This is a genomic window from Kineosporiaceae bacterium, assembly GCA_016713225.1.
Classification (GTDB): Bacteria; Actinomycetota; Actinomycetes; order Actinomycetales; family Kineosporiaceae; genus JADJPO01.
Window position 1 is genome coordinate 288,358 of the sequence record JADJPO010000011.1, and the last position, 115,343, is coordinate 403,700.

Annotated in this window: 94 protein-coding genes, 1 tRNA gene and 3 pseudogenes (1 of these 98 running past the window's edge); 48 read left to right on the plus strand and 50 right to left on the minus strand. The window is 69.9% G+C overall.

Features of this window, described 5'->3' with window-relative positions; genetic code table 11:
- The 3 genes from IPK24_24075 to IPK24_24085 all read right to left on the minus strand — a co-directional run.
- Positions 1-1,316, minus strand: partial view of an FAD-dependent oxidoreductase gene (locus IPK24_24075; GenBank protein MBK8078535.1) — the 5' portion only. 160 nt of this gene lie to the left of the window's left edge; 1,316 of the gene's 1,476 nt are visible here — the first part of the coding sequence; it begins with the start codon at positions 1,314-1,316; its stop codon lies beyond the left edge, outside the window.
- Between the two features lie 164 nt (positions 1,317-1,480).
- Positions 1,481-2,677 carry a fatty acid desaturase gene (locus IPK24_24080; GenBank protein ID MBK8078536.1) on the minus strand — a complete coding sequence of 399 codons (1,197 nt, stop codon included), beginning with the start codon at positions 2,675-2,677 and terminating at the stop codon, positions 1,481-1,483.
- A 307-nt stretch (positions 2,678-2,984) separates the two neighbouring features.
- A complete protein-coding gene (locus IPK24_24085; GenBank protein MBK8078537.1) occupies positions 2,985-3,341 on the minus strand; it encodes a hypothetical protein in 357 nt (118 codons plus the stop codon).
- Between the two features lie 2,196 nt (positions 3,342-5,537).
- Between IPK24_24085 and IPK24_24090 the strand changes: the two genes are divergently transcribed.
- From IPK24_24090 to IPK24_24140, 11 genes are all read left to right on the plus strand, one after another.
- Positions 5,538-6,482: a radical SAM protein gene (locus tag IPK24_24090; GenBank protein MBK8078538.1), complete on the plus strand. Its 945-nt coding sequence runs from the start codon at positions 5,538-5,540 to the stop codon at positions 6,480-6,482.
- Between the two features lie 71 nt (positions 6,483-6,553).
- On the plus strand, positions 6,554-7,546 hold the full coding sequence (locus IPK24_24095; GenBank protein ID MBK8078539.1) for a cysteine synthase family protein: 993 nt from the start codon (positions 6,554-6,556) through the stop codon (positions 7,544-7,546).
- Complete coding sequence (locus tag IPK24_24100) at positions 7,543-8,709, plus strand: hypothetical protein (GenBank protein MBK8078540.1); 1,167 nt, start codon at positions 7,543-7,545, stop codon at positions 8,707-8,709. The genes IPK24_24095 and IPK24_24100 overlap by 4 nt, the downstream gene beginning before the upstream one ends.
- 3 nt (positions 8,710-8,712) lie before the next feature.
- Entirely contained in the window at positions 8,713-9,495 is a 783-nt protein-coding gene (locus IPK24_24105) for a class I SAM-dependent methyltransferase (protein MBK8078541.1), read from the plus strand.
- A complete protein-coding gene (locus IPK24_24110; GenBank protein ID MBK8078542.1) occupies positions 9,495-10,769 on the plus strand; it encodes a hypothetical protein in 1,275 nt (424 codons plus the stop codon). Before IPK24_24105 ends, IPK24_24110 begins: the two co-directional genes overlap by 1 nt.
- Before the next feature lie 14 nt (positions 10,770-10,783).
- Positions 10,784-11,041, plus strand: coding sequence for an acyl carrier protein (locus IPK24_24115; GenBank protein ID MBK8078543.1), 258 nt, complete (start codon positions 10,784-10,786; stop codon positions 11,039-11,041).
- Complete coding sequence (locus IPK24_24120; GenBank protein ID MBK8078544.1) at positions 11,038-12,453, plus strand: hypothetical protein; 1,416 nt, start codon at positions 11,038-11,040, stop codon at positions 12,451-12,453. The genes IPK24_24115 and IPK24_24120 overlap by 4 nt, the downstream gene beginning before the upstream one ends.
- 708 nt (positions 12,454-13,161) lie before the next feature.
- A complete protein-coding gene (locus IPK24_24125; protein MBK8078545.1) occupies positions 13,162-13,434 on the plus strand; it encodes a hypothetical protein in 273 nt (90 codons plus the stop codon).
- Positions 13,435-14,801: 1,367 nt separating this feature from the next.
- Positions 14,802-15,569, plus strand: a complete 768-nt coding sequence (locus tag IPK24_24130; GenBank protein MBK8078546.1) for a hypothetical protein — start codon at positions 14,802-14,804, stop codon at positions 15,567-15,569.
- 5 nt (positions 15,570-15,574) lie between these two features.
- Positions 15,575-17,110: an acyl--CoA ligase gene (locus IPK24_24135; protein ID MBK8078547.1), complete on the plus strand. Its 1,536-nt coding sequence runs from the start codon at positions 15,575-15,577 to the stop codon at positions 17,108-17,110.
- Positions 17,107-18,021 (plus strand): hypothetical protein, encoded by a 915-nt coding sequence (locus IPK24_24140; protein ID MBK8078548.1) that lies wholly within the window; start codon positions 17,107-17,109, stop codon positions 18,019-18,021. The genes IPK24_24135 and IPK24_24140 overlap by 4 nt, the downstream gene beginning before the upstream one ends.
- Positions 18,022-18,186: 165 nt before the next feature.
- Here the strand turns inward: IPK24_24140 and IPK24_24145 are convergent, their stop codons facing one another.
- The 7 genes and pseudogenes from IPK24_24145 to IPK24_24175 form a co-directional block, all read right to left on the minus strand.
- Positions 18,187-18,870, minus strand: coding sequence for a 4'-phosphopantetheinyl transferase superfamily protein (locus tag IPK24_24145; protein ID MBK8078549.1), 684 nt, complete (start codon positions 18,868-18,870; stop codon positions 18,187-18,189).
- Between the two features lie 610 nt (positions 18,871-19,480).
- On the minus strand, positions 19,481-20,392 hold the full coding sequence (locus IPK24_24150; protein MBK8078550.1) for a transposase: 912 nt from the start codon (positions 20,390-20,392) through the stop codon (positions 19,481-19,483).
- 53 nt (positions 20,393-20,445) lie between these two features.
- Positions 20,446-22,876 (minus strand): annotated as a pseudogene (locus IPK24_24155) (site-specific integrase).
- Between the two features lie 50 nt (positions 22,877-22,926).
- A complete protein-coding gene (locus IPK24_24160; protein ID MBK8078551.1) occupies positions 22,927-23,256 on the minus strand; it encodes a site-specific integrase in 330 nt (109 codons plus the stop codon).
- A gap of 20 nt (positions 23,257-23,276) precedes the next feature.
- Positions 23,277-24,314, minus strand: coding sequence for an IS701 family transposase (locus IPK24_24165; protein MBK8078552.1), 1,038 nt, complete (start codon positions 24,312-24,314; stop codon positions 23,277-23,279).
- A 323-nt stretch (positions 24,315-24,637) separates the two neighbouring features.
- Positions 24,638-24,714 (minus strand) — tRNA-Met (locus tag IPK24_24170).
- 87 nt (positions 24,715-24,801) lie between these two features.
- Complete coding sequence (locus IPK24_24175; protein MBK8078553.1) at positions 24,802-27,762, minus strand: UPF0182 family protein; 2,961 nt, start codon at positions 27,760-27,762, stop codon at positions 24,802-24,804.
- Between the two features lie 193 nt (positions 27,763-27,955).
- Here IPK24_24175 and IPK24_24180 point away from each other — a divergent pair, with 193 nt between their 5' ends.
- The gene (locus IPK24_24180; protein ID MBK8078554.1) at positions 27,956-28,510 is read left to right on the plus strand and encodes a hypothetical protein; all 555 of its coding nucleotides are present in this window, start codon (positions 27,956-27,958) and stop codon (positions 28,508-28,510) included.
- Here the strand turns inward: IPK24_24180 and IPK24_24185 are convergent.
- Entirely contained in the window at positions 28,479-29,495 is a 1,017-nt protein-coding gene (locus IPK24_24185) for a YafY family transcriptional regulator (protein ID MBK8078555.1), read from the minus strand. The genes IPK24_24180 and IPK24_24185 overlap by 32 nt on opposite strands.
- 63 nt (positions 29,496-29,558) lie before the next feature.
- Between IPK24_24185 and IPK24_24190 the strand changes: the two genes are divergently transcribed.
- Both IPK24_24190 and IPK24_24195 read left to right on the plus strand, forming a co-directional pair.
- Entirely contained in the window at positions 29,559-30,155 is a 597-nt protein-coding gene (locus tag IPK24_24190) for a DinB family protein (protein ID MBK8078556.1), read from the plus strand.
- A gap of 81 nt (positions 30,156-30,236) precedes the next feature.
- The gene (locus IPK24_24195; GenBank protein ID MBK8078557.1) at positions 30,237-30,836 is read left to right on the plus strand and encodes a DinB family protein; all 600 of its coding nucleotides are present in this window, start codon (positions 30,237-30,239) and stop codon (positions 30,834-30,836) included.
- 36 nt (positions 30,837-30,872) lie between these two features.
- Here IPK24_24195 and IPK24_24200 read toward each other — a convergent pair whose 3' ends face one another.
- Positions 30,873-31,994 (minus strand): PDZ domain-containing protein, encoded by a 1,122-nt coding sequence (locus IPK24_24200; protein MBK8078558.1) that lies wholly within the window; start codon positions 31,992-31,994, stop codon positions 30,873-30,875.
- 130 nt (positions 31,995-32,124) lie between these two features.
- On the opposite strand from IPK24_24200, the gene IPK24_24205 reads away from it, so the two are divergent.
- Complete coding sequence (locus tag IPK24_24205; protein MBK8078559.1) at positions 32,125-33,564, plus strand: zinc-dependent metalloprotease; 1,440 nt, start codon at positions 32,125-32,127, stop codon at positions 33,562-33,564.
- A complete protein-coding gene (locus IPK24_24210; protein ID MBK8078560.1) occupies positions 33,561-34,208 on the plus strand; it encodes an NUDIX domain-containing protein in 648 nt (215 codons plus the stop codon). The genes IPK24_24205 and IPK24_24210 overlap by 4 nt, the downstream gene beginning before the upstream one ends.
- On the opposite strand, the gene IPK24_24215 is transcribed toward IPK24_24210, so the two are convergent.
- Positions 34,154-34,729, minus strand: a complete 576-nt coding sequence (locus IPK24_24215) for a M48 family metallopeptidase (GenBank protein ID MBK8078561.1) — start codon at positions 34,727-34,729, stop codon at positions 34,154-34,156. The genes IPK24_24210 and IPK24_24215 overlap by 55 nt on opposite strands.
- 640 nt (positions 34,730-35,369) lie before the next feature.
- Between IPK24_24215 and IPK24_24220 the strand changes: the two genes are divergently transcribed.
- On the plus strand, positions 35,370-35,525 hold the full coding sequence (locus IPK24_24220; protein MBK8078562.1) for a hypothetical protein: 156 nt from the start codon (positions 35,370-35,372) through the stop codon (positions 35,523-35,525).
- A 165-nt stretch (positions 35,526-35,690) separates the two neighbouring features.
- On the plus strand, positions 35,691-36,503 hold the full coding sequence (locus IPK24_24225) for an SGNH/GDSL hydrolase family protein (protein MBK8078563.1): 813 nt from the start codon (positions 35,691-35,693) through the stop codon (positions 36,501-36,503).
- A 17-nt stretch (positions 36,504-36,520) separates the two neighbouring features.
- On the opposite strand, the gene IPK24_24230 is transcribed toward IPK24_24225, so the two are convergent.
- Both IPK24_24230 and IPK24_24235 read right to left on the minus strand, forming a co-directional pair.
- Positions 36,521-37,234, minus strand: coding sequence for a response regulator transcription factor (locus tag IPK24_24230; protein MBK8078564.1), 714 nt, complete (start codon positions 37,232-37,234; stop codon positions 36,521-36,523).
- Positions 37,231-38,634, minus strand: coding sequence for a glycoside hydrolase family 1 protein (locus IPK24_24235; GenBank protein MBK8078565.1), 1,404 nt, complete (start codon positions 38,632-38,634; stop codon positions 37,231-37,233). Before IPK24_24235 ends, IPK24_24230 begins: the two co-directional genes overlap by 4 nt.
- Positions 38,635-38,762: 128 nt before the next feature.
- Between IPK24_24235 and IPK24_24240 the strand changes: the two genes are divergently transcribed.
- Positions 38,763-41,192: a hypothetical protein gene (locus IPK24_24240; GenBank protein ID MBK8078566.1), complete on the plus strand. Its 2,430-nt coding sequence runs from the start codon at positions 38,763-38,765 to the stop codon at positions 41,190-41,192.
- Between the two features lie 4 nt (positions 41,193-41,196).
- Here IPK24_24240 and IPK24_24245 read toward each other — a convergent pair whose 3' ends face one another.
- The 5 genes from IPK24_24245 to IPK24_24265 are packed head-to-tail and all read right to left on the minus strand — an operon-like array spanning position 41,197 to position 45,835.
- On the minus strand, positions 41,197-42,258 hold the full coding sequence (locus IPK24_24245) for an ATP-binding cassette domain-containing protein (protein ID MBK8078567.1): 1,062 nt from the start codon (positions 42,256-42,258) through the stop codon (positions 41,197-41,199).
- Positions 42,259-42,291: 33 nt separating this feature from the next.
- Positions 42,292-43,395 carry a hypothetical protein gene (locus IPK24_24250; protein MBK8078568.1) on the minus strand — a complete coding sequence of 368 codons (1,104 nt, stop codon included), beginning with the start codon at positions 43,393-43,395 and terminating at the stop codon, positions 42,292-42,294.
- Complete coding sequence (locus IPK24_24255; GenBank protein MBK8078569.1) at positions 43,380-44,459, minus strand: TIGR04500 family putative peptide maturation system protein; 1,080 nt, start codon at positions 44,457-44,459, stop codon at positions 43,380-43,382. Before IPK24_24255 ends, IPK24_24250 begins: the two co-directional genes overlap by 16 nt.
- Positions 44,456-45,463 carry a hypothetical protein gene (locus tag IPK24_24260; GenBank protein MBK8078570.1) on the minus strand — a complete coding sequence of 336 codons (1,008 nt, stop codon included), beginning with the start codon at positions 45,461-45,463 and terminating at the stop codon, positions 44,456-44,458. Before IPK24_24260 ends, IPK24_24255 begins: the two co-directional genes overlap by 4 nt.
- An 18-nt stretch (positions 45,464-45,481) precedes the next feature.
- Positions 45,482-45,835, minus strand: coding sequence for a hypothetical protein (locus IPK24_24265; protein MBK8078571.1), 354 nt, complete (start codon positions 45,833-45,835; stop codon positions 45,482-45,484).
- Positions 45,836-46,085: 250 nt separating this feature from the next.
- On the opposite strand from IPK24_24265, the gene IPK24_24270 reads away from it, so the two are divergent.
- Genes IPK24_24270 through IPK24_24285 form a run of 4 tightly spaced genes read left to right on the plus strand, consistent with a single transcriptional unit; the run spans position 46,086 to position 49,813 of the window.
- The gene (locus IPK24_24270; protein ID MBK8078572.1) at positions 46,086-47,207 is read left to right on the plus strand and encodes a ThiF family adenylyltransferase; all 1,122 of its coding nucleotides are present in this window, start codon (positions 46,086-46,088) and stop codon (positions 47,205-47,207) included.
- Complete coding sequence (locus tag IPK24_24275; protein MBK8078573.1) at positions 47,204-48,544, plus strand: AarF/ABC1/UbiB kinase family protein; 1,341 nt, start codon at positions 47,204-47,206, stop codon at positions 48,542-48,544. The genes IPK24_24270 and IPK24_24275 overlap by 4 nt, the downstream gene beginning before the upstream one ends.
- A gap of 30 nt (positions 48,545-48,574) precedes the next feature.
- Entirely contained in the window at positions 48,575-49,537 is a 963-nt protein-coding gene (locus IPK24_24280) for a quinone oxidoreductase (protein MBK8078574.1), read from the plus strand.
- Between the two features lie 60 nt (positions 49,538-49,597).
- Complete coding sequence (locus IPK24_24285; GenBank protein MBK8078575.1) at positions 49,598-49,813, plus strand: hypothetical protein; 216 nt, start codon at positions 49,598-49,600, stop codon at positions 49,811-49,813.
- A 215-nt stretch (positions 49,814-50,028) separates the two neighbouring features.
- Here the strand turns inward: IPK24_24285 and IPK24_24290 are convergent, their stop codons facing one another.
- The 4 genes and pseudogenes from IPK24_24290 to IPK24_24305 all read right to left on the minus strand — a co-directional run bounded on the left by IPK24_24290 (position 50,029) and on the right by IPK24_24305 (position 53,497).
- Complete coding sequence (locus IPK24_24290) at positions 50,029-50,226, minus strand: hypothetical protein (GenBank protein ID MBK8078576.1); 198 nt, start codon at positions 50,224-50,226, stop codon at positions 50,029-50,031.
- Positions 50,227-50,336: 110 nt separating this feature from the next.
- Positions 50,337-50,630, minus strand: coding sequence for a WhiB family transcriptional regulator (locus tag IPK24_24295; protein MBK8078577.1), 294 nt, complete (start codon positions 50,628-50,630; stop codon positions 50,337-50,339).
- A gap of 156 nt (positions 50,631-50,786) precedes the next feature.
- Positions 50,787-51,089 carry a hypothetical protein gene (locus tag IPK24_24300; protein ID MBK8078578.1) on the minus strand — a complete coding sequence of 101 codons (303 nt, stop codon included), beginning with the start codon at positions 51,087-51,089 and terminating at the stop codon, positions 50,787-50,789.
- 139 nt (positions 51,090-51,228) lie between these two features.
- Positions 51,229-53,497, minus strand: a pseudogene (locus IPK24_24305) (ATP-dependent DNA helicase UvrD2).
- 47 nt (positions 53,498-53,544) lie between these two features.
- Between IPK24_24305 and IPK24_24310 the strand changes: the two are divergent.
- Both IPK24_24310 and IPK24_24315 read left to right on the plus strand, forming a co-directional pair.
- Positions 53,545-53,826, plus strand: a complete 282-nt coding sequence (locus tag IPK24_24310) for a mycoredoxin (protein MBK8078579.1) — start codon at positions 53,545-53,547, stop codon at positions 53,824-53,826.
- A 1-nt stretch (position 53,827) separates the two neighbouring features.
- Positions 53,828-55,282, plus strand: a complete 1,455-nt coding sequence (locus IPK24_24315) for a PD40 domain-containing protein (GenBank protein ID MBK8078580.1) — start codon at positions 53,828-53,830, stop codon at positions 55,280-55,282.
- A 67-nt stretch (positions 55,283-55,349) separates the two neighbouring features.
- On the opposite strand, the gene nudC is transcribed toward IPK24_24315, so the two are convergent.
- The gene (nudC, locus tag IPK24_24320) at positions 55,350-56,330 is read right to left on the minus strand and encodes an NAD(+) diphosphatase (protein MBK8078581.1); all 981 of its coding nucleotides are present in this window, start codon (positions 56,328-56,330) and stop codon (positions 55,350-55,352) included.
- Between the two features lie 168 nt (positions 56,331-56,498).
- Here nudC and IPK24_24325 point away from each other — a divergent pair, with 168 nt between their 5' ends.
- A complete protein-coding gene (locus IPK24_24325) occupies positions 56,499-57,425 on the plus strand; it encodes a phosphotransferase (protein ID MBK8078582.1) in 927 nt (308 codons plus the stop codon).
- Between the two features lie 119 nt (positions 57,426-57,544).
- Here IPK24_24325 and IPK24_24330 read toward each other — a convergent pair whose 3' ends face one another.
- The 3 genes from IPK24_24330 to IPK24_24340 form a co-directional block, all read right to left on the minus strand.
- A complete protein-coding gene (locus IPK24_24330; GenBank protein MBK8078583.1) occupies positions 57,545-60,955 on the minus strand; it encodes an ATP-dependent helicase in 3,411 nt (1,136 codons plus the stop codon).
- Positions 60,956-61,167: 212 nt separating this feature from the next.
- Positions 61,168-64,443 (minus strand): ATP-dependent helicase, encoded by a 3,276-nt coding sequence (locus IPK24_24335; GenBank protein MBK8078584.1) that lies wholly within the window; start codon positions 64,441-64,443, stop codon positions 61,168-61,170.
- A 160-nt stretch (positions 64,444-64,603) separates the two neighbouring features.
- Positions 64,604-64,918, minus strand: a complete 315-nt coding sequence (locus IPK24_24340) for an MGMT family protein (GenBank protein ID MBK8078585.1) — start codon at positions 64,916-64,918, stop codon at positions 64,604-64,606.
- A 30-nt stretch (positions 64,919-64,948) separates the two neighbouring features.
- Between IPK24_24340 and IPK24_24345 the strand changes: the two genes are divergently transcribed.
- Entirely contained in the window at positions 64,949-65,203 is a 255-nt protein-coding gene (locus tag IPK24_24345) for a CDGSH iron-sulfur domain-containing protein (GenBank protein ID MBK8078586.1), read from the plus strand.
- 11 nt (positions 65,204-65,214) lie between these two features.
- Here the strand turns inward: IPK24_24345 and IPK24_24350 are convergent, their stop codons facing one another.
- On the minus strand, positions 65,215-65,901 hold the full coding sequence (locus IPK24_24350; protein ID MBK8078587.1) for a TetR/AcrR family transcriptional regulator C-terminal domain-containing protein: 687 nt from the start codon (positions 65,899-65,901) through the stop codon (positions 65,215-65,217).
- A gap of 153 nt (positions 65,902-66,054) precedes the next feature.
- On the opposite strand from IPK24_24350, the gene IPK24_24355 reads away from it, so the two are divergent.
- On the plus strand, positions 66,055-66,753 hold the full coding sequence (locus tag IPK24_24355) for a DUF4386 family protein (GenBank protein MBK8078588.1): 699 nt from the start codon (positions 66,055-66,057) through the stop codon (positions 66,751-66,753).
- Between the two features lie 154 nt (positions 66,754-66,907).
- The gene (locus IPK24_24360) at positions 66,908-69,211 is read left to right on the plus strand and encodes a beta-propeller domain-containing protein (GenBank protein MBK8078589.1); all 2,304 of its coding nucleotides are present in this window, start codon (positions 66,908-66,910) and stop codon (positions 69,209-69,211) included.
- Positions 69,212-69,230: 19 nt separating this feature from the next.
- Here the strand turns inward: IPK24_24360 and moeB are convergent, their stop codons facing one another.
- Both moeB and IPK24_24370 read right to left on the minus strand, forming a co-directional pair.
- Positions 69,231-70,454, minus strand: coding sequence for a molybdopterin-synthase adenylyltransferase MoeB (gene moeB / locus IPK24_24365; protein MBK8078590.1), 1,224 nt, complete (start codon positions 70,452-70,454; stop codon positions 69,231-69,233).
- A gap of 51 nt (positions 70,455-70,505) precedes the next feature.
- Positions 70,506-71,462, minus strand: coding sequence for a DUF3152 domain-containing protein (locus IPK24_24370; GenBank protein ID MBK8078591.1), 957 nt, complete (start codon positions 71,460-71,462; stop codon positions 70,506-70,508).
- A gap of 177 nt (positions 71,463-71,639) precedes the next feature.
- Here IPK24_24370 and IPK24_24375 point away from each other — a divergent pair, with 177 nt between their 5' ends.
- Complete coding sequence (locus IPK24_24375) at positions 71,640-72,242, plus strand: TetR/AcrR family transcriptional regulator (protein ID MBK8078592.1); 603 nt, start codon at positions 71,640-71,642, stop codon at positions 72,240-72,242.
- A gap of 37 nt (positions 72,243-72,279) precedes the next feature.
- On the plus strand, positions 72,280-72,504 hold the full coding sequence (locus IPK24_24380) for a DUF3107 domain-containing protein (protein ID MBK8078593.1): 225 nt from the start codon (positions 72,280-72,282) through the stop codon (positions 72,502-72,504).
- 29 nt (positions 72,505-72,533) lie between these two features.
- Here the strand turns inward: IPK24_24380 and IPK24_24385 are convergent, their stop codons facing one another.
- A complete protein-coding gene (locus IPK24_24385; protein MBK8078594.1) occupies positions 72,534-73,202 on the minus strand; it encodes a hypothetical protein in 669 nt (222 codons plus the stop codon).
- A gap of 161 nt (positions 73,203-73,363) precedes the next feature.
- Between IPK24_24385 and IPK24_24390 the strand changes: the two genes are divergently transcribed.
- On the plus strand, positions 73,364-75,103 hold the full coding sequence (locus IPK24_24390; protein MBK8078595.1) for a DEAD/DEAH box helicase: 1,740 nt from the start codon (positions 73,364-73,366) through the stop codon (positions 75,101-75,103).
- A 59-nt stretch (positions 75,104-75,162) separates the two neighbouring features.
- On the opposite strand, the gene IPK24_24395 is transcribed toward IPK24_24390, so the two are convergent.
- The 6 genes from IPK24_24395 to IPK24_24420 form a co-directional block, all read right to left on the minus strand.
- Positions 75,163-75,777: a collagen-like protein gene (locus IPK24_24395; GenBank protein MBK8078596.1), complete on the minus strand. Its 615-nt coding sequence runs from the start codon at positions 75,775-75,777 to the stop codon at positions 75,163-75,165.
- Between the two features lie 136 nt (positions 75,778-75,913).
- The gene (locus tag IPK24_24400; protein ID MBK8078597.1) at positions 75,914-76,381 is read right to left on the minus strand and encodes a hypothetical protein; all 468 of its coding nucleotides are present in this window, start codon (positions 76,379-76,381) and stop codon (positions 75,914-75,916) included.
- Positions 76,382-76,480: 99 nt separating this feature from the next.
- On the minus strand, positions 76,481-77,116 hold the full coding sequence (locus IPK24_24405; GenBank protein MBK8078598.1) for a TetR/AcrR family transcriptional regulator: 636 nt from the start codon (positions 77,114-77,116) through the stop codon (positions 76,481-76,483).
- On the minus strand, positions 77,116-78,504 hold the full coding sequence (locus IPK24_24410; GenBank protein MBK8078599.1) for an amidase: 1,389 nt from the start codon (positions 78,502-78,504) through the stop codon (positions 77,116-77,118). Before IPK24_24410 ends, IPK24_24405 begins: the two co-directional genes overlap by 1 nt.
- Before the next feature lie 41 nt (positions 78,505-78,545).
- Positions 78,546-81,902: a hypothetical protein gene (locus IPK24_24415; GenBank protein ID MBK8078600.1), complete on the minus strand. Its 3,357-nt coding sequence runs from the start codon at positions 81,900-81,902 to the stop codon at positions 78,546-78,548.
- Positions 81,903-82,119: 217 nt separating this feature from the next.
- Positions 82,120-82,935 carry a ParA family protein gene (locus IPK24_24420; GenBank protein MBK8078601.1) on the minus strand — a complete coding sequence of 272 codons (816 nt, stop codon included), beginning with the start codon at positions 82,933-82,935 and terminating at the stop codon, positions 82,120-82,122.
- Between the two features lie 198 nt (positions 82,936-83,133).
- On the opposite strand from IPK24_24420, the gene IPK24_24425 reads away from it, so the two are divergent.
- Complete coding sequence (locus tag IPK24_24425; GenBank protein ID MBK8078602.1) at positions 83,134-83,874, plus strand: CAP domain-containing protein; 741 nt, start codon at positions 83,134-83,136, stop codon at positions 83,872-83,874.
- A gap of 138 nt (positions 83,875-84,012) precedes the next feature.
- Positions 84,013-84,816 carry a DUF2236 domain-containing protein gene (locus tag IPK24_24430; GenBank protein ID MBK8078603.1) on the plus strand — a complete coding sequence of 268 codons (804 nt, stop codon included), beginning with the start codon at positions 84,013-84,015 and terminating at the stop codon, positions 84,814-84,816.
- A 79-nt stretch (positions 84,817-84,895) separates the two neighbouring features.
- On the opposite strand, the gene IPK24_24435 is transcribed toward IPK24_24430, so the two are convergent.
- Positions 84,896-85,750, minus strand: a complete 855-nt coding sequence (locus tag IPK24_24435; GenBank protein MBK8078604.1) for a PHP domain-containing protein — start codon at positions 85,748-85,750, stop codon at positions 84,896-84,898.
- A 17-nt stretch (positions 85,751-85,767) separates the two neighbouring features.
- The gene (locus tag IPK24_24440; GenBank protein ID MBK8078605.1) at positions 85,768-86,433 is read right to left on the minus strand and encodes a hypothetical protein; all 666 of its coding nucleotides are present in this window, start codon (positions 86,431-86,433) and stop codon (positions 85,768-85,770) included.
- 96 nt (positions 86,434-86,529) lie between these two features.
- Between IPK24_24440 and IPK24_24445 the strand changes: the two genes are divergently transcribed.
- A complete protein-coding gene (locus tag IPK24_24445; protein ID MBK8078606.1) occupies positions 86,530-87,408 on the plus strand; it encodes an NUDIX domain-containing protein in 879 nt (292 codons plus the stop codon).
- A 37-nt stretch (positions 87,409-87,445) separates the two neighbouring features.
- Here the strand turns inward: IPK24_24445 and IPK24_24450 are convergent, their stop codons facing one another.
- Genes IPK24_24450 through IPK24_24465 form a run of 4 tightly spaced genes read right to left on the minus strand, consistent with a single transcriptional unit; the run spans position 87,446 to position 93,888 of the window.
- Positions 87,446-87,841: a zf-TFIIB domain-containing protein gene (locus IPK24_24450; protein MBK8078607.1), complete on the minus strand. Its 396-nt coding sequence runs from the start codon at positions 87,839-87,841 to the stop codon at positions 87,446-87,448.
- 24 nt (positions 87,842-87,865) lie between these two features.
- Entirely contained in the window at positions 87,866-88,882 is a 1,017-nt protein-coding gene (locus IPK24_24455; protein ID MBK8078608.1) for an aminoglycoside phosphotransferase family protein, read from the minus strand.
- 19 nt (positions 88,883-88,901) lie between these two features.
- Positions 88,902-91,940, minus strand: a complete 3,039-nt coding sequence (locus IPK24_24460; GenBank protein ID MBK8078609.1) for a hypothetical protein — start codon at positions 91,938-91,940, stop codon at positions 88,902-88,904.
- Entirely contained in the window at positions 91,924-93,888 is a 1,965-nt protein-coding gene (locus tag IPK24_24465; GenBank protein MBK8078610.1) for an HSP90 family protein, read from the minus strand. Before IPK24_24465 ends, IPK24_24460 begins: the two co-directional genes overlap by 17 nt.
- A gap of 171 nt (positions 93,889-94,059) precedes the next feature.
- On the opposite strand from IPK24_24465, the gene IPK24_24470 reads away from it, so the two are divergent.
- The 6 genes from IPK24_24470 (at position 94,060) to IPK24_24495 (ending at position 100,688) form a co-directional block, all read left to right on the plus strand.
- Positions 94,060-95,103 (plus strand): MaoC family dehydratase, encoded by a 1,044-nt coding sequence (locus IPK24_24470; GenBank protein ID MBK8078611.1) that lies wholly within the window; start codon positions 94,060-94,062, stop codon positions 95,101-95,103.
- 151 nt (positions 95,104-95,254) lie between these two features.
- A complete protein-coding gene (gene mftD / locus IPK24_24475; GenBank protein ID MBK8078612.1) occupies positions 95,255-96,439 on the plus strand; it encodes a mycofactocin biosynthesis FMN-dependent deaminase MftD in 1,185 nt (394 codons plus the stop codon).
- Entirely contained in the window at positions 96,436-97,236 is an 801-nt protein-coding gene (locus tag IPK24_24480; protein ID MBK8078613.1) for an SDR family oxidoreductase, read from the plus strand. Before mftD ends, IPK24_24480 begins: the two co-directional genes overlap by 4 nt.
- A gap of 161 nt (positions 97,237-97,397) precedes the next feature.
- Positions 97,398-98,606: an iron-containing alcohol dehydrogenase gene (locus IPK24_24485; protein MBK8078614.1), complete on the plus strand. Its 1,209-nt coding sequence runs from the start codon at positions 97,398-97,400 to the stop codon at positions 98,604-98,606.
- 7 nt (positions 98,607-98,613) lie between these two features.
- The gene (locus IPK24_24490) at positions 98,614-100,026 is read left to right on the plus strand and encodes an ATP-binding protein (protein MBK8078615.1); all 1,413 of its coding nucleotides are present in this window, start codon (positions 98,614-98,616) and stop codon (positions 100,024-100,026) included.
- Positions 100,023-100,688, plus strand: coding sequence for a response regulator transcription factor (locus IPK24_24495; GenBank protein MBK8078616.1), 666 nt, complete (start codon positions 100,023-100,025; stop codon positions 100,686-100,688). The genes IPK24_24490 and IPK24_24495 overlap by 4 nt, the downstream gene beginning before the upstream one ends.
- A 20-nt stretch (positions 100,689-100,708) precedes the next feature.
- Here IPK24_24495 and IPK24_24500 read toward each other — a convergent pair whose 3' ends face one another.
- From IPK24_24500 to mdo, 4 genes are all read right to left on the minus strand, one after another.
- Positions 100,709-101,590, minus strand: coding sequence for a class I SAM-dependent methyltransferase (locus IPK24_24500; protein ID MBK8078617.1), 882 nt, complete (start codon positions 101,588-101,590; stop codon positions 100,709-100,711).
- Positions 101,587-103,125 carry a VWA domain-containing protein gene (locus tag IPK24_24505; GenBank protein MBK8078618.1) on the minus strand — a complete coding sequence of 513 codons (1,539 nt, stop codon included), beginning with the start codon at positions 103,123-103,125 and terminating at the stop codon, positions 101,587-101,589. The genes IPK24_24500 and IPK24_24505 overlap by 4 nt, the downstream gene beginning before the upstream one ends.
- A 15-nt stretch (positions 103,126-103,140) precedes the next feature.
- Positions 103,141-104,376: a MoxR family ATPase gene (locus IPK24_24510; protein MBK8078619.1), complete on the minus strand. Its 1,236-nt coding sequence runs from the start codon at positions 104,374-104,376 to the stop codon at positions 103,141-103,143.
- A gap of 68 nt (positions 104,377-104,444) precedes the next feature.
- On the minus strand, positions 104,445-105,737 hold the full coding sequence (mdo, locus tag IPK24_24515; GenBank protein MBK8078620.1) for an NDMA-dependent methanol dehydrogenase: 1,293 nt from the start codon (positions 105,735-105,737) through the stop codon (positions 104,445-104,447).
- A gap of 245 nt (positions 105,738-105,982) precedes the next feature.
- Here mdo and mftA point away from each other — a divergent pair, with 245 nt between their 5' ends.
- The 5 genes and pseudogenes from mftA (at position 105,983) to mftF (ending at position 109,721) form a co-directional block, all read left to right on the plus strand.
- Complete coding sequence (mftA, locus tag IPK24_24520) at positions 105,983-106,114, plus strand: mycofactocin precursor (protein MBK8078621.1); 132 nt, start codon at positions 105,983-105,985, stop codon at positions 106,112-106,114.
- Entirely contained in the window at positions 106,104-106,412 is a 309-nt protein-coding gene (mftB, locus tag IPK24_24525) for a mycofactocin biosynthesis chaperone MftB (protein MBK8078622.1), read from the plus strand. The genes mftA and mftB overlap by 11 nt, the downstream gene beginning before the upstream one ends.
- Positions 106,409-107,584 carry a mycofactocin radical SAM maturase gene (gene mftC / locus IPK24_24530; GenBank protein MBK8078623.1) on the plus strand — a complete coding sequence of 392 codons (1,176 nt, stop codon included), beginning with the start codon at positions 106,409-106,411 and terminating at the stop codon, positions 107,582-107,584. The genes mftB and mftC overlap by 4 nt, the downstream gene beginning before the upstream one ends.
- Positions 107,577-108,300, plus strand: a pseudogene (gene mftE, locus IPK24_24535) (mycofactocin biosynthesis peptidyl-dipeptidase MftE). The gene mftC and the pseudogene mftE overlap by 8 nt, the downstream one beginning before the upstream one ends.
- Positions 108,297-109,721, plus strand: a complete 1,425-nt coding sequence (mftF, locus tag IPK24_24540; GenBank protein MBK8078624.1) for a mycofactocin biosynthesis glycosyltransferase MftF — start codon at positions 108,297-108,299, stop codon at positions 109,719-109,721. The pseudogene mftE and the gene mftF overlap by 4 nt, the downstream one beginning before the upstream one ends.
- Positions 109,722-109,816: 95 nt before the next feature.
- Here mftF and hemG read toward each other — a convergent pair whose 3' ends face one another.
- Positions 109,817-111,253, minus strand: coding sequence for a protoporphyrinogen oxidase (gene hemG, locus IPK24_24545; protein ID MBK8078625.1), 1,437 nt, complete (start codon positions 111,251-111,253; stop codon positions 109,817-109,819).
- A 92-nt stretch (positions 111,254-111,345) separates the two neighbouring features.
- Between hemG and IPK24_24550 the strand changes: the two genes are divergently transcribed.
- On the plus strand, positions 111,346-112,911 hold the full coding sequence (locus IPK24_24550; GenBank protein ID MBK8078626.1) for an aminopeptidase P family protein: 1,566 nt from the start codon (positions 111,346-111,348) through the stop codon (positions 112,909-112,911).
- A 32-nt stretch (positions 112,912-112,943) separates the two neighbouring features.
- On the opposite strand, the gene IPK24_24555 is transcribed toward IPK24_24550, so the two are convergent.
- Positions 112,944-113,759 (minus strand): polysaccharide deacetylase family protein, encoded by an 816-nt coding sequence (locus IPK24_24555; GenBank protein MBK8078627.1) that lies wholly within the window; start codon positions 113,757-113,759, stop codon positions 112,944-112,946.
- 82 nt (positions 113,760-113,841) lie between these two features.
- Between IPK24_24555 and IPK24_24560 the strand changes: the two genes are divergently transcribed.
- Positions 113,842-115,221 carry a glycoside hydrolase family 15 gene (locus IPK24_24560; GenBank protein MBK8078628.1) on the plus strand — a complete coding sequence of 460 codons (1,380 nt, stop codon included), beginning with the start codon at positions 113,842-113,844 and terminating at the stop codon, positions 115,219-115,221.
- The last annotated feature ends 122 nt before the right edge of the window (positions 115,222-115,343 follow it).

Sequence of the window (115,343 nt, forward strand, 5' to 3'; positions counted from 1 at the left end):
TCAGCCAACAGAGGCACCAACACCTCCAGCAGTTCGCTGACCTCTTCAATGCGGCCGTATGGAAGAGTCCCTCCCGGCTCTAGCATCATGGCGAGGAGTCCGGAGGAGGCCCGGCGGAGGACGTCCTTGATTTCGGCGTGAGATTTCGCTGCTGGTTGGTCACGGCCTATTGGCGAATAGGGATTCCCCGCTTCGCCACAACCCATGGTGATTTCCCTCGCCACGATCTCGCCGACATAGGGAGCAAGTAGCACGCCGTTGCGGTAGGTGCCGGTAGCCACCACAAGCCCTGGCATCGCCGTCACTCCGACCAGCGGGTTGCCATCGGCACTCAGCGGGCGGCAGCCCGACTGGACGGAAACGATGTCGGCGTGAGTAAGCCTCGTATCCAATTGTCGGATTGCCGTCTCGATAAGGTAGTGAACCTCGCCAACCGCTGCCGCACCGGTTGCTCCGGCCACGCTGGCCACACGGTTGGTGGCGCCCAAATATACAAGCGAGCCCGCCCGCGGAACCAAGTGAACACCGCAGGCGAATTCGCGGTTGGGAGTACGGACAACGTGCGGCAATGCGTTGCGTGATCTCAGTACGAGGCTGGTGACCTTACCCTCTAGGAGTGGCAGGACTGCCTGAGCCGCTTCCGGCACAGTGGCCAAGAGACTCGTACTAGCCACCCCGGCGGCTATCACCGTCCAACGGGCGTCGAGCGAGGTGCCGGTCGTGTCGACACCGGCGATCCGGCCATCGGACACTCGCAGCGTGCGAGCAGCCTCACCGACGATGTTGACTGAGGAGTGCGCCGTGAGCTCGGCCCACAGTGCGTCCATCACCTGCCCAACGTCTACCGAACCCTCCCTGGGCAGCCAGAGCGCGTCCAACAGCGGCGTGTCATGCGCGGGACGCAAATAGTCGACAACGTCCCCCGCGACCGCCTCCCACTGCTCCCCGTAGTGAGCCAGCGCGGCACTCATGGCGACGAGATTCGCCCGATCGAGCCTACTAGCGACGCTTGCTACAACCAAGGTCCCAGGTGTCATTGGAGGTGTCACCTGGGACTGTGTGAGGGAGGTGAGCCAGTCAGAGTACATCCGAGCCGCTCGTACTCGGCCCTCCAACGCACCATCAGTAGCTGGGTCCGCTCCCCCAGACGTGACCTCGCCGAAGGCACCAAGCATCGCTCCGGACGCCCCTGTCGCGGCCCTCAGATCTGGTCCGGGGTCAAGGAGCGTCACCTTCATGCCAGCACGGGCCGTAGCTAAAGCGCAGGCCCGTCCTACGATGCCGCCCCCGACGATGACAACGTCACAAGTCAACATCGGAAACCTCCAGAGCTGGCCCTTCCGGCACCCCGCGGTCCGGCGCCAGAACGCCCTCCCGAATACGCCCCCTGGTGAGCGGCGACCTACAACTATCAGCCGGGATCAAGGCTAGACTAACCGGGCAAGGTTGTGAATGCCCGATTTCGATCGGGCTCAGACCTTCACCGCCCGCCCGTGATCAGGCCCAACCAGCGAACGAGGTGCTGGTCCAGTCGACGTACCGGGAGACTGTCGAACACCCGCCCATCCGCATGACGTACCTGAGGAACCGGCTCTAACCGTCGTCGAATGAGTTCGCGCTTGTCCAGGCCGTCGGCGGGCTCAGTGATCAATGCCTTCTCTAGCCCTTCGATGTCTCCGGACCACATTTTGAAGGCGCTTGAGGCAATCGTGGGCAAAGTCATCACAATGCCACCAGCAGCGATTATCTCAGGGGCTCGCTGTCTCAGCAGATCCACGTACCGGTCAAAATGTGCCGACGGGTGTAGGTGGTGGATGAGATGGTAATTATCGAAGTACGTCCAGTCCCGGCCAGAGGTACCATCCGCATTACTTGCATTAAGCACCACCTGTCGATCCGACACTTCGCGCCAGGCTGCCTCGTTCGCCACCCACAAGATGGTGTTGCCGAGCGGGTCCTCCGGATTATTCGCGTCAGGCAGCCCATGCCATTTGTACTGTGACTTGGCTTGGTCGAGCCCGTGTAGCATCGCGAAAAGGGGAAGGAGAACACCCAAGGGTCGATCCAAAGCAAGTAGAACGCCGACGATAAGCCAGTAGCCGGCGGCGTTGAGAAACGCTAACCTACGCCATCGCCACGACAGGCGCCGCTCGGTGACCAGAGCCAAGCCGGTCATGTCCGCTAACATCACGAACATAGCGAACCAGCTGAACTCAACCAGGCTGGTGCGTCGAAACGGCATCGGGGAGTACGGATCGCCAGGACCACTATCGTAACGATGGTGCAGACGCATGTGCTCGATTTCATACAGACGTGGCACGTAGCCATTGAGGGGACCTACAATGTAGTTCATGGCAAAGTTTACGAATGCCGAAGCGGACGGCCTGTTCCGCACAAGAAGGCTTCGGGTATGCATATGCCAATGCACGACCGCTTCGAAGTCATACATGTCCAGCGCGTAAGCCAAGTATCGCAGCGGGTAAAGTGCTGCAAGTATCGCGGCGGTCGGCTCACGCCACGATACGACGGCGGTGACGATAATCGGGGCTATCGCGTAGATGAGGTGAACTTCCAGCAGGCGGTGTAAACGGATGTCTGAATCGCGCCGCCCGCGCCAGGATGCCCGCCAGATAATCGGCCTCGGAACCGCTGCAGCCGATGTCTGCATCGAGCGCACGTACAGTCCAGCACAGTATGCCTCGACGGTTAGAACGCCCAACAAAAACCATACGGCGAGTGACACCATCCGGGGCGCGGGTGGGGTGATGGCAAGCCAAACGGGTAGGGTTAGGGCGTATAGTGGCCAGAGCGGCGCCAAGTGACGCATGGCCCGGGAGTTTGTGACTCTTCCGACAAGAGGGCCGAAAAGCCGGCCAAACCAGTTGTAGTACAGGCTAAGTAGTCCGACGGCGACCAAGAGCGAGAAAACCACGGCTGTCGCGACGGTCAAACGTAGCCACACGATGGCCCGGGAGTGCAGGATCCTAGGCATGCCACGAGGATACCAATCCTGAGACCCAATTGGTCAGGTCCGCCCCACCTAGTTCCGCCGAACACGCTTGACCACTGATGCGGGCCCTTGGAGAGTACTTCAAGTCGGCCAACGCCCGGCCGGTTATGGTCCGAGCGTCGATGATGTCCGCTGCAACACCGGTGGCCACGACTTGACCGCCTTCGTGACCGCTGCCGGGACCGAGCTCGATGATCCAGTCGGCAGCGGTGATGACGGCGAGGTTGTGCTCGATCGCAATGACCGACCGTCCTTCATCAAGAACGCGATCCACCAGCGCAAGAAAGCGCGGCACCTCGTCGTAGCCGAGACCGCGCGTCGGCTCGTCCATCAGCAGAACCCGCCTGTGAGGCTGGGCCACTTCGGCTGATATCCGCAATCGCTGAGCTTCCCCACCGGAGAGTGTGTCGGTCGACTGCCCGATCACAAGATGCCCGATGCCCACTGCCGACGCAGTCTCGAGGCGACGTCCGGATGCTCTCGTGGTCACGAAAAACCTCCGAAGCCTCTTCCACGGTTAAGTCCAGCACGTCGGCGATGGACAGACCTTCGACTCGGGTCCTTAACAGCTCCGGACGGTAGCGACTGCCATGACACTCCTCGCAGACGCTGGTCACATCCTCAAGGAACTGCATGTCCATCCGAAGGTAGCCCCAACCGCCGCACGTTCGGCAGGCTCCCTGGCCGTTGAAGCTGAAGTCGCCAGGAGGCAGGTCGGATGCCTCGCCGAACAACTTGCGAACCTGGTCGAAGATCTTCAGGTAGGTGGCCAACACCGAGCGCACCGAGCCCCCGATATCCCGCTGGGAGAGAAGCGTGCTCGCCGAAACTTGAGCGGCGATGTCGAGGGCGAGGCTTGTCTTCCCTGAGCCCGATGGCCCGGCGAGCACTACAAACCGATTGCGGGGAACCTGAACGAGACGCGGGTGCAAATTGTGCGACCGTGCCTCCACTGGGAACCACGGTCCCTCGTCGGGCACTGGTCGGATCGCTCGCTTGATCACCGGCAGTAGGCCGTAGTGGCCTCGATAAGCACCGACCGGCCCAGCCCAGGTCACACGCCCGCCCTGACGCCCGCCGCCTGGCCCAAGCTGGATAACGTCGTCGGCCACCGCTCGTGCGCCATCGGAATGGTCCACCAGTATCACGGTGTTCCCGGAATCACACAGGTGCGCCAACGATTGGTAAACAGACCGGGCCTCTTCGTGGTGAAGACCCGCTCCGGCCTCATCCACTACGTAGACCATGCCGGTCAACGGCGATATAAGTTGATGCGCAATGCGCACTCGGCGAAGTTCGCCGCCGGACAACGTGCTGGTGGGACGCAGCAAGGTCAAGTGTCCCAAGCCCATCCCGATCATTCGCTCCAATAGGCTTACCAAGCGAACCCGAATGGGTGATGCGATAGGCTGCTGCAGATTCTCAAGAAAGTCGACTAGCTCCCTGAACTCCATGACAAGCACGTTATCGAACCTACGTCCGTCAATGCTCACCGAGCGCGATGCTTCACCCAATCTTGTACCGTGACAGGCGGGGCATGGGCCCTGCTCGAAGAAGCTTAGGTCGTACACCCGACTCGCCAGGCCGCGCTGGTCGGACACACGTTTCCGCAACCGCGGGACTAGTCCCTCATACGTGAAACGTTGTACAAAACCCGGGCCACGATTGGCCACCTCAAGCATGGGGGAATACAGAAGAAAGTCTAACTGCCCTGCAGAGAACTCATCAACGGGCACGCCCAGGGGCAGCTTGTGGGTAGCTTCAAGGATATTCCAGTACCGGCCGCCTAGCTTCCACGCTCGATGTTTGATCGCTCCTTCACCAAGAGATTCTTGGGGATTGAGGAGCCGATCGAAAGCTGGGCTCAGAAAAATGCCAGCACCCTGACAGACGTCACAAGCGGACTCAGCATTGAGGAATGACAGCTGGCTTGCGCTTCGCTCGGGGTGGCCTAGTCGTGAGAATAACAACCGCAATAGGGCAAGCGCGTCGGTCATAGTCCCGACGGTCGAGCGTGAGGATCGCCCGCCGTAACCCTGGGCAAGCGCGATGGTCGGGCGTAGACCGTGGATTGCGTCGACGTCCGGGTTAGCCAACCGGGTCTCAGTGAAACGAGAATACGAACTGATTCCCTCTAAATAGGCGGCGTGGGCTGCAGCATGGACAGTTCCGAACGCTAGAGACGATTTACCTGAGCCCGACGGACCAACTACAGCTATGCATCGATTCAACGGGAAATCAACAGAGACGCCCTGGAGATTGTGAGTCCGGGCTCCGATAACTCTGATGGCTTCGAAGCTCGCGCCCGACTCTGCCCGATCGCCGCGCTTGGCGCGACTCGATGCCTGCTGCCCATACACACAGACTCCCGTGGCTCAGCACACGCTGACACACCTGAGCGGAGCGGAGTTGCAGGTCACGGGTCACCACGGGCGGAAGAACAGAACTGGCATGTGCAAACCCTTGCCGGTTTGGCGGCTAACGGGAGACCATCGACAGCACCCTCGCTCTCAGGGAGAGGTATGGTATGAGGACGCCGCTCGATGTGCACCTTTATGTAACGCCGCGCTGCAATCTTTCGTGTCCGCACTGTTACTACGACGCGATGGAACGTGGGAGGCAGCCCGCCGACACGTTGGACCTTCAAGAGATCGGGCGAATCCTTACCGGACTCTGCGAGCGCTTCGATGCTGACGTCTCGCTTGAGGGTGGTGAGCCGTTCATGCGCGCCGGACTTGGTTCGATGCTCTCCACCCTTGATGCATCTGTACTTGCCCGAATCACCATCACCACCAACGGCACGGTGCGAGTGGCAGCGCCGAAAGCCGTGCTTTCCCAGTTGGGTGGCCTCCGCATCTCCATTGACGGACATACTGACCAATTGCAGCAGGAGTTGCGAGGCGTCGAGGTCGCGCCCGTCCTAGCGACATGCGCAAGCCTCCGCTCCATGCGAGTGGCGTACACGGTTCGAATGACACTGTACCGCGGCAACGTCCGGCTCCTCAGAGACATTTACTCTTGGCTTGCGGCGAATGAAATCGCCCGCATTTCACTATTCGAGTACCAGGCATCTGGTCGCGGCATCGGACAAGACCAGATGTTTGGGGTTAGCTCGAGCGACATAGAACAACTGCTTTCTGACCTTTTACGACTGCCTCGTCCTCCTGGGCTAGAACTACTCACACTCAATCTCGCTCAACGGCGCGTGGAAAGCGCAATGTCACGGCAGGAAGAGTTGTCCGATGCCGGAGTGGGGCTCCTGCAACTCCCGGAAAATGCGAACTGCACCATCAACTACAACGGCACAGTCGGAGTGAGCCCTTGGCTGGTAACAGCCTCCGGGTCCCCGGATATCTTTACCAGCACGCACTCACCAACTTTCCTCGACGAGATTGAGCAGGCGGCCGTCAGGGGAGGGCTTCACGACGCAGGCCCTTGTCTAAGCCGAATACAGCTCCGGTACGAGCGATGAGACCAATTCGCCCGACAGGCGGGCGCGCCCTGATGGACCTGTGTGGCATCGGGAACACCCCTGTCGTACCTTTGGCGGACATCACCAAGGTCGGTCAGGTGTGGCTGAAGGCGGAGTACGCGAACCCGTTCGGCAGCGTAAAGGACCGCACGGCGGCTTATCTGTTGGCTTGGGCCAGGACAGCAGGTGGTCCCGATGTCTCGATCGTAGAGAGCACATCGGGAAATCTGGGTTTGGCTTTGGCTCACCTCGGCCCAAGCATCGGAATTCCCGCAACGCTCGTGATGGACGCATCACTTCCGATCGAACGAATCGAAGATGTCCGTCGGGCTGGCGCCACGGTGCACGTCGTCACGGAGCCGCGCGACGGGCTGACCTTCCGCGAGAGCCGGATCGCTGTCGCCCGCGAACTTGGAGACAGGCCCGGTTGGCTATGGCTCAACCAGTATGGCAATGAGGCTGGTATGCGAGCGCACGAGGAGACAACCGCGAGGGAGATTTGGTCAGATCTCCAGGGCAACGTTGAGGTCGTGGTGGCCTCAGTGGGTACGGGCGGTACCCTCTGCGGCATCGCGGCGGCTCTGCGCGACCAGTCGCCACGCCCGCTGATCGTGGGTGTAGAGCCCGTCGGCTCAACGATCTCCGGTGGGGTCGAGGGTGAGTACCTGCCCGCCGGCTCGGGGATGCGCGGGGTGCCGAAGATCGTCGCGCTCCATGGGGATGACATCGACTTCTTCACGAGGGTTCCGGACCAGCTCGCGGCAGCGTGGACCTTGCACCTGGCTAGTCGTTATGGGCTCGAGGTCGGCCTAACGACAGGTGCCGCTCTCGTCGTAGGGGCGATCCTTGCCGAGGAACGGGACGCGAAGGTCATCGTGATCGCGCCCGACCACGGGCACCCGTTCCGCTCGGCTATCGCAGCGATGGCGCGAAACTGCCCCGCCCGTGGTGACACATCACGGGTGGAGTGGCGCCGGTTCGGGATCAGCAACGCTCCGAGTAGCAACTCGTTGCGCTCTCAGCTTGCAGGCACAGAGAGTGAGAGGGGGGGAATCGAGAGGTGAAGCGACAGGACGAAAAGTTCAACCCGGTACTGCGGAGGGCTACTCGCATGCTCGGCAGCAAACGCCCGCTGGTTCCCTCCTCGCTGCCGTTCACCCTTGGATACGAAGAGACCGACGGCGGGCTCTTCGCTCGGTTCTGGTTTCGGACAAAAGGGTGCACGCACACTCTCGGCGGCGGCTGCACAATGTGCGACTACTGGATAAGTACCGAGGTGGATGCCGATGAGACTCGGTCATCTGTCGAGCGGGCCCTCGCGGACATGCGGAAGAATCGCACTATCGACTTGCTGATCGAGACGTCTGGTAGCTTCTTCGACAATCGCGAGGTCGACCCGCAACTTCGTACATGGATGTTGGAGCGATTCCAAGAGCTGTCGCTTAGATACGTGATAATTGAAACTCGGACGGACATGCTGGGAAGCGAAAGCCTCGATGCATGCGTCGCCGCAATACAGCCTTCCAGACTTGTAGTCGAGTTCGGGGTCGAGTCGCTCGACCCGTGGATCCTGAAACACTGCATAAATAAGGACACCTGGCCCGGGAGCGTTCAAGAGGCTGTGAACGCGGTACATCGGCATGGAGCTCTGGCCACGGCAAATGTTCTTATCGGAGCACCCTTCCTCTCCTTGTCGGAGCAGATTGAGGACAGTTTTCGCACACTCAGCGGGGTACTTGATATGGGGTTCGACACAGCCGTGCTCTTCCCGGTTAATGTCAAGCACTACACCCTGACAGGGTGGCTTTGGGATCGTGACATGTACAAGGCACCGCCGCTCTGGGCTCTGGTTGATGTGTTGACCCAGCTCAATCCGTCGCTATTGTCGCGCGTGGTGATCTCTTGGCATCGTCCGAGACCCGACTACCACCCGGGATACACGACCCGCTATATCCGGCCGGAGACCTGTCCAGGCTGCTACGAGCGCTTGACGGCACTCCTGGATCTTTGGAGAAGGTCGACGGATCGTCCAGCGCTCCTCGCCCAGATTGACAGCATCACATGCACTTGCCGTGACGAACACGAGGCGAATAGGCTGTCTCCAGATCAAACGTTGCTGGAGCGTGTCCGATCTCAGCAGCTACGAATCGTGGACGAGTTGTTCGATGGATCATGGGGCATCGACTATATCGATACGATTCCTGAACATCGATGGGTAGGTCCGTGAACAATGACACGGGAATACGACGGTCTCGCCGACATCTATGACTTATGGGCAGAGGCAGATGCAAGCGCAACGCCGTCGCTGGCCTTCTATGTGGCCCTCATGCGGGGACCAGCACGCGAACGTGTAGAACTGGGAGTCGGAACGGGCCGCATCGCGATCCCTATACTGCAGGAAGGCGGTTGCCTGACCGGCGTGGATGCGTCCCCTCGGATGCTCGATCTCTGTAGAGCGAAAGCCGACCGGGCCGGCGTGTCCGGAAGGCTTCGTCTCCTTCAACGGGATGTGCGACAATTGGATCTTGACACACCGGCGGAGCTAGTCACCTTTCCTTTTCGCTCGATCGGTCATCTTCTGACCGACGCGGATAAGCTCGCCTGCTTTCGCTCCGTGTACGCAAACCTCGTGCCAGGGGGACGTTTCGTCTTCGACCACTATGTATGGGACGAAGCTTGGGCTCGCGCACACGACGGGGTGTCCACGCTAATGGTGGACCATGAATTCACCGATTATCGCCTCCGCGTCTACGACACTTACCGCTATCGCTACAGTGACCAGCGCATGGACTGCTCTGTCCGCATTCAGCGAGTATCCACTGGCGACGATCGCTTGTTAGACGACCGACTGCAGCATTTTGAGTTTAGCTGGTTCGAGGTCTGTCAGGTCCGGCAATGGGCACAGGAGATAGGATTCGAGGTTGAGGCCCTTTTCGGAAGTTTCGATGCCAGCGACGACCATGGGCCCCAATCTGTAAACCAGGTGTGGACTCTGCGAAGGCCAGTCAACTGATGACCGCGAAGGCTCGTACCCCCCCAAATCATCTTATTCCAGTTTCGGCGGCTTTCGACGGCCCCAACCTGCAGATGCTTGCGGCAGAATTTGGCACTCCCGTTTTCGTTTATGACTTCGACCTGTTGAGCGCGGCTGTTGACGAGTTGCGTCAAATCCTCCCCGACGCGAGTCGAATCCTGTACTCGGTGAAGGCGAATCCCAGCCTCGCGATTTTGCTGCACCTTGCCAGCCTAGATGTCGGCTTCGACATAGCGTCCGTCGGTGAACTGATGGCGCTGAAGCGAGCAGGAGTTCGTGGCGACTCCGCAATCTTCGTCGGGCCAGGCAAACGCGAGTCCGACGTGTCCGAGGCTTTCGAGCACGGGCTAGGCTGGCTGGTCTTGGACTCAAGCCTTGAATACGAGCGCGCATTGGCCGTTCGCCCACTCGCGGGGCCCTCGTCTCTTGCCATTCGCTTGAATCCAGGCGTCGATCGAAGCGGATCTGGGCTGCTCCGCATGGCCGGGGCTACGCCGTTCGGGATGACCGAGCAAGAGGCGCTCCCGTTGCTACAGCGGTCCACCTCAGAGTGGCCTATTGAAGGCTTTCACGGTTATGTCGGCACTAACATATTGGACGCCGATTCAATTATCGCGAACAGTGCTCTTCTACTTGAGTCCGCGGATCGTCTACAGGAGCAGAGTGGCGCACAGTTTCGCTTTGTCGATCTTGGAGGTGGATTTGGAATTCCGCAGTACGACCGCGAAGAGGCCCTGGAAGGCTCGCGGCTTAGGACTGGATTGCAGGCGCTCATAGAAGACTACCGCGCCAGGCACCCCTGGACGGAGGAAATAGCATTCGAGTCCGGGCGCTTCATAGCGGCGCGTGCAGGAGTCTTGCTATGCAGCGTCATCGATTGCAAGGAACGTAACGGGGAGCTCTTTGTTGTGCTCGACGGCGGCATCAGTTCCGTTGGCGGACGCGACGGCTATGCGGGGGCACGGCCGATGCCGCTCCGGCTACTCACCCAAAGCAGCCACACAGTAATGGCAACGTTTTGTGGGCCGCTCTGTACCCCAATGGATCGGTTGGCAGCGCAAGTGTTGACTCCCCGGCCTGAGCCTGGCCAAGTCGTAGCCTTGTTCCTGGCCGGCGCCTATGCCTATTCAGCCAGCCCTGGCCTATTTCTAAGTCACGGGTACTGCGCCGAAGTCGGCGTGAGCCGGGGCCAAGCGCGATTGTTACGTCCTCGTCAAGATATCAACACGTTACTCGATTCGCAGAGACCGTAGTGGAGTTGGGCGATATGGAATATGATCTCACTGCGAGAGTCCTCGCCGAGTTGGCATCGATGCGCGGACTCTTGGTGGAGCCTGATGTGCTTCGCCCAGAACACCGACTGCGCGAGGACTTAGGTCTAGAGTCGGTCACATTGATCGAATTGATAGTGGCGATCGAAGATGCGTTCGACTTCCGGGTTGATCCCATCTCAATGAACCTTGAGGACGCCCTCGTCTCAGTGGGAAGTCTCGTTGCCTTCGTGCGAGAGCACTACAGCGGATGAGCAATCCGCGTGTCTCTCTCGTTTTCGCAAACCATGCTGAGTTCAACGGACAGAACATGCAGATGATCTTCGCTGCGAGCGAGGCTAAGGTCTGGTACGAGGGGGCGGCCGACTTGATCGATCACGCCCTCTTCTGGGCACAAGGTGGAGCCCTAGTCATCGTGCCTGAGGAGGTCCATCCAGGACTGCTCAAGGATGTACGGAACTTCTTCGGCACTGAGGCAATCGACACCCTTCACTTCCCCGGCACGTCTGCGTCGCTCTGCGATCGCATTGGGCAGGATCGCGCCGGGCGTGAGCGGATGCGGCACTGGCTGCGCGGCAACAGCAACTCGAACCTACTTGCGTGGGGTATGACGCCGGCGCTAGCGAGCTTGATGCGGGTTCTGGAGAAGGAAGAACTCTACGTTCAGGCGCCGGGGTTACCTTCAGCCGATGCGCTGTGGCTGGCTCAGTCACTTGATTCCAAGCCTGGATTTCGAATGTTGGCAGAAGAGCTAGGCCACGCCCATCCCGAGGTACGCGTTCCGGACGGGTTCCTTTTGCCGGACCTCGATGCGGCCCTGGCTACCGCCGAAGACTATTTCCTCCGCAGCGGACACTCTGTGATACTCAAGGCGGCCCGCGGAACCGGCGGATACAGCACTCTCATAGCGGTGCCATCGGTTCGTCCCGAAGAGCAGATGGCCTCTCTTCGCCGCCTCCGGGCGCTGGCGCGCTTCGACACGTTCTGGCAGGTCGGCTCCGTGGTGGTAGAGCGCTACATTTCTGGACCGGACGGCGCCACCCCCGCTGCGTATACGGTAGACGCATGCGTGAATCGAGATGGCTCGGTGTCGATAGAGTGCTTTGGCCGCATGCTTATCCATTCCGGCAAGCGTTACGAGGGCGCTGTCATGGGGAGGGGAGCCGTCAACCCCGCCCTTGCGGCGCAACTCCACGAAGTGGCGCGCATCTTTGGCCGAGCGCTCAGCAAACGTGGCTTTACTGGTCTATTCGATATTGACTTCGTGGTCGACGCTGAAGGGCTGCCTTGGGTATGCGAAATGAACGTCCGGCGAGCCAGTCCTAGTCACCTGCTTGCCATCGCGCTCCGAGCCTTTGGGCCCTCGTGGTTAACGAAAGGTGCGGTATTTGGTCGCGACTACCTGTATCTGCGGGGGTCAATGAAGATGTCGTACGAGGATCTCCGAACTCTCGCTCAGGAATACTCCTCGCAGAATCCCGCCATCTTGGCACTCTTAATCACGCAGGCTAGCTATTCCCTATTGCGCCGATCTCCCCATTTCGGCTACGCGATCCTCGCGGCCGACGCGCATGTCTGCGAGGAGGAGGCGGGGCGCTTCGAGCGTTTCGTCTACTCGTCCCTGGGGCTAAACCTGCTGGCACTCAGCAGTCGAGTGGAGATGTGAGATTGCATGGGAGCTGAGCCATTGACCCTATCCATTCCTAACGTGAGCAACGGCCACGCTGAACGGATCACTCGGCGACTCGTCGAGCCGTCGCGGCATAACTGGCTCGCTGGCTGCGCTCGCAGCTCCAACCTCGGCCTGCTCTGGGGCACCGGTGATCGGGCGGTGATCTGCCCAGTCCCGTGCGATAAATTGATGGTCGACGACCTGCAGCATGCGCTAGATGTGCGCCTTCTAGTCCACCAAGTGCCAGATGATCTAACTCCGTCCGAGACCGCGCTAGATCAACTAGCGCTGCGATTGCGCACGTTCGACCGAGGCGCGGGATACCGCGCGGTGGCCTGGTCAGCTACGGTAGATCTGAGCGAGTTGGTCGCCGGTCTGCGCAAACGGCACGTGACCATTGCCGCAGGTTCCGGTCCTTTCACGCCGCATTGGTCCGCCGAGTACCTGAACTCAAAGATTGGGCTACGTCATCTTGTCCAACGGGTAGGGCAATCCGAGGTCCTCCGTCTGCCGACTGGCGTTGTTTGCTCCCACCTGGCACACGCGTGCGAGGCGTCCGCCGCGCTGCTGCGCGCCGGACACGCGAGGGTGGTTCTAAAGGCCGACCGGGCAGCTGGGGGGTTTGGCCAGTTCCTCGTGCCTGCCCGGGTCCTACAGTGGGACGCTAGGAAGCGCGAAGCTTTTGCGCGGGTGGTCCCTACGATGACCCCGTTGCTGGGAAGCTCGCCCATCGTCGCCGAAGCCTGGATCGAGCACCGCACGGACCTTTCCGCCACCCCAAGCGTCATGATGGAGCTGCACGATCAGGGGGTGGATCTTGTTGGGACCGCCGCAACCTTTATGGAGCTCGGCATGGCCCATGTCGGCGCGATGGTCGGTGATGGTGCACTTTCCGCGCCATTGGAGAGTTCGGTGATCGAGTCGGGCTCGCTGTCGCCGAAGCGGCGTGGGCGATCGGATATCGCGGACCCTTGAGTGTGGACACCGTCGTTGACTCTGAAGGCCGGGTCTTTCTCTTGGAGATCAATGCACGTCGCACAATGGTCAGTCACTGCTACGACCTGCGGCGCGCTATATTCGGCACAGCGGGAGGGGGCGCGGTTGCAAGCGTCGACAGTATTCGAGTCGGGACTGATAATCTGCACAGTTACGAATCTGTTCGCAGCCGGCTGAGTGCTATGTGGTTTCAACGCGAAATCCAAAGCGGAATATTGATAACGAATTTCGCGCCAGCGCATGAGGATCACGAGGACGCATGGATAAGCCTCGTAGCTCTCGACCGCCAGGCCACGGCTGCTGCCACCTTGCTGAGACGCGCTCTGGTGACGCTGGGCGTCGCGGGTCCTCAGGCGATCGCGAGCCTCGCATGAACCGCCCGATCGCCTGGATCAGCCGCCCCGTCTATGTAGTCGCCCCCATCGCCGAGCGGCGCGCGGAGCCCACTGAGCATCTCACGTATCAGAGGATCTACGAAACGCACGATCGCCCGTGGAGCGACGTCGCCACCGTCGGCGAAGTGTCAGATGCATGGCCCAGCTCGGCTGAGGAGCTAGCTCTCAAGGTTATAGTCCCTCTGCTCGACCGACACCAGCCAAGCAGCGTGGACGCTTTCGTTGACTGTCGGTCTGGGGCAATGGTGGGAGGCCCCGCCCCTACTTACCGGTTGGCGTTGTCGGCCAATCTTGATTCAGCCACGCCCGTATGCCTCTGGGGACAGGACGGACCAGAGTTTATCTTCGGCGTCGCCGCCGCAGCCCGTCAGCTGTCCTCTCAGGGAACGGCCATCGTTTCCGCCTGCCAGCGAATCGTCTATCCGGACACTCGCGCCCCAGCTTGGACGAGCTTGATGTTGGGCGATGCAGCGGCCGCTGTCCTACTCCGTAGAGAGTCATTTCCGGGCAGCAGACCAGTCCTAGCCGTACGGGTGGAGCGCAGTTTGGCGGCGGGCAGCGACCTGCTCGAGCACACGCTCCACCACGCCGGGCTTGGGCTGGAAGCCTGCGCGTGGACGGCAACTGCCGATCCGTCGAGGAGTATGGGCGCCGGTGGCTCACGATGGCCGACCACCTATTTCGGGGTGGCCGATATCTTAGTGAGACTAGGCGACGGTTTGACTGACCATGACTTGCGTGAAGTCGGCGCGTTGTTGACATATGGCCGGGCCGGAACCTCGGCGGCAATGATACTCGGAGCGGAGGAAGCATAATGTCGAGTGAGACCGCGTCGTTTGAGGACCGCGTGCGATTCACCACCAAGGAGATAGATGCGGAACATCACCGCATCGTAGACTTTTGCGAAGAAATCTTGGGCAGGATCCAGCGGTCTGCGCAGTCTCAGGTGGATTGGATTCGGATGTATCCACTCGCTTGGTCGTCGAGGCGATCGGCCGAGAGCGGGTTAAGCTGTTCATCGTTGAGCAAGATGACTTCGATGCTCGATTCCTGCGAAACGCCGCCAGTTTGGCGAGCGATCTCGCCCTACAACTTATCACAATCGATCTCCGCGGGATGCCGTTGGCTCTAATCGGTGCAATGGGAGCCGCTGACCCAGCGATGAGTTTTCGCGTAGATGGCGTGTTGGATGTCGGCCGAGCAAAGTGCTCGCTGCGGACGGCTCTGCTCTCGACTTACCAGGACCGGGGGTATCGGGTGGTCGGAAACTCCAACCGAACCGAGTGGCTGACCGGCTTCTACCTCCCATTTGGCGACGGACTGGCCCACGTGCAGCCAATCATCCACCTGTACAAGTGCCAGGTTGCCCAACTGGCCACCCGAGTTGGGACTGCGCCTGAAGTCATCGACCAAGCGGGTTCATCGGGGTTCTGGGTGGGCGCGGAGGACCTCCTCGACCTGTCCTTTTGGCTGTACGCCGGGGGACCGATCCGCCACGAGCGGAGTTACACTGAAGACGAACTGGCGAGGATCTACGGGATTCGGGAGCAACTCAACCGCGAGTTGCTTGATGCCGTCATTGACGCACTAATGGGCGGCGTCAGCGCTGAGCAGATCGCTGCCGATGCCGGACTACCCATTGAGATCGTCAAGCGCCTTCAGTCATTGTTAACATCGGCTCGCTGGAAGCACGTCCCCATGTTCGAGCGAGTGGTGTAGCCAACGTGAGCGACGCCAACTCGTTGATGGCCCTGCTTGAGGCCGCGGCCAGCGGGCCCGGCAAGCAGGTCTGCATCGTGGACGTGCATCGGAGTTGGACAGCGGCGCAGTTACTGGCCCGGGCCGACGAGCTGGCAGCCATACTCGGCTCCGTCGGCGTCCGGCCGGGCGATCGAGTGATGGTTCGCGGAAGGAACAGCGGCGACCTTGTGGCGCGCATCTTTGCCGCTTGGAGACTGGGGGCCGTGGCTCTGCCAATGCACGAGAAGGTCACCGCAGATCGATTCGCCGCCATTGTGGCCGACGCACTCCCGTCGGCATACATGGTCGACGAGGCACTCACCGACCCGGTGCCGGGCACGGCGAGCCAGGACCACTATCCGGTCATCGCCAGCTCGGCCCGGACGTCGTCGGTGGAGATTGCTAGGGACCGATCGGTACCGTCCGCGCAGGTGCTTCCGCATGACAGTTCCGCCCTGCTCATGTACACGTCCGGCTCGACGGCGGCACCGCTCGGGGTCGTTTGCCCTGACGCCGCAGTTGACTTCGCTCTGAACGCCATCCACCAGGAGTTGGGTTACCGGGAAGATGATCGAGTGCTTGGTCTACTGCCCCTCGCCTTCGATTATGGCCTGTATCAGGTTCTTCTGGCCCTCAAGGCGCACGCGGTGTTGGTCCTTGAGGACGGTCTGCAGCAGCCGCATCGCATTCCACGCCTGTTGGCCGAGCAGTCCATCTCAGTTCTCCCGGCTCTCCCATCCATCTTCGGCCCTCTGCTGCGTGCGCGCTGGCTCTCGGCCGAGCATCGCTCCCTTCGCCTGCTGACATCCACCGGCGAGTCGTTCCCACCGGCCATGATCGACGAGTTGCGCAGCTGTCTACCTGCAGCCCGAGTGGTCCCCATGTATGGCATGACCGAGTGCAAGAGAGTGAGCATCCAGGGCGCGGATGCACCAGACGTTGCGCGCTACTCGGTCGGCCGCCCCCTTGCAGGTACCAGAGCCTGGGTAGGCGACGGCCTCGGACGGCCTATGCCCCCGGGACAGGACGGTGAGCTGTTTGTTCAGGGTCCGCACCTCATGGCCGGCTATTGGCGCAATCCCACCGCAACTTCTGTCCGGTTCCGGAACTTCGACGGCGAGCGCACGCTGTGCACTGGTGACATATTCCGAATGGATGCGGCTGGCTACCTAACTTTTGTCCGCCGCGAGGGCGGCTTTCTTAAGGCAAGAGGATATCGGCTTAGTCCAGCCGAGATTGAAGCAGCTCTGGGAACTCTGCCTGAGGTCCAGGCGGCAGTAGCGGTGGGCTACATCGACTTGCAGGGCGAGGACAGCGTGGCTGTCTTCCTAGTCAGCGAAGGGCTCGATGAGGACAAAGTGCGACAGCACTGCGCTCGCTACCTTTCGCGCGCAGCCATGCCGTCCCTAGTGCATGTCCTAAGCAGCGGGATGCCGTGCGGCCCCAACGGCAAGTACGATCGACGGGCGCTCTCGGAGCTGGCACACGAGTTAAGTCTGAGCAACGGACGCGGACAATGAGCAAACTCGGCCTAGACGCCATCGAGATCTTTCTACCACCTCGCCAGCCAGTTGTGGACCTTGCGTTTTTTGTTGATCTCGGCAGCGATAAGATCTCGACGTTGCACCAAAACGGCCTGGCGGAGATCCCCGTTGCGCGGAGCGGGCCTTTTGTCGACTTCGCTCTGCAGTCAGTCGAAAGGATACTAGCCAACTTCCCTGAATCCCGGGCAGACGTTCAGCTTCTCCTCCTCGCCCATTCGGCGCCATTACTGGCGCCCGCAGACACCGATCTGTTGGCCGATCTGACAAGGCGCGCACGTTTGAAGCATGCGGCGTCATTTGCCTTCACAGGCCAGCCTTGCGCCGTTCTCCACACCGCCGTCCAGTGGGGACTGACCATGTTGGGCACCAACGTCGACGGCTCGGTCTTGGTGGTTGGAGTTGACCGCGCCAATCACCCTGAGGAGCGCTTCTTCTTCGGCTCGGCGATGGGTGACTCCTCAATAGCTCTGCTCCTCGGCCGGCGGTCGGAGCGGGACAGAATCGTCGGAAGCTACCAACACACAGAACTCCACGCGTCTGAGGGTGAATGGTCGCCACCAACGGCGATTGCTGCCTTCCGTGAGCGAAATCCTCTATTAATCCGAGCTGGGATCGAACGTTGCTTGATGCAGGCGGGCTATCAACTCGAGGATCTTGCCGCAATTGCGCCACACACACCTTACGTAAGCATCTGGGATACAGTGGCCAGACTCCTTCGTTTCCCCCGCGACCGCATCCTTACCGAATACATAGGAGAAACTGGGCACCTTAACTCCAACGACAGTTTCGCACATTATTGCCGTGCCAAACTTGATAACCGCGTCCACCCCGGCGACTTAGTGCTCCTCGTCAATCCCGGTTTCGGCGGTAGTCAGGGTATACGTTGATCAGGGCATGAACCACCAGCTCGGCTAGGTTGTCGGCCCCTGGCCTCCGGTTCGAGCGCCAGGGCTATGGAGCCTTCGCCTGGACGAGAGTTGGGTGTGGATTGAGCCGACGGTCCTCACACGCCGAGAATCATCGCAGCCATCGACGGGTGATGGACCACGCCGTCATGGCGGCGGAATAGGACGAGCGGCGCTCCGTCGCTCGGCGACGACGACCGCAGTGGCGACTAACGATTCAGATACGGCCCAAGAGCCATACACTCTCCCAAGTTCTGAGCATCCGGTTGGCCGCCGGTGGATCGTCGCGACGAACGTCCCATCGTCTGAACAGAAGGCAACGTCGGCTTCCTTGAAGCCTAGGGGCTGACGGACAAGCGGGAACCATGCCTTGTATACGCTCTCCTTGGCGCTAAACAGAAGGCGGTCCCAGGCGATACCCGGGGCGGCGGCGATCAGTCCTTCTAGACGGCTTCGTTCATCCGCGCTGCTCACGTGGTGGAGCACCCCTCGGGACAGTGGGGCATGGGGCTCGGCGTCAATACCTATGGTTCGCACTTCGGCATCGCGGGCCACGGCCGCTGCCCTGTACCCGGAACAGTGCGTCATACTCCCCACCACCCCGAGCGGCCACACAGGAGATCCCCGATCACCCGCCACGATGGCCACCGCATCAACCGCGAGCGTGGCGAGTGCCAATCGTGCGCAATGCCGCACGGTTGCGTACTCGTTTCGACGTGCCAGCGGGGTTCCTACTAGCGCGCCCTCCTCGGCCGCAAAGAGGGGCACATCTGGCTCGTCTACGAAACGCTCAACAGCCGCTACCCTGGCGGGGACGATCCCGGTGATCACTCATCCCTCCTCAATGGAAGTCCGCCCGAATGCTACCGGGGCATGGAGGTCGGCGCGTGCTTGACGGGTTCTGATGGCGAGGTGATGATCTTTGTCGGATGGGTGCAAGGTGGATCAATAGGGTGATCGCGGTGGGGTAGAGCCTACCGATCCAGCGGGTGCCACGTGGACGATGTCTTGCCCAAGTCTGTCGGAACGCAGCGACGTATCAAGTTCCAGGAATGTGCTGCAGTAGCACCCAACCGTTTCAATAGAACACGACAGACAGGTTGCTACCTCTTCGCGCGCACTCGCGAACTGCACCTGGAACTCCCGGCGCCAATCCACCTTAGGGTCCACCCTGGCCGGTATCGTGTGCTCAATGAGCCTTGGGACTTCGAGGTACTCAAGAAGGTCTGTGACCGGCACCATTACACGTCTGCCCAATCGAAGCACCCTAGCCTTGATCATTCGCGGGTGAGGTGGGCCGGCCTTCAGGAGCGAGTTGTGTGGATCTTCACCTCCTGTATCGCGGTTCAGGTTGTGGCGGTGGCCCGACTGTCGTGTCGGTGGTCGCCGGTTCCACGGGCCGGGCGGGTTCCTCGGTCGAATCGGACGAGGCGTCGCTGGTTCAGGTCGTCATCGGCAGCGTGAGCGCCGTGGTGAGCGCGCTGGCCAGTTCGCGGGCCCAGGGCCAGGTCTGGGGGATGCGGATTCTGCGTCGGCGTTGGCCGCGGATGATGCGGGCGGCGGTGTGCAGCAGCCGGTAGCGCAGGGTCTTGGGTTCGGCCTTGGCCAGGTCGCCGGACAGGCAGAGCAGCCGTAGCCAGGCCAGCAGGTCGGCGGCGATCGTGGCAGCGAGGCACCAGGCCTGATTGAGCGAGTAGTGCTTGCTGGGCAGATGGCCGAGCCCGGTGTTCTTCGCGTTGCGGATGCAGTCCTCGACCCGGGCGTGGGCGCGGTGGCGGGCCTCCAGGTAGGCCAGTTGCCCGAGCTTGCCGCCGATGCGGGTGGGGGTGTTGGTGGCGAAGACCTGGTAGCGCCAGCCGTCGGCCTCCTCGAACAGGGACAGTTGCGCGCCGGGGTGCGGGCGTTCGCGGCGGACGATGACACGCATGTCCTTCGGCCAGGTCTTCAGCTGGTCGACGACCTTGCCGTCGGGGCCGACGGATTCACGCAGCAGGCCGGTCAGCTCGAGGACGCCGGCGTACTCCGGGTCACGTGCGCTACCGTCGGCGTTGATGACGTTCTCCCACAACGCTTCCGGGACCTTGTCGATCGCGCTCCGGCACCGGTGGTCGAGGTCGAACCCGACCGAGTAGCGCACCCGCCGCCCGGGCGCAGCGTTCAGCGTGGTGAGGTGCGTCAGGAGGTCCTTGGTGGCACCGGCGCCGTCGCAGGTGATCAGCAGGTCTCGGCGGAAGCTCGCAGGGATCTGGGCGATCGCGGCGGTGAGGACCTCTCGAGGTGGTCGGTGACGGTGTTGCTGCCCGCCGACCCGGTGCGCAGCTTCAGTGCGAGGTTCTCGCCGGTGTTGTCGCACCAGGCTGTCAACGGGTGATGCCCCCAGGTCCCCTTGTTCTCTGAACTTGATCTTCAGGGGTGTTGGCGGGTCGGTAGGCCGAGGCCGACGGGCGCTCGGGGGTTGGTGATCTGGTCGAGCTGGATGAGCTTGGCGCGGGCCCCGGCCAGGCTGATCTGCAGCCCTTCCACTTCACCGAGCCATCCCTCCCGGCGGGCCTCGTCGATCCGGGCGATCAGGTTGTCTCGGACGTCGACGAGGCGGTGGCGTTGAGCGGGATCGGGGCGTAGCAGCGGGCAGCGCAGGCAGGAGTGTTCGTGGATGCAGGCGGTGGCGTAGGAGCGCCCGCAGGTGCCCAGGGAGACCTTGCGGTGCTCGAAGTGGCCGAGGAACTCCTGCCACTCGGCGTCGGTCGGGGTGCGGTATTCCTCGCTGGGTCGCAGGGCTCGTCGACGGGCGATGAACGCGCGGTGGCCGTTGATCGCTTCCTCGGGATAGACGGCCTTGTAACCCATGGTGGTGTTGATGTCCCGGTGCCCGGCGACGAGTTGAGCGATGTGGGGTGGCATGCCGTGCAGCACGGCGTCGGTGATGAAGATCCTTCGAAAGTCATGCGGGGGTGAACCGTAGCGGCCCTCCCGCCGAGCTCGTCTGCCCGGCGCCCTCGCGGCCGGTGTCAGCCGGCCCGGTGTCAGGCAGTGACCGGCAGATCCAGTCCCTGATCGTGCCGGCGGGGATGGCGCGGGTGTCCATACCGATCTGGCGTTGGAACAGCAGCGGCATCGGCGGGTTCCAGACCCGTTCGTGTGGGTCGTAGGACGCCACGCAGGCGACCGAACCGGAGGGTTGCCGGATGCGGTGGATGACGGTGGCCAGGACGTCGGCCAGTTCGGGGCTGACGACCAGCAGCCGTTCGGTATCGGTCTTGGACGGGGCGATCTGCAGCAGCGGAATGAGTTCGGTGCTGGTCGGCGGGGTGTACTGGACCAGGCTGTGGTGGCTGAGCTCGGACAGTTCCTCGACCCGGATCCCGGTGTGCCGCAGCGTTTCGATCGCTGCCCAGGTCCAGAACGCCCGGTCTTCCTCCCCAGACAGGTCCCGGCGAGCTCCGGTGGCGGGATCCTCGCTCCAGACCTTGGCGGTGGACCCCCATCGTGCCGGGGCGCGGTGCAAGACCTCACCGCCGCTGGTGAACGGCTCGCCGGGGTCGACGGCCATCGCGGCGCGCAGCCGCTCGGCGGCGGCCCGGGCCTGGGCGTGGACGCGGGCCACCAGAGCGGGGAGCGCGGGCAGGCGTTCTCGGGTCCGCTGGTCGATGCGGGACTTGCGTCGCCGGATCTCCTTGGTCCGGGCCAGGTCCTCCCGGCGGACCGGGCACGGTGCCGCCCACGGTCCCCAGCGGGCGGGTTCCTCCATCGCCCATTGTGCGATGTCCAGGTAGAACGCGCGGACCTGCCCGAGTTGGGCCCATCCGTCAGAGCGCAGACGCCGGGCCTGGGTGGGCTGTCCGGCGGCGTCCAGTGTGGTCCTGGTCGTGACCTGGATCCGCTGCTTCCAGGCCGTGGCCACCTCCGGTGCCAGGTGGAAGGAGTTGATCCCGGGATGGTGCAGCTCCAGGTCGCGCCAGAACAACCGGCACAGGGTGTGGGCCAGGCCGCGCAGGGTGGTGTGGTCCACCGATGGTGCCCGTTCGAGCAGGTAGTCGCGCAGGACCGCCCGGACGGGCCCGGATTCGATGCCGTAGAGGTCGAGCATCTGATCGGGGCTGAGCTGGCCCTGGGTGGCGAACGCCCGCAGCGTGGAGGGGGCGTCGGCACCGAAGGTGCCCATCGCGTGCAGGACGCCGTAGAGGCCGCCGCCACGGTTGGTGCGGCGCATCCCGCCGCCTTGCAGCAACTCCAGTTCCAGGCAGTCCCCGACGGTGATGTCGCGGATCTGGCCGCCCTTGGCCGCCACGATGGTCGCTGCCGGGCGCAGGGCCGACCGGGCCATCGTGGATCCGGCGCCGGAGGTGGCGCAGCGGGAGGACAGCTCGGCGAAGCCCTCGGGGTCACGGACCCGGGCCAGGTCGGTGGCCAGGTGGTGCGGGGCGAACGGGGTCAGCAGCCAGCCCAGGCCGGGGCGGATCGCGTCGGCACCGATCAGCAGCAGCAGGCTGACCCGCAGGTTGCTGGTCACCGACACCGACGCGCCGTACCGCTGGCTGCCCGACTGCAGCTGGTCGATGGACGGCCGCCACCAGTCGGCGTTGCCGAGCTCGTCGGCGCCGCTGGCTTGCCAGCGTTCCTGCCACGTGCATCCCGGCTGGTCAGCGAGCCAGTCCACCACCGACACCACGCCGCGGGTGCGCCGCACCCGCATCCCGGCGTCGGTGAACGGCGGTGCCAGAACCCGAGCCAGGAGCTGGTCACGGTCGAGGCTGGTGCCGGCCCAGGACGCGGGCACCAGCCGCGGCGGGTAGCGACGGTGCAGACGCTGCATGTCCGGGCCGACCAGCGCGGACATCCCGATCGCCGGCCTGACCGGCGTCACCGTCGGGGCTGACACGACCGCGGTCACCGGGTCGGCTTGCTGAACAGCGTGGCCAGCGACTCGACCCGATACCCGCTGCCAGACTGTGGCGCGCCCTGGGAGCCCGGCGAGGAACTGACCGCCGATGCCTCGGCCGTCTCGCGCCGCTGGTGGTGGGCCAGGACCTCGGCGATGACCTCGCTCGGTGCGGGCGTCAAATACAACTGGGTGGTCGACAGGTGGGCATGCCCCAGGACCCACTGCACGTCACACAGCGGTAACTGCGGATCACGGGCCATCCGATAGGCGGCCGTATGACGAAGATCGTGCAGAGACCAGTTCGCCCCGAGCATCTGGTTGGCCCGGGTGAACATCGCCCGCGCGGCGTGATACGTCAACGGACGCGGCGTCCCCCGGCTGGTCCACCACAGCGGATCGTCGGCCCCGGCCTGGCAAGGGTTTTCAGGGTGACCGGACGCGGGGCGTGGGCGCGGTAGAACGCCAGTTCGCCGGTGCGGATGCTGCGCCGGATCAGGAGCCAGTCGTGTCCCTGCTGGGGTGTGTGGGGCAGGGCCGGGTCGGTGGTCTCGACCCAGGCCCAGTCGTACAGGCGGGGGCCGTGGGCGCCGTCGCCGGCGCTGTAGCGGTGCCAGCGCAGGTCGGGGCGGACGGCGTAGTCGACGGCGTGGCGGGTCCCGATGCCGGTGGCGATCGGATGGGTCTTGGCCACAGCCATCACGAACCCCAAGCCGCGCTCGGCGATCGCCGAGCGCAGGTCACCGGCGTTGCCGTAGACCTCATCGCCGGCGACCCAGGCCGCCTCGAGGCCGGCATCGAGGGTCCGTGTGATCATCTGTTCGGCCAGGGCGGGCTTGGTCGCGAAGGTGACCTCTTCGGGGACCCCGGCGGTGTTCATCCGGTCGCTGTCACCGGTCCAGGCCACCGGCAGGTAGAGGGCGTGATCGATCAGGGTGTAGCCGCGGGTGGTGGCGTAGGTGAGGTAGACCGCGACCTGGCAGTTCTCGATCCGGCCCGCGGTGCCGGAGTACTGGCGTTGCACCTCAACGGTCTTGGTGCCCTTCTTCACATCACCGGTCTCATCGACCACGAGCACCGCGCCCGCAGCTGCGAGGTGTTCGGTGACGTAGGAACGCAGGTCGTCGCGGACGGCATCGACGTCCCAGACCGCCTCGGCGAGCAGGCGTTGCATGCCCCGCGGGTCGGCCTGCCCGGCGTGCTCGGCGATCGACCAGCACGTCGTGCGGGGCAGCCCGGCCAGCAGCGCCCGCACGAAACCCCTCACCCGTGCCCGGGGTTCAGCGCGGGCGAACCGCGGCCCGATCCGCGTCATCACGGCGTCCAGCTCGGCCTGCCAATGATCAACGTCTACTCTGGTGGCAGCGGCCACCGCCAACCGATCCCGTGTTCTCACAAACCTTGATCTTTTGGTGGTGGCCGCCCCACGTCACCCACCAACACGAACCAAACCAGCAGGCCAACACATGATCAACAGCCAAGTGTCGCTGCCGTATTAGGCGTCGGCGGCCCAAAGCCCGCCAACGTTCGGCGAGGTCGTGGCGAAGCTCTGCCAGGAGACGCATGGCCTGGCTCGGCACGAAGCGAACGCCAAAGGAGCCTGCGGGTGAGGTCCGCTCCGGGCCGTCTGGTGACGGCAGGGTTTGCGGACAATCTGCGGACAAAGCCAGAGGCCTGGATCCTCAAGATCTGGATCCAGGCCTCTGACCTGCTACTTCGTGGTAGCGGGGACAGGATTTGAACCTGTGACCTCTGGGTTATGAGCCCAGCGAGCTACCGAGCTGCTCCACCCCGCGTCGGTGATGTCAGACTACGGGACCGCCTGAGGAGGAGCAAATCGAGCACCCGTCCGGCCCACTGGCCGCCGGACGGGCACCCGTCGATCAGGGCGCGACCGAGGCCGACGGGGTGGCCGAACCGGTCGGTGTCGTCGTGGCACTCGACGTGGTGACACCCAGCTGTTGTTGTGCCTCGACCGCCCGGGCGATGGCGTCCTTGAGCCGCTTCTGCGCCTCGCCGTACTTGGCGAAGTCGCCGGCCTTCAGCGCCGTATCGCTGTCCTGCACCGCCCTTTGCGCCTCGGCCAGGGCCTGCTGCAGTGCGGCCCGAGCGTCCGCGGTGCCGGAACCCGGACTCGCGCCCGGGCTCGGGCTGGCTCCTGTGCCACCGCTGCCCCCGGCCCCCGGCGTCGCGGTCAGCGGCGACGTGCCGAACACCTGGTTCAGCGCGGCGTCCAGGGTCGGCGCGAAACCGATCTTGTCGCCGTAGCCGACCAGCACCCGGCGCAACACCGGATAGGTGGTCTCGCCCTTGCTGCGGATGTACACCGGTTGCACGTAGAGCAACCCACCGGCCATCGGCAGTGTGAGCAGGTTGCCCTTCTCGACCGCCGAGGCACCACCGGTGCCCTGCAGGATGTTCAACTCGCCGGAGACGATCGTGTTGGAGTTGAAGTCGTTCTGCATCTGCCCCGGCCCCTTGATGGCGTCGGTGGGCAGCTGCAGCAACCGCATCGTTCCGTAGTCGGCCCGGCGTTTACCCGGTTCGTTGCCGGCGTCGGCATCGACGGCCAGGAAGCCCTTCAGCGTGTTCCGACCGGTCGTCGGCGGGATGAAGGTCGATGTCAGCGAGAACCGCGGCTCATCCTGCCCGGGCATCTGGATGCTCAGGTAGAACGGGGGTTGACGTGGCGTACTCGCGCTGGCCCCGCCGACCGTCGTGGCCTGACGCGGGTTGGGCTCCGGCGGCACCTGCCAGAAGTCACCGGCCGAGAAGAACGCCGACGGGTCGGTCACGTGGTAGCGGGCCAGCAGGGTGCGCTGCACCTTGAACAGATCCTCGGGGTAACGCAGGTGCGACATCAGATCGCCCCCGATGGCCGCCAACGGCTTGACCGAGGTGGGGAACACCTTGCGCCAGGCCGCCAGCACCGGGTCCTCTTCGTCCCAGGCGTAGAGCGTGACGCTGCCGTCGTAGGCGTCGACGGTCGCCTTGACCGAGTTGCGGATGTAGTTGACCTGCTGCTGAGCCAACGCAGCCACCGAGGTGGCGTTCGCCGTGAGCGAGTCCGCCGTGGCCCGGTCGAGGAAACTCAACAGGGAGTAGGGATACCGGCTCGACGTGGTGTACCCGTCGAGGATCCACACGATCCGGCCGTCGACGATCGAGGGGTAGGGGTCGCCGTCCAGGGTCAGGTACGGCGCCACCTTCTCGACCCGCTCACGCGGCGTCCGGTCGTACATGATCCGCGACTGGTCGTTGACGCCCTTGGACAGCAGGATGTTCTGTTCACGGAACTTCAGCGCATACAGCGTGCGCCGCAGCAGCGATCCGATCTGCACCCCACCCTCGCCGGCGTAGGTGGTGTTCTTCTGCTGCGTCGCACTGTTGTCGTCGGGGTAGTCGAGCTCACGCGGCGTGGCACCGGGCGGGCCACCGACGATGGAGTACTCCAGCGACTTCTCACCGAAGTAGACCCGCGGCTCGTAGTCACCGACGCTGGAGCGCACCGGGATGCCGCCCTCGAAGAACGTCGGCTTGCCGTCCGCCGTGGACTCGTTGCCGTAGGCGGCCACCAGGCCGAACCCGTGGGTGTAGACGAAGTGGTCGTTGAACCAGTTGCGCTTGTCGGCCGGCACGCCGCCGAGGTTCAACTCACGCACGGCGACCACGCTGTCGCGAGCCTTACCGCCCACGGTGTAGCGGTCGATGTCCAGCGCGTCGGCGAACTGGTAGTACTGCTTGTTCTGCTGCAGCTGCTTGAAGGTGTCACTGACCAACGCGGGGTCGAGCAGCCGGATGCCCGGGATGCTGTCGGCATCGTTACGCAAGGCCTGCGGGGATGCCTCGGTTTGCGCCCTGTAGGCCTGCGGTTTGACCTTGTCGAGCCCGTACGCCGCTCTGGTCGCCTCGATGTTGTGCTTGATGTAGGGCAGTTCGTAGGACTGAGGGCTCGGGTTGACCCGGAACCGTTGCACCACAGCGGGATAGATCCCCCCGATGAGGATCGCCGAGATCACCAGCAGCACCACGCCGTACAGCGGCAGCATGCGCCACCGGTCCACGAAGGCCCCGATCAGGAACAGGATCGCGATGATCGCCGCGATCGCCGCCAGCACCGCGCGGGCACTCAGCGTCGCCTTGGCGTCGGTGTACGTCAGGCCGGTGAAGGTCTCGGTGGCCTGTTTCGTGGTCAACGCGTAGCGCCCGATCCAGTAGTCGAGCGCCCGCAGGACCAGGAACGCCGTGGCGATGACCGACAACTGGATCCGCGCGACCGAGGACAGTCGTGGCCCGGGACCCTGCAACCGCAGACCGCCGTAGAGGTAATGGGTCACCACGGACACCAGCGCCGCCAACACCGTGATCATGGTGAACAGCCCCACCAGGAACTGCAGCCAGGGCAGCGTGAAGACGAAGAACCCGATGTCCTTGCCGAACTGAACATCCTTGGCGTCGAAGGGAACGCGGTTCCACCACAGCTGGAAGGTCTCCCACCGTTGGCTCGCCGCAGACCCCGCGAACAGGCCCAGGGCCGCCGGGACGGCGATGGTCACCAGCCGCCGCAACGGTTCGATGGTCTCGCGGTAGCGCTCGAGACTGGCCGTGTCGACGGCCACCGGCGCGTAGACCGGGCGAGATCGGTAGGCGATGGCCATGGCGGCGTAGACCGACCCGGCGGTGAGCCCCCCGGCCGCGATGAACAGGCCGGCCTCGGTCAGCAGCCGGGTGCGATAGACCTCGGTGTAGCCGAGCTGGGAGTACCACAGGACATCGGTCCAGACCGAGGCCAGCCCCAGCAGGAGAACCACCAGCACGCCGAGAACGGCGAGGGTCGGCGCCAGGGCACCACGACGGCGGCCGGGCGGGCCTGCCGTACCGCGTACCCCGGCGGAACCTGGGCGGCCGGGGCCGCTGGGCGAGTCGGCGTCTGAGCTCACGAGACGTCAACTTAATCGATCCCGCCGACAGTTCCCTGTCAGGGCAACTTTCGTGCACGGCTTCGAGTGCCCTGAGCGCTCGTGACAGGATCGGGTCATGACGGCGAACCCCTCGCGAGAGCTGGCCGTGCTCACCCTGGTGCGCGAACTCGAGCAGCACGTGGCCGCCGCCGGCTGGGACGGTCCGATGCGACTGTTCGCCCTGGTGCGCACCGCCGGCGCGCTCGACCGCGACGAGGGGCTGGCCGAGCGGCTGCCGCCGGCCGTCGTCGCCGCGGCGCGCGCCGACGCCGATCACCTGACCGCGGTGGAGCAGGACGACCTACCGCAGGTCTCCGGGTTGGAGGACCTGCTGGGCCGGATCACCTGGCCGCACACCGTCGATGGCACTGCGGTGGTGATCGAGCGCGTCGTGCTGCCACCGCGGGCCGAGGCCGATCTCGACGCGCTGCCGGACGACGATGGTGCCGCCGCTGCGGCCGCAGATCACCCCGACCGGATCGACGTCCGCCTGGCCGCCGCAGTCCTGCGGGACGGCACGAGTGGGTGCGCCGTCCGCTCACGCAGCCACGACGCCGACACCGCGGTGGCGGTCGGCCCCGATCTGATCCCGGACCTGATCAGCGCGCTCCGGACGACGCTGGACGGCTGAGGCCGAAGCGGCGCAGCCGCTCGCCCAGCTGCAGCAACGTCTCGGCCAACTCCGGCGGTTCGAGCACCACGAGCTCGACGTCCAACCGCAGGGCAGCCTGCGCCAGGTACCAGGCCAACGCCTCCAGCCGGTCGGCACCCGCCTCGACCAGACAGCAGTGCTCGTCGATCGCCGTGACCGTGGCCACCATCGGCGGCAGCACCGTGCGCGCCCGGCTCGCCGAGGCGGCCAACCGCACCCGGCCGACGTGTCGGTAGGGCCACTGGGTCAGCGAACGCTCCAGATGAGCTGCGGCGTCCGGCTCCTCGCGCCGGGCGAACCGCAGCGTGCCGGCCCGAGCCCGGCGGATCCGGTCGAGCCGGAAGGTGCGCCAGTCCTCGCGGTCGCGGTCCCAGGCGAACAGGTACCAGCGCCGGCCGGTGGTGACCAATCGGTACGGCTCGGTGTCGCGTTCGCTGGCAGCGCCGTCCCGATCGACGTAGTCCAACCGCACCCGGACGCCGTCGCGCACGGACCGGGCCAGGTCGAGCAGCAGATCGGGATCGATCAACTCGTCGTGCCGGCTGCCGGGCGGCGTCAGGGAGACGGTCGCCGACCGGATCGCTTCGACGCGCTCACGCAACCGGGGTGGCAGCACCTGGTCGAAGGTGGTCAGCGTGCGCAGCGCCGCCTCGGCCACGCCGTGGACCCCCTCCCCCGCGCCGAGCCCCAGGCTGACCGCCACCGCGACCGCCTGTTCGTCGTCCAACATCAGCGGCGGCAGGGCTCCCCCGGTGGCGAGCCGGTAGCCACCCGCCACCCCGGGTCCGCCGCTCACCGGGTATCCCAGGTCACGCAACCGCTCGACATCACGGCGCACGGTGCGTGTGGTGACCCCCAGCCTCTCGGCGAGTTCGGCGCCCGACCACGACCGGCGTGCCTGCAGCAGGCCGAGCAGGCGCAGCGCCCGGGCGGTCGGATCGGCACGATCGGTCGAGGTCGTCATGCCGCCAGTGTCGCTCGAGATTGCGGACAGAACCTGTCCGCATGACCTGTCAGGGTGACTCCCATGAGCGAACCCCTGCAGTCCATCGACAGCACAGCCCCGGCCGACCTCCACTGGACCGACGAACTCATCGCCCAGCTCGACGTTCACTGGCAGAACCAGTTGCGCCCCCGGCTCGACGGCCTGAGCGACGAGGAGTACTTCTGGGAACCCGTTCCCGGCTGCTGGAACATTCACCCGCGCGGGGCATCCACAGCTCCGATTCAGGGCGGATCCGGTACACACACCATCGATTTCGCGTACCCGGCGCCGGAGCCGCCGCCGGTCACCACCATGGCCTGGCGGTTGGGTCACGTGATCGTCGGAGTGCTCGGCATGCGTAACGCGAGCCACTTCGCCGGCCCCCCGCTGGACTACTACACCTTCGACTACGCCGCGACGGCCGGGGGCGCCCTGGCCCAACTCGACGAGCACTACGCCCGGTGGATAGCGGGAGTGCGCACCCTGGACGACGCTGCGCTGGCGGCACCGTGCGGTCCGAACGAGGGTCCGTACGCGCAGGCCCCGATGGCGACGCTGGTGTTGCACATCCATCGTGAGGTGATCCACCACGGCGCGGAGATCGCCCTGCTCCGGGATCTGTATCGCGCCCAGCACTGATCTCGTCCGACCAGCTCGATCCGACCAGCTCGATCCGACCCAGCTCGATCCGACCCAGCCCACCACTGCTCGAGGAGAACCATGCTGCCCCCCGCCGTCCGCACCGAGACCGAAGAGCTCGCCGGCTACCTGCAGGACCAGATGACCGCGCTGCGTACCGCCGCGTTCGGCCTCACCGAGGAGCAGGCCCGGCTCACCCCGTGCCGCAGCGCCCTGTCGATCGGTGGACTGATCAAGCACGCCACCATGGTCTGCACCGGCCGCGTCCGCCGACAGCAGATCGCCGCCGGCACCGCCGTCGAACCCGAGTTCGCCCAACGCTTCGCCGAGTTCACCGCCAGCTTCGCGCTCACCGAGACCGAGACCCTGGACGGGGTGCTGGCCCAGTTCGACGAGGCGTGTGCCGACTACCTCGCCTCGGTGCGCAGCAGCGACCCGGATGCCCGGGTCATGGAACCCCCGGCCCCCTGGTACGGCCGCACCGAACCGGTCGAGACCACCGACCGCTATGCGCTGCTGCACCATGTCGAGGAACTCGCCCGCCATGCCGGGCACGCCGACATCATTCGTGAGCAGCTCGACGGCGCGAACGCCGCCTCGCTGTCGGCCGCGGTCGAGGGCCGGCCGGCCAACGCCTTCGTGACCCCGTGGCGTCCGGCCGAGTCGGCAGTGACCGGCTGACCGGCTGACCGGCTGACCGGCTGAGCGTGGGGCCGGTCAGCCGCAGCGGGGCAGTGCCGGGCTGTCCGGGCCGTGAGCCGCGATCTCATCGAGCGCGGCGCGGGCCTGGTGCAGGGTCGAGATCTTCACCACCGACAGCCCGTCGGGGACGCGACCCACCACGGACGCGCAGTTGCCCTCGGGGGCCAGGAACACCGTGGCGCCGGCCTCGCGCGCACCGACCATCTTCTGCCGGATGCCCCCGATCGGCGCCACGCTGCCGTCGGCCGAGATGATGCCGGTACCGGCCACGGCGCGACCGGTGGTCAGCGACCCCGGGGTGAGTTTGTCGATGATGCCGAGGGCGAACATCGTTCCCGCGCTGGGGCCGCCGACGTCCTCGATCTGAATCTTGACCTGGAACGGGAAGGCGAAGACCGGCTTGACGATCACGCCGAGCACCGTGGCCCCGGTCGAGGACTTCGTGGTCGGCACCGCGGCGGCAACCTGCTTGGTCCCCCGTTGGAGCACGAGCTGCGCCACCGCGCCGGGCTTCAGTTTCTGCAGCTCGGCACGCAATTGATCGCCGTCGTCCACCGCGACTCCACCGACCGAGATCACCTGGTCGCCCACCGCCACCGGCCCCTTGGCCGGCGACCCCTCCGCGAAGTCGATCACCTGCATGTGCTGACCCACCGCGTAGCCCAACTCGGTCAGCGCGGCGGCAGTCGCCGTCTCTTGGGAGCTGGCCATCTCGAGCTCGTTCTCCTGCTTGGTCTGCTCCGCGGTCTGCCCCGGCGGGAACAGCACGTCGCGGGGCCAGACGGCGACCGTCGGATCCAGCCAACCGCTCACCATCTGCCACAGCGTCACGTTGATGCCCTCACCGCCGTAGATCCGCACGGTGGTCAGGTCCAACGAGCCGGTGGTCGGGTAGGTCTGATGGCCGGTGATGGCGATCAGCGGCTTGCCGTTGACCTCGCCCAGGGTGTTCGTGGCCGGCCCCGGCGACATCACCGCGAACGGCACCGGCAGAAAGCTCGCGGCACCCAACAGCACCACCAGGGCCAGCAGGCTGACCATCAGCCGAGCGGTCGCCGGTTGCAGTCCGCCGACGGGGTGAGCGGCAGGTGGCGGCGCACCGGTGACATCGGCGTCCACGGCCACCTCTTCGCTCATTCGCCCAAGGTTACGTGCCATCCCGGCACACCGCGCCGGAGACTAGCGTTGGGCACAGTGGCAGCACCCCACCCGCGCCCGCGGTACCAAACCCAGCACGAACCCAGCCAGGACTCAGCTAGGAGCAGCCATGAGTGGCAACCTGCCGGATCGCCCCGATCCGGACGACGAGCACCACGACGCCGATGGTCCGGGCGAGGACCCGTTGGCCGACATGCTGCGAGCCCTGCTCGGTGGCCTGGGCGGCGCCGGCGGCGAGATGCCCGCCGAACTACCTGCCGAACTGCGTGACATGCTCGCGAACATCCCGGGCATGCCGACCGACGCGGCGTCCATGCAGGCGATGTTCTCTCAGGTCCAGAAGCTGATGGCGACCACCGACGGCGGGCCGGTGAACTGGGAGGCCGCCACCCAGATCGCGCGGCACGTCGCCGCCCAGGACGGCGACCCGAGCCTGACCGAGTCGCAGGAGCGAGCCGTCGCCGAGGCGATGCGCACCGCCGACCTGTGGCTCGATCGGGTGACCGACCTGCCGCCCGCGACGGCTCGCACCCATGCCTGGAGCCGCGCCGAGTGGGTCGAGCAGACCCTGCCCACCTGGAAGGGTGTCGTCGAGCCGATCGCCGACAGCGTGGCCACCGCGCTGACCAATGCCCTGACCTCGCAGACACCCGAGCAGATGCGCCCGATGATCGGCCAGGCACTGCCGATGATGCGCTCGATGGCCGGCAGCTTCTTCGGGATGCAACTCGGCCAGGCCATCGGGGCGCTGTCCCGCGAGGTGGTCGGTGGCGGGGACACCGGCCTGCCGCTGCTGGCCCCCGGCCGGGTGGCCCTCATCCCGACCAACGTGACCGACTACGGGGACGGGCTCGAGCTGCCCATCGACGAGGTCCGCCTCTACCTGGCCCTGCGCGAGGCCGCCTTCGCCCGCCTGGTCTCGGCGGTGCCGTGGTTACGGCCGCACATCCTGGCGCTGGTCACCGACTATGCCCGCGGCATCCAGATCGACACCGAGCGGATCGAGCAAGCTGTCCGCGAGATCGACCCGACGGATGCCGAGGCGCTGCAGAACGCCCTGTCCAGTGGACTGTTCGAACCCAGCCGCACCCCTGAGCAACAGGCCGCCCTGGACCGGTTGGAGGTGGCCCTGGCGCTGGTCGAGGGGTGGGTCGACGAGGTGGTGCACGCCGCAGCCGCCGGATCGCTGCCGCATGCCGAGGCCTTGCGCGAGACGCTGCGGCGGCGGCGGGCGGCCGGTGGCCCGGCCGAGCACACCTTCGCCTCGCTGGTCGGGCTCGAGCTGCGCCCGCGCCGGTTGCGCGAAGCCGCGGCGGTCTGGGCGGCGCTGACCGCCGAGCGCGGTGTCAGCGAGCGCGACACGCTGTGGAGCCACCCCGACCTGGTGCCCAGCGCCGAGGCGTTCGCCGATCCGGCCGGCTTCGCCCGCGCCGGGACACCGGCGGCCGATGGGTCCGGCGGCGATGCGATGGACGCCGCGCTGGCCGAGTTGCTCGACGCCGCGGCCCGCGACGAGGGCGACACCCCCGGTGACGGCGAGCGCGCATGAGCGGGTGGACGCCGGGTGAGGACCTGGTCGCCGACCTGCGACACGCGCTCGCCCATGCCCCACGCACGACCGCGGCCGACCGGTTCGAGGCCTGGGCCTGGCGGGCGCTGCTCGACGAGGACGGCCCTGCCCTGCTGACCCGTGAGGCGGCACCCGCCCACGTCACGGCGTCGGCGATCGTGGTCTCGACCGAGGCGAGCCACACCTGTCTGGTGCTGCACAACAAGATGCGGCGGTGGGTGCAACCCGGCGGTCACCTCGAGTCAGGTGACCTCACCCTGGCGGGCGCCGCGGCCCGGGAGGCCTTGGAGGAGACCGGGTTACGGGGTCTGGTGCTGCCCGAGCCGGTGGTGCTCTCTCGCCACGGTGCGCCGTGCCGTCCGGACGTGGTCGACTGGCACCTGGACGTCGAGTTCGCTCTGATCGCCGATCGGGTCGACCCGGCGGTCAGTGACGAATCGTTGGACGTCGCGTGGTTCCCGGTCGATGCCCTGCCCACCGACCTGGCCGATGGGGTGGCCCACCACGTCGCCCGGGCCGTGGCGGCGGCGCTCCGGTGGCAGGCGGCGGGTGAGCGGCAGGCTCCGGTTCAGGTCGGGGGCGCGGCGTCGTCCGGATCGCGGCCACCGGTAGCGGCGGAGTAGCCCTCGAGATACCCGCGCGCCCGCTCCGTGCGGGGGTAGGCCTCGAGCAGCGCCCAGAACCGCGCCGAGTGGTCCCGTTCGATGAGATGGGCGAGTTCGTGCAGCAGCACGTAGTCGACCACCCAGGACGGCATGCCCTGCAGCCGTGAGCTCAGCCGGATCGTGCCCTCACCGGGACTGCACGACCCCCAGCGCCGGTTCTGGTTGCCCACCCAGGCCACGGACGACGGCTGCGCCCGGCCCTGCAGGTACCGCTCGGACAGCTCCGCTGCCCGGTCCGCGAGCGCGGCATCGCCCGGACGGCGGCGCCGTTCCTGCTGTTCCAGGCGCACCAGCATGCGGTCGACCCACACCCGCTCCTCGGCCCGGGTCAGCCGGGCGGGCATCAACACCACCACCCGGTCGCCGTCACGATAGGCCGAGACGGTGCGACGACGCCGCGCGCTGCGCCGCACCTCGACCACCGCGGACTCCTCCGACGGGACGCCGGCCCCGGCGGTGGGCCGGTCGTCGCGGGACATGAACCGGAGGCTACCCGCCACGCCCGGGGACTATTTCTCGCCCACAGCCTCTGGACGAAGAACCTGCTGGTCAGGGGCGGGTAGCAACCGTTGCGGGTGTTGTTGTCCACATGCTGTCCCACGGTGATCGACAGGGTTGCCCCGGGATCTCCCCAAGCTGTCCACACCCTGGTCCACAGGCCCCCGGACGGATGCGACGAATCGTGTTGACCGAGCTGTCCGGCACGACGAAGCTTCAGCTCGGCCCCGGGTTCGGGGACGGTGTGCTGGGGAAGGCGCACCGCCCCCGCCCGGGGCTTCCCTTGTCGCCATGGTGACGCTGAGTCAACAGTGTCCGGCCGAAAGCTGCCCCGTCCGGAAGGTCCGGAAGGAGCCGAGCCGTCCCATCGACGGGGCTCGGTCCCCACGCCGTGCTCGGATCACCGCCACGATCTGTCGACTGTGGACAGAGATCGACAGCTCTGTGGATGACGCGCCAGCCCGAGCCACGCTGTCAGGAGCACTCTGCGTGGTCGGCTAGGGTGAGCCAAGGTCCTCGGGGCCGGGTGCCCGGGTGCTCCCATAGCACCGGCCAGCCCGGCGACGGCACCACGTCCGTCGGACCGTCCACGGACAACGCACCATCGAACAAGGAGCCAGCATGGCCGACACCTACAGCGGCGAGTTCTACTGCGTGAAGTGCAAGGAGAAGCGCCAGGCCGAGGGCAACATCGTCGAGACCAACGGCCGTCGCATGGCCAAGGGCAAGTGCCCCGTGTGCGGCACCAACCTGAACCGCATCCTCGGCAAGGCCTGATCCATCCCACGCCACGGCGGGCGTCCCCGAGGGGACGCCCGCCGTCAGCATGTCCACCCCCGACAACCCACCCCAACCCGCTCATGCTCCGCAGCGAACGGGTGATGCTCCGCTGGGGACCCCTGAGAGGCGGAAATCGCCCTCGATCGTGTACACCTGCGGAGCATGAGCAGGTTGTGGCGGCGGTATGTGGCGATCGGGGACTCGTTCACCGAGGGGATGAGTGACCCCGACCCCGACCAGTCCGGCACGGATCGCTACCGCGGCTGGGCCGATCGCCTGGCCGACCTGCTCGCCGCCGAGCTGGCCGGCGCCGACCCGACGGCCGACTTCGCGTATGCCAACCTGGCCGTCCGCGGCCGGCTGCTCGACGACGTGGTCACCCACCAACTGGACGCCGCGCTGGCCCAACAGCCCGACCTGGTCTCCATCGTCGGCGGCGGCAACGACATCCTGCGGCCGACGGCCGACATCGAGGGGCTGGCCCAGCGACTGGAACAGGCCGTCGCCGCGATCCGGGCCAGCGGTGCCGACGTCCTGATGGCCACCCCCACCGATCCCCGCGGCGCCCCGGTGGTGCAGCGCACCCGCGGCCGAGCGGCTGTCTACAGCGCGCACATCCATTCCATCGCGCGGCGGCACGGTGCCTTCGTCGTGCACCAGTGGGGGTTGACCTTCCTGCAGGACTGGCGGATGTGGGCGCCGGACCGCATCCACATGACCCCCGAGGGCCACCGCCGGGTCGCCGAGGCGGCTCACGCGGCCCTGCAGGGCCGCCCGGTGGCCGGCGAATGGGCCACCCCGCTACCGCCCCTGACCCCGCCACCGCGTCGTGATCGGCTCGACCAGGACGTCCGCTGGGCGCGCGAGCACCTGCTGCCCTGGGCCACCCGCCGACTTCGCGGAGCCTCCTCCGGCGACCTCATCGGCCCCAAGCGCCCGGTGCTGACCACCCTCGAACGGCGGACAGCTCGCTGAGGGACTCCACACCGGCGTCAGGCGCGGCCCAGGCCCGCCTCTCGCGCCCGCACGATGGCCTCGGCGCGGGCCTGCACCTGCAGCTTGGCGAAGATGTTCGAGATGTGGTTGCGCACCGTCTTGGGGCTGAGCACCAGGTGCCGGGCGATCGCCGGATTGCTCATCCCCCGGGCGATGAGCTCGAGCACCTCCCGCTCTCGCTCGGTGAGCTCGGGGAACGCCGACACGGCCGCCGAGGCCGACGCAGCACCCGTGAGCAGAGCGGTGATCCGGCGAGCGATGCTCGGGCCGAAGACCGAGGCGCCCTCCCCCACCGACAGCACGGCAGCCAGGATCTCGGCCGGGCCGGCCTCCTTGAGCAGGTAACCCCGCGCCCCGGCGCGCAGCGCCGCGACGACGGCCTCGTCCTCATCCGACATGGTCAGGATCAGGATGCCCACCTCGGGCAGCTGGTCGAGGATCTGGCGCGTGGCCGAGACGCCGTCCTGGTCGGGCATGTGCAGGTCCATCACGATGACATCCGGGCGAAGGCGCAGCGCCAGGGCGACCGCCTCGGTGCCGGTGGCCGCCTCACCGACGGACGACGTGCGCGGATCGGTGTCGAGCAGCATGCCGATCCCGGCGCGGAACATCGGGTGGTCGTCGGCGACGAGCACCCGCACCACCTCGGTCACCGACCCTGTTGGCTCCGCCGGCCCTGCCGGCTCTGTGTGCCCCACGACGGCGATCATGCCCGATCCACCGGCGCCTCCCCTGCCCGATGTGCCGCGATCACCTCGCGGTAGTACCCCGCCGAGCCGGTGGCGGTGCGGTGGAAGTCACCGCGGTCGACGCGGAACAGCCCGGTGCCGACGTCGTACCCGTGCGTCCACTCGAAGGTGTCGATCAACGACCAGTGCACGTACGCCCGGACGTCGGCGCCGTCGCGCACCGCTGCCGCGAGCTCCGCGAGGCCGGAACCCAGCACACGTCGCCGCTGGTCATCGGCGGTGTGACCGTCGATCGTGGTGTGTTCAGTGGTGTGTTCAGTGGTGTGTTCAGTCGTGTGTTCGGTGACCACGATCGGTAACCCGTACCGCCGGGCCCACCGCAGCACCGAGCCCAGGTCGTGACGCTTGCTCGGGCGTGGTCGCAGGTCGAGGGACGGATCGGCACCAAGACGGGCGACCACCAGTGCCCGGTGAGAGTGATTGACCCCGAAGAAGTCCTGCGTACCCCGCAACCGGTGCAGACGGGCGGCGTACCGGATCCCCGGCAGACGAAGTCTCAACACTCCGGTGCGCAGCGCCTCGGGCACGGCCCGGTTGTACCCGGCGTCGGCGAACCGGGCCAGCAGGACGTCGGCCGGGTTCCACCCTCGCCCCGCCTGCAGCGGCATGAGGTGGTGCGCCAGCCCGACCCGGTGACGCCGCTGCCCGTCGCGTTCGTGGATCGCGTGATAGGCCCGGGCGTGGGCCAGCAGCAGGTTCTCGAGCACCGACACGGCGGTCGCCGGCTCCTGCAGGCCCGGCGGCCACACCCCGCGCACCCACCCCTGGACGACGTAGGCGACGGGTTCGTTGATCGTCACCCAGTCACCGACGAGATCACCGAACCGGTCCAGGCAGAGGTGCACGAAGCGCAACCAGGCGTCCACCGTGCCGGCGTAGGCGAACCCGCCGTGCTCGCTCGCCCATTGCGGCTCGGTGAAATGGTGCAGCGTGACCATGGGGGTGATCCCGGCCCCGATCAGGGCCTGACACCAGGCGCGGTAACGATCGAGCGCCGCGTGATCGATATGACCCGGAAGGGGCTCGACCCGGCTCCACTCCACCGAGAACCGGTAGAGGTCCACACCGAGCCAGCGCATCAGGCCCAGGTCGGTGGCGAGCAGCTCCCAGTGGTTGGCGGCCGGGCCGCATCGTTGACCGCGAGCGATCGCCGGCGACCCGTCGGGGCGGCGGGTCAGTTCCCAGGCCGACCACGTGTTGGCGGTGGTGCCGCCCTCGACCTGGTGGGCCGACGTCGCCACACCCCAGCGGAAGCCCGCCGGCAGGTGCAGGGACCGCGGATCGACCTCGGAGGCCTGTGCCGCCCACCACTCCTGGCGGCGCCGGGATTCCCCCGACCGATCCCCTGCCGTACTCTCCACGCGGTGCACCTCCCCGCCGGTGCGGCGCCGAGGGGATCGCCTCAGCTGGATGGTTCACTCTCGGCTCCCGGGCGACCCGGCGTCATGGGACCGGTGCCCCAACTGCAGCCGACGAACGGGGGTGACCGGTGACGGGCGACACGACGACGGTGGCGGTGCCCCCCGGCACCGCAACGCCGCGCGGTGCCGGAACGGGGTTGGGACGCCTCGTCCTGGTCGTCGTCCTCATCCTGCTGCCGCCACTGGTGACCCTCGGATGGTTGCTGCTGGCCCGGTGGTCCCTGCCCTCGGACGGCACCGTCACCGGTCAGTCGACCCTGGCCTGGACCGGCGGGACGATCATGATCGACGAGATGTACCGAACCCCGAGCTCGCTGCGGGCCGGCGATCGCGTCGCAGCCGTCGACGGTGTCGCCGTGGCCGAGTTGGCGGTCCATCCGCATCGGGTGCAGCCGCAGGCGGGCCAGACCCTCACGTACACCGTGCTGCGCGCCGACCCGGACGAGACCCGGGACGACGCGGCGGCGTCCGGTGTGGCCGCACGGCTCGACGTGCCGGTACACCTCGAGCGCTATCCCGTCGGGCGGGGCCTGGCACGCCACCTGCCCCTGTTCCCGGTGGCCGTCACGATGTACGCGGTGGCGACGTTCGTCGTCATCCGCCGACCGCGCCAGCCCGCCGCCCGTGCCCTGTACGCGCTGGCCACGGTGTTGCCGCTGACGGTGACCTCCTTCCCGTTGAGCCCGCAGGTGATCGAGGTGGTCTCGGGCGGGCTGTGGCCCTCGATCGTCGGCGACCTCGCCAACTGCCTGGCCTGGGGCGCCCTGCTGCACTTCGCGCTGGTCTTTCCCGACCCGCTGCCCGTGGTGACCCGACATCGTGGGCTGGTCCCTGTCGCCTACCTGCTGCCGTTCGGCTACCACCTGGCCCGGCTCGCGGTGACGCCCCCGATGGCGGACCGCTTGGCCGGATTGCGTTCCCTGATCGAGACCTCACAGCCTGCCGCGCACATCCAGCCGTTCCTGGTCGCCGCGGCGATGGTGGCCGGTTACCGCGCGGCCCGGGACGACCTGGCGCGCCGCCGGATGCGGTGGGCCTTCGTGACGACGATCGCGACCGTGGGGTACCTCGCCCTCGGCCAGGTCCCGGCAAGTCTGTGGGGCAGCCCGGTGATCCCGTGGGACTGGCAGGGCGTCCTGTTCGCCCCCTTCCCCGTGGCACTCGGGATCGCGGTGTTGCGTTACCGGTTGTTCGACATCGAGATCATCATGCGGCGCTCACTGGTGTTCGGCGCCCTGACGGCGAGCCTGGCCGGGCTCTACCTGTTGGTGGTCACCGCCCTCGGCCGATTCGAGGCGCTGCCCTCGACGGCGGCACCGTTCATCGCCTCGCTGGCGGTCGCCGGGTTGTTCGGCCCGTTGCGCACCCAGGCCCGGCGCCTGGTCAGCCGCAGTCTGTTCGGCGACCGCGACGATCCCTACGAGGTGATGAACCGGCTCAGCCGTCGATTGGAGGCGACCGCCTCGGCCGACTCGGTGCTCACCACCCTGGTCGAGACCCTCGCCGACACCCTGCGGCTGTCCTACGCCGCGATCCGGTTACGTGGCCCGGCCGGCTCACCCGCGCGGGACGACGCGGCACCACTCGGCGACCCGCTCGGCGCCCAGGTCGCCCACGGGGTGCGCACCGGGGCCTCGGTGAAGGTGCCGATCGTGCACGCCGGCGAGCAGGTGGGCGAGTTGGAGATCGACGCCGGGCTACACCGGGAACCCTTCGGCGTCGCCGATCAGCGGCTGCTCGACGGCTTGGCCCGCCAGGTCGGGGTGATCTCACAGAACCTGATGTTGGAGAAGCGGTTACGCCAGTCCCTCGAACGTGTGGTGACCGCCCGTGAAGAGGAGCGGCGGCGCCTGCGCCGCGACCTGCACGATGGGCTCGGGCCCTCACTCGCCGCAGCCGGACTGCAGGTCGATCTCGCGGCGTCCCTGGTCGAGACCGACCCGCAGCGAGCACGCGAGATCCTCACCGGCCTCGGGGTGGCCCATCGCGAGGCCGTGGCCGGACTGCGACGGCTCGTCGATGGGCTACGGCCCTCGGTGCTGGACCGGCTCGGCCTCGTGGGCGCACTGCGCGAGGGCGCCGATTCCTTCACCGTGCACGACACCGACACCGACACCGATGCCGACGGCGAGACCGGTGGTGCCGAGACCGGTGATACCGAGGCGTGGCTGACGGTCGGGGTGCAGGCGGGTGACATCGGGTCGCTGCCGGCGGCGGTCGAGGTGGCCGCTTACCGGATCGCGCAGGAGGCACTGGCCAACGCCGCCCGACACTCCGGTGCCCGTCGCTGTGAGGTGCGGCTGTGGCGGGATGCCTCGGCCCTGCTGCTGCAGATCGAGGACGACGGCCGCGGCCTCGAACCCGGCTACCGCGCCGGCGTGGGGCTGTCGGCGATTCGCGAACGGGCCGGCGAACTCGGCGGCAGCGCCACCATCACCGGAGGCGCTCGGGGCGGCACCCTGGTCTTCGCCCGGCTGCCGGTACGCGCCGACGCCTGACCCCTCAGCCGATGCTCACCCACGATCGGTCGAGCCCGACGGCCGAGGGCGCGTTCTCGTGGGCCGAGCCGACCAGCCGGGCGTAGTGCCCGCCCTCGACCAGCAATGACTCGTGGGTGCCGCGCTCGACGATGCGACCGTCCGCCATGACCACCACGAGATCGGCGTCGCGCACCGTGGACAGCCGGTGGGCCACCACGATCCGAGTCATCCGCAGCTCGCGCAGAGCGCCCTCGACGGCCGCCTCGGTCTGGGCGTCGAGGTGGCTGGTGGCCTCGTCCAGCAACAGGATCACCGGCCGGGACAGCAGCGCCCGGGCCAGCGCGAGGCGTTGTCGCTGCCCGCCGGACAGCCCGGAACCGCCTGGGCCGAGCCGGGTTTCGTAGCCGAGTTGCATCGCGACGACGTCCTCGTGCAGGGCTGCCAGCCGGCAGGCCCGGATCACCTCGTCCTGACTCGCCTCGGGCCGGGCCAGGCACAGGTTGTCGCGTACCGTGCCCGAGAACAGTCGTGGCTCCTGCGGGACGACGCCGAGTTGGGCTCGTACGGAACGCAGATCGAGCCGGTCGAGGTCGAGACCGTCGTAGCTGAGCCGGCCCTCGGTGGGTGAGTACAGCGACACCATCAGACGCACCAGGGTGCTCTTGCCCGAGCCGGATCGCCCGACCACGGCCACCTTCGCCCCGGCCGGGACGTCGAGGTCGATACCGTCGAGCGCCCACGGAGCGCCTGAGTGATAGCGATACCGCACCTGGTGCAGGGCAACGGCCCCGGTCAGGACGGGCGCAGCCGGGCGCGGTTCGGGCTGCTCCGGTTCGGCCTCGATGGCGTCCGCGACGTAGTCCATCGTGCCGCCGAGCTGAAAGGCGGCGGACACGTGACCGGCCATGCCCACGATGGAGGCCATGGCCGCACCCGCGAGCGCCGACAGCCCCATCGCCTGCCCCGGGCCGAGGTGCCCGCTCAGCGCTCGCTGACCGGCCAGGCTCAGCAACAACACCGGGGCGGCAATCTGGGTGACGGAGGCCGCCGCGCCCGCGATCGCCCCCAGCCGCCCCCGCTGCACGGTGACCTTCAGGGCGTCGCGGTATCGCTCGTTCTAGCGCTCCAGGGCCGAGTCCTCGGCACCGGCAACCTTGATCACGTCGATCGCCGAGAACGTCTCGACCAACGCGGTCGAGGCCTGGCCCCGCAACAGCAGCTCGGAGTGCTGCAGCCGCCGGCTGCGCACCCCGATGTAGGACGACGGGGCGAGCATCAGGATCGCCAGGCCCACGGCCAGCGCCGCCAGTTGCGCATCGATGGCCAGCACCAGGGCGAGGTAGCCCAGCGCCATCAGGCTGTCGATGGCCGCCGTCAGCACCCAGACCGACAACGCATCCCGGACGGCGTCCATCGACCCGACCCGACTGATCAGTTCACCGGTGCCGCGTCGCTGGGTGAACGAGTACGGCGCCGCGAGCAGCCGGGCCACGGCGGTGCGGGTGAGCCGCAGGCCGAGCCGGTTCTGCACCAGAACCAGCAGCAGGCCGCGGGCCAGGGTCAGCCCCAGCACCAGCGGCAGCAGCAGCAGGAACCAGCCCCACGGCGTAGGTGACCCGGTGCGGTGCCCGGCGAGCACGTCGACCACTCGAGCCGTGACCAGCGGCCCGGCCAGGCCGGTCACGGTGATCACCGCAGAGAGCAGCCCCACCATTCCCACCAGCATCCGTTGCCCGCCCAGCAGCCGCGCCAGCAACAACCACGGCGGGGTGTCCCGCGACGGCAGCGGCTGCGGCGGGGGGCCGGCGACCTCGAAGCCCAGGGCCACCCCGGACCAGTCCTCGGCCAGCTCGGCACGGCGCAGTCGGCGCCGTCCGATCGCCGGGTCCAGCACCCGGACGCGGCGCCGTCCGACGTGCTCGACGACGACGAAGTGGTTGTCCGACCACGGTGCCACGAACGGGGTGGGTACCCCGTCCGGTCGATGCCGGTCGGCCTGGACCGCGCGACCGGTGATGCCGTAGGGCAGGCCACCGTCGCGCAGCGCCCGGGCGGTGATCCCGTTGTTGCCCGGGTCGAGTCGTTGGCGCAGCACCCGCAACGGCACCGGGCGATCCAGCCCGCGAAGGATCATCGCCAGGCACGCCGGACCGCAATCGCTCAGGGTCATCTGCCGGACGAACCGCAGCCGGGATCGGCGTCCGATCACAGCCAGTGCCACTGGATGTCGGCCGTCGCTCGCCGTTGCCGCAACCACTCCTGGACGGCGGCCCGGCCGGCTGCGGCGTCCAGCTCGGGCCCCGGCGGCATCGGCCGGCGGTCCAGGATCGCCCCCACGAGGTAGCGGCCGTTCACCGGCAACGGACCGGCGACGACCCCGGTGCGCAGGTCGGGCAGGGCTTCACGCAACGCGACCGGCAGGCTCTCGACCGACCCGTTCAGCTCGGCTCGCTCGAGCTGAACACCCGAGCCGGCCAGGTCCGAGGCCGTGGCCAGCAGCTGGTCGGGCTCACCCGCCGCGAGCTGCTGGGCGGTCTCGGCGCGAGCGCACCAGACCCACGCCGCGTGCACCAGCGGGAAGTCCTCGGGGTGCGCCGCGAGGTGAGCCGGGCCGAGGCGTTCGGCCAAGCGGCGTCGGAACCGGGCGGCGAAGGCGAGGCGGGCGAGGTGGGCCTCGAAGCTGCTCGGCGTCAGGCCGACCTGGTCCAGCCAGGCCCGGGTCGCCTCGGCGCTGAGCAGACCCAGCCGCCGCCGGTACCCGTCCGCCGCCGCCTGCACCTCGGCCACGGACAACGGCTCCTGCTCGGTGCGCGCCAGCTCGATCTGCACCAGCCGGTGGTCGATCAACTGGGTGAGCAGGGCGGGCTGGTGACGTCCGGCGGTCCGCACCGCCAGCAGGACGTCCGGCACGCTCAGGTGGTGATCGTCGTCGATGGTGAGCACGTACCCGGCCGCCCAGTGCGTGGCGTGGTCCACCGACCACGGCACCCCGTCGTCGGTCTGCAGGCTCAGCGCGACGGTGCCGCCCTCGGGGTCCTCGACCAGCAGGTCGTCGCCGACCTCGGACTGGCCTGGCGGGGCGTCGATGACGAGCGTCGCCGAGGGGTCGCCGCCCCGTCCGGCCCACTCTCGCACGAGCTCTCGGGCCGCGTCCGCATCGTGACGACCGCGTGGCAGCGTGCGCAGCAGATCGATGGCCGAGGCGAGCACGTCACCGAAGCGAGCGTCGTCCAGGCCCGGGTCAGCCGGTGCCGGCACGGGCCATGGCGTCGTCTCGACGGTCACCGCGGTCTCCCTTCGTGGTGGCGGTTCGTGGCAGTGGATCGGCCTCGCTCGCTGCCAGCCAGCGCGCGACCGCCGAGGCGATCGGCAGGCCGGCCGCGTGTTGCCAGCCCCACTCGCCGTGCACGTTGAGCTCGAGGAAGACGTACTCCCCGGCCGGGGTGAGGATCAGGTCGATCGACCCCGAGACCAGCCCGTAGCCGGTGACCAGGTCGAGGCAGCGCTGCGCCACCTCCGGGGGCCAGTTGGTGCGGCCGGTGGACGTCGCGCACGCCGGTGTAGTGCCGCCAGTCGTCCGCGGTCAGCCGGCTGGCCTGGGAGGCGACCTCGGTGCTCAGCACCTGATCGCCCACCACGATGGCGCGCACCTCGACGGCCTTGGGGACCGCCGGTTGCAGGATCGCGGGCGCGTCCGCCAGTCGGTGCCGGCGGGCCAGATCCCGACGACGCACCCGGCTGGCGTAGGCGACGTGCAGCTCACCACCGCGCTGGGCATCGCGCGGGTCGAAGCCCTTGGTGATCAGCGCGCCGTCCGCGTGGTGCCAGGCCGGCACCACCACCTGCGGGTCGTTGCCGAACCAGGTGTCCGGCACGGTGAACCCCACCTCGACCGCCCGCAGCAGTTGCAGCACCTTGTCATCGGCCGGGCCGGCCGACGCCGGTGGACCCGGAAACCACCTGGCGGGCAGGGTGTTCCACAGTCCGTCCAGCAGCGCCCGGCTGGCCCGGAGACCGAATTCGCCGTGCCCGCCGGCAGACGTCGCCGGACGCAACGACCGCGCCGAGGGGCGCCGCGCCCACACGGTGCTCACCGCACTGAGATCGTGGACGCCGTCCGGCGTGCGCAGCCGCCAGGCCGGCTCACCGTCGACGATCGAGACGGTGAGCCGGTCGTCGCGGGGCAACCGGCCGCTGTCCCAGACCAGGATCCGATGCCCGGCCCGGCGCAGGGCCGGCAGCACGTACTCGACGGTGGTGTCGCTCGACTCGGTGATGACGAGGATCACGTGAGTGGCTCGGCTGCCTCAGTTGGCGAAGAAGTCGCGGCCGACGCCACTGTCGGGCGTGGTCGTGGCGGCCAACGAGAGGCTGCAGGTCGGGATCGGTGTGTTCCAGTAGTCGCCCTGGTACACGCGGAAGGGCTCGGTGCGCGGGTTCACCTCGCACATCGGCAGCGAGCCCCCCATGAGCGTGCCGCCGTCCGGTGAGCCACCGCCGTCCAGGCCGAACCCGACCGAGGTGACGTCCCAGTCGAACAGGCTCACCGGCGGACTGGTGTTGTCGTCGACCATGCCCCCGACGATCAGGTCGAGCTGATCGTCGGCGAGTTCCGGCAGCGCATCGGTCAGGTCGGTGATGCGGATGCGTGGCTGTCCCACGGTGGTCCTCCCAGCGCGTCGTGTGTCCCCGAGTCGGAGCGGTGAGTGTGCCTCCGACGACGGCACCGAACGTAGGAGGGCGCCTGGACCCCGGGTGAGGGGCGACGGCCCCGATCCGGTCACCGACCGGCCCGGGCGTCCCCGGGACCGCTGTCCCGTCGCGCGTGGGAGTGCGTGGGACCACCACCCCCGGCGGATCCGGGCTGTGGACAACGGCTTCGACGCCCCGTCGGGCTGCCAGGCTGGCCTCATGGCGTGGCAGATCAAACCCGGGTTGCGCCAGGTGTGGCGTGGCCCGGGCACGGTGCAGATCGGGCTGGACCCCCGGTGGGGCACGGTGCTCGACGGGCTCACCGCTGCCGACGCGACGCTGCTGGAGGCGCTGGCCGAGGGCCGATCGCTCGATCCCCGCGCCCGAGGGCCGGTGGCCGAGCGCGAGGCCGAGCTGGCGGCCCTGCTCACCGAGGCCGGCGTGGCGCTCACCCAGCGCACCGATCGGGTCTGGTTGGGCGAGGTGGGTCGCCACCTCGACCGCCTCGCCCCGGACGCCGCGGCCTGGTCGCTGCTGCCGCAGGCCGGCGGCGGCCCGAACCACGACGACGGCTGGCACCGATTGGCCGCCCGGGGACGGCGCACGGTACGCATCGTGGGCGCCGGCCGGATCGGCACCGCTCTGGCGACCACGCTGGCCGCTGCCGGGGTGGGCCACCTGGACCTGGTCGATCCGGCGCCGGTGAGCGCGGCCGATGTGACACCGGCCGGCGCCGGGCCGGCCGACCTCGGCAGCGCCCGTGAGCGGGCCGCCCGGCGCGCCATCCGCCGAGTGGTCGGCGAGGATCGTGCCGCGGCGCGCGACGTCGTCCCCGATCTCGTGGTGCTCGTCGAGCCGGACGCCGCGGACGCCGTGGCGGCTCAGCACCTGGTGGCGCGCGACGTCCATCACCTGTCGATCGTGATCCGCGAGGGCACCGTCATCGTCGGCCCGCTGGTGATGCCCGGGAGCTCGGCCTGCCTGCGCTGCCTGGACCTGCATCGCAGCGATCGTGACCCGGCGTGGCCGCGTGTCCTGGCGCAGCTGCTCTCGGCCCGGACCGCGCGAGGCACGTCGCGGGGTCGGGCCACCCTCGCCGAAGAGACCGCCTGCGCCCAGCTGGCGGCCTCGCTGGCCTGCCTGCAGGTGCTCGCAGACCTCGACACGCTGCACCTCGACAGCAGCCTCGCCGAGGCTGCCCGGGTACCCGCCTCGGCATCGGCCACGCTCGAGGTCGAGCTGCCGGACGGCTTGATCTCCCGCCGGGAATGGCCCCTGCACCACGCCTGTGGCTGCCATGCGCTGCCCTCGGCGGGCGGAACGGCGACAATGGGCCGGTGAGCGATCTCCCGAGGCGTGCGGTGACCCGAACCGCCAAGCTGGCCACGTTGCCGCTGGGCCTGGCCGGACGCACCGCCATCGGGTTGGGCAAACGGGTCGGCGGACGTCCCGCCGAGCTGGTCGCCGCCGAGCTGCAGGCCCGCACCGCCGAACAGTTGTTCAAGGTGCTGGGCGAGCTCAAGGGCGGGGCGATGAAGTTCGGCCAGGCCCTGAGCGTCTTCGAGGCCGCCATGCCCGAGGAGGTCGCCGGCCCCTACCGGGCCACCCTGACCAAACTGCAGGACGCCGCCCCGCCGATGCCCGCGCGGACGGTGCACGGGGTCCTGGCCAAGGAACTCGGCCCACGGTGGCGGCGCTACTTCCGCGAGTTCGACGACTCCCCCGCCGCCGCGGCGTCCATCGGCCAGGTGCACAAGGCGATCTGGAAGGACGGCCGCGAGGTCGCGGTCAAGGTGCAGTACCCCGGCGCCCGTGAGGCCCTGCTGTCCGACCTGGCCCAGGTCAGCCGGGTGGGCCGGATGGCGGCCGGTTGGATCCCCGGGTTGGACATCAAGCCGATCCTGGCCGAGTTGCGTGATCGGATGTCCGAGGAGCTCGACTACTCCCTCGAGGCGCAGTCCCAGCACACCTTCGCCACCGCCTTCGCCGACGACGAGGTGTTCGCGATCCCCGACGTGGTGCGCTCCAGCGAGCACCTGATCGTCAGTGAGTGGCTGGACGGCGTGCCGCTCTCGCGCCTGATCACCGATGGCGACAAGTCCTCGCGCGACCTGGGCGCCCGCCGTTACATGGAGTTCCTGCTGGCCGGCCCGGCCCGGGCCGGGTTGTTGCACGCCGACCCCCACCCGGGCAACTACCGGCTGACCGAGGACGGACGGTTCGGCATCCTGGACTTCGGTGCGGTCAAGCGGCTGCCCGAGGGCATGCCGCCGCAGATCGGCCAACTGCTCACCATGGCCTTGTCCGAGGACGCCGAGCGTGTGGTGGCCGGATTGCGGGACGAGGGGTTCATCAAGCCCACCATCCAGGTCGACCCGGAGGGGCTGCTGACCTACCTGTCACCGTTCCTCGAGCCGGCCCGGCACACCACCTGGACGTTCTCGCGCTCCTGGATGCGCGACCTGTTCACGCACATCAACGACCCGCGCCGTCCGCAGTGGTCGATCGGGCTCAAGCTCAACCTGCCGCCGGAATACCTTCTGGTGCACCGGGTTTGGTTGGGTGGAGTCGCGGTGCTGTGTCAGATCGGCGGTGAGGTGCCGGTGCTGCAGGTGCTGGCGGACTGGCTGCCCGGCTTCGACGTCGCGGCGCTGGACTACGTACAGATCGAGGATTGAGGAGTTCGGATCGTGGGGCAGACGCAGGGCATCCGGATCGAGGCGTTCGGCGGCGCGGACGAGGTGCTGCAGTTCGGGGCGGTCGAGGTGGCCGAGCCGGGCGAGGGCGACCTGCTGGTGGCTCCCGAGGCGGCCGGGGTCAACTTCATCGACACCTATCAGCGCAGTGGCCTCTACCCGATCCCGTTGCCCGCGACCCTGGGCATGGAAGGCGCCGGCACGGTGCTCGAGGTCGGGCCGGGCGTCACCGAGTTCGCCGTGGGCGACCGGGTGGCCTGGCTCGATGTGGCCGGGTCCTACGCCACCCAGGTCGTGGTGCCGGCGGGGCGGGCGGTGCACGTGCCGGACGGCGTCCCCGCGCCGATGGCAGCCGCCAGCATGCTGCAGGGCGTCACCGCGCACTACCTGACCACCGACACGTTCCCGGTCCGGGCCGGCCAGACCGTGCTGGTGCACGCCGCCGCAGGTGGGGTGGGGTTGTTGCTGGTTCAGCTCGCAGCAGCAGCCGGCGCCCGGGTGCTGGGCACCGTCGGATCGGCCGAGAAGGCCGATTTGGCCCGCGCCGCCGGGGCCCACGACGTGATCCTCTACCGCAACCAGGACGTCGCCCCCGCCGTCGAGCAGCTCGTCGGCCCCCACGCGGTCGATGTCGTCTACGACGGGGTGGGACGGGCCACGTTCGCGGCGAGTCTGGACGTGCTGCGCCGCCGCGGCATGTTGGTGAGCTTCGGGAACGCCTCCGGGCCGGTCGAGCCGGTGGCCCCGTTGGTGCTGGCCACCAAGGGATCGCTCTTCCTGACCCGGCCCATGTTGGTGCATTACGTGACAGAGACCGCCGAACTGCGCAGGCGCGCGGAGGCCGTGCTGAGTATGGTCGAGAATCGACAGCTCGACGTCCGCATCGGGGGGACCTTCCCACTCGACCAGGCCGCTGCGGCACACCAGGCTCTCGAGCAGCGGCGCACCACCGGAAAAGTGATCCTGACTCCCTGATCCGAACCCCGACCACGCGAGGGGGACACCGCAGTGAACATGAGCTGCGACAGCTGTGGCATGCCGATCGAGGTCGGCGACTACTGCGAGTTCTGTACCGACGAGAACGGCCAACTGCAGACCTTCGACGAACGATTCGCGCGCATGGTGGCCTCGCAGGAGACCAAGTCACCCTCGGTGCCTCGTGCCCAGGTCGAAGTCGAGACGTTGGCGTACATGGCCACCATGCCCGCCTGGCGTGATCACCCCAAGGTGATCCACATCCACCTGCCCTGAGGCGCCCGCGGGTTGGTTTCGGTCGCCCTGCCACAACCTCCCGGTGATCATGCAATCCGTGCACGAAACGTGCACGGATTGCATGATCACCGGGAGGTTGTGTCCCGGATCGGCCGCAGCGCCGTGCGGGGGACGCCGCCCCCCGCACGGCGTCCCCCGGCCCCCAGCCCCGGGCACGGCCCCCCCGGGCCCGGCCCTCGGGCACAGCCCTCGGGTCAGTTCTGTAGAGCCGACTCCAGGAGCGCGAGCCGCTCGGATGCGGCCTGAGCCCGGCGTTCGGCCCGTGCCGCGCGCCGACGCGCCCAGGCGAGTCGGCCGAGCTCATGAGCTCGTCTGGATCGTTGGGCGTTGGCGAGCCGTTCGCGCGCCAACGCGGTGGACATGGCGTGGTTCGTGGCTATCTGGTGATCCACCAGAACTCCTCGATCGTGGGTGGTGCGGCGCCCCCGGGATCGGCCGGGGGCGCCGGTGCTGATCGGTGCTGATCGGTGCTGATCGGTGCTGGTCGGCTTGGTCGGCTCGGTCAGGCTGCGATGTCGCACTTGCGCGGCCGCCCCCGGGGCCGCTTGCGAGCCACCACGACTCCGGCGATGAACAGCTCCCCTCCCCAGACGCCCCACGGCTCGCGCCGTTCGAGCGCCCCGGCCAGGCAGGCCGAACGCACCGGGCAGTCGAGGCAGAGCGCCTTGGCCTGCTCGACATCGGCCGGGGACTCGGCGAACCACAGCTCGGCGTCGTTGACGCGGCACGGGAACGCTGCCTCGCAGCGTGCGTCCTCGTCGCGGTCCACGGCGTCCAGCAGGGCCGTGAGCTGCATGCCCGTCACCTCCTGTGTCAGCGGCGCACCGGCCCGGCCGGTGCACCTGTACTCCACCGGGAGGGTGCTCTCGGTGGTGGTGCCGGTCCGCTGACATGAAGAAGGCCGCGGACCCTGTCGGGTTCCGCGGCCTCGGAGGTGGCCGGTCGCTGTGGGCTAGACCGGAAACCTTCGGGGATGAGAACCCGGGTCGTACGTGGTGTAGGCGAACGGGGCGTCAGGACCTGCGATGAGCAGGGCGTCGGCGCTGCGCTCACGACGGAAGGCGGCAGTGGCGGGGGTCTTCGCGCTGGGCACCAGGCGACCGGCGCTACCGGTACCGACCCGAGCCGAGACAGAGTTCTCCCCCGCCAGATCGGTGATCGGGCCTGCCGCATGCCTCGGCGCGATGTCGAGCCAGCCACTGAGGACGGCGCACGAGCCCGAGGACAGGGACGACATCGAGATGTTCTCGGTCATGGCGCACCTCCCGGCAGCAGTGATCGGCTCGTGGGATCGAGCTGGTTGTTCGACGGTAGGGCAGGTCCGGCCGACCTGCCAACCCATTTATCGGTGATCTCGTCCGGACACCTGATCACGACCCCGGACGGCCGGATGATCACGTACTGTCGCCCGGCACCGCAGCCAGTACGGCGAGCACCTCGGCGCCGTAGCGGTCGAGCTTGGTGACCCCCACACCGGGGATCTTCGCCAGCTCCTCCAGCCGACCGGGCAGAGCCTCGGCGATGGCCACCAGGGTGGCGTCGGTGAACACCACGTAGGGCGGCACCTTGGCCCGTGACGCGGTCTCGGCGCGCCAGACCGTCAACCGCTCGAACACGGTCTCGTCGTAGGTCGGTGGACAGGTCGAGCACCGGCCCACCTTGCGTTCGGCCGCCGACTCGAGCACCGCGGCGCAGGTGCGGCAGGTGGCGGCCAGCCGAGCCTGTCGCGTGGTCCGGGCCGCCGGGGCACCGCCGCCGTTCACGATTCGCGACGACGAGGCAGCGGCTCGCCCGCCGGTGCGCACCGATCCGGCGCCGTCCAGCACCGCGGCCAGTTGCGCGTCGTCCAGGAACCGGGACGACGAGCGGGAGGCCCGCCCGCCCGGCGTCCGGGCACGCGCCCACGAGAGCGCCAGCCGCTCGCGCGCCCGGGTCACCCCGACGTAGAGCAGCCGGCGTTCCTCGGCGATCGCCTCCCAGCCCTGGGCCATCGAGATCGGCATCAGCCCCTCGGACAGGCCGACCAGGAACACCGCGTCCCACTCCAGCCCCTTGGCCGCGTGCAACGACGCCAGCGTGACGCCCTGCACCGTGGGGGCATGCTGGGCCGCGGCCCGCTCGTCGAGCTCGGCCACCAGATCGGTCAACGTGGCCGCCGGACGCACGCTCGCCACGGTGTCGGCCAGCGTCGCGAGCGCCTGCAACGACTCCCACCGCTCGCGCACCGCCCCGGCCCCGGTCGGCGGATGCTGCGACCACCCGGCCGAGGCGAGCACGTCGCGGGCCAGTCGGGGCAGGTCCGATGCCTGGTCCGATGCCTGATCCGATGCCTGATCCGATGCCTGATCCGATCCGGGCCCGGTCCGACGAGCCGTCCCCGGCCAGGCGCGCCGCGTGAGCGGCCCCCCGCAGCAGCAGGACGGCGTCCCGCACCTCTTTGCGGGCGAAGAACCGCTCGCCGCCGCGCACCAGGTAGGGCACGCCCACCTCGGCCAGGGCCTGCTCGAATGCCTCGGACTGGGCGTTGGTGCGGTAGAGCACGGCGATCTCGGACGGCGCCGCCCCGGCCTCGATCAGGGCCGCCGCCCGGTCAGCCACCTGAGCGGCCTCGTCGAGGTCGTCGTCGTAGGCGGTCAGCGTGGGCATCGGGCCGGGCGGACGCTGGGCCAGCAGTCGCATCGGTTCGCCACGCCGCGCGGTGGCCGCGATCTGCCCGGAGCCGGCGCTCGCCGCCGGCCGGTCGGCCAGCGCATTGGCCAGTGCCACGACCTGCGGCGTCGAGCGGTAGTCGCGCACCAGCCGGACGACGTGCGCGCTCGGATGCTTCACGCGGAAGTCGAGCAGGTACTGCGGCGAGGCCCCCGTGAAGGAGTAGATCGTCTGGTTCGGATCACCGACGACGCAGATGTCGTCCCGATCGCCGGTCCAGGCGTCCAGCAGCCGCTGCTGCAGGGCCGAGACATCCTGGTATTCGTCGACCACGAAATGGCGGTACTGCTGGCGTACCGCGACGGCCACCTCGTAGTGCTGCTCCAGCAGGCCCGCGGTGATCAGCAGGACGTCCTCGAAGTCGATCACGCCGCGGTCGGTCTTGACCTGCTCGTAGAGCTCGAGCAGGCGCGAGGTGGTGGCGACGTCCAGCCCCGCCGGGGTGGGGCGGCTCGCAGCCGTGGCGGCCGCGACATAGCTGTGCGGGGTGAGCAGGGCCACCTTGGCCCACTCGATCTCGGCGGACAGGTCACGCAGCTCGGGGCGATCGAGCCGGATCCCGAGCCGCGACGCCGCCTCGGCAACCAGCGGGGCCTTGTGCTCGACCAGCGAGGGCGGCGAGCCGCCGATGATGCGCGGCCAGAAGTAGCCGAGCTGGCGCAAGGCGGCGGCGTGGAAGGTGCGGGCCTGCACCCCGGCGGCTCCGAGGTCGCGTAACCGGGTGCGCATCTCGCCCGCGGCGCGGGCCGTGAACGTGACCGCGAGCACATGGTGAGGGGTGTAGATACCGGCCAGCACCCCGAAGGCGATGCGGTGGGTGATCGCCCGGGTCTTGCCGGTTCCGGCCCCGGCGAGCACGCACACCGGCCCGGACGTCGCGGTGGCCACCTCACGCTGCTCGGCGTCCAGCGCGTCGAGGATCGCGTCCGCGGTGCGGGGGGTGGAGGTGTGCATCGTGCTCATCGTCGGCGATCCTCGCAGTGATCGGTGACAATCGGAGCATGGCAGCCACTCCTGGACCCCGCTTCGCCCCGCCCGCAGCGGGAGCCGTGACCATGTTCACCACCACGTGGTGCGGCTATTGCGTGCGGCTCAAGCACCAGATGAACCGCGAGGGCATCAGCTTCAGCGAGGTCAACATCGAGCAGGCGCCCGAGGCGGCCGACTTCGTGATGTCGGTCAACGGGGGTAACCAGACCGTGCCGACGGTGCTGTTCCCGGACGGTTCGGCAGCCACCAATCCCTCGCTCCGCGAGGTCAAGGCCCGACTGGGGGCGGTGTGAGATGACCCCCGAGCAGCCCGAGGACAAGGCCCCGGCGCAACCCACCGACAAGGCCGGCGCACAGCCGGCGGACGAGGCCTCGACCGAGCCGACCGGTCACCCCACGGCGGGGGCGCGCGGCGCGGCGCCGCGGCGTCCGGGTGGTCTGCCGGTGCTCGTGGTCGGCAAGCCGGAGCTGGTGAGCACCGACGGGGTGCGGTCGTTGCCCGCCGGGGCGCCGGCGATCTCGAGTGACGGCCGGTTCGTCGCCTTCGTCTCCGAGTCCGGCGATCTGGTGGCGGACGACGCCAACGGCGCGGCCGACGTGTTCGTGCGCGACACCGCCCTGAACCGCACCGTGCTGGTCAGTGCCTCGATCTACGGCGGGTCCGCAGCGGGCAGTTCGTTGCAGCCGTCGATCTCGGCCGACGGGCGTTTCGTCGCCTTCACCTCGGCGGCACCCGATCTGGTCGAGGACGACAGCAACGGCTCGTTGGACGTCTTCCTGCACGACCTGCGCACCGGCATCACCCAGCTGGTCAGCCGCGGCAGCCGGGGTGAGCTGGCCGACAACGACTCGTATTCGCCCTCGTTGTCGGCCGACGGACGGTTCGTGGCCTACTCGTCGATGGCGACCAACCTCGACCCTCACGACACCAACGCCTCCCCCGACGTGTTCATGTTCGATCGGCTCACCGGCCGCACCACCTTGGTCAGCGCGGGCTCGGACGGGCAGTCGGGTCACGGCCCCTCGGGGCAGCCGTCGATCTCGGCGAACGGTCGGCTGATCGCGTTCACCTCGGCGGCCCGGTTCGCCGCGGACGACACCAACGACGACATGGACGTCTACGTCCACGACATGGTGACCGGCGAGAACGAGCTGGTGAGCAGGGCCACCGACGGCAGCGCCGGCAACGGTGCCTCGTTGGAGCCGGCCCTGTCGGCGGACGGCGATGTGGTGGCCTTCACCTCGGTCGCCGACAACCTGATCGAGGGCGACACCAACGCCGCCTCCGATGTGTTCGTCCGTCGGCGCTCGACCGGCGAGACCGACCTGATCAGCGCCACTCCGGACGGGCTGCCGGGGGACGGCCCCTCGCGTGCTCCGGGCATCTCGGGGGACGGCGCCCGCGTCGCCTTCCTGTCCGCGGCCGGCGATCTGACCCCGGGGACGACGCGTTCGGCTGGGTCGACGGGTTCGGCCGAGCCCGTCGCGGTGCCCGACGCCGCGGTGCCCGACCAGGACCACGCCTACGTGCGCGACCTGGACGGCGCCGGCACCGCCCTGGCGGCCGGCACCCGACGGCGCACCCCGGGGACGGCGAGTCGACCGGGGTCGCCATCTCGTCCTGGGGGCGGCACGTGGCCTTCTCGGACACCTCGACCGATCTACCGGGCGCCCCCGAGGACGCTCTGCCCGGCGAGCACGTCTACGTGGCAGGGCTGCGGACGGCCCACGTTCCGGCGCCGTCCGTGATCCCCCCTGACGGCCAGCGGGCCGGTTCGGGCAGTGATGAGGAGCCGCAGTCTTGATCAGTTGGTGATCAGCGCCAGGTGGCGGCACCGTCCCGGATCGGACCGCCGTACCAGTCCTCGATCAGCGCACGGGAGACCGACAGCGGCGGTGACAACACGAGCTCGCCGGTGGCCACATCCAAGGCCAGGTCCTCGCGCGACCACCAGCGGGCCTCGGCGAGTTCGACGCCGTCCACGTGGGCCTGCGTGCTGAGCGCCCGAGCGCGGTAGGCCAGCATCAGCGAGGACGGGAACGGCCACGGCTGACTGCCCAGGTAGGTGACCTCGCCGACCTCGATGCCGGCCTCCTCGAACACCTCGCGCCGCACGGCGGCCTCGACGGACTCCCCCGGCTCGACGAAACCGGCCAGGGTCGAGAACCGCTTGTCCGGCCAGACCGCCTGCCGGCCCAGCATCAGCCGGTCGGCGTCGTCCACCACGGTCATGATCACGGCGGGGTCGGTGCGGGGGAAGTGGTCGGTGTCGCAGGCATCGCAGTGGCGGGTCCAGCCCGCGGCGGCAACCCGGGTGGGCTCGCCGCAGCGGCTGCAGCGGGGGTGGGTGGCGTGCCAGTTGACCAGTGCCAGGGCGGTGGTGAACAGCCCGGCCTGGGTGTCGTCGAGGTCGACGCCCACCTCACGCAGCACCGCCAGTCGGGTGCGGCCGTCGGCCGGCGGGGTGGCGTCGCGGGGCATCGGGGCGCCGGCTGGTAGCGCGATCAGCAGGTGGTCGATGCCCTCTGCGTCGGTGCCTGACTCGGTGCCTGACTCGGTGCCCAGGTAGGCGACGAGCAGGACGGCGTCCGCCGCAGCCAGGTGCGCCACGTCGGGTCCGGGGCGCAACACCAGGGCCGCGCTGCCCTCGGCTGTCACCGGAGCCTGGTCACCGATCATCACCAGCACCCGGGTACTCGGCTGCTCGAGCAGCCGGGTCAGCAGCTCGGGGTCGTCGCGGCGGTGGGCGGCCCGGTCGAGGGTGGACCGCGACAGGGCCAGGTTCGCCAGGATCACTCGCTCACCCTACGGGGCACCCTCGGGCTCGCCTCATGATCACCGTTTGGACTCCGATTTCGGGACAATGACCCGGCAATGTGAATTCCAGACGGTGATCATGAAGGGGGAAGTCGATCGTGGCACGTGACACCCCCATGGGACGCCGCCCGCCCGTACGGTGAGGGGGTGTCCGCCTCGCGCCCGCCCCGCTCGCCGCTGGCCCTCGCCGCGCTGGCCTGCGCCTCGGTGGTCGGCCTCGAGCCGGTCACGGTGCGCGACCTCGATCACCCCGACACCGACATCGACGCCGCCTTGGTCGTCGACACCATCGATCGGCAGTGGGTGGTGCGCAGCCCGCGCAGTACCGCGGCGGGTGCCCGCATGGACGCCGAGGCCAAGCTGGTCGAGGTGCTGTTCGGGTGGGTGTCGTTCGGGGTGCCCCGGGTCGCCGGCAGCGCGGTGCTCCCCGAGGGTGGCCGGGCGTTGGTGTACCGGGCGGTCGGCGGGGCGCCGTTGCAGCCGGGCATGTTGACCACGGTGCCGACGCTGGCCTCGGCGGTGGGCCGGGCGTTGGCCACGGTGCACGACCTGCCCACCCGGTTGGTGGCCGACGCGGGACTGCCGGTGTACGAGGCCGAGGAGTACCGCGAGCGTCGGCTGGTCGAGGTCGACCGGGCCGCCGCCACCGGCCACGTGCCGCCGAGCCTGTTGTCCCGGTGGGAGAAGGCCCTCGAGGAAGCCGGCGCCTGGCGGTTCGTGCCGGCGGTGGTGCACGGCGACCTGGACGGCGACACGCTGCGGGTCGACGGTACCCAGCTCGCCGGGATCATCGACTGGGCCCAGGCCCGGGTGGCCGACCCGGCCGACGACTTCGCCTGGCTGGCCAACGTCACCGAACCGGCGGCCTTCGATGCCGTGATGGCCACCTACACCCTGCGCCGACGCACCATGCCGGACGCCGCCCTGGTGCGCCGGGCGCGGCTGGCCGGGGAGTTGTCGCTGGTGCGCTGGCTGCTGCACGGCACCTCGACCGACGACGCCGGTGTGGTCGACGACGCGGTCGCCATGCTGACCACCCTGGAGGAGAGCCTCGCCGGCTCGATGACCTGGTAACCACCCTCCCCCTGGTAACCCTCCCTCCCCGTGATCATGCAATTCGCGCACGCCCCGCGCACTGCGCGACCACACTCGCGGCACAAACGTGCACGGATTGCATGATCACGGGGAGTGGGTCAGGGGGTGGGGGTGATGGCGGCGGTGATGAGGTCGGCCAGGCCCTGTTCATCCATCAGGTCGACCGGGCGGACCGTCTCACCGGTGGCGGCGTAGAAGAACGCGGCACCGACGTCGTCCAGGGGGACCTCGGCGAGCGTCGACCAGGCCAACCGGTAGACCGCGAGCTGGACGGCGCGCGCCCGGGCCTGCTCCGGATCCGTCGGGGGCGAGCCGGTCTTCCAGTCGACCACGTCCCAGCGGCCGCCGCCGGTGTCTGCTCGATCGGTGCCGGGGCGCTCGCCCTCGTCGAGGCGGAACACAGCATCGATCCGGCCCCGCACCATCACACCGGCGACCGGGGTCTCGACCGCCACCTCGACGGCGGACGGTGTCAGGTCGGCCCACGGTGAGGCCAGGAAGGCGCGCTGCAGATCGTCGAGCGCAACCTGCTCTGGCGCCGAGCCGATCTCGTCGTCCGCCGCCCCGGGCAGCTCGTCGACGTCGACCAGGGCGGCGGCGGCGAACCGCTGCTCCAGCCAGGTGTGAAACGACGAGCCGCGGCGCGTGGCCGGGCTCGGCGGCTGCGGCATCGGACGGCGCAGCCGGTCGGCCAGTCGCTGCGGGTCCTCGGCCAACGCCACCAGCGAGGAGGCGCTGAGGTGCCGGGGCAGCGCAACCTCGCGGCGTCCGGAGCGGCCCGCATCACGTTCGGCGAGAAGGGCCTCCACCTCGTCGGCCCACTCGTCGGCCCACTCGTCGGCCCACTCGTCGGCCCACTCGTCGGCAGAGTCTTCGGCCGAGTCTTCGGCCGCGCCGGTGCCGATCTCGTCGGCCTCACCCGTGCCACCGCCGCCGAAACCACCGAGCATCGCCTCGCGTACCAGGGCGGCCGCCGTCTCGACCGCGTCACGTCGTTCGCCGAGCGGGTCGAGCGGCCAGCCGACGGCCCGGGTCAGGTGATCGCGGGGGTTGGTCTCGCCGTCCTCGATCGGATCGGCCCAGTCGGCCATCGCCACCCCCGCGGTTCCGGCCTGCGCCTGCTCGGCGACCTCGACCAGGAACCGGGACGGCGTGCGCGGCCGCGCGCCGTCGCCCCAGACCGCCCCGGTGAGCAGCAGGGTGCGCCGCGCCCGGGTCACGGCGACATAGGCGAGCCGGCGCTCCTCGGCGACCTCATAGGCACCGCAGTCGGTGGTGAAGGTGTCGAGTTCGCGGGTCAGCTCCTGCTGGCTGTTCGCCGAGGTGTGACGCCAGTGCGGCAACGAGTCGACATCTCCGCGCAGCCCGAACGGCACCGCACCCAACGCGGTCAGCCACCCGGTGCTGCGACCGGGTGAACGCCCGGCATGCCCGCTGGGGAAGGTGCCCTCGACCAGGCCCGGGACGGCGACGGCGTCCCACTCCAGGCCCTTGGCGGCGTGCACGGTGAGCACCTGGATCGCGTCGGGACTCACCTCACCGAGCGGTGCCTCCAGCCCTCGCTCCTCGGTCTCCGCCGCCGACAGCCAGGCGAGGAAGGCCCCCAGGCCGGGCCGGTCGCCGGTGTCGGTGAAGGCGGCCGCCACCTCGACGAAGGCGTCCAGGTTGGCTCGGGCGGCGGCCGGACGGCGTCCGGGGTGGGCGGCGACCTCGATGTCGAGCAGCAGCGCACGTTCGGTCTCGAGCACCAGATCGGGCAGCGGCAGCCCGGTGCGGCCGCGCAGATGACGCAGGACGCCGGACAGCCGAGCCAGCCGCTCGCGGCCCGAGGCCGACAGGTGCTCGCCCGCCGGACCGTGCCAGTCCGGTAGCGGCAGGTCGTCGAGCGCGGCAGCGAGCGAGAGTTCCTCCGACGCTTCGGCCACCACCGGCGCTGTCCCCCCGGCGGGGTGCAGCAGCCGGCGGTGCAGCGCCCTGGCCCAGGCACCGAGGGCGTCGAGGTCGGCGGGGCCGAGCCGCCAGGCGACACCGGTCAGCAGCCGCATCAACGCGTCCCCACGCGAGGCGTCGTGCACCACCTCGAGCGTGGCCCGCAGATCGGCCACCTCGGGCACGTGCAGCAGACCACCCAGGCCGACCACCTCGACCGGCAGCCCTCGCACCCGCAGCGCCGCCTCGACGATCGGGAACTGCGACCGAGCCCGGCACAGCACAGCCGCGGAACGCCCTGCCCGCCAAGCGGTCTCGGCGAACTCGGCGACGGTGGCGGCCTCGTCCTCGAGGGTGGCCACCCAGCGCACCGCGACCTCACCGACCTCGGCGCCGTCCCGCGCCCGCAGTTGCGGTACCTCGACGGACGGCGCATGCGGCGCCCAGGGCGCCCCGTGCCGCAACGGGGCCGCGAGGTGGTTGGCGACGGACAGCACGGCGTGGTCGTTGCGCCAACTCGTGGCCAGTTGGGCGACGGCCGCTGGACGCGGGGCGGCGCCGGTGGCGTCGTCGAGTTCGGGGAAGTCCTGCGGGAAGCGCTGCAGGTTGCCTGCCGAGGCACCCCGCCAGCCGTAGATCGACTGATGCGGGTCGCCGACAGCGGTCACCGGGTGCCCACCGCCGAACAGCGCGCGCAGCAGGGCCAACTGGGCATGGCTGGTGTCCTGGTACTCGTCCAGCAGCACCACGCGGTAGCGCGCCCGTTCGGTGGCAGCGACCTCGGGCACCTCCAACGCCAACCGAGCCGCCAGCGCCACCTGGTCACCGAAGTCGAGCACGCCGAGCTCGCGTTTGCGGTGCAGGTAGGCCGTGACCAGGGGCAGCACCTGGCGGCGGGCGTTCAGCCGCTCCAGCACCTTGCGCACCTCGGCGCCCGGCCGCCCCGGCGCGCCGTCACCGAGCTTGGCCGGCAACTCCACCACGTGCTCGACGATGTCGGCGAGCACGGCGTCGACGGCCTCGACCCCGACCAGGTGTTCGGCGCACTCCCCCGCCAGCGCCAGCACGGCGTCCACCACGGTGGCCCGAGCGGAATCGACCGCCGACATCGGGCCGTCCCATCGCTCGACCAACTCGTCGACGATCTGCCAGGCACCGGCCTCGCCGACCAACCGAGTGGTGCCGTCCAGGCCGAGCCGCAACCCGTGATCGGACAGCAACGCCGCCGCGTAGGCGTGATAGGTCGAGACCGTCACCGGCTGGGACCGAGCCTCGTCGGCGGGCCCGATTCCCCTGCGGGCCAGGGCACTCAGCCGCAACCTGATGCGGTCGGAGAGCTCGGCGGCGGCCTTGCGGGTGAAGGTCAGGCCGAGGATCTGGTCGGGCGCGGCATCGCCACCGGCGACCAGGTGCACCACCCGCGCCGCCATGGTCTCGGTCTTGCCCGACCCCGCGCCCGCCACCACCAGCAGTGGCGCGACCGGGGCCTCGATCACCGCGACCTGTTCCGGCGTCGGCAGTGGGCGGCCCAGCAGAGTCGCCACCTCGACGGCCCTGAGCCGGCCGGGCTGCCGGCTCACCGTCGGCTCGACGGCCACCGGATCGGTGGCCACCGGGTCGATGGCCCCGGGCTCGACCGACACCTCGGCGGGCAGGGACGGCGTGGTGACCTGAGGCGGGCCGACCACCGGCGTGACGATCTGGGGCAGCGTCTCGAGGTCGAAGCTGAGCTGTTCCTCGTCGTCCGGGATACGTCCGGCATGCGAGCGCGGCCCGCGGAAGGTCGGCGGCGTCACGGCGTCACCTGCCGGCCCTCGAGCTGCGCCGGGCAGCAGCGCCGCAGGTCACAGGTGCGGCAACGGGGGTTGACGGTGGCGTGGAACTTCCCCGCGGCCATGCCCTCGGCCACCCGCTCGACGAGTGCGGCCGCCCAGGTCGGGTCCTCGTCGTCGGCCAACGGACGTTGCGTCTGAACACCGACGGACTTCGTGCTGCCGCCGAGCTGCACCAGCGCCGCGCCGCCGCAACCCGCGTCACCGGGCTCCTGCTCCAGGGCGAGCTGATAGACCCCGAGCTGGGCGTGCCGTTCGATCTCGGCCGCCGACGGCTTGGACCGACCGGTCTTCAGGTCGATCACCACCGGGCGCCCCTGCTCGTCCCGCTCCAGCCGGTCGATGGTCCCTCGAATGTCGGCACGCCCGACCCGCACCGAGATCTCCTGCTCGACGGCCACCAGCTCGCGCCCGGCCGCGCGACTGAGCCGGGCGTACTCGGCGAGTTTCTCGAGCATGCGCTCGGCCTTGGCGCGCTCGACGTCCCCGACCCACCCGTCGGGCAAACCCAGTGCGGCCCACCGCATCGCCAGCAACTCCCGCATCAGCTGCAGGTCGCCGTCCGGGGCCGCCTCGGCGACATCGTGCACCAGCGTGCCGACACTGACCCCGACCGGCATCGGACGCCGCCCGCCCGCCTGGTCGAACAGCCACCGCAACGGGCACCGATCGAAGGTCTCGACCTTGGACGGTGACACCCGCACCGCGCCCTCGCCCGAGCGCAACGGCGCCTCGGTGGACACCTCGGCCAAGCCGTACCAGTCCCGCGGCGCCGCCCCGGCGACCCCTGCCGCGGCCAACCGGGCCAGGTGCCGAGCGGCACGCGCTCGCCGGGCGCGCGCCCTGGTTCGTGCGGTGTCGGTGGCCGGTGTGGCCGGTGCGGCCGGCGTGGCATCGGGCACCGGCTCGAGCAGCACGGCACGCAGCTCAGCGACAAGCGCCGGCAAGGTGGCGGCCCGGGGGACGTCGGTGAGCGGGCGCACCTCGGCGCCGTCGTCCGAGTCCTCTTCTCCCCCAGGGGGTTCCACCAGATCGAGGAAAGGTGAGGGCTGCAGGTCCTCGGCGCGGACCGCAGTCACCACCAGCTGCCGGCGGGCCCGGGTGCAGGCCACCAGGAACAGCCGCAGTTCGTCGTCCAGGACGGCGCGCCGTTGGCCCTCGATCTCGGCCCGGCGAGAGGCAGAGCCCGGGTCGTCACCGTTCGGTTCGATGCCCCGGTCGAGCAGGTCGGCCAGCACCTGGGCGCCCAGCAGTGAACTGCGCAGTCGCAGGTCGGGCCAGGTGCCCTCCTGTACCCCGGCGATCACGACCAGATCCCACTGCCGTCCGGCCGCTCCGGTGGCGGTGATCAGCGTGATCGCATCGTCGGTGGGGGCGCGTTCGGCGAGGGTGTCCGAGGGCAGATCCTGGCCCTCGAGGTGCTCGAGGAACTGCTCGGGGCGGGCGTGCGGCAGCCGGTCGACGAACGCCGCGGCCGCATCGAACAGGGCGACCACGGCATCCAGGTCACGATCGGCCCGCGCCCCGGAGGCGCCACCGCCCAGGGCCATCCGACGCCACATGCCGGCCAGTCCCGTGGTCTGCCAGATGGCCCACAGCACGGTTTCGGCGCTGGCCTCGCGCGCCCGCAGCGCCGAGCGACCCGCGGCCAGCACCGTCGCCACACGCCGGGCGGGGCCGATCACCGTGTGCGGCAACGCCTCTGCTCCGTCGGACGCCGACCGGCCGTCGCCGGTGCCGTCGTCATCCGTCTGCAGCGCGAGCACGTGGTTCGGGTGCGAGACCAATTCGACCAGCAACTCATCGCTCGAGCGCACTCCGCCGCCGCTCAGCTCGCGTGCCCGCAACGCCTGCCGCAACCGGCGCAACGTCAACGCGTCGGCGCCACCGATCGGGCCGGACAACAACTCGGTGGCCACCTCGGGGGTCAGGGCTGCCTCGTCCAGCACGCACCGCAGCGCCAGCCGCAGCGGTATCACCGCCGGCTCGTCGCGCACCGGCAGCTCGGTGCCCGGCACGCTCACCGGGACGCCGGCGGCACCGAGCGCCCGGCGCAACGTCGTCGTGGCACCCACCGAGCGCACCACGACGGCCATCGACCCCCAGGGCAGCGGGTCGGCGGGGTCGAGGTGGCGGCGGCGCAGCAGCTGGGCGATGAAGGCGGCCTCCTGTGCAGCGGAGGCCAACAGATGGGTCTGCACCGTCGCGGTGGTCGGCGCCTCGGTCGCCCGAGCTGCTCCGGCCCGCGCGGCCCGGTGGGCGACCAGCCCTGCGGTGGAGATCCGTCCGGTGATCCGCTCGGCCACGGCCCGCAGCGGCGGCCCGTGCCGATGCACCGTGGCGAGCACCACCTGACGGGCGGGCGCGCCGTCCGGACCGCGCAGCCGCTGCGCGGCCTCGGCCAGCAATCGGGGTCGCGCGCCGCGGAAGCCCTGCGTCGCGACGTCCGGGTCACCGGCCAGGACCAGGTCGCGGCCGTCGCCGCCGAGCAACCGGGCCAGGTGCGCCCCGGCGGTGCTCAGCTCCTGCGCGTCCTCGACCACGACGAGCCGGCGCAGCTCGCGTTCGGCGGCCAGCAGGGCCGGGTCGTCGGCCAGTACCCGGGAGGCCGCCGCCACGATGCCTGCCGGGTCGAACGCCCCCGGCGTGGCCAGCGAGGTCACGTCGAGGTACTCGGCGTACACGTCGGAGGCGGCCACCCAGTCGGCGCGACCGTGGCGGCGACCCAGCCGGGCCAGCTCCCCCGGGGACAGCCCACGCTCCACGGCGCGCATGATCAGGTCGCGCAACTCACCCCGGAAGCTGCGCAGGGTGAGGATCTCGTCGGTGATGGCGGCCGGCCAGGTCGGGGCGTACCCGATGCCCTCGGCATGCCCGGCCAGCAGGTCGGCGAGGATCCGGTCCTGCTCCGGGCCGGAGATCAGGCGCGGCGGCAGGTCGCCGTCCAGCACCAGGGCGCGCCGCAGCAGCCCGAAGGCATACGAGTGGGGCGTGCGCGCCAGCGGCTCGCGGACCGTGCGGCCCAGCCGGGCCGCGATGCGTTCCCGCAGGGCGGACGCCGCGCGCCGGGTGGGCGCGAGCACCAGCACCGCGTCGGGGGGGACGCCGTCGCGATCGATCCGGGCGAGCACGAGCTCGAGCAGGGTGGTCGTCTTGCCGGTGCCCGGCGCGCCCAGCAACACCAGCGGGCCACTGCCCTGCCGGACGGCGACCGCCTCGGCCTGTCGCTCGTCCAGCGCCGGCGGGGGTGGGGCGGGCGGCGGCGCCGGCGTCAGCCGGACCTGCCCGTCGAGCACCCCTGTCGTCACGGGATCGATCCCACCACACCCCACCGACAACTGACCGGCATCGGCGTGGCAGCCCAGGTCGGAACCGGGTTTCGCGGTGATGACCGGCCTACCCGCCGGACGACGCGCCGTCCCACCGGGCACGGACCAGGTCGACCCGGGTTCCGCCGGCGCGCAACGGGGTGCGTTCGGCGCGGTAGTGCCGTAGCGCCTCGCGCTCGTGTCCGGGCGGCGGGGACCCGTCGGCCTTGAGCACCCGCCACCAGCTGACGGCGCCACCCCATCGAGACATCACCGCCCCGACCTGGCGGGGTCCGCCGGCGCCCAGGTACTCCGCGACGTCCCCGTAGGTCATCACCGACCCGGGCGGGATCGCCTCGACCACGTCGAGTACCGCCGCGGCGTAGTCGGGCAGCTCCTCCACCCGCTCAGGGTAGGTGCGTACGCTGCGCCCATGAGCGAGCAGAGCCCCGACACCGAGAACCCCACCGTCGAGCAGCCCACCCCCACCGTGATCACCGTCGGTGTCGACGGTCCCAACATGCTGGTCGGGACGATCGAGATCCGCAACGCCGCCGGCGAGCTGATCAAGACGGCCAAGCGGGTGGCGTTGTGCCGTTGCGGGGCCAGCGAGAGCAAGCCGTTCTGCGATGGCTCGCACAAGCGCATCGGCTTCAGCGACCCGGGGCCGAGCCTGCCCGCCGCGTAACCGGCCCGCCGTCATCGGCCTCGATCCGGCCGCACTGCGCCCAGTCGCCGCTCGAGGCTGTCGAGGATCAGGTTCAGGCCGAAGTCGAAGTCCGCGGTCGGGTCGTAGCCGTGCCGCAGTACATGGCCGGTGATCTCGCGAACGTGCGGGAACCGGTCGGCGGGGATCGCGTCCAGGAAGGCCTCGGCGGACTCCTCGGTGTCGGCCTGGCCAGCCGCCATGCCCTGCTGCTGTCGCAGGAAGCCGTAGATGTAGCTGTCGATCGCCGAGAGGGCGAACAGCGCCAACTCGATGGTGAACCCGGCCTCCCGCAGGGTGCCGATCGCCCACTCGAGGTATTGCAATCTGCCCGGTCCGCTGGTCTGCCGGGTGTCGATCAGCGCGCCGGCCCACGGGTGGCGGGCGAAGGCGTCCCGCGCCCAGACCGCTCGCTGCCGCATCGCCTCGTGCCAGTCGACCTCGCCGGCGGGCAGCTCGATCTCGGCAACGACCAGATCGATGATGCCGTCGAGGACGTCGTCCTTGGTGGTCACATGGTTGTAGAGCGACATCGCCTCGACACCGAGCCGCCGGCCCAGTTCGCGCATGGTGACGGCGGCGATCCCCTCCTGGTCGGCGAGCTCCAGCGCAGCGCGCAGGACGCGATCCCGGTTCAGGCGCGGCCTGCCCGGGTCCCCGACGCCGGCACGCCGACCCATCGCTCTCCTCCGTGTCACCCGGCCGTCCCGACCGGCCCAACGGAGGACCATCGACCCGACACGACTTACGTAGTAAGTAGCACACTTACATCGTAAGTAAAAACATCTGGACAGCGTGCCGCGAAGACGTTGCCACCCTGAGGGGAGCGAGCCGTGAGGACCTCCGAGACATCAGCCATCACCCTGCAGAAAGTGGGCGGCGTGGCCGCCCTGTACCTGGCCGCCGCCTACCTGGCGGCGATGCCGATCTTCTACTTCGCCGGGGACCTGGACGAGCAGACGCCGGCCGAGAAGGTCACGATGCTGGCGACCCACCGCTGGGCCATGCAGGCCGCGTACCTCGCCACGTACGTCGTGTTCGGCATCGTGCTCGCCGTCCTGGCGGTTGCACTCCACGACAGATTGCGGACCGCCGCCCCGGTGCTCGGACGCATCGCTGCGGTCGTCGGGGTGCTGTGGGGTACCGCCCTGCTGGCCAGCGGCCTGATCTTCAACGCCGGGATGGGCGCCGTCGTCGACATCTACCCCACCGATCCGGGTCGCGCGACGTCCCTGTGGCAGGCGATCGAGCCCGTCACCCAGGGCCTCGGCGGCGCCGACGGCGAGTTGCTCGGCGGGCTGTGGGTCCTGCTCGTCACCATCGCCGGGCTGCGCGGGGTGCTGCCTCGCCGGCTCGGGTGGCTGGGACTCGTGGTCGGCATCGCCGGTCTGATCTCGGTGATCCCGCCGTTGCAGTCGGCGGTGTACGTCTTCGGTCTGCTCCAGCTGGTGTGGTTCCCCTGGCTCGGGATCTCCCTGTTGCGCACCAGCAGGCAGCCGATGCCGCGAGTTGTCGAACCGATCACGGTGTGAGCCCGACAGCCCTGGACGACGGCGCGCGTCGTCGTCCAGGGCCGGCCTCTGCGTCCTCGCGGGAACCGAACCCGAAGCCGTAGCGTCCCAGGGGCGCGGATCACCCCGGCACCAACCGCCGATACCCGATCCGCGCGGCACTCGGAGGCACTCAATGGCCGATCACGTCGAGCGATCCCGACGGCGCACTCGCTCCCGCTGGCTGATTCCCGGGCTGGTCTCGGGCGCGGCGGCGGCGACCGCCGTCGGGCTCGCGATCGCGATGGGCGCCGGATCGGTGGGGAACAACACCGCGACCCCCACCTCCGGGGCAACCCCGGGTTCCGCCATCCTGGACGACGCGGCCTCCGTGGCGCTGAGCACATTCGACTCCTGCCCGGCGTTGCTCGACCACTACCGCACCACGGCCTTGCCCCTGGTCGGCCCCTGGGGGCTCGGCGGCCCGATGTACCCCGGGGTGCTGGCCAGGGAGTCGGCCAATCTGTCCGGTGGGCCGCAGGCCTCGGCCGAGGCCAGGGCCGCAGCACCCGCCGGATCGGCGGCGGACAGCTCGTCGTCCACCGGATCGACGTCCGAGACCGGCACGAACGTGCAGGTCGCCGGGGTGGACGAAGCCGACCTGGTCAAGCGCGCCGGCGACCTGATCGTGACGGTGAGCCAGGACCCCCGGGGTTCGAGCCCTGCCCTCGTCGTGCTGCGCACCCCGCCGGCGACCGCCAACCACCGCGCCGCCGTCCGCCTCGGTCGCCTGGCGGTCGGCTGGTGGCCCACCTCCCTCCTCGTCGAGGGTCGGACCGTGCTGCTGATCGGCAGCTCCCCCGAGATGCTGGCGACCACCGTCACGAAAGGCGGGGTCGCCGACCGGTTGATGCCGACCCCGAGCATCGGCCGCACGCGACTCGACCAGATCGATCTGACCGACCCCACCCGTCCCCGTCGGGTGCGAACCCTGACCGTCGACGGCTCCGTGGCCGGGGCCCGGTCCGTGGACGGCGTGGCGCGGCTGGCCATCACCAGCTGGCCCCGGCTCTCGTTCGAGAACCCCTACCCGATCGCCCCGATGCCCGATACGCCGACCAGCAGCGAGTCGTCCGTGGCGCCGGACAGCTCCTCCGGCAGCACGCTCGCGCCGCCCGGCACCAGCGCCCCGACCGACCCGCAGGCGATCGAGAAGCAGGCCACCGAGCGCAACACGGCGCGGGTGCGAGCCTCGACCATCGACGACTGGCTGCCGCACTACGACCTGACCGAGTCCGACGGCACCACGTCGTCCGGCCGGTTGCTCGACTGCACCGAGGTGGCTGCTCCGGCGGAGCCATCCGGCGTACAGACCCTCAGCATGCTCACCCTCGACCTGCGCAGCCACGGCCTGGCCGAGTGGCAGACCACCGCGGTGATCGCCAGCGGTAGCACGGTCTACGCCACCGCCGACCGCACGTATGTGGCGACCACGTCGATGCCGGGCGGGGTGGTGGGCGGCATCGTCCCGCGCGGCGGACCCGCCGCGGTGACCACGGCCATCCACGCCTTCGACACCTCGGGTCGAGACCGGGGCCGGTACCTGGCCAGCGGCAGCGTCACCGGAACCCTGCTGAACCAGTTCTCGATGGACGCCCACAACGGCGTCCTGCGGGTGGCCACCACCGACGCCTCCGGCTTCTGGGGCATGCCGGTGGGGGTGGCCGAGGCGCAGCCGATGGCGGACGCCGCTGCCTCACCGGCGGCCTCGCCTGCCGCCCCGGGCAGCCGGGTGACCACCCTGCGCCAGGACGGCGAGCGCCTGGTGCGCATCGGTGAGATCGACGGTCTCGGGCGAGGCGAGCAGATCTACGCCGTCCGCTTCGTCGGCCCGGTCGGCTACGTGGTGACCTTCCGCCAGACCGACCCGCTGTTCGTGCTCAACCTGTCCGACCCGGCGCACCCGAAGCTGACCGGCGAGCTGAAACTGCCCGGCTTCTCGGCCTACCTTCACCCCGCCGGGGACGGCCTGCTCCTCGGGGTCGGCCAGGACGCCACAGACGCCGGGCGCGTCACCGGGCTGTCCTTGTCACTGTTCGACGTCCACGACCCGACCGACCCCCAGCGGATCGCGAAAGTGAAGCTGCCGCAAGCGTTCTCGGATGCGCAGGGCGATCACCATGCCTTCACCCTGGCCGGCGACCTCGTGCTGATCCCGTTCCAGCGCATGACCTCCGAGACCACTCAGGGCAGTTACGACGCCGGGGTGATGGCGGTGCGTCTCACCGGCACCCGGCTGAGTGAGCCCACGATGTTGCGCATGCACACCAACGGCCCGGTGACCAATGGCAGCGCGGGGTTCGAGGCGCTGATGATGACCGACACCCCGCGCCGGACCCTGGTCGACGGCGGCACCATCTGGTCGATCGGGGCCGGGGCGATCAGCGGTCACGACGTGAGCACGCTGCAGCGGGTGGGCTACACCCCGTTCGCCGGGTGAGGCACCGGGCTCAGTGGCGTCAGTACACGGGCTTGTGGGGCTCGACCGAGCGCACCCAGGCCAGCACGCCGCCGTCCAGATGCACCGCATCGGTGCGACCGGCGGCATGCAGCGCGGCCAGCGCACGACCCGAGCGACCACCGGATTTGCAGTACAGCACCACCGGACGCCGCGCTCCGCCGCCCGAATCGCCGTCCGCGCCGTTCCTGCGGGACAGCTCGTCCAGCCGGGCCAGTCCCTCGGCCCGAGGCGTGCCGTCGCCGTCCACCAACTGCCCGACCGGCACCAGCACCGAGCCGTCGATGGTGACCACCTCGACCTCGTGGGCCTCGCGGACGTCGACGAGCACGAAGTCGCGCAGCCCGGCGTCCCGCTCGGCCAGCATCGTCGCGAGCGCCGCGGCGTCGATCGTCTCGCCCTGCGGCGCGGCGGGCAGCACCGCACAGGCGAACGGGTCGTCGATCAGCTCGGTCACGGGGGTGCGCTCGGGGTCGGGCTGCACCCGCAGCGTGCGCCAGGTCATCGCCAGGGCGTCGAAGACCATCAGCCGGCCGACCAAGGGGTCACCGATGCCGCAGATCAACTTGATCGCCTCGGTGGCCATCACCGACCCGATCGCGCCGCACAGCACCCCGAGCACGCCACCCTCGGCGCACGAGGGCACCGCACCGGGGGGCGGCGCCTGCGGGAACAGATCGCGGTAGACCGGCCCGTGATCGCGCCAGAACACGCTCACCTGGCCGTCGAACCGGAAGATCGACCCCCACACCTCGGGGACACCGAGCAGCTCGCAGGCGTCGGCCACCAGGTAGCGGGTGGCGAAGTTGTCGGTGCCGTCGAGCACCAGGTCGTACCCGGTGAGCACGTCGAGGGCGTTGCCCGCATCCAGGTGGACGGCGTGGCGTACCACCTCGACGTGCGGGTTCACCTCGGCGATGGCCTCTGCTGCGGAGTCGACCTTGAGCCGGCCGAGGTCGGACTGACCGTGGATCACCTGGCGCTGCAGATTCGATTCGTCGACCGTGTCGGCGTCGATCACGCCCAGGGTGCCCACCCCGGCAGCGGCCAGGTAGAGCAGCGTCGGACTGCCCAACCCACCGGCACCGACCACGCCCACCCGGGCCGCGCGCAGCCGGCGCTGCCCGGTCAGGCCCACGTCGGGCAGGATCACGTGCCGCGAGTACCGGGCGATCTCGGCCGGGGTCAGCTCGGGGACCGGCTCGACCAGGGGGGGCAGGCTCACCGGCTCAGTCTGACCGATCGTCGCGGCCCCGCGAGCCCACCCACGCGGTGATCAGGGGAAGGGCCAGCTGTTCTTGACACACCCGAGCAGTCCCTTGGTCTGCTGCATCATCACCGGTGCCCGCTTGCCCTTGCCCGGGCAGTACTCGTGGTGATGGCCCAGCACGTGGCCGACCTCGTGGTTGACCAGGTAGCGGCGGTACCCGGTGCGATCGGCGCCGTAGTCGGGGGTGCCGGTGACCCAACGGAAGTAGGTCAGGATCGCGGCGTTGCCCTGGGCGCAGGACACCTTGCCCAGGGTCACCAGCGGCGCGCACATCTTGGCCGAGGTCTGCGGAGTGGCCAGCACGACCCGGATGTCGGCCTTGCCGGAGGTCCGGGCGAAGGTCATCCGGCCGCCGTGACCCCAGCTGTGCGAGTCGTTCAGGGTGGCCATCACGGTCGCCGCGACGGCCTGCCCGTCGACGTTCAGGTTCTTCTCGATCTCGACCCGCACCCGGTAGACCGTGCCCTTGCCGGGTGCATTGGCTCCCCCGGGCACGACCACCAGGGTGCCTGGGCCACGCTGCGGGACGGCGGTGCTGCGCAGGCCCGCGGCACGGTCCGCGGCGGTGAGCCCGCCCGAGGAGACCGCGGACACCGGGGCATCGGCCGCCTCGGCCTCACTGACCGAGGTCGAGGAGAACTCGCCCTCCGGTCCGCCACCCGTGATGTCTCCCGCCACCGCGGCGCCCGCCGCGGTCGAGGCCTCGACCACCGACGGAGCAGGTGACGACATCGGGGGCGTCGAGGACGAGGGTGAGGGTGCCGGTGCCACCACGGGCGCCAACGCGGTCACGGTCTCGGACGACGCGCCGTGCGGGCGCACCATGCCCCACACGGCCGCCACGACCAGGAGGGCCAACGACGCCGCGAGCGTCCGCAGCGCCACCGGCCCGAGGAACACCGGATTGCGGCGGGGGCGATTCACCTCGCGGCGTGGCGAGGGAACGGGCGGGAACTGCGGCACGACCGGATCATCGCACGACGAGCGCGCGCCGTCCGGACACAACGCACGGTTGGTGCAGGCCCGGCGACGCCGATTCGCCCCGGGTACGATGACCACGCCACGACGCCCCCGAAGCTCGGGTGGGCAGGAAAGGGACGACGCGTGACGACACAGGACATTCCCGCCAAGGGCACCCGAATGCCGCGGGACGCACGTCGCACCCAACTCTTGGGAGCCGCGCGCGAGGTGTTCGTCGCCCAGGGCTATCACGCCGCCGCCATGGATGAGATCGCCGAGCGGGCGGGTGTGAGCAAACCCGTTCTGTACCAGCACTTCCCAGGTAAGCGCGATCTCTACCTGGCGTTGCTGACGGAGCACACCCAGCAATTGGTGGACGCCGTCCGCGAGGCGCTGACCTCCACCACGGACAACAAGAACCGGGTCGCCGCCACGCTGGGTGCCTATCTCTCGTTCATCGCCGACGAGAGCGAGGCGTTCCTGCTGATCTTCGAGAGCGACCTGACCAACGACGCCGAGGTCCGCGAGATCATCGATCGGGTCACCCACGAGTGCAGCGGCCTGTTCGCCGATGTGATCGGTCAGGACACCGGACTGGCCCGCGAGGAGGCCGAACTGCTCGGGGTGGCCCTGGCCGGCATGGCCCAGGTCTCGGCGCGGTACTGGCTGCAAACCGGACAAGCCGTCCCCCAGGACGTCGCGGGTCGCCTCATCGCGCAACTCTGTTGGCGCGGCATCCGGGGTTTCCCGAAGAACGAAGCCACCCCGGGTCCGTTAGCCTGACGGCAACACAGTCGTCGCGATCAGGAGGTCACCTGCGGTGGAGGTCAAGATCGGCATTCGGGAAGTCGCCCGCGAAGTGGTTCTCGAGAGCGAGCTGACTCCCGACGCCGTGGCAGAGCAGGTCGCAGCGGCGGTCGAGTCGGGCGGCATGCTGAGCCTGACCGACGACAAGGGACGCCTCGTCCTCGTGCCCGGCACCCGCATCGGGTACGTCGAGATCGGCGCCGCCGAGACGCGCCGGGTCGGCTTCGGCGGCGCCTGAACCCACCCTGGTCAGGGTGGTCAGCGTGGTCAGGCGGCCAGGCCGAGGCGCGCCATGCGCCGGCTGTGCGCCTCGGTGAGCCGGCCGAACATCTTGACCAGCTCGGCCAGGTCGGCCGATGGCCCGGCGCCCAGCAACAGCGAGGTGAGGGCGTCGCGGTCGGCGGCCACCCGCTGGGCCTGACTGAGCGCCTCACCGACCATGCGGCGGCCGTACAACGCCAACCGGCCGGACAGCCGTGGATCCTCGGCGATCGCCGCACGGACCTGTGAGACCACGAACTGCGCCTGGCCGTCGTCGCTGACCACGTCACTGACCAGGGCATGCACATCGGAGCCGAGGAAGACGCTGATCTCGCGGTAGAAGTCGGCCGCGATGCCCTCACCGACGTAGGCCTTGACCAGTCCCTCGAGCCAGTCGGCCGGGGCGGTGCGCTCGTGGAAGCCGTCCAGCGCGGCCACGAAGGGCTGCATCGCCACCTCGGCCGTCACCTGCATCGAGGTCAGTCGCTTGACCAGCACCTCGTAGCGGGTGAACTCCTGCACCGCCAGCCGGGCGAGTTCGGCGCGCGCAGCCAGCGTCGGCGCGCGCTCGGCGTCCCGGGTGAGGTGGAAGAAGGCCGTCAGCTGGCCATAGGCCAGCGCCCCGATGAGGTCCACCACGGCCTCGGTGTCGATCGATTCGCCCGCATCGCTCATGTGCTGAGCGTATCCAGCCGATAGCGCATCCCAGCAGGTAGGATCAACCCGTACACGGATGACCGGTCGGATGACGATCGGCTCCGACCAGCAGCGGATGCAAGGCCCGCCGTCCGAGACGGACGGCGTGCGGCCCCCGCCACGAACAGAAGGTTCATCGCGTGACAACCGAACACACGTTGAGTGAGGCCGAGTTGATCGAGGCGGAGGCGCAAGCCCCTGCCGAGAACGCCTTCGAGCCGCCACTCTTCACCGATCTGGGCGTGCAGCCCGAGATCGCCGCAGCGCTCGAGAGGGTCGGCATCACCCATGCCTTCCCCATCCAGGCCCTCACCCTGCCGGTCGCCCTCGGCGGGCACGACATCATCGGCCAGGCCAAGACCGGCACCGGCAAGACCCTCGGCTTCGGCATCCCGCTGCTGCAGCGCGTGATCGGCCCCGGCGAGGCCGGCTTCGAGGACCTGCTGGCGCCGAACAAGCCGCAGGCACTGGTCGTCGTCCCCACCCGTGAGCTCGCCGTCCAGGTCGCCAACGACCTCGGCGTTGCGGCCACCGGCCGCAACGCGCGCGTGCTCACCGTCTACGGCGGGCGCGCCTACGAGCCGCAGATCGAGGCCCTCAAGAAGGGCATCGAGATCGTCGTCGGCACTCCCGGCCGGCTGCTCGACCTGGCCCAGCAGAAGCACCTCGACCTCGGCAACGCGCGCATCGTCGTGCTCGACGAGGCCGATGAAATGCTCGACCTGGGATTCCTGCCGGACGTCGAGCGGATCCTCGCGCACACCCCCGCGGGGCGGCAGACCATGCTGTTCTCGGCCACGATGCCCTCGGCCGTGGTCGCGCTGGCGCGCAGCTACATGACCCAGCCGACGCACATCCAGGCGCACTCCCCCGACGACACCGGCGCCACGGTCAAGGCGGTGACCCAGTTCGCCTACCGCGCGCACGCGCTCGACAAGGTCGAGATGCTGGCGCGCATGCTGCAGGCCCGAGGCCGCGGCCTGACCATGATCTTCGCCCGCACCAAGCGGACCGTGAGCAAGGTCGCCGATGAGCTGACCGAGCGCGGCTTCGCGGTCGGCGCCATTCACGGTGACCTGGGGCAGGGCGCTCGCGAGCAGGCGTTGCGGGCGTTCCGCAACGGCAAGGTCGACGTGCTGGTGGCCACCGATGTCGCCGCTCGCGGCATCGACGTGGACGACGTCACGCACGTGATCAACTACCAGTGCCCCGAGGACGAGAAGACCTATGTGCACCGCACCGGGCGCACCGCCCGGGCGGGCAACACCGGCACCGCGGTGACGTTCGTCGACTGGGACGAGCTGATGCGCTGGGGCCTGATCGACAAGGCGCTCGAGCTGGGCCTGCCCGAGCCGCCGGAGACCTACTCCTCCTCACCGAACCTGTTCAGCGACCTCGAGATCCCCGAGGGCACCCGAGGCACGCTGCCCCGTAGCGCGCGTACCCGTGCCGGGCTCGGCGCCGAAGAGGTCGAGGATCTCGGCGAGACCGGTGCCCGCCCCCGTGGTGGGGGACGCGACGGTGGCCGGGGCCGCGACGGTGGTCGCGGACGGGACAGTGGTCGCGGACGGGACAGTGGCCGCGGACGGGACGGCGGCCGCGACGGTGGGCGTGGCCCCGGTCGCGACAGCGAGGCCGGCGCGTCCGGCGAGGTGGGCGAATCGAGCGAGGCTCCGCGGCCGCGGCGTCAGCGTGAGCGTCGTCGCACCCGGGGCGGCCAGACGATGGACGGCGTCGCCACCGGCACTGCGGGAACCGACGAGGGCGTACCCGCGGGCGGCAGCGACAACGGAGCCGCGGCGTCCGAGAGTTCGGACGCCAAGCCCCGTCGTCGCCGTCGTCGCCGCGGCGGCGCCAAGTCGCCGGCAACGACCGAGTGAGCTGACGCCTCGCGGTCGACGCGAGCGCAGCATCACCGTTCGGCCCTGGCACGGATCGGCTACGGGGTTCCACCGAAGACCGTGATGGTCAGGTCGAACGCGTTGGAGCCGAGCCCGGTCTGGGTCACGGTGAAGGACCGGGTCGTGGCACCGGCGGCCGGGGCCTGGCGGGTCACGGTGATCGTCGAGCCGAGCGGTGCACCGGCCGCGTTGGTCAACGGCGTGGTGTTCTCCGGGTTGCTGATCGAGAACTTGGGCACGCCGGTCATGGTCACGGTCTGCGAGGCCGCGCTGGCCGAGGTCAGGTGAACCGAGATCTGCTTCAGGTAGAAGTTGCTGTTACCCGGGTCGCCCTTGTCGCCCTTGGGGCCGCGCGGGCCACGCTCGCCCTGAACGCCCTGAACGCCCTGCGGGCCTTGCGGTCCGGTGGGGCCGGTGATCGAGATCGGTCCCCAGTAGCCGGGGGCCGGTTTGGTCAGGTAGTACAGCGCGCCGGTGCCCGACTTGACGTAGACGGCGCGAGTGGAGGCGGCCTGGGACACCCCCGCGCCCAGCGCGCCGAGCGTCACGACGTTCAACGTCACCAGTGCGGCGACGCCGGGACGCGCGACAATCCTGCGGACCAGTGTGTGAGTGAGGCGCCGGTCTTCGTCGTCGCCGTGGAATGTCGACATCAGGTTCATCTCCCTCGGAAACAAGACCTGTCCGACATTTCAGAGCATAGGTGAGTCGAAGACGTCCGGATTGGGCACAACGGCTCGGCTGGTGGCGACAGCCGGCTGACATCGCCCGCCGACCGGACGCCGCCCGTCAGTCCTGGTGATCGGCGCGAGCGATCTCGAGCCAGGCGGCGTCCAGCACGCGGCGCAGGTCGCGGGCCGTGGGCACCAGGTGCGCCAACAGCACCACGGCTGCCTGGGTGACCTCGGCCGGTGCCACCTGCAGTTCGGGCACCTCGCCGGCCTCGACCACGACCCCGAACGCACCGGTGAGCACCACGGCGAGCGCGGTGGGGTCCGACCGTCCCACCTCGCCGAGCAGGATCGCGAGATCATCGCCCGTGACGCCGTCCGGGTGACGCGCCTCGAGGGCGGGGCGCACCGTGGCGGTCAGCAGCCGGTGCAGCTGGTGCGGGTCGGACCGGTCGAGCCTGCCCAGTGCATCGACCAGGCGCTGCTCGGTGTCGTCGTCCTGGGCCTGTGCGTTGGCATGGGCGGCCGTGACTGCCTCGGTGAGCGCACGATCCAGGGCCGCCGGTGGGCCGGACAGTGCCGTCATCTCATCTCCACGTCTCAGTCGGCTGCCGCGGTCTCCCTCGCCCCACCCTGGCGCGAGTCTCTCGGTGATCATGCAATCCGTGCACGCTCGTGAATGCTTTCACGAGCGTGCACGGATTGCATGATCACCGAGGTTGGGGTGTGAACGCTCGGCGCGGATGAAGTCCAGCAGACCGTCCAGGCCCGGGAGCTGATAACTCCAGAACGCCCGCACCAGGTCGCCGACGTGCTCGGCGTCGTTGCCCGACATCAGGATCCGGGCCAGGGCGCGGCGGGTGTTGTCGAAGACCAGGGTGAGGATCTCGCGATGCACCGACGACAGCGGGACGTCGAGCAGCCGCTCGGAGTGATCGACCAGCCGCGCCACGAACGTCGCGGGATAGTCCGCGTACGGCGTGCCCTCGGCGCGGTCGAGCAGCACCACCATGGCCAGGCGATGCGCGAGCCAGAAATCGAGCAGTTCCCCGGCGGCCGAGCCGGCGGTTGCGGCACGAGCGCCCAGGGTCTCGATCCGGGCGTCCAACAGGGCGTCGTGGCGCACCGGCAGATCGGCCGGGACGACGACCGCGAACAGCGCCTCCTTGGAGTCGACGTAGCGGTAGACATTGGCCGTGGCGGTCTCGGCGGCGGCGGCGATGCGCGCCATGGTGGTGCCCTCGTATCCGTACCGCGCGAAACAGGCCAGCGCCGCCGCCTCGATGCGGGCGCGGACCTCGGGTTTGAGGACCTGGGCCATCAGCGGCCCGGACGCCGATCGGCCCAGGGCGCAGCCTGTTCCAGCTCGTAGGCCAGGCCCAGCAGAAGGGCGTCCGCACCAGGGGCCGCGGCGAAGTGCAGCCCGATCGGCAGCCCGTCGTCCCAGCCCAGCGGCAGGGTCATCGCCGGGCAGCCCGCGGGGTTGTGGATCGGGGTGTACCCGACCACGCGCTCCGTGCGGTCGATCAGCACGTCACGACCGGCGCCGGGGTCGAGGTACCCGATCGGCCACGAGGCCACCGCGAGGGTGGGGCTGAGCACGACGTCGTAGCGATCGAACAGCGTGAGATACGTGCGCGCGGCGTCGGCCAATGCCTGCTCACTGTCGCTCTGAGCCTGCGGGCCAAGGGTTCTCGCCCACTCGATCAACTCGAGGGTGAACGGCTCGACCTCACCCTCGACCGGCGGGAAGCCCCGCATCGACGTCGTCAGTTGCGCCATCATCGTCATGGTCAGCGCCGCCGCGGTGAAGAAGCCCCGACTCAGACCCGCGCCATCGATGCCCGGCGCCACCGCGAGCTCGACCTCGTGGCCGAGCGCGGCGCACCGTGCCGCCACCCGGTCGAGTTCGCGCCGTACCACGGCGTCCGGCTCACGCCCGGTCAGCGTCGAGGCCAGGACGCCGATCCGCAACCGCGCCGGACTCGGTCCGTCGATCACCCCGATCGGGGCATGGACGGCGTCCGGACCGGTTCGTTCGGTGACTGCCAGCAGCTGGGCACTGTCGCGCACCGAACGGGTCATGACGTGGTCGGTGACCAGCGCCTGCAGCCCAGAGGCCTGCGGGCCGGTCGGCAGACACCGCCCCCCTGACGGCTTGAAGCCGACGATGCCGTTCAACGCCGCCGGCACCCGCAATGAGCCACCGGCATCACTGCCATGAGCCATCGGCACCACGCCGGCAGCCACCAGCACCGCCGAACCACCCGACGATCCCCCAGCGGAGACCCCTGCCCGCCAAGGGTTTCTCGTGATGCCGTGCAATGCCGTCTCGGTGCTGCCCAGCAACCCGAACTCGGAGCTCGTGGTCGAGGCCAGAACGGTCAGCCCGGCGTCCCGCAGTCGCTCTGCGTAGGGCGACAGGCCCGGCGCCGGGTTGTTCGCCAGCAGGCGCGAGCCCATCGTCCACGGCAACCCGGGCCAGGCCAGCAGCTCCTTGACGGCGAACGGCACCCCGGCGAACACCCCGGCGGTCGCCGGCTGCCCCACCGGATCGACCCGGTAGGCCAGCGCGTTCAGGTCGGAGCGGGCCTCGAGCAGACCCAACGCGGTCTCGGTCAGGTCGGTTGCGGACACCTCACCCGCGCGCACCAGGCGGGCCAGCTCCACGCCGTCCCAGGCGCGGTACTCATCCTCATCGATCAGCATCACTCAATAGTGAATGATGAAATCGCTATTGGCAATCCGCACTACCGCGTCAGCGTCACGGCGCCGCTGACCCCGGCGAGGTGGCCGTACCGCGAGGGCACCACCACCCGGTAGGTGCCCCGGGGAAGGTCGATGGTGCGGGTCTCGGTGCTGCCCTGGGTGGTCCAGGTGGCGCTCAGGGTGGCCCAGGTTCCGTTCGAGGCACGCTGCTGCACCCGCACCACCCAATAGCCGGCCCCCTTGTCGGGCGCGACGTCCAGGTACAGCCTGCCGGCACCACCGACCGCCTTGGCCGTCACCCGGGCCACCGGCGGCATCCAGAACCGCAGGCTTGCCGCGGACGACCAGCCGACCGCGTTCATCGCCTGCACCGACACGGTCTGCCAGGCGTTGTTCGCCAGCGCGGGCACGACGAATCGGGCCGCCGTGGTGGTCCAACTTCGCGTGCCGTGGCGCACCAGGTATCGGGTGACCGCAACGCCACCGGTCGAGCTCGGGGCGGCCCACGCCAGGCTCGCCGCTCCCACACCGGGGATGGCGGCCACGGCGCGCGGCGGGCTCGGGGCGCCCACCGGCGTCACCAGTGCGGACGGCGCGGACGGCGCCGAGACGCCGTGGTCGTTGCTCGCAGCGGCGACGAACTGGTAGCCCCGGCCGTTGACCAACCCGATGACGGTGCACGACGGCGTCCCGGTCACGATGGTGGTGGTGCACCGCTGGTTCCCACCGACGGTGCTCACCTCCACCTGGCCGGCGGCCGGGCCGAGTGCGGCCGGCACCACCCGCACCACGGCCGAGCCGTTGCCGGCCACGACACCCGCGATCGTGGGCGCCCGAGGGGTCCACGCGCTGAAGAACGCCGTGACCTCGTGCACGGCGGTGTACGGCGCATCGGCCCCGGCGTCGGTGGTGATGGTGCAGGTGAGCCCGATCTGTCCGGCGCATCGCCCACCCCACCTGTGGAACGAGGAACCCCAGGCGGGATCGGCGGTGAAGGTGAGCGGCACAGCCTTCGGCACGGCGTCGAAACAGACTGCACCGCAGTCGGTCCGGCTGCCCGTACCCACCACGGTGCCCTGCCCCGACCCCGCCGTGGTGGCGTCGATGACCTGGTCTGCGGCGGCGGAGTTGCCCCACACGCCGACCAGCGTCCGGTCGCCGTCGACGATGACGCTGTCCGGCAGGGTCCGGCCCGGCTCACTCCACGCGTGCGTCAGCCCGCCGTCCTCGAACAGGGCCAGCAGGGTACGGGTGTCGCCGTGGCCGCCGTCCAGCTCGATCTGATCGCCCAGCGGGTGCAGCGACTCGCACCGGATCGGGGTGGCCGGCCCACCGGGCGAGCAGGTGGTGGTCGTGCCCAGCTCGGCGGAGGTCCACCCGACCGGCTGGGCGTGATCGGCACTCATGCGTGCGGCGTCCCGGTAGAAGCCCAGGTCACCGTGCAGCTCAACCGTGAACCGGCGCGGTGGGCCGTAGATCGCCTGCACCGCCAGGTGGCGATCGGCTCGCAATCGGCACGTGCTCGAGACCACCCCGGCGCAGTCACCGGCCCAGCCGGCGAAGAACCACCCGTTCGACAGCGGGTCCGCGGTGATCGTCACGACGGTCTCGGGGTCGTAGGGCACGGCGCGTTCGCAGTCGGCCACGACACAGGTCAGCGACTCGCCCTGCACGGTGAGCGTCGGCGCCAGGGGCGTGGTCGGGTCCAGCTCCGAGCCCGAGGCCACGGCACGCAGCGAGACCACCGGCGCCCCCGTGGTGACCACGTAGCGTCCGAGACTGCCGTAGCTGGAGTAGGCCAGGTTGGCATACGGGGTGCTGGTGGCCGGCGCCCCGGAACCGCGCACGGTCAGGTGGTAGGTACCCGCGGGCAGGCTCGCCGCACTCAGTCGGGACGCGAGCCCGTGCGAACGGCCGTGAGCGCTCTCGGTGGCTGGGTTGGTGGCCTGCACCAGCACCGCACCCCCGACCGTAGGGCCGCTGATCAGAGCACCGGTCGCATCGAGCAGTGCGGCCTCGACGTCCAGGTTGCCGTGTCCGGCATCGGGTTGGACCCGCAGCTCGAAGGCTCCGCCGGGGTGGGTCAGGCGCATCACGTCGACGTCGGTGCCGGCGGTGATCAGACCTGTCGCACCCGTCGACGCATCGATGGTCGGCGCGTCGAGATGGCTTGCCGGGTAGTCATCGGTCACCGTGGCCAGACCGTTGCCGGCGATCAGGGTCAGGTCGTTCTCGGTGTTCGTCGCCCCCGTGTAGTCGCCCCGGGACCACTGCCGGATGGTGGCGTACCCGCCGGCTCCGCCCATGATCGGACCCCACCGGTGGTCACCGAAGTGATAGGGCTGCGAGCTGCCCCCGGTCACGATGCCGTCGTGCGACAGACCGAGCTGGTGGCCGACCTCGTGCGACGCGCACTGCCCCCCGCCGTAGAAACACAGCGCGTGCTTGTAGTACGGCTGCACGCCGGGCAGGTCGAAGGTGCCCACGTAGCCCAGGCCGATGGCGCCGCCGGTGTCGAATCCGTCCGGTGCGTCGTCCCCCATGATCACGTGAGCGCCGTAGTTCAGGTCCTGGACGCTGGTGCGATCGATCGCGGCATCCCCCGGGTCGACCGTGGTCACGTCGACGGCGAACGGGGCGAAGTCCTCGGCCACCTCGAGCCAGGTGTCCCGGATCAGCTGACGCTCGTAGGCGTCGAAGGTCGCCGGGTCGCCGTCGCGGTCCAGCCCCGGGACGTGGAGCCGGGGCAGATCGACCGAGTTCCAGGCCGTGTCGACCAGGGTCTCGCCGCCGAAGTCGAGGTAGATCGTGTGTGCCGCTCCGGGACGACTCGACAGGGCAGGCTCCGCAGCTGCCGGCACGTCGACCTCGCCGAACCGCTTCACCCGCGCCAACGCGATCCCGCCGAGGGCCTGCGGCCGCCGCTGCTCGGGTACGGCGAGAGCGTCGGGGCGTGATTCGAGGTGAGCTTCGAGGTGGGGTTCGGGGTCGCGGAAGAACACCACCCCGTCAGCGTCGGCCCGGGCTGCGGCGTCGCCCCGCACCCGAGCGATCTGGGATGGGGTCAGGCCGGGGTTGGCGCGAGCCAGCGCTGCCGGGGACAGTGCGCGGGCAGGCCGTGACCGATCGCCGGCACGGCCCGCCCGCCGGGTCGTGGTCGTCGTGGTGGTTGTGGTGGTCTCGGTGGTTGTGGTGCTCGCCGGGGTCACCGCAGGCACGTTGGGCACGGCGGTGGCCCTCGCGGTGGAGCTCGCCACAGCGGACGAGGTCGACGAGGCAGTAGGCGGTGCGGGGGCAGCCACCGGCCCACCGTTGCGGGCACCGTCGTACCGCAGGCCCGCTCCCCCGGCCGCCACCACGCCCGCGACGACGACGGTGAGCCACCGGCCAGGGTGCATCGTCCGGGCCTCCCGCCGTAGGACGTGGCGGACGCCAACCGTCACTACCTACCGACGGCAGCCCCCGCCGAAGCTGGAGCACCGCAGCCCCGAATCACTCGCGTGGCTCAGCCACCGGGCCTCGGGCGCGAGGCACCCGAGAGCATCGTGAAGATCGCCGTGCGCGGATCCGGTCGCCGATCAGAGCGGGTCGACCGGCGTGACCGCACACCAGGGCTCAGGAGCGCGGCGGGTCCGCGGCGCGGCGCCGTCCCCGGGGGGCTCGCCGGGGACGTGCCCAGGCTGCCGCCAGCACGACCGCGACCTCACGATACGCCTGTGCCCCTGTCGATCCCGCCGCGGTGACCAGGATCGAACGACCGACGGCAGGCGCCTCGGCGAACCGCACCGATCGCGGAATCGGCGGTTCGAGGACCGGCAGGTCGTAACGCCCGGCGACGTCGGCCAGCACGGCCCGCGCATGCGTCGTCCGGCCGTCGAACATCGTCGGCAGGATGCCCCGGATGAGCAGGCCGGCGTTCAACAGCCGCTTCACATCGGTGATGGTGTCGAGCAGTTGCCCCACCCCACGATGGCTGAGCATCTCGCACTGCAACGGGATGATCACCTCTTGGGCAGCGGTCAACGCAGCCAGGGTCAGCACCCCCAGCGAGGGCGAGCAGTCGAGCAGCACCACCTGGTAGTCGTCGACCACATCGGCCAGCGCCGTGCGCAACGCGAACTCGCGTCCCGGCCGGCCCAGCAGCGCCGCCTCGGCGCCGGCCAGGTCGATGGTCGAGGGCAACAGGTCGACCCCGTCGGCCACGCTCATGATCACGTCACGGGCGGCCGCCGTGCCGAGCAGCACCTCGTTGACACTCTGCTCCAACTCGTCCGGGTCGACGCCGAGCGAGAAGGTCAGGCAGGCCTGCGCATCCAGGTCGACCAGCAACACGCGCATCTGCTGTTCGGCGAATGCCGCGCCGAGGCTGGCGACGGTGGTGGTCTTGGCCACCCCGCCCTTCTGATTGGCGACCGCCACGACCCGACCCATGGCGCTCATTGTGCCCGCCCGTGGCGTCTGCCCAGGTCGTCGCCACGTGCTCAGGCTCACTTAAGCAGCCATTGAGGCGATGCGCCGGCTCCACCGCATAGCCTTCGGCCGACAAAGAGCGAGGAGTCGTGCGTGGTGCGTCATTCCACGCGGTCACGCCAGAGGCCTCGGTGGCTCGCAGCGGCCGTGGTGACCGTGATGGCAGCCCTCGGCGGGGGCGCCACAGCGCTGTTCCTGAGGTCTCTCGACGCGGACCCGAGCGGGACCCAGGTCGTCACGGCATCAGACCAGGTCGTGGCCACCGAGTCGGCCGCGTCCGGCGCGGCGACCGCGGCGGCGGTGGACACCGGGGCCGTCATCACCCCGTCCCCCATCTCACCCCCCGCCCGCGTCCCGACCAGGACCCCCGCGGCCACGGCGGTGGGATCGGCCGCCGCCCAGGCGGGGCGGCCCAGCCCGAACCCCACCAGCGTTCGGTCCGGCGCGGCGGCAGGCGTGATCACGACACCGGCCGCCGGCGGGGTTCGGGAAACTGACGGGACGACGTCCGACGCGGCGACGGCCAGCCGGACCGCGGCGCCTGCCCCGCCGGCGGCGACCAACAGCCCGGACATCAAGTGGCGCGAGGAGTTCGTGGCGGAACTGAACCTGCGTCGGATCGCCCTCGGCCTGCCCCCGGTCGGGTACAGCCGGCCACTGTCCAATCAGGCGGCGTCGTGTTCGCGCACCAGTCTGATCGCCGGCACGCTGCAGCACTGTGGTCATGAGGTGCTCTGGGGCGGCCCCGCCGCCGGCCACACGGTGCAGGACATCCTGGATGCATGGTTCACCAGCCCGGGCCATCGGACCGCTCTGACCTACGCCTCCTCCACGAGCGCCGGCGGTGCATTCGTCTGGCGGAACGGCCGAGCGGTCGCGGCCATCACCATCGACTACTGACCCATCGCCGACGTTCGCCGGGAGCACGGTTCGGTGGCCCCGGCGAGCGGACCGCACGTCAGGCCGTGGCGACCACCGGACGCGCCGGTGACCCGGTGGCCGTGCGAACTCGCCGATGACACGTCACCCTTGGTTGTCATGACGCGGACCCGGGGCGCCACAGGGCTGTTCAGCCCCGACAGCGTGACCTGGCGGGTGCACGCCGAGCCCCTGATGGGCCTGGCGGGAATGCGTGCCCTGTTGCTGCAGGCGCTGCATCCGGCCGCGATGGCCGCCATCGACGAGCACTCCAACTACAGCGACGACCCGTGGAGCCGGCTCACCCGCACCACGGAGTTCGTCGGGGTGGCCACGTTCGGCACCGCGACAGAGGCGATGTTCGCCGGGTCGCGGGTGCGCGCCGTCCACGCTCGTATTCGCGGCACCACCCCGGACGGCGCCCCCTACTCGGCCGACGATCCCCAACTGCTCGCCTGGGTGCACAGCTGCATGGTCGCCTCGTTCCTCGAGGTCACCACCCGGGCCGGCTTGCGGCTGTCGCCCGCCGAACAGGACAGCTACATCGCCGAGCAGGTCAATTCCGCCATGCTGGTCGGCCTCGAACCCGACGAGGTACCGCGCGACCGCGCCGGGCTGCTCGACTACTTCGCCGCGGTCCGCCCGGTGCTCGAGTGCAGTCCGGCGGCTCGCCGGGCAGCCAAGCAGGTGATCAACCCGGTGCCGCAGCATCTGTTACCGACCCCGGTCGCCGCCTTCACCGGCCCCATGGGCCGGGTCCGACAGCCCCGGCCGGCCTGGGCCGTGGTAGCCGGTCTCGCCTACGCCGCACTGCCGCCCTGGGCACGCCGGATCTACGCCATCGGTGATCTGCCCGGACCGGCCGGACTGGCGGACGCCGCGACCACGCTCGGGCTGAAGGCACTGCGCGCCACCCTCCGCTGACAGCCCTGACACCCGCCCACCCCACCCCACCCCGCGGTGATCATGCAATCCGTGCACGAAACGTGCACGGATTGCATGATCACCGCGGGGTGGGGTGGAGGACGGGGGTGGCCGTCACAGCTGCCTCGAGGGCTTCGAGAACCGTTGGGGCGGTGAGGTTCTCACCGATCCGGTTGACCTTGCCGGCGCCGTGATAATCGCTGGAACCGGTCACGAACACCCCCAGATCGGCGGCCAGTGATCGCAGCGCCTCCCGCTCGGTGGGCAGGTGATCGCGGTGATCGACCTCCAACCCGGCCAGCCCGACCTCGGCCATCGCGGCGATCACCTCGTCCGGCACCACTCGGCCGCGCCGAGCGGCCCGGGGGTGGGCCATGACCGGCACTCCGCCGGCGGCCCGCACCAGCCGTACCGCGGCGATCGGGTCCGGAGCGTAATGTCGGACGTAGTAGGGCGACCCGGTGCGCAGCACCGCACCGAAGGCCTCGTCACGCGAGGCCATGTGGCCTCGGGCGATCAGCGCGTCGGCGATGTGCGGGCGACCGACGGTGGCGTCCTCCGGGGTGGCCCCGAGAACGTCCTCCCAGGTCAGCGGATAGTCGACGGAGATCAGCTCCACCATCCGCTGCGCCCGGCCGACCCGATCGTCCCGGGTGCGGGCCATCTCGGCGGCCAGCGCGCCGTCGTCCGGGTCGTGCAGGTAGCTCAGCAGGTGCACCCCGATGCCTCGCCACTGGCACGACAGCTCCACCCCCCGAACCAGGACGACGTCGTGGACCCGGGCGGCCACGGCCGCCTCGGCCCAACCCGCCACGGTGTCGTGGTCGGTCAGCGCGACCACGTCCAGGCCGGCTGCCGCCGCTGCGGCGATCACCTCGGCCGGCGGCTGGGTGCCGTCGGAGGCGGTGGAGTGCAGATGGAGATCGATGCGCACCGGACGGCCGATCCGGCTCAGCCCAGGCGCGGGGTCAAGGCCCCGTACGGCAGGGCGTAGGTGTGCTGCGGGTCGCGCAGGTCCACCAGGGCGAACTGCTCCAGGAGGACCGCGCTGGCCGGGCGTGGCCAGGTGATCACCCACAACCACTCGCCGAGGGCCTCACCGACGTAGACCACCCCGGCCCGGGCATCGCTGGGATCCGCCGGGCCGACCGCGAACGACCACATCGGGGTGAGATGACCCGCGGCGGCCAGGTGAGCATCGGATGGCTTGGCCGCGATCGTCGGCCCCGGGTCGAGCCCGGCCAGCCCCGCCAACCGGGCAGCGAACCCCACGCCGGGTTGTTCGGCCACGACCACCAGATCCGCAGCCAGACAGTCCTCGTCGTCGAGCACCAGCGGATTCGGGCCGGACAGCGCCAGCGCGGTGGCGACCGGGCCGGAGTGCTCGTCACCGGCGTACTGCACGCCCGAGATCAACCAGCCACGGGGCAACGGCCACGGCAGCCACAGCGGCACCTGTGAGCGGGCGGCGACCTGGGCCAGCGCCGGATCGGACCCGACGATCGCGGGGTGCACCGGCGCGATCGCCCCGTGGTCGGGACAGGACCAGGCGTCGGACCACAGGCCCGGTGCACGGACGGCGTGACCACAGCGGGGGCAGGAGCGCGATGAGCTCACGGTGTGACACTGCTCCGCCGTCCGGGTCCGGTCAAGGACCGCACGGGCCGCGCCCTGACGGGGCTGGTCCGGTCGACGCCCTGAGACACTTCACCCGTGACCGGATCGAGCGCGCCATCGCCGCACATCCCGTGTGTCGGAGCGCTGATCTACGACGCGGCAGGCCGGTTGCTGCTGGTCCAGCGCGGGCACGAGCCGGCCCGTGGCACGTGGTCGGTGCCGGGCGGCAAGGTCGAACCCGGCGAGACGGCGCGCGCCGCCGTCGTCCGGGAGGTCCGGGAGGAGACCGGCCTGGACGTCGAGCCGCTCGCTCTGCTGGTCACCGTGGAACGGGCGGCACCGAGTGGTGGCACTTTTGTGATCGAGGATTTCCGCTGCCGGCTGCTCGGCGGCACGCTCCGAGCCGGCGACGACGCGGACGACGCGGCGTGGTTCGATGCGGCAGCGCTGGTGGCCGCACGAGGCCACCTGGCCCCGGGGTTGTTCGAGGTACTGCAGGAATGGGGCGCGTTGCCATCTGGCGCTGCCCCGCGTGACGGTGTGAGGCTGTCCCCCACCACGACCAGGGAGACCGACATGGCGGACGAATCGAGCGCGCCGGGCGGATCGCAGGGCTACGACCCGCTGCAGATGTTCATGTCCCAGCTGCGCGGGGTCACCGATCAGCTCACCGGACTGGGCAAGATGGCCGACTCCTTGCCGATCCCCGCGGCGCTGCGCTCGTTACCCGGGGTGACGCTGCCGCCGATGCCCGGCGCGCTCACCGCCGCCCAGCTCGCGGCGATCTCGACGGCCGTGAGCGCCCAACGCGCCGGCGTCCAGGCCATGCAGGGTCAACTGGGCGCCCTGGACGAGCAGCTCGGAGTGCTCGAGAGCATCCTCGAGCCGCTCGTCCAGTGGAGCAGCACCTGGGCCACCGTCGAGAAGAAGTTCGTGCCGAAACCGGACAACGGGAACTCCGACCAGGAGGGCTGACCGAAGCCGGCCGGCCGATCGGCCGGTCAGGGCGGGCTCAGCTCGAGAAGAACAATCGCGACAAGCCGCCCTTGCGGTAGTGGTGCCCGCCGTGGTGTCCCCAGGCCGGGCCGGAGTAGTACCCGGGCGGTGGCGCCTGCTGGTACTGCGGCGCCTGCTGGTACTGCGGTGCGGGCTGGTGCTGCGGCGTCAGCCGGCTCTCCAACTGCAGCAGGCTATCGAGCTCACCGAAGTCGAGGAAGATGCCGCGGCATCCCTCGCACTGGTCGATGTGCACGCCGTTGCGCTCGTAGGTGCGCATCGTGGCGCGGCACTTGGGGCACACCAGCGCCGTGGTCGGCTGCCCCGGCGGTTGCCCGTGGCCGGGCGGCGTGCCGTAGGCCGGCGGGGTGCCGTGCGGCGGTGGCGTGCCGTAGTGCGGGGTCTCACTCATCGCGTCTCCTTCACCTGGTTGCTCTCATCTTGGACGACGACGGGCCGTGCCAGGAGTTCCCGTCGCTGGGGTGTCGCCCTGCGGCATCCGACTGCAGGCCTCGACCAGGGCGCTGCCGACGGCGTCCAACGGCCCGTCGAGCCCGTCGAGCACAGCGCGCGCAGCAGCCACCACGACCGCGGCGCGGGCGTGTGGCTCGAGCACCGGCCACGGGTCACCCTGCGGCGGCACCGCCGGACCGCCGCCGTCGCGATAGCCCTCGATGAAGGCCGCCCAGGAGGCATCCGGCAGCAGGCCGCAGGCCCAGAACCCCGCCGGCCGGGCGAGGTCGCCGGCCGCCGGGCCGATGCCGAGGTCATCGAGGTCGATCAGTACCCAGTGGTCGGTGCCGGGTGGGCGTCCGAGCTGGCCGAGGTGCCAGTCGCCGTGCACCAGTGTCCCCAGACCCGGCGCGGCGTCCGCGAGGGCCTGCGCCACCACCTGGCCCGCAGCCCCGACCACGGCGGCGTCCCGACCCGGGTTCGTGGCGATCCGGGCCAGCGCCCGCGGCAGCCGCTCACCGGCACCACTCGGTGGGGTGCCCTGCGGGATGCCGGCCAGGTGGAGTCCGGCCAGCAGCCGGCCCGCCGCCGCCCAGGGCAGGTGCGCTCCGTCCGGATCGTCCGGATCATCGAGACCGGACGGATCGTGGTGCCCGTCCGCGGCGTGGGGGTCGAGCACCTCGACCCGGGGCCACAGGCTGGCCCATCGCCACGCGCCGGACAGCTCGGTGGACAGCTCTGGCGGCACGGCGAGCGGGCGGGCGAGCCGGGGCGCCAGCACCAGCGTGGCGAGCGACGGGGACGCCGCCAGGCGCAACCGGGCCGCGAGCAGGTCATGGTCCGCCCGAGGATGGTGCAGCTTGATCACCAGGTCGGCCGTCGTGACGATGAGCGCACCCGAGGTGGTCCGCCGCACGGATCGCCCCCCGGTGGCCCCCGTCGGGACGCCGGTCAGGCTCGCGAGCCAGTCCTCCCACGGTCCGCCGGGCGAGGTGACCACGCTCAGAGTCTGCCGCGGTTCACGCCTGCTCGCCCGTCAGCCGCTCCCAGGCCGCCTGGGCCTCCTCGGGACGGCCCTGCTCGTCCAGCCAGCGGGCGATGGCCGAGGCGCCGGCCTCCCGCAGCCCATCGTGACCATGCTCGCGGGCCACCTCGGTCGCCGCCTCCAGCAGGGCCAGGCCAGCCTGTTCGCGACCGCAGTCCAGTAGCAGCCGGCCCTGCACCAGATCGAGTTCGGCGGCCCCCAGGTCGGCGCCCTGCGCCCGCATCGCCGCACCGAGGCCCCCCGGGACGGCGTCCAGCATCGCCAGCGCCCGCTCCGCCTGGTCGTCGGAGGCCAGCAGCCGGACTCGCAACTCCTGCAGCGCCAACGGTTCCCAGTCGAAGTCCCAGTCGGCCAGGCTCTCGGCCGCTGCCGGGTCGGTCAGCAGGCGCTCGCGCCACCGCTCCCCCGCGGCCTGCGCGTCGTCCACATCGGCCAACGCCGCCTCGACGCCGTCGGCCGCCTTCCGCGCCCAGACCCGCTCGCGCCGGATGACCAGATCGAGGGCGGCGTCACCGGCCAACTGCGCCTCGTCGAGCGCGGCGGCGTAGGTGGACACGGCCTCCAGCGGAGACTCGTCGGCCAACAGCCCGGCGAGCTCGTAGAGGGCATCCGCCAGACCTGCCCGGTCGGGTAGCTGCTGCCGGCGACTCACCACGCGCCGGGCGAGCTCGAGGGCGCGATCCTGCTCACCGAGTTCGACACAGACGCGTGATCCGATGCGTTGCAGCTGAGCCAGATACCAGCTGAACCCGTTGCGCTGCAAGGGTTCCAACGTAGCCGGCGGTTCGGGGGTGTCGAGCTGCGCCAGACCGGCCTCCACCACCTCGATCGCCTCCAACGGCCGACCCTGGCCGTGCAGCAGCCCCGCCAGCCGGCTGCGTGCATCGGCCACCCCCACCGGTGAGTCGTTCTGTTCGAGCCCCGCCACCGCAGCCGTCAGCCGACGCTCGGCGTCCTCGAACTCGCCCTCGGCCATCGCGATCTGGGCGCGCAGCAGCTGCACCCGCGCCCATCCCTCCCCGGCGCCGGCCAGCACGGTGCGGCGTTCGGCCTCGGCGAGCAGGGGCTCGACGTCGGGTGCCTCGGCGACGTCCTGCATCAGTCGGGCGTGCACCTGATGGATCAGCGCCATGACGGCCACGTCGACGTAGTCCTCGGGCACGAGCGCCAGCACTCGGGCGGCCTGCTCGGCAGCGCCGGGGGCCGCGAGTGCCCCCGCCTCGTCCAGCTCGGCCAGCAGCAGTCGGGCCGCGACGCCGCGACGCTGCGCCGAGTCCTCGGCGGCAACGGGTCCCAGCAGGGTCAGCCCGGCCGCGGCGAGTTCGCGAGCGGTCACGTCACCGGGCCGGTCCTCGTGGCCGACCAGGCCCCTGGCCCGGGCCCGAGCCCGCTCCACCGGACCCCCCACCGCGTCCACGTCGGCGATCAACGCCAGCACGCGGGGGTGATCGCCGTCCGCCACGGCCACGAACTGTTCGACCAGCAGGGCCTCGGCCGGTTCGCCGAGTGCACGGTACAGCTGCGCGGCCTGCCGGGCGCCCTCGCGAGCCGCGGCGTCCAGCGGACCGCGCCGGCTGCCCCAGGCCAGCAGGTACTCCAGCTCGGCGAGATGTCGACGGTCGGCGTCATCGGCCTCGGGCCGGTCGAACCGGGCCAGCGCCTGCTCACGTCGGGCGAGGTAGTGCGCCCGCAACAGCTCGCTCGAGCTGCGATGCGCGAAGCGGGCGGCGGCCTCGACCCGCTCGGCCAGCTCGGCCAGATCAGCCGGATCAGCCGAGCCGTCCAAGGCGGGCAGAGCGTCCAGCCGAGGAGCCCGGGGGTGGGTCGGCCACTGCGGGACGTCGTCCGTGGCGTCCGGTGACCCGGCGTTCGGAACGGCGGCACTCGGCGCGGCCGTCGGGCCCAACCGGCGACCGGCGGCACCCAACGGCAGGGCGGGCAGCGAATCGGCACTCAACCAGGACTGCACCAGATGCGAGACCCGGGTGGTGCCGTTGCGCGCATCGAAGCGCGCAGCCAGCTCGGTGGCGTGCCGCTCCAGCCGCGCCCGCAGCACCGGTACCGGTTCGGCATCGACGACGCCGCGCGCCCGCACCGCGAGGTCGCCGTGGCCGGCGTCGATCACCGCGGTCAGCAGCCGCGCCCCGACGGCCGCCAGCTGCATCCCGGCCCACGGGGTCGGCGGCGCCTCGACGTCGGCCAGCCGCTCCGAGAGCAGGTCCAGGCCACGGCCGAGCTCACCGCTGCGAGCCAGCACGTGCACGTGGGCAGCGATGTAGTCGGTCTCGTCGGGGAAGGCTCGGCTGATCCGGCTACCGGTCAGGTGCGCCGCGGCCGCCCGAGCGGTCTGGCCGGTCAGCAGCAGTGAGGCCAGCGCCACGGCGATCGCCGCCTGGGGCTGCTCCGCGCACTGGGTGGTGCCCTCCAGCACGGCCTCGACCGTCTCGACGGCCCGCACGTGATCACCGAGTTCGGCGTGGTGGCGCGCCATCTCGGTGGGCTCGCAGCCCAGGCAGTCGGAGTAGTCGTTGCGTTCGGCTCGACTCCATCGGGCGAAGGCTTCCCGGGCGGCGCTCGCGCCGTGCAGGTGCGCGGTGAGGTGGTACTCGACGCCCAGCACCGGCTGCAGCCCCACCCCCGCCTCGGCGTAGCGGCGACGCATGCCGTCCAGCGAGGAGTGCAACTGGGCCAGCGGAACGTCCGGATGATCGAGCAGGCCGTGGATCATCCACTTGTAGGTCCACAGCACGATGTAGCGCTCGTAGTCCCCGAACCACGACGGTTGCTCGTCGTAGCGCTGCAGCAACCAGCTGAACGGCGCGAACATCCGGGTGCGGTCGGCGCTGTAGTTGTAGGCCCGCAGCAGGACGATCCGGGCCTGGGCCCGCAGCTCGTCGTCGCCCAGCTCGTCGGCCAGGGCCTGGGCCTGCTCGGCGGGGGTGACCCGTTGCGCGAACGGCAGCTGGTCGATCTGGTCGAGCAACTCGACGATCTGCTCACGTCCGGTCGGCATCGTGGCCCGGAATCCCTTCGTCAGCCCCCCGCTGGGCACCCGGATCGGCGCCCGGTTCGGCGTTGAGGGCATGGTCCAGCAGCCCGAGGAACGAGCGGTCCATGGCCGCGGTGTCGACCGGACGCATCGGGTGCTGACCGCTGAGCAGCGCGCGGCAGTACAGCGACTCCACGGCCAGCGCCGCGAGATCAGAACGATCAGCACGATCGGAAGAGTCGGACTCGATGGCCAGAACCCTTCGCACCACAGGGTTCTCGTCGTTCAGCAACAGGCGGGGCCGGTCGCTGCCGCCGTCGTCCAGCACCGTCAGGATCGCGCTCCAGACGTCGTCGACCTCGGTCGCGGTCTGCCGGCTCGCCCGGCGCCGGCGGGCCTGGGCGTCGTCCAGGTAGAGCGCCGGCAGCGAGACCGGGGCGAAGCTGCGCAGCTCGACGTCCACCTGCAACCGGTCCAGGACGGCGCGTGCCCGCTCCAGGGCCGACCGGACACCCAGCAGCCGGGCGTCGGGGACGGTGCGGATGTGGGCGTCCAGGTCACCGGCCGCGATCGGCTCGACCTGCAGATCGGGGTAGACCTCGGGGATGCGCCGCAACAGGTCGTACTCGTAGGCGTACCCGCCATTGGCGACGGTGACGCCCTGCGCAGCCGCCACCACCGCGACCTGGCGGAACTCCTCGACGGTCTCGGTCACCCGGATGACATCGGTACCGGCGATGAGCTGCGGCACCGTCGAGGTTCCCTGGTTGGTCTCGAACGGCAACAACGGCAACACGATCGCCAGCAGCTCGTCGTCCTGCAGTGCCATGGCCTTCACGGCCAGGTGGTGCAGTTGCAGGAACTCGCCCATGCGGCGGGCATCGGTGCGGGCCAGCCGCAACAGCCAGGCGCGGATCTGGTCGCCGAGCGCCGAGCGCACCTCGTCCAGGACGTCGTCCCGGTAGAGGTCCTCGCGGCTGGCGGTCGGGGTGAGCAGGGCGCCGTCCACCGCGGCCCGGGCGAAGAAGGCCCACTCGGGCAGCAGGTCGCCGAAGCGATCCGAGACCAGCATGCCCTTCACGTAGACCCGGTGCGTGGCACGCCGAGCGGTGGACGAGGCGGCGCCGGCGATGACCACCACTCCATCGAGCTCGGCGCGGGGAACCCGCACCGGCAGCACCTGGAACGGCTCGCCGCCGAGGTGGGTCACGGCGTAGTCCCGCGAGGCGGTGCGCCGCACCTCGGGGTCGCTCAGCCGCCACGGCGGCACGGTCGGGGCGACCTCCACGGGTGCGGGGGTGCGGACCACCAGCCGGTGCGGCAGCAACGCGGCGAAGTGCCGGGCCAGGTCGAGCACGGTGTCGGCGGTCAGCCACTGCTCGGCGCCGCGGCGCGGGCGCAGGCTGACACAGGTTCCGGGACCGCTGGTGAGCCAGGCCCGACGTTCATCAGGGCGCTCGTCGGGCACCTGGTCGCCGTCCAGGGCGTCGAGCCGGACGGCGTCCAGGGTGTACGAGCCGTCGGCCCGGCCGCGCCAGCGCACCACCGCGCCGGGATCCGAAGGGTCGGCGGAGGGGGTGTGGCGGCGGCTGAGCACCTCGATCTCGTCGGTCACCATGAACGCCGACAGCAGCCCGATCCCGAACTGGCCCAACAGGTCCGAGCGAGCCAGGCCCACCTCGTCCCGTTTGCTGGAGCGTCCGATGGTGGCCAGGAAGGTGCGCACATCATCGGCGTCCAGGCCGATGCCGGAGTCCATCACGTGCAGCCGGCCGTCGGTTGCGGCATCGCTCGGCACGATCAGCGCTCCGGGCCGGCCCTCATAGCTCGACCCGTTCTCGCCGAGGGCGGTGAGGGCGTCGACGGCGTTCTGGATCAGTTCGCGCAGATAGACCCGAGGGCTGGAGTAGATGTGGTGACTGAGCAGGTCGACGATGCCACGCAGATCCACCTGAAAGGTGTCGCCGGACATCGTCCCCCTTCGCTGAGCACTGACGACCGATGGCTGCGCACCGCCGCCCGGTCGGGATGGAGCCGAAACTCTACGCGACGGTGAGTATGGCCTGCGCCGCATCGCAGCCGCTGGCTTCGGGGCATCCCATCGGGTAGAGCTAGGGCGACGCTCGGCGAGAGGATGCGGATCATGAGTGGCAAGACCTTCGCAGGCAACTTCTTCGAGGACTTCCGGATCGGCCAGGTGATCCGTCACGCCACCCCGCGCACGATCACCGCGGGCGACGTGGCGCTGTACACGGCGCTGTACGGGCCGCGGTTCGCCCTCAACTCCTCGGACGAGTTCGCCCGCGCGCTCGGCCTGCCGCAGGCCCCGGTGGACGATGTGCTGGCGTTCCACATCGTCTTCGGCAAGACCGTGCCGGACGTCTCGCTCAACGCGGTCGCCAATCTCGGGTACGCCAACGGCCGGTTCGGGGTGCCGGTCTACCCGGGCGACACGATCACCACCACCTCGACGGTGACCGGGCTGAAGGAGAACTCCAACGGCAAGACCGGAGTGGTCTACGTGAACTCGGTCGGGGTGAACCAGCGCGGCGAGATGGTGCTCGACTACACCCGCTGGGTGATGGTCAACAAGCAGGACGCCGCAGCCCCGGCCCCCGAGGCCGTCGTCCCGACCTTGCCCGACGCGGTACCGGTCGAGGCCCTGGCGCTGCCGGAGCTGTCGATCGCCGGCTACGACCGGGTGCTGGCCGGATCGGGGTTCGGCTGGGGCGACTACGAGGTCGGCGAGCAGATCGACCATGTCGACGGCATGACCATCGAGGAGGCCGAGCACCAGCTCGCCACCCGGCTCTACCAGAACACCGCCAAGGTGCACTTCGACCAGTTCGCCGCCAACGGCAACCGGTTCGGCCGGCGGCTCATCTACGGCGGGCACATCATCAGCCTGGCCCGCTGTCTGTCGTTCAACGGCCTGGGCAACGCGTTCAAGGTGCTGGCGATCAACGGCGGCTCGCACGCCAACCCGACCTTCGCGGGCAACACCATCTATGCCCACAGTGAGGTGCTGGACAAGATCGAGCTGGCCACCCCGGGGGTGGGGGCGCTGCGGCTGCGGACGGTGGCCACCAAGGACCACCCGGCGTCCGACTTCCCCTACAAGGTCGACGGCAGGTACCACCCCGACGTCGTCCTCGACCTCGACTACACCGTCGCCCTCCCCCGCTGACTCTGCTCCCTCGTCTGCCCGGCCCCCGCCGAAGCAGCAGTGCCGACCTGACCCGGCAGGATGCCTCGCCCCTCCGGTTGGAGAGTGCCCTGGCCACGGGTCGCTGCCTAGCGTCGTCAGGCAGGACACGACACGTCGGGAGTGTGGCGCCATGGCAGGTTCAGGGTGGTTCGAGACGGTCGCAGAGGCCCAGCGGCGCGCCAAGCGGCGACTGCCGGCATCGGTCTACTCGGCGCTGCTGGCGGGTTCCGAACGCGGCATCTCCTACGACGACAACACTGCTGCCTTCGAGGAGCTGGGCTTCGCCCCCCACGTGGCGGGGCAGGCGGCACAGCGTGACCTGTCCACCGAGGTGCTCGGTCGCCCCCTGGCCATGCCGGTGATGATCTCGCCCACCGGGGTTCAGGCGGTGCACCCCGGCGGCGAGGTGGCCATGGCTGCCGCCGCGGCGGCTCGGGGCGTCGCCATGGGCCTGTCCTCCTTCGCCAGCATGCCGCTGGACAAGGTGGTCGAGGCCAACCCGTCCACCTTCTTCCAGATGTACTGGATGGGATCGCGCGACCTGATCAGCCGCCGGCTGGAGCGCGCCCGCAGCGATGGTGCCGTCGGCCTGATCCTCACCCTGGACTGGTCGTTCTCGTACGGACGTGACTGGGGCAGCCCGGCCATCCCCGAGAAGGTCGACCTCAAGGCCGCCGTTCGCTTCGCCCCCGAGGTGATCCGCCGGCCGCGGTGGCTGTTCGACTTCGCCCGCTCCGGCAAGCTGCCCGACCTGACCGCTCCCAACCTGACCGAGGACGGCGTGGCGCCCACCTTCTTCGGCGCCTACGGCGAGTGGATGCAGACCCCCCCTCCCAGCTGGGAGGACGTGGCCTGGTTGTGCCGGGAGTGGGGCGGCCCGCTGATGCTCAAGGGCATCGGCCGGATCGACGATGCGCTGCGCGCCGTGGACGCCGGCGTCAGCGCGATCTCGGTGTCGAACCACGGCGGTAACAATCTCGACGGCACCCCGGCACCGATCCGGATGCTGCCCGGCATCGCTCAGGCGGTGGGCGACCAGATCGAGGTGATGCTGGACGGCGGCATCCGTCGCGGCAGTGACGTGGTCAAGGCCGTGGCCCTGGGAGCCCGGGCGGTCATGATCGGTCGAGCCGCCCTCTGGGGTCTGGCCGCGGGCGGGCAGACCGGGGTCGAGAACGTGCTCGACATCGTGCGCAGCGGCATCGACTCGGCATTGCTGGGACTGGGCTGTTCCGCCGTGCGCGAGCTCACCCCGGACGACGTGCTGATACCCGACGGCTTCATCCGCACGCTCGGGGCGCCCTCGGCGCGATGATCAGCGACGAGCCGGTCGCCCTGGTCACGGGGGCGGCCCGCGGCATCGGCGCAGCCACGGTCAGAGCGCTGCACCGGGACGGGTTCCGGGTGATGGCGGTCGATGCCTGTTCGGGTAGCGACCACGGCATGGCCGAGGCGCGCTACGCCATGGCCCACCGGCACGAACTCGAGTCGTTGGCCGAGGAGTTGGGTGATCGGGTGACGATGCACGTCGCCGACGTCCGTCACCCGGTCGAGCTCTACCGGGCGGTGGACCACACCCTGGCGCGCTGGGGCCGCTTGGATGCCGCGGTGGCCGCCGCCGCAGTGATGGCCGGCGGTGAGCCGCTCTGGTCCCCGGCCGCCCACCGGCAGCTCGAGGCGCTGTGGCGGGTCGACGTCGAGGGGGTGTGGAACACAGCAGCCGCCACCGTGCCGGCCATTCTGGCCGGACCCGACCCGAGACGTGGCCGGTTCGTGGCCCTGGCCTCGACGGCAGGGGGGCGAGGACTCTTCCGGCTGGCCGCCTACTGCACCGTCAAGCATGCCGTCGTCGGCTTGATCCGGGGTCTGGCCGCCGATCTGGCCGGCACCGGGGTGTGTGCCATGGCGGTCTGCCCGGGGGCGACCCGCACGGCGATGCTGCAGGCCACCGCCGCGATCTACGACATCCCCGAGGACCACTTGGCGAGCAGTTCCCTGGTGGGTGAGGTCCTCGATCCGGACGAGATCGCCGCCACGATCGCCTTCTGCTGTAGCAGACCGGCCAGAGCCCTGAACGGATCCGTGATCACGGCTGACGGCGGGGCTGCGTGAGCGCCTCCGCTCGCCGACACGCACGGACCTACCCGAACGGGTAGGTCCGTGCCCGTTCGCCGACGGGTTCCCCGTCGGCGTCGACCCCCGTACGGTGATAGTGGTTCGCGGGCGTTCCTCCTCGGGTGGTCGCGGACGGGTCCAGGGCAAGGAGGCCACCGGTGACGAAACAGACGACGGCGCCCCGCTCACCCCCTCAACCACCGACCCAGCCCCAGCCCACACCGTTGGTGAAGTTCCACGCCCCCGAGGTGGTGTTGGGTCTCGGGTCCTTGGGCGAGGCCGGGTTCGCCGCGCTGAGGCTGGGGGCGCGCCGTCCGATGGTGGTCACCGACCCCGGTGTGATCGAGGCGGGATGGGCGCGCGAACTGCTGTATCACCTGGCCGACGCGCGACTCGACCCGATCGTGTGGTCGGGGGTGACCCCCAACCCCAAGGATCACGAGATCCGCGCCGCCTTCGACCTCTACCGCGAAGCCGAGGCCGATGTGTTGATCGCCATCGGCGGCGGCTCGTGCCTGGACGCCGCCAAGGGCGTGGCGATCCTGTCCGGCAACGGCGGCGACATCCTCGACTACGCCGGGGTCGATCGGATGGACCACCCGATCCCGCCGCTGCTCATGATCCCCAGCACGTCCGGCACCGGCGCCGATGTCTCGCAGTTCTGCATCGTCACCGATACCGAACGGTCGGTGAAGATCACGATCATGGGCCGGGCGCTGGTCCCCGACATCTCCATCACCGATCCTCGACTGTTGACCACCATGCCCGAATGGCTCAACGCGGCAACGGGCCTGGACGCCCTGGCGCACGGCATCGAGTCCTTCGTGTCGCTGGCCCACAACCCCCTCGCCGACACCCATGCGCTCAATGCCGTCGGCCTGGTCTTCGCGAATCTGCGCCACACCATGTCCGCGCCCGCCGAGCTGGAGTCCCGCTCCAAGATGGCGCAGGCCAGCCTGGAAGCCGGGTTGGCGTTCACGAATGCGATTCTCGGCGCCACACACGCCATGAGCCACCAGGTCGGGGGCCTGCTGGACTCGCCGCACGGCGTGGTCAACGGCGTGCTGCTGCCGCACGTGATCCGGTTCAATGCCCACGCCACACCCGAACGCTTCATCGCGCTGGCCCGTTCGGCCGGATTGGCCGTCGAGGGCCTACCCGGGGTGGAGGCAGCCGAACTGCTCGCCGAACACGTCCGAGCGCTGGGCGACGACATCGGGGTGCCCCGGGGGCTGCGCGAACTCGGCGTCACCGAGGCCGACCTGCCACGGCTGGCCGCCACCACGCTGCACGATGCCTGCCTGAGCACCAATCCCCGCCCGGCGGATCAGGACGACGTCCAGCGGCTGTTCCTCGCCGCATTGTGAGGTGGCGATGACCGAACAGGTGCCCGTCAACCTCCCGCCGGCCCCCGACCTGGCGGCACTCACGGGGGTTCGGTCGGGCAAGCGCAGCTACTACCTGGCCTACGTGAACTCGAACGAGCGGATGCAGCGCGCCGTCCGGGCGATGGACTCGATCTCGCGAGCCCTCGTGCGCACCGTCGAGGGGCCACGGGGACTGCTGGAGGAGGTGGTGCGCGCCGCGGCGGCACACCTGGACGCCGAGTGGACCGTGCTGGCGCTGTCCGACGGCAACCTGGTCGGGGCCCGGCCCCGGTTCCTGGTGGCCGGTCGAGACGGGCGACCGCTGGCCGACGACGAGACGCTGCCCCCGGTCGTGCGCCGTGAGCTGAACGCGATCCGCGCCGGGCACGCCGTGGGCGGTCCGGACGACGGGCGCTGGGTGCGGGTGGCGATGACATTGGAGGGATTGCCGATCGGGGCTCTGGTGGGCCGGCGGGGGTTGCAGGTCGACCCCGAGCCGGGTGACCTGTCGGTGCTGCGGATCCTGGCCAATCAGGCTGCGGTCTCCCTGCACACCTCGCAGCAGTATCAGGCCGGGCTCGTCCTGCACCGGCGAGCGCAGCGGCTCTACGAGGCCACAGCTGCCCAAGCGCGCGATCTCGAGGCCCGGACCCGCCAACTGGAGCAGGCCGAACAACGGCTGGTGCTGGCCGGACAGCGCGAGCTGATCGAGACCGAGCGCACCCGCATCGCCCGCGAACTGCACGACAGCGTCACCCAGTACGTCCTCTCCTCGGGCCTGGCGGTCGAACTGGCCCGTGGCGAGGCCGAGGCCCTGGGCACGGCGGCGACAGCGATCAGGGAGCAGTTGACCACGGCGAAGCAACTGTCGCAGCGCGCTGTCGAGCAGCTGCGGCGCGCGATCTACGCACTCCACCAGCCGCCCCGCCAGACCTTGTCGACCCTGCCCGAGCTGGTGCACGAGATGGCCGTGCACCATCACCACCTGCCGATCACGGTCAAGGTCGAGGGCGATGTGCTGCCCCTGCCCGCCGATGCCGACCACGAGATCGCCCGGGCCATCGGCGAGGCGCTGTTCAACGTGGTCGCCCATGCTGTGGCCAGCCGGGCGATCGTCCGGCTGCGGTACCGACCCGACCGGCTGACGGTCACCATCGCCGACGACGGCGTGGGCGACCCGGTCGAGCTGAGCCGGCGACTGCGTCTGCAACGTGCCACACCGAACGACGGCCGGCACCGGGGGCTGGCCAACATCGAGGCGCGAGTGGTCGAACTCGGGGGTGCACTGGCCTTTCGGCGGGCCCGGCTGGGTGGGGTGCGAGTCGAGCTGCGCGTACCCCTGCCGCTGGAGCCCTGCAGTGATCGCGGCCTGATCAACGAACTGGTCACCGGTGGCATCGGACAGGAGCACACCCCATGAGCGTTCTGACGAGTGCAGCCGAGGTGGTCGTGGGCATCATGCTCGTCGACGACCACGCCATCGTGCGGCAGGGACTGCGCTCGATCCTGGAACGTGAGCGGGACCTGGTCGTGGTGGCCGAGGCCTCCAGCGCCACCGAGGCCCTGACCGTCATCGCCCGGTCGACGCCCCGGATCGTGCTGCTCGACCTCAAGCTGTCCGCCGGTGTCGACACCGAGGGTCTCGAGCTGTGCGCCGAGCTCAGCCGGCGCCATCCCGACATCGGCATCCTGGTGCTGACCACGTTCCTGGACGAGCACCTGGTGATGGCGGCGATCCGGGCCGGGGCGCAGGGCTACGTGGTCAAGGACGTCGACACCACCGGGCTGATCCGGGCGATCCGGGACGTCGCGCGCGGCGGCAGCGCGTTCGACGCCCGCTCGGCGGCGGCGATGGTGCGCGGGCTCAACGCGCCGGTGCCTGCCCAGACCCGGCACCTGACCGCTCGGGAACACGAGGTGCTGCGGCTGCTGGCCCGGGGCCTGTCGAATCGGGACATCGGCGAGACGCTGTTCATCTCCGAGACCACGGCGAAGTTCCACGTCGGCAACATCCTGCGCAAGCTGGACGTTTCACGACGCGCGGAGGCGGTCTACGAGGCATCCAAGATGGGGGTCATCTGAGGCCCGACGGCGGGGTGCACTCACCGGTCGAGCACCAGCCAGCCACCGTGGTACTCGAACACCCGGTAACGGCATCGGCTGCGCCGTCCCCACGCCTCGAGGTCGGCGAGGCTCACGGTGCGCACGTGCCCCCAGGTCTCGTCGGCCTCCATCTCCAGCGGGACGGCGACCACCACCCGGCGCCGGGCCAACCGCAGTGCCTCGACGAGCACCTTGTCACCGTCCGCCCCGTCGAGGTGTTCGACGAGGTGCAGCGCGAGCACGGTGTCAGCCGGCGGCACCACGGCCGGGTAGCGGGTCGCGTCGGCCACCCTGGTGGCCAGCCGCACCCCGAGGCGCGGCGCCACCCGAGCCAGGAGCTCGACGGCCCCCGGTGAGATGTCGGTGGCGGTGGCCTCCAGACCCGAGGCGGCCAGCCGCAGCGAGAGGAAGCCGAAACAGCACCCGAGTTCGAGCACCGAGTCACCGGCGATCAGGTCGCCGGCGCGGCGGTAGACCGGGGCGTAGTCGGCCAGGGTGCCGGGCCGAACCGGGGACTCGATGTGACTCAAGGTGTTGCGGTAGAAGGTCTCCCAGCTGCGAAGCGGGTCGGCCTCCACGCTCAGTACCACGCCGGTGAAGATCCGCTCGAACAGGTCCTTGCCGCGCAGCCAGCCAGGGCGGAACAGCTCGTCGGTCAGCAACCCGGCCAGGTCGTCGTCCACCTCGTCGCTGCTCAGGACGTGCTCGACCGACACGTGCCCCGGGCCGGGCAGCACGTCGAAGTGCGCGGTGCGCACCATGCGCAAGCGGCGGCGGTGACGATGCCCCGCGGTCGAGCGCACGATCACCCGGTCGTCGCGGTACACGCCGTCGGGGCACGGGGTGAACGGGTCGATGGGGGCGAAGTGCCGCGCGGTCACGATGGCCTGGCCATGGCCAGGCTCATCTGCTCCAGGCCGTGCAGCCCGCGCACCACCTGGACCCGGTCACAGAACTCCGCGTACGCCGGCAGGTCGCAACGACCCAGGGACCAGGAGAAGCGGGGTTCGGGGGTGAGCCAGATCGTCGAGCGGGCGCGCCGGGTGATCTCCTCGAACACCTCCATGCGGGGATCGTGGCTGTTGCCCCGGCCATCGCCCAGGATCAGCACCGTGGTCCGCCGCGTGATGGCCGAGCCGTGCGCCTCGAGGAACTGCTCGAACGCGCGCCCGTAGTCGGAGTCGGCGTCGACGTCCAGCAGCCCGCCGGCCGGCACGCCGGAGACCACCAGCGAGAGCGCCTCCTCGATGCGGTGCTCGGCGAACAGGTCGGTGATCTCGACCAGATCGGCGCAGAAGGCGAAGGTCCGCACCGCCGGGGCGAGCGAGGCCAGCGAGTGCACCAGGTGCAGGGTGAACTTCGCGGTCATCCGCACCGACAGCGACACGTCGCACAGCACCAACAACCGGGGTCGGTCCTCGACCCTGCCCACGGTCACCGGCCGGAACGGCACCCCGTCGTAGCGCATGTTCTGCCGCATGGTGCGAGCGGAGTCGATCACGCCCCGGGCCGCCACCCGACGTCGCGGCCGGGGGGCGCCGTGCAGGCTGCGCAGCAACCGCCGCAACCCCTCCTCGAGCCGGGCACGGTCGGCCTCCTCGATGGTCTCGGTGGCCACCGCGGCGATCTCGCGCGCCTCGACCTCGCGTTGGCGGGCCATGAGCCGTTCCAGGTGTTCGCGCAACGTCTCGGGCAGGGCCGCCAGGAATGGGGCGAGAGCCCGCCGCAACGCCGCCAGGGCCTCGGCGTCGCTGCCCTCGGCGTCCTGCGAGAGGTCCTCCGGGACCTGGCCGGCCAGCCAGTCGAGCAACGCCATCTCCTGTGCGACGGACAGTTCGGCGTCCAGGGTCAACCCCGGGCGGCTGGCCAGGTCGCCGGGCAGTCCCGGGTTGTGCAGCCGTGACGTGGCGATCTGGACCCGCGCAGCCTCCCCTGCCCCACCGCGGTTGTCAGCCGACAGCACGATCTCGTCGGTCAGGGAAGCCAGGTCGAGACGATTGGCCTCCTGGTGCAGGTTGTACTGCTGAGCCAGATCCTCGGGGCGGAAGAAACGGTGCAATTCAACGGGTTTGCCGTGCGAATGGCCTTGCTGAGGGGTCTCGCCCGGCTCCTCGCCGAGGGTGAACGTGGTCAGCTCGCCGTCGTCGGCCAGGTCATCGTGGGCATGGTTGTGCTCGAGGTCCTGCTCCTCGATCACGGCCCGGAGCCCGAAGAAGGCGTCGAAGATCCTGTGGAAGGTGGCCAGATCACGCCGATCCTTGATCAGGCAGACCGCCAGGGCGCTGCGCAGCACCTCGCGGTCGGCCAGTACTCCGGGCTGGGCGGCCGCGTGGAGCGCGTCGATGACCTCGGCGACACTCACCCGCACCCCGTACAGGCGCAACAGCCGGACGAAACGGTGCAGCGCGCCGTCCATCGGGGCCTCGCCGGTTCACACCGGCCGGCGCCGGGCACGGCGCGCGGCGAAGGACCGCTCACCCTGGCCGGACCCGACGCTGCGGGGGAGCCCGGATCGTCCGGGGGCGCCGTAGTAGGCCTCGTCGTGACGACCCGGGTTGTCCTTGCCGGCCCGGACGGCGCGCCCGTCGACCTCGTCGTCCTCCCGATCGCGAGGGTTCTCGTGTGGATGGTCGTGCGGATGGCCCGGTTCGTGCCCGTGTCCATGGCCGTGTCCATGGCCGTGTCCATGGCCGCGTTCGCCGGGAAGGTGTTGCGGCACCTCGGCATTGGGATCCACCAGCCCCGTCACCAACTGCGGCAACGCGGAGGCGGCCCGGCTCAGGTCACGCTCGTACTTGAGCACCACGTTCAGCGTGGCCGCCAGAACATCGGCGCGCAGATCAGCCACCCCCAGCACGGCCAGGGTGCGGGCCCAGTCGATGGTCTCGGAGATGCTGGGGGCCTTGCGCAGTTCGAGCTCTCGCAGACGACGTACCACCTCGACCAGCCGGGCGGCGAGGACATCGGACAGACCGGTGTCCTTCGAGCGCACGATGTCGAGCTCGCGCTGTGCCGAGGGGTAGTCCAGGAACAGGTGCAGGCAGCGGCGTTTCAACGCCGCGGACAGATCTCGGGTGTTGTTGGAGGTGAGCACCACGTACGGCTGGTGGACCGCGCGGACGGTGCCGATCTCGGGTATCGAGATCTGGAACTCCGACAACAGCTCCAGCAGAACCGCTTCGAGTGCCTCGTCGGCTCGGTCGACCTCGTCGATCAGCAGCACCACGGGCTCGGGTGAGCTGATCGCCTCCAGCAAGGGACGCGGCGAGAGGAAGCGCTCGGAGAAGAAGACGCTCTCCTGCGCGGCGATCCGCTCCACCGAGGTTGTCAGGTCGTGGGCATCGGAGAGCAGTTGCCCGATCTTCTCGCGCAGGATCTGCGTGTACAGCATCTGCTTGCCGTAGTCCCACTCGTACAGCGCCGTGGTCTCGTCCTGACCTTCGTAGCACTGCAGCCGCAGCAGGCGCCGGCCGGTGACCTCGGCCAGACTGGTGGCCAGCTGGGTCTTGCCGACGCCTGCCGGCCCCTCCAACAGAACGGGTTTGCCCAGTCGGGTCTGCAGGAAGACCGTGGTCGCCAATCGGTCGTCGGTCAGGTACCCGTGCTCGGCGAACCGCTTCGCCGTCTCGGCCACATCGGTGAACTCGTCCACGCCACGACCTCCCAGGTCACAGGCCGCCGTCGGCCGGAGGCAGGCATTCCGAGCCCACCTCCGGCCACGATCGGCAGCGTCGATCAGCCGAGCAGATCGTCCAGTGCTCCGGTCATGCAGTGCTCGACCACCGGGCGCACCGTCTCGAAGGTGCACTCCTTGGCATTGCCCGGGGTACAGGCATCACCGAGCACGTGGTTGGTGATCCGGTCGACGTCGCCCGCGTCGCCGAGGATCGTCGGGGCGTTGGCATAGAACGCGGTCGGACCCTGACCCAGCCGGTTCTTGGAGTAGCTGTCCTGGGTGACGTCGTTGAACCGCTCCGGAATGCCCACGTCGCGCAACAGCCGGATCGCGGCCTCCAGCGCGGCGTCGGCAGCCTGGACGTCCGTCATGCCATGGGTGTCGACCCCCATCACCCGGGCGATGTCCGCGAAACGCTTGTAGGCCGCCGGCATGTTGAAGGCCCAGACCCGCGGCAGCGCGATCGCGTTGTTGAGGCCGTGGTGGGTGTCGTAGAACGCGGACACGGCGTGCGAGATCGAGTGGATGATTCCCAGGCCACCGGAGTTGAAGGCCTGAGCCGCAATGTACTGGGCGTACATCATGCCCTCGCGACCGGCCAGGTCCTGCCCGTTCCACACCGCGGCCCGCAGGTTCTCGGCGGTGAGCTTGATGGCGTGCAGGGCGTTCCCCAGCGAGGGCTGGAAATTGAGGCGCGAGACATAGGGTTCGCTCGCGTGGGCCAGGACGTCGAAGCCACACTGTGCGGTGTAGTCGACCGGGCAGTCGTAGTAGAGCACCGGGTCGTCGATGGCCAGGGTCGCGACCGAGGCGTCGTCGAAGGCCACGTACTTGTGCGGGTTGTCGGGGTCGGTGGTGGTGTCGGTGATGACGTAGGCCCACGACGTCTCCGAGCCGGTCCCGGCAGTGGTCGAGACCGCGATGTGCGGCGGGTTCTTGGGGTTCTCGCTCTTGTTGAAGCCCTCGAACTCGTTGACGTTGCGGCCGTCGTGGGCCACCGAGATTCGGGCGCCCTTGCAGGCGTCGTGCGAGGATCCACCACCGATCGAGACGAACGAGTCGCACTCGTTCTGCTGGTACAGCGCCACGGCGTCCATGACGTTGTAGTCCTTGGGGTTGGACTCGACCTGGTCGTAGACCACCACCTCGAGCCCGTGGTACTTCATCGACTCCACGATCTTGTGCACGATGTCGGTGCCGCGCAGCCCGGAGGTCATCACCAGCACCTTGCGGAACCCCAGCTTGAGGGCTTCCGGACCGATCATCTCGTGCGCTCCCGGGCCCATGAGTGCCCTCGGGAACGGATGGAATTCCTTGATGGGAAACGGCTTGAGCAGTTCGTCGACCTGCATGTCCAACCTCCTGGCGCTCAGCGCTGGGCGCTCGCTCGGAACGGTCACTCGCTGGTGCGGACGCTAGGAGCCCCAGCGCCCGGGCAACAGGCGGGCATCGACAAACGGGTCGCGCGGGGGGCGGACAACCTGTCCGTTCCGACAGGACGGCCCGCCCGGGCAGGGTGTGTCCCGGCGTCCCCGCTCACTCCTAGCCTGAACCCACGCCGCCGGCTGAGCGGCTGCCGATCGACCGGAGGACGACGATGAACCCCGACCCGACCGAGCTCACCACTGAACTCACCACTGAACTCACCGCCGACCCGACCGCCGAGACCGTGCTGGATCAGACGCTGGTCGAGGAGGTCTCGATCGACGGCATGTGCGGTGTCTACTGACCCGGACGGCACGGTTCCCACGGCGGACCAGGCGTGGCAGCTCAGTCCCACGGTCGCCCTGCGGCCGGAGCCGTTCGGAGCCCTGGCCTACGACTTCGCCACCCGGCAGCTGAGTTTCCTCAAGACGACGACGCTGCTGGACGTCGTCCGCCGGCTCGACGCGGCGCCGTGCATCGCCGACGCCCTCAGCGACGCCGGCGTGCCGACTGCCCAACGCACGGACTACCTGTCCGCCCTCGCCCACCTTGCCCGGGGCGGGCTGATCCGTCCCCGGCCGACCGGCAGGAGCCCGCGATGAGCGTCACCACCGAACGGCCGCTGCGGCTCGTCGATCAGTTCGAACACGGACTGAATGCCCCCATCTGCCTGACCTGGGAGCTCACCTACGCCTGCAACCTCGCCTGCGTTCACTGTCTGAGCTCGTCCGGACGTCGCGATCCCGACGAACTGAACACGGCCGAGTGCCGGTCGTTGATCGAGCAGTTCGAGGCGATGCAGGTGTTCTACGTCAACATCGGCGGCGGTGAGCCGACGATTCGAGCGGACTTCTGGGACCTGGTCGAGCACGCCGTCGCCCACCATGTCGGCGTGAAGTTCTCGACCAACGGCTACCGGATCACCCGCCGGCGCGCCCAGGCCCTGGCCGCGACGGAGTACGTCGACATCCAGGTCTCACTGGACGGCGCCACCGCCGAGGTGAACGACGCCGTTCGGGGCCAGGGCAGCTTCGAGACGGCGACCCGTGCCCTGGAGCACCTGGCCGAGGCCGGCGTGAGGTCACCCAAGATCTCGGTGGTGTGCACGCGGCACAACATCGATCAGCTGGACGACTTCGCGGCGCTGGCCCAGCGGTACGGCGCCCAGCTACGGCTGACCCGGCTGCGGCCCGCCGGCCGTGGCGCCGACACCTGGCCGCAGTTGCACCCGCTCCCCGGCCAGCAACGCCAGCTCTACACCTGGCTGATCGAGCACGGAGACCAGGTGCTCACCGGTGACTCGTTCTTCCACCTGTCCGCCTATGGTCAAGCCCTGCCGGGCCTGAACCTGTGCGGAGCGGGCCGCGTGGTCTGCCTGATCGACCCGGTCGGTGACGTCTATGCCTGCCCGTTCGCGATCCACGACAGGTTCAAGGCCGGGAACGTCCGATCCGCAGGGGGATTCGCGGACGTCTGGCATGACGCACCGCTGTTTCGGCAATTGCGTGAACCAACCTCGGGTGGTGCCTGCAGCTCGTGCTCGGCCTTCGACAGCTGCCGCGGTGGGTGCATGGCCGCCAAGTTCTTCACCGGGCTTGCGATGGACGGCCCCGACCCGGAGTGCGTCACCGGAGCCGGTGAGCGCGCGCTCGCCGCCGTCGACCGGCGGCGGCTGCCGATCATCGGGACGGACCATTCCAAGGGGTCTGCACCGAGAGCATGTGACGCCAGCCCCGTCACCGGCGGTCGCACCGGACCGCCCGGCCATGGCTGAACAATTGGCCGAACAACTGGCCGAGCGTTGCTGGCCCGAGCTGGATGCGGTCCGGCCCGTGGTGTTGGTGCCGGTGGGTTCACTCGAGCAGCACGGCCCGCACCTGCCCTTGGACACCGACACCAGGATCGCCGACCAGGTGGCTCGCGCCGTGGCGCGACAACTCACCGACCACGAGGTCGTGGTGGCACCGGCTGTCGGCTACGGCGCCTCAGGTGAACACGAGCACTTTCCCGGCACCGTCTCGATCGGTCACGAGGCCCTGCACCAGATGGTGGTCGAGGTCGGCCGCTCGGCGTGCCGGTGGTCCGGACCCCTGATCTTCGTCAACGGCCACGGTGGCAACACCGAGTCCCTCCGAGCAGGCGTGAGGCGGCTGCGTGCCGAAGGCCGTCCGGTGAGTTGGGTCAGTTGCTCGATACGCGGCGGCGACCTGCATGCCGGTCGTGCCGAGACCTCGCTGCTGTGTCACCTGGCGCCGCACGTGGTGCAGCGACACGCCGCAGTGGCCGGGCCCACCGCGCCCCTCGACGAGCTGTGGCCGGCCCTACGAGGCGCACGGCGTGCGGGCGATCTCACCCAGCGGGGTCCTGGGCGACCCGACCGGCAGCAGCGCGGCGGAGGGCGCCCGGTTGTTCGCGGAGCTGGTGGCCGATGTCACGACCGCGGTTCTCGCCGAACTGCGCCGAGTGGCTCAGGCGTCCTCGCAGCCATGATCGCCCGGCCGGTGACAGACGCGGTGCCGCCGGGCTTCACCGTGCAGCTCGGTGACCGCGTGCACCTGTGCGACGACGGCCGTGCGCTGGTGGGTGCATCGAGTGTGCTGTACCTGCGCCCGGAGGCGGCCGAACGGTGGGGGTCCGACCGACGGTTGGCGGTGCGCACCGCCGCGGATGCCGCGCTGGCACGACTGCTGCTCGACCGCGGGATGGCCGACCCGGTGTGGCACCACCGGCCCCGGGCCGAAGCCGCCGTGGGCCGGGTCACCGTGGTGGTGCCGGTGCGCGATCGAGACGACCAGCTCGACCAGCTGCTCGGTGTACTGGCCGCGGCTCGGCTGGACGTGGTGGTGGTCGACGACGGCTCACGCGATCCGGAGGGCGCGGCCCGCGTGGTGCGAACCCATGGCGCACGGTTGGTGGTCCACCCGCGTAATCGGGGGCCGGCGGCGGCGCGCAATACCGGTCTGGCACACGTCGACACCGAGTTCGTGGCCTTCTGCGATTCCGATGTCCTGCCCGACGCCGACTGTCTCGCGGTGCTGCTGCGCCACCTGGACGACCCGGCGGTGGCTGTGGTGGCTCCCCGAGTGCTCGGGGTGCCACCCCGCCCGGACGACGGGTGGATCGAGCGTTACGAGCAGGCGCGCTCCTCACTCGATCTGGGTGCACACCCGGGCGCGGTCGGTCCGCAGCGCCCGGTGTCCTATCTGCCGTCCGCCTTCCTGCTGGCCCGCAGGTCGGCACTCGGCACCGGATTCGACGAGGCGCTGCGGTGTGGTGAGGACGTGGATCTGATCTGGCGATTGGTGGACGCTGGTTGGCGCGTCCGTTACGAACCGGCAGCCACAGTGCGCCACCGACACCGCACAGTGCTTCGGGAATGGTTGCAGCGCAAGGCGTTCTACGGCACGTCGGCAGCTCCGCTGGCCTCGCGGCACGGTCGCGCCGTGGCTCCGGCGGTGCTGACCGGCTGGTCGGCCGCGGTGAGTGTGGCGCTGCTGGCACAGCGACGCTGGTCGGTGCCCGTGGCTGCGGCAGCCTGGGCGTGGACCACCGTCTCGGTGGCACGGCGGCTGCGGCGCAGCGCGCACCCCCTGCGCACCGCGGCCGTGCTGACCACCGAGGGCCTCGTGGCCACGATGTGGCAGACCGCCTCAGCCCTCACCCGGCACTACTGGCCGATCGCCCTGACCGCCGCCGTGGTCTCGCCGCGGGGACGGCGCGCGCTGCTGGCGGCCGCCGTCGCCGAGGCCGTGGCGGATCGCCACCGCACGGGGGCCGACCTCGATCCGGTGCGCTACCTGCTGGCCCGACGGCTGGACGACGCCGCCTACGGAGCCGGGCTCTGGTGGGGCGCCATCCGGGCACACTCCGCCGAGGCATTGATGCCCGACGTCCGGCACCGGGCGAGGTGAGGGCAGGCGAGGGCGGGTGAGAGGAAATGCCGCGAACGCCGTCGTGGGTGGCCGGTCTCCCAGCAGACCACCGTGGTCGCTCGGCGACGTCGATGTCATGGCGCACTCCCACCGGTGGTCGCGCCCTCGCCCACCCGCGCCAGCACCGTGGTCGCCAACCGGGACGCTGCCGCGATGCACGAGCCCAGACCGACGCCGCGCACCCCGGCGCCCGTCAGATACACCCCGGGCAGCTGGGCCAAGGCCGCGTCGATCGTCGCGACCCGATCGGCGTGACCCACGGTGTACTGCGGCATCGCGTCGGGCCAGCGCTGCACGTGGCTGGACCGCGGCGGATCGACCACACCCATCGCCGCGGCGAGCTCGGCCCGGACGGCACGCACCAACACCTCGTCGTCCATCGCCGCCCAGCGCTGGTCGCCGTCGCGCCCGACCATGCAGCGGATCAGCACGGCCGGACCATCGGCGTGCTCCGCCGCGCTCCGGGGCGACACGTGCGGCCACTTCGCCGTCACCCAGGTGCACCCGACCAGCAGGTGACCGTCGGCCGGGGGCACCAGGAACCCGGTGCCGTCCAGCGGACGGGTGATCGCGGCGGGGTCATAGGCCAGCATCACCGTGGCCACGCCGACGTGTGGCACCTCAGCGGCGGCCGCCGCCGCCACCGGCGCGATGCCCCCGAGCAACGCCGCCGCCCGCGGCGCCGGCACGGCCAGCACCACCTCGTCCGCCGGGAAGGTCTCACCGGACGCCGTGCGCACCACATATCCGCCGGTCTGCAGCGCGCTCAGGTCGGTGGCCAGGCCGTCCGTGACGATCCGTGTGGAGGGCACCTCCTCGAGGGCTTCACGCAGTGCGGCCACCAACGTGCCGAGCCCACCCTCCAGGCTGATCAGGGCCGGTCCCCCGCCGGTGCGCGGCTCCTGACCACGCATGGCCAGGAACACGCTCCGCCGGCCCGTCACCGCCGCAGCCACCTCGGGGACGGCGCTGCGGGCGGACAGCCGAGCAGCATCGCCGGCGTGCACGCCGCCCAGCAGGGGCTCGATCATGTGGGCGAAGACCTGCCGGCCGAACCGCGGCCGCAACAGCTGCGCGATGCTCGGGTCGGCGAGGCCCTGCGCGGTGGCGGGTAGCACCAGATCGGCCCCGGCCCGCAGGAAGCCCCACGGCGAGACCAGCCCGGAGCGCAGCAACGGTCCCAGTTTGTTCGGCACGCCGAAGATCGAGCTCTGTGGCAACCGGCGCAGTGCCCCCCGCGCCCAGATGAAGGCGCCCGTCGACCGCGGCGCCCGGCGGGCGTCGTCCAGGCCCAGGTCGGCCAGCAGGGCGTTGACGGCCGGGATGCGCACCAACAACGCCTCCGGGCCGGTGTCGACCCGATACCCGGCCACCTCTGCCGAGGTGATCTTGCCGCCGACCCGGGGCGCGGCGTCCAGCACGGTGACCTGCGGTGGATGCTCGCCGCGGGTCAGGTAGTACGCGGTCGCCAGACCGCTGATGCCGCCGCCGACCACGACGATTCGCTGCACCGTGCTCGCCTTCTCTGCCCTCGGAGCCGTTCGCCCTGCCGACTCACCCTACGTGCCGGGCCGAGACCTCCCGGGAATGCCACCATGGGTGCATGGACGCCGACTCGCCCGCCCCCGCCAGCGACCCCACGACCGCGCTCGGCGATGGCAAACACCCGCGCGACACCCCGCGCTCCCCCGCGTTCCGGGCCTTCATCGCGCGCGACTGGCAGCCGCGCCCCACGGCGCTGCCCGACCGGTTGCCGTCCGCGCCGTTCGCGGCCGACCGGCGTCGCCGCGTGGGTGCGATGTTCCCCGGCGAGCGGCTGGTCTTCCCCGCCGGCGGGTTGACGCCGCGCAGCAACGACACCGACTACCGGTTCCGGCCGCACTCCGCGTTCTCGCACCTGACCGGCCTGGGCACCGATCAGGAACCGGACGCCGTGCTGGTGCTCGAGCCGATCGAACCGGGCTCGTCGGCAGGCGGCGAGGGCGGCGGCGCCACGCACGAGGCGGTGCTGTTCTTCCGTCCCCGGGCCGAGCGCGACACCACCGAGTTCTACTCCGACGCCCGCTACGGCGAGCTGTGGGTCGGCGTGCGACCCAGCCTGGAGGAGATCACCGCCCTCACCGAGATCAGCACCCGCCACCTCGACGAGGTGCTGGACGCCCTGGCCAAGGACGCCGGCGAGGACGGCCTGAGCGTGCGCGTGGTCCGGGACGCCGATGCGGCGATCACCACCCACCTGGACAGTGCCCGCGGGGCCGGGCACGCGGCGTCCGACGAGCGGCGCGAGACCGTGACCAGCTCGGACGCCGAATTGGCGCGGGTGGTCAGCGAGCTGCGGCTGGTCAAGGACGTCTACGAGATCGAACAGATGCGCGAGGCGGTGGCCGCGAGCGCCCGCTCGTTCGAGGACGTCGTCCGCGCCCTGCCGCAGGCCGTGGCCACCGTGCGCGGCGAGCGGGTGATCGAGGGCGTGTTCGCCCACCGTGCCCGTCTCGAGGGCAACGGCACCGGCTACGACACCATCGCCGCCAGCGGGCCGCACGCCTGCACGCTGCACTGGATCCGCAACGACGGGCCGGTACGCGAGGGCGACCTGGTGCTGATCGACGCCGGGGTCGAGCTCGACAGCCTCTACACCGCCGACGTCACCCGCACCCTGCCGGTGACCGGACGCTTCAGCGAGGCGCAGCGTCGGGTCTACGAGGTGGTCCTCGAGGCCGCCGATGCCGCGTTCGCGGTGGCCCGGCCCGGCACCCGGTTCCGCGACCTGAACGTGGCCGCGCAGACCGTGATCGCCCGCCGGCTGGCCGAGTGGGGGCTGTTGCCGGGCACCGCCGAGGAGTCGCTCGACCCCGAGGGCCAGTTCCACCGGCGCTGGATCGTGCACGGCGTGAGCCACCACCTGGGCATCGACGTGCACGACTGCGCGCAGGCCCGCCAGGAGATGTACATGGACGGCATCCTCGAGCCGGGCATGGTCTTCACCATCGAGCCGGGGCTGTACTTCAACGCCGATGACCTGATGGCCCCGGAGGAGTTGCGCGGCATCGGGATCCGGATCGAGGACGACGTGCTGGTCACCGCGGACGGCTGCGAGAACCTGACCGCGATGCTGCCACGCACGGTCGACGAGATCGAGGCGTGGATGGCGGGGCTGCTGGGTCGCTGAGGGGTCGCTGAGGGGTCGCTGAGCAGGTCGGCTCAGCCGGCCGGGATCAGCTCGGACAGCGTCTCGAAGGCGTAGCCCGCGTCCTTCCAGGCGGTGAGCACCTCGGGCAGGGCGTCGAGTTCGGTGTCCCGCCGGGTGATCAGGCTGCCGCTGGGCAGGCCCACCCAGGCGGAGCGTCCGATGCCGTCGTGCAGGTCGACCACCGCCCCCGGGTGGACGGCGCCACGCAGGTGACGTCGCACGCCCTCGGTGTCGTCGTCCGGCCCGCCACCGTCCTCGCCGTTGCGCACCACGGACCACAACGCCAGGTCCTGATCGACCGCCCGGGCAGCGAGCAGGGTCGCCGAGGTCACCTCGCCCCGGGGCGGGCGGTACCAGCGCGGACGACGCCCGGTCACCGTCTCGACGGCGTCGGCGCCGCGGGCCATCGAGTCGCGTACCGCGTCAGCGGTGAGCCGCACGGCGGAGACGTGATCGAAGCTGTGGTTGGCGAGTTCGTGACCCTCGTCGCGCGCTCGCCGCACCAGGTCGGGGTGGCGGTTCACCAGCTCACCGATCACGAAGAACGTCGCCCGGATCCCGCTGCTGCGCAACAGGTCGAGCGTGCGGGCGGTGAACTGCTCGGTCGGGCCGTCGTCGAAGGTCAGCGCCAGCCGTGGCGTCGCGACCGGCGCCGACCACCACACCCGGAGGTCACCGCGCACCGCCTGTTGGGACACCGACGAGGCCAGCGCCGCGGCGTCCGCGTCCTGGGTACGTGCTCGGGTGACCAGCGACGAACCGACACCGGCCAGCGCCGCGGTCGAGGTGGCCACGGCCCCGGTGAGCAGGAATTGGCGACGCTGCATGGCGGCGACTCTACGGCGGCCCCGGTCGGCCGGGGGAGGTGCCGGGCTGGTGCGGTCGGGGGTGCTGCTACGGTCCGCGACCATGGGCAGCCGCACCGGGGTCAGCGTGCTGGCCGCGGTGCTCGTGGTGGCCGGGCTGGGCCTGGTCAATCGCGCCACCCTGGCCGAGACGACCTCGGCGCGCTCGCCCCTGCACGCTGCGGTGGTCGGGCTGGACCAGCACGGTGAGCGCGTCGTCCTGGCCGAAGGCGGCCTGAAACGACTGGTTCCGGGCACGCGTGCCCTCGACGAGCGGGCCGCCGACGCGCAACGCGAGTGGCTGAGCTCAGGGCGAGTGCCGGGCGCCGGCACCCGATGGGAATCGATGGTGCACGACGCCCTGCTCGACCTGCACGTCCTGACCGTGCCCGTCGAGCCAGTCGAGTCGAACGAGTCTGTCGAGTCGAGCGAGTCGAGCGGTTCGACCGACCAGCGCGAGGCCGCCGCCGTGGCCGGGTGGGCCGAGCGCTGGCGCTACGTCTGGCCTCGCGACGCCGCCTTCGTCGCCGCGGCGTACGCCCGCAGCGGCCACCCGGCGGACGCCGAGGCCGTGCTCGCCTTCCTGCAACGGGTCCAACCCGAGTCCGGTCACCTGCAGGCCCGCTACGTGCCCGATGGCTCGGGTGAGGTGCCCGACCGGCGCGGTGAGGAGCCGGACGGCCCGGGGTGGACGTTGTGGAGCCTGGCCGTCCTGGCGGACTCGCTCGACGACCCCGGTGCCCGGCGCGACCTGCTGACCCGGTTGCGTCCGCTGTTGGTCCGTTCGACGCGGGCGTGCCTGGAGCTGGTCGCGGCCGGCAAGGGGTTGCCGGCCGCCGGTCTCGACTACTGGGAGGTACCCACCCGACGCGCAACCCTGGGGGTCGCCGCGCCGACACTCGCCGGTCTCGAGGCCGCTGCGAGGTTGTTGCCACTCGTGGACGACGAGACGCTGGCCACATCGGCAGCCGAGACAGCGCGGGCACTCGACCGTAAAATCGCCCGGGTTTTCGGCACCCGCGGCTACCCGCGAGAGGTGCGAGGCTCAGCGCACGACGCCGCCCTGACGTTTCTCATGCCGCCGTTCCGGGACGCCGTCCCGCCCGCCGGACTCAGCGCGGCATGGGTGGCCGCGCAACGCCAGATGCGTCGTCCCGCAGGGGGTTTGGCGCCCGGATCGGCCTGGCGACAGGACGGTGTCTCCTGGACTCCGGAGACGGCCCTGTTCGCGCTGACCGCCGCGACGACGTCCCAGCGACGCACCGCCGAACAGTGGCTCGCCTGGCTCGATGCCCACCGCACCGCGGGGGGCGCGCTACCCGAGAAGGTGCTCGCCGACGGCAGCCCGGCCGCCGTTGCACCGCTCGCCTGGACCGCTGCGCTGGTGATCCTCACGGTTGATTCGTTGGATCAGACTGCCTCTCCACGCGTCACCATGGGTTAACCTGCAGTCTGTTGCGCCGTCAACCAACGGCGACACCTTCGGTGCCATCCCGAGGAGGTGAGTGGGTCATGCCATCTGGTGATAGTCCCGAGGCCAGCCACCTGGCCGCACCCTCGATCCCC

Bases quoted from the DNA above. Each gene is read 5' to 3' on its own strand.
- IPK24_24085 (MBK8078537.1), bottom strand. From the start codon at position 3,341: ATGGACGAGCCGACGCGCGGTCTCGGCTACGACGAGGTGCCGCGCTTT.
- IPK24_24090 (MBK8078538.1), top strand. From the start codon at position 5,538: ATGAGGACGCCGCTCGATGTGCACCTTTATGTAACGCCGCGCTGCAAT.
- IPK24_24105 (MBK8078541.1), top strand. From the start codon at position 8,713: ATGACACGGGAATACGACGGTCTCGCCGACATCTATGACTTATGGGCA.
- IPK24_24110 (MBK8078542.1), top strand. From the start codon at position 9,495: ATGACCGCGAAGGCTCGTACCCCCCCAAATCATCTTATTCCAGTTTCG.
- IPK24_24115 (MBK8078543.1), top strand. From the start codon at position 10,784: ATGGAATATGATCTCACTGCGAGAGTCCTCGCCGAGTTGGCATCGATG.
- IPK24_24120 (MBK8078544.1), top strand. From the start codon at position 11,038: ATGAGCAATCCGCGTGTCTCTCTCGTTTTCGCAAACCATGCTGAGTTC.
- IPK24_24125 (MBK8078545.1), top strand. From the start codon at position 13,162: ATGACCCCGTTGCTGGGAAGCTCGCCCATCGTCGCCGAAGCCTGGATC.
- IPK24_24140 (MBK8078548.1), top strand. From the start codon at position 17,107: ATGAGCAAACTCGGCCTAGACGCCATCGAGATCTTTCTACCACCTCGC.
- IPK24_24160 (MBK8078551.1), bottom strand. From the start codon at position 23,256: ATGTTCACCCGGGCCAACCAGATGCTCGGGGCGAACTGGTCTCTGCAC.
- IPK24_24180 (MBK8078554.1), top strand. From the start codon at position 27,956: ATGACGGCGAACCCCTCGCGAGAGCTGGCCGTGCTCACCCTGGTGCGC.
- IPK24_24185 (MBK8078555.1), bottom strand. From the start codon at position 29,495: ATGACGACCTCGACCGATCGTGCCGATCCGACCGCCCGGGCGCTGCGC.
- IPK24_24190 (MBK8078556.1), top strand. From the start codon at position 29,559: ATGAGCGAACCCCTGCAGTCCATCGACAGCACAGCCCCGGCCGACCTC.
- IPK24_24195 (MBK8078557.1), top strand. From the start codon at position 30,237: ATGCTGCCCCCCGCCGTCCGCACCGAGACCGAAGAGCTCGCCGGCTAC.
- IPK24_24200 (MBK8078558.1), bottom strand. From the start codon at position 31,994: ATGAGCGAAGAGGTGGCCGTGGACGCCGATGTCACCGGTGCGCCGCCA.
- IPK24_24205 (MBK8078559.1), top strand. From the start codon at position 32,125: ATGAGTGGCAACCTGCCGGATCGCCCCGATCCGGACGACGAGCACCAC.
- IPK24_24210 (MBK8078560.1), top strand. From the start codon at position 33,561: ATGAGCGGGTGGACGCCGGGTGAGGACCTGGTCGCCGACCTGCGACAC.
- IPK24_24215 (MBK8078561.1), bottom strand. From the start codon at position 34,729: ATGTCCCGCGACGACCGGCCCACCGCCGGGGCCGGCGTCCCGTCGGAG.
- IPK24_24220 (MBK8078562.1), top strand. From the start codon at position 35,370: ATGGCCGACACCTACAGCGGCGAGTTCTACTGCGTGAAGTGCAAGGAG.
- IPK24_24225 (MBK8078563.1), top strand. From the start codon at position 35,691: ATGAGCAGGTTGTGGCGGCGGTATGTGGCGATCGGGGACTCGTTCACC.
- IPK24_24230 (MBK8078564.1), bottom strand. From the start codon at position 37,234: ATGATCGCCGTCGTGGGGCACACAGAGCCGGCAGGGCCGGCGGAGCCA.
- IPK24_24270 (MBK8078572.1), top strand. From the start codon at position 46,086: ATGGCGTGGCAGATCAAACCCGGGTTGCGCCAGGTGTGGCGTGGCCCG.
- IPK24_24285 (MBK8078575.1), top strand. From the start codon at position 49,598: ATGCCGATCGAGGTCGGCGACTACTGCGAGTTCTGTACCGACGAGAAC.
- IPK24_24295 (MBK8078577.1), bottom strand. From the start codon at position 50,630: ATGCAGCTCACGGCCCTGCTGGACGCCGTGGACCGCGACGAGGACGCA.
- IPK24_24300 (MBK8078578.1), bottom strand. From the start codon at position 51,089: ATGACCGAGAACATCTCGATGTCGTCCCTGTCCTCGGGCTCGTGCGCC.
- IPK24_24310 (MBK8078579.1), top strand. From the start codon at position 53,545: ATGGCAGCCACTCCTGGACCCCGCTTCGCCCCGCCCGCAGCGGGAGCC.
- IPK24_24315 (MBK8078580.1), top strand. From the start codon at position 53,828: ATGACCCCCGAGCAGCCCGAGGACAAGGCCCCGGCGCAACCCACCGAC.
- IPK24_24345 (MBK8078586.1), top strand. From the start codon at position 64,949: ATGAGCGAGCAGAGCCCCGACACCGAGAACCCCACCGTCGAGCAGCCC.
- IPK24_24350 (MBK8078587.1), bottom strand. From the start codon at position 65,901: ATGGGTCGGCGTGCCGGCGTCGGGGACCCGGGCAGGCCGCGCCTGAAC.
- IPK24_24360 (MBK8078589.1), top strand. From the start codon at position 66,908: ATGGCCGATCACGTCGAGCGATCCCGACGGCGCACTCGCTCCCGCTGG.
- IPK24_24375 (MBK8078592.1), top strand. From the start codon at position 71,640: ATGCCGCGGGACGCACGTCGCACCCAACTCTTGGGAGCCGCGCGCGAG.
- IPK24_24385 (MBK8078594.1), bottom strand. From the start codon at position 73,202: ATGAGCGATGCGGGCGAATCGATCGACACCGAGGCCGTGGTGGACCTC.
- IPK24_24395 (MBK8078596.1), bottom strand. From the start codon at position 75,777: ATGTCGACATTCCACGGCGACGACGAAGACCGGCGCCTCACTCACACA.
- IPK24_24400 (MBK8078597.1), bottom strand. From the start codon at position 76,381: ATGACGGCACTGTCCGGCCCACCGGCGGCCCTGGATCGTGCGCTCACC.
- IPK24_24405 (MBK8078598.1), bottom strand. From the start codon at position 77,116: ATGGCCCAGGTCCTCAAACCCGAGGTCCGCGCCCGCATCGAGGCGGCG.
- IPK24_24410 (MBK8078599.1), bottom strand. From the start codon at position 78,504: ATGCTGATCGATGAGGATGAGTACCGCGCCTGGGACGGCGTGGAGCTG.
- IPK24_24415 (MBK8078600.1), bottom strand. From the start codon at position 81,902: ATGCACCCTGGCCGGTGGCTCACCGTCGTCGTCGCGGGCGTGGTGGCG.
- IPK24_24420 (MBK8078601.1), bottom strand. From the start codon at position 82,935: ATGGGTCGGGTCGTGGCGGTCGCCAATCAGAAGGGCGGGGTGGCCAAG.
- IPK24_24425 (MBK8078602.1), top strand. From the start codon at position 83,134: ATGGCAGCCCTCGGCGGGGGCGCCACAGCGCTGTTCCTGAGGTCTCTC.
- IPK24_24430 (MBK8078603.1), top strand. From the start codon at position 84,013: ATGACGCGGACCCGGGGCGCCACAGGGCTGTTCAGCCCCGACAGCGTG.
- IPK24_24450 (MBK8078607.1), bottom strand. From the start codon at position 87,841: ATGAGTGAGACCCCGCACTACGGCACGCCACCGCCGCACGGCACCCCG.
- IPK24_24460 (MBK8078609.1), bottom strand. From the start codon at position 91,940: ATGCCGACCGGACGTGAGCAGATCGTCGAGTTGCTCGACCAGATCGAC.
- IPK24_24465 (MBK8078610.1), bottom strand. From the start codon at position 93,888: ATGTCCGGCGACACCTTTCAGGTGGATCTGCGTGGCATCGTCGACCTG.
- IPK24_24470 (MBK8078611.1), top strand. From the start codon at position 94,060: ATGAGTGGCAAGACCTTCGCAGGCAACTTCTTCGAGGACTTCCGGATC.
- mftD (MBK8078612.1), top strand. From the start codon at position 95,255: ATGGCAGGTTCAGGGTGGTTCGAGACGGTCGCAGAGGCCCAGCGGCGC.
- IPK24_24480 (MBK8078613.1), top strand. From the start codon at position 96,436: ATGATCAGCGACGAGCCGGTCGCCCTGGTCACGGGGGCGGCCCGCGGC.
- IPK24_24490 (MBK8078615.1), top strand. From the start codon at position 98,614: ATGACCGAACAGGTGCCCGTCAACCTCCCGCCGGCCCCCGACCTGGCG.
- IPK24_24495 (MBK8078616.1), top strand. From the start codon at position 100,023: ATGAGCGTTCTGACGAGTGCAGCCGAGGTGGTCGTGGGCATCATGCTC.
- IPK24_24505 (MBK8078618.1), bottom strand. From the start codon at position 103,125: ATGGACGGCGCGCTGCACCGTTTCGTCCGGCTGTTGCGCCTGTACGGG.
- mdo (MBK8078620.1), bottom strand. From the start codon at position 105,737: ATGCAGGTCGACGAACTGCTCAAGCCGTTTCCCATCAAGGAATTCCAT.
- mftA (MBK8078621.1), top strand. From the start codon at position 105,983: ATGAACCCCGACCCGACCGAGCTCACCACTGAACTCACCACTGAACTC.
- mftC (MBK8078623.1), top strand. From the start codon at position 106,409: ATGAGCGTCACCACCGAACGGCCGCTGCGGCTCGTCGATCAGTTCGAA.
- mftF (MBK8078624.1), top strand. From the start codon at position 108,297: ATGATCGCCCGGCCGGTGACAGACGCGGTGCCGCCGGGCTTCACCGTG.
- IPK24_24550 (MBK8078626.1), top strand. From the start codon at position 111,346: ATGGACGCCGACTCGCCCGCCCCCGCCAGCGACCCCACGACCGCGCTC.
- IPK24_24555 (MBK8078627.1), bottom strand. From the start codon at position 113,759: ATGCAGCGTCGCCAATTCCTGCTCACCGGGGCCGTGGCCACCTCGACC.
- IPK24_24560 (MBK8078628.1), top strand. From the start codon at position 113,842: ATGGGCAGCCGCACCGGGGTCAGCGTGCTGGCCGCGGTGCTCGTGGTG.